Below are 109,783 nucleotides of genomic sequence, written 5' to 3'. Positions count from 1 at the left end.
ACGATGACCAATCGCCGGCCGGCGTGTTGGCGATCGTGGTGGAAACCACCGAGCTGGTGCTGAGCGAGCGAGCCCGGCAAGAGGCCGAGCGCAGCTATCGCGCGGTCAATGAGCGCATCCAGTTGGCGCTTTCGGCGGGGCCGTTGCTGGGGTCGTTTGTCTGGGACATCGAGGCCGACCGGCTGTCTGGCGACGAGCGTTTCGCCCGTACCTTTGGCTATCCGCCCGAATGCCCGCTGGATGCACTGCCCATCGACATCGCTCGGCAGCGCATCCATCCCGACGACATCGACGACGTCGAGCAACGGGTCGACCTGACCCTGCGCACGGGCGTCCCCTACACCGCTGAATACCGTTTGCGCCGTGGCGAGGGCGATTACCTTTGGGTGCTGGCCAGCGGTCGATGCGAGTTCGATGCGTTGGGCAAGCCCCTGCGTTTTCCCGGCGTGCTGATTGACATCAACGAGCGCAAGAGCGCCGAAGCGTCGCTGCTCAAGTTCACCCGCGACCTGGAGCAGCGCGTCGATAATGAAGTGCAGGCGCGACTGGCGGCCGAAGAGCAGTTGCGCCAATCGCAAAAGCTGGAGGCGATCGGCGGGCTTACCGGTGGCGTCGCCCATGACTTCAACAACCTGCTCCAGGTGATTGCCGGCAACCTGCATTTGCTGGCTCGCCACGAGCCTGACAATCCCAATGTGCAACGGCGGGTCGGCGCGTCCATCGAAGCCGTGGAGCGGGGCGCCAAGCTGTCATCGCAGTTGCTGGCTTTCGCCCGTCGCCAGCCGTTGTCGCCGGCGGTCTACAACCCTCGACGCATCTACGATGGGCTGGGCGAATTGCTGCAACGGGCGCTGGGGGAAACCATCCGGATCGAGGTGTCGTTGCCCCCGGAGCCGTGGTGCATCCATGTCGATCGCAACCAGTTGGAAAACGCCCTGCTGAATTTGGCGATCAACGCGCGCGATGCCATGGGTGGCGAAGGCGTCATCGGCATGGTCGGGGAAAATATTGCCCTGGACGAGTGGTCCTGCGCTGGCAAAGGTGTCGTGGTCGGTGATTACGTACGGTTGTCGGTGATCGATCGTGGCGCCGGCATGGCGCCTGAGGTGTTGAGCCAGGTGTTCGAGCCGTTCTTTACCACCAAGACCGATGGCCAAGGCACCGGGCTCGGATTGAGCATGGTGTTCGGGTTCGTCAAGCAGAGTGGCGGGCATATCGAGATTGCCAGCCACCCGGGGGACGGCACGCAAGTGCACATGTATTTCCCCCGCAGCCATAAGCCTGAATCCCCGGAACAGGCGTACCCTCGCACGCTCCAGCCCGGCCTGGAGGAAACGATCCTGGTGGTCGAGGACAATGATGACGTGCGCGCAGCGTCGGTGGAGTTGCTGGAACAGTTCGGTTATCGAACCCTGACCGCCGCCAACGGCGACGAGGCCATGAAGTTGTTGCTCGACGGCGTCTCGGTGGACCTGATCTTCACCGACGTGGTCATGCCCGGCCTGATCAAGAGCTCTGACCTGGCGGCCTGGGCCAAGGTGCAGGCCCCGCCCGTGCCGGTCCTGTTCACATCGGGGCACACCCGCGACATCATCTCGCGTAACCACCAGTTGAGCCCCGATACGCATCTGTTGAGCAAACCGTACAGCCCGGATGCACTGGCGCGGATGGTCAGCTCAGTGCTGGACGAATGAGCCCGACGCGGCAAAAGAATGGAACCCAAGCCCTCGTCCTGCCTTCGAATAACCAGGGCCGATCACTATTCGGCCTTGTCATGAACGAGGTGTCTAATGAGCGACTCTGCAAATACTCAGCAACAAGGCCAGACGCAAACCCCGTCCTCGCGTAACGATCCGGCTGTCGATCCTCAAGTGGCGAATAACCAGCCTGCCAATTCGGCTGAGACACACGAGGCTCACAGTGCTGCCCGTGAGGTCGATCAGAAGAAACATCATCAGGACAATGACAACACCTACAGCCCGGGTTTCAAGCCGGAACCGGATCGGCCTGGACCGGGTGACAAGACGGATGCCGATATCGACACTGCCGACAGCTGATCAACAAAAAGCCCGACTCGAGAGTCGGGCTTTCTTATTCGATAGGGCGTTATTTACTGGGGTGGGCCGCTTGAAGCTTCTTGGCCATCTCCAGGTGATGCTGCAAGTCCGGCAGCATTTTCTGGGCAAACGCCTTGAGCTCGGTATTGCCAGGTTTCTTATCGTCAGTAACGGTCTCGGCTTCTTTCTTGAACAGGGCGACGGTTTCTTCGTGAGCCATCACCTGGTTATTCGCATAGGCCGGATCGAAGGACTCATCGCGCACGTCGAGAATCTTGGCCTTGGCCTTCTTCATCAACGTGGTGTCGTCGGGTACCTCGATGTCATGTTTCTTCGCCAGCGCCTTCAGCTCTTCGTTGGCCTTGGTGTGGTCGGCAATCATCTTGTTGGCGAACTCCTTGATGTCCGCCGATTGGCTTTTCTGCAGGGCCAGTTTGCCTGTTTCGATTTCCGCAATACCGCCGGCCGCCGCGTTGTCGACGAAGTCGTTGGAGGTCGCGGCCCATGCCATGCCCATGCTGCTACTCAGGGCAACAGCCAGGCCGAGTTGACGCAGGGTAAATCTGTCCATAGGTAAGTCTCCACACAGGTTGTACAGGTGTTTCTCTGGGTACTGATCAATGGAGGGGAAAGCGCGAGGGAAGGTTTGATCGAAGCGCGTCGTGGCACGACGAACGGTCACCGCTGGTCGGATTGGCGGTCGACAGAACCCGACCGGCAAGGCCATGCTGATGACAGGCAGTGCCCCGAAAAGCACGTGCCACCGAACTCACGAAGGAGGTGCTCCATGCCGGTGTCCCATGATCTTTGCCAGGATCTGAAGTGCACAGAAGAAGACATCCTGAAAAAGCGCCGGGAGGACGAGAGTCTCGACGCGCTGATCAAACAATACGCCAGGCTTGATGCCGAGGTGGTGAAGGCCGAGAAACCACCTGTGGTTCTTGCTGATGTGGCCCTGGAGACGCTGAAGAAGGAGCGGCTGCAGATCAAGGACCAGATCGCCGCGCTGATGCAAAAGTAGCGATGACGATTATCCGCTAAGCGCTTTTTGTGGCGAGGGAGCTTGCTCCCGCTGGGCCGCGAAGCGGCCCCAACCCATCCATCAGCCCAGCGGATCCCAGCGCTGGGACCAATCGCTGCCGGTCTTGACGATCTCTCGCAACACCTCGAACGCCTGTTGCAATGCCGCCGAATCCCGGTCCCTGGAATACACCAGGTAGGTCGGGTAATTGAATTCCGGCGCCTTGGGCACTCGCTCCAGAATGCCGCTGTCCAGGTAGCTCTGCACGACGCGGGTGCGGAAATAGCCGCTGCCGCCGTTCTCCAGGATGTATTGCAGCGCCAGGGGCCCGAGATTGAAGGTTACGGCGGCCTTGGCCTTGTCCGGCAGCGCCGTGTCGTGCTGGCGGCGGAAGTCGGCGCTCCAGTCGATGTACACGTAGGGTTCGGGGCGACTGGCCAGGCGCACCAGGATCAGTTTTTCTTCCAGCAACTGCTCGACCTGCAGCCTCGGCCAATATTCGGGCTGATACACCACGGCCGCATCCAGCAGCCCCAATTCCAATTGCTGTAGCAGTTTTTCACCGTCGCGGATGTCCATGCGCAAGGCATGGCCGGGGATCTTCTGGCGCAGCTCGCCGGCCCAGGCGAGCATCAACGGGTTGCACAAGCTGACCTCGCCGCCGAGATGCAGGACGTTGCGATAGCCCTCGGGCAATGGCAAGTCACGGCGGGCGGCCTCCCAAGTCTGCACGAGCTGGTTGGCGTAGACGACAAAGGCTTCGCCATCGGCAGTCAATCGTGCGCCGGCGCGGTTGCGCACGAACAGTGCGCAGCCAAGCTGGCTTTCGAGCTTCTGTACCCGGGCGGTGATCGCCGTCTGGGTGACGTGCAGCTTTTCCGCCGCTGCGGCGAGACTGCCGTGGCGGACGATTTCAAGGAAGGTACGGGCGAGGTCGATGTCCATGTTCAGGCCGAGGCGGGTGATGCGGGCATTGTAAGAGTTTCAGGCGAGAAACAAAAAATCCCGCCACGAGGGCGGGATTTGATTACAGCCAGGGCGCGACCCGATCTCAGGACGGGAAGAGCTCGGACAGTTTCATCGCCAGCATCATGTCGCCTTCAGCGCGCAGCTTGCCGCCCATGAACGCTTGCATGCCGTCGGTGCTGCCGTCGACGATGCCTTGCAGGGTTTCGCCGTCCATCACCAGGGTCACCTGGGCGTCCGGGTTTTCACCTTCCTGCAGTTCACAGGTGCTGTCCTTGACGATCAGCGAGAAATTCTTGGTTTCATCGATACGGAAACCGAATACCAGGTCCAGGCCGGCAGCGGCGGCTGGGTTGAACTTGGCTTTCATGGCTTGTACGGCGTCGGCTACGGAGGTCATGGTTTCGATCCTTATTTGGGTGGTACAGCAAGGGTCTACAGTAATCCGGACTCAGCGAAAGGTGATGAGGTCCGGGGCCTTCAGCAGTTGCAGGTGGGCATGGCTGTTGAAGGAAGCCAGGGCCACCTCGCGGCCCCTGAATTTCAGGTGGTTGAGCGAGGTGTTGACGATTTGCCAGTTCAGTTCGAAGGCCTGTCGGGCCGGGATCTGGGTAATCAGGTGGAGCAGGGCGGTGATGGTGCCGCCGGAGGTGAACACGGCGATCTTGTGGGTGTTATCGGCTTGCTCCAGGATGCGCTGCAGGCCGGCCTGGACTCGTTCGACGAAGCCCAGCCAGCTTTCGAGGCCGGGCGGGTCATAGCGGCCGCTGAGCCAGCGCTCGACGATCAAGGCGAAGATGCGCTGGAATTCGGCGCGGTTCTGCGCGGCATTGCGCAGAATATGCAGCGCCTCGGGCTCCTGGGGAAGCATGTCCGGCAGCAGGGCGCGGATCACGGCGTCGGCATCGAATTCGTCGAACGCGGCGTCGATTTCCAGCTCGGGAACCGGCAGCCCGGCAGCGGCCATCTGGCCCAGCGCGCCGGTGGCAGTGTCCTGCTGGCGACGCAGCTCGCCCGAGAGGCAGCGATCGAACACGACACCCAGCTCCGCCAGATGGCTGCCGAGCACTTGCGCCTGGCGTATGCCGTTGGGCGAAAGGACATCGTAGTCGTCCGCGCCGAAGGAGGCCTGGCCATGTCGAATCAGATAAATGCTGCCCACGTCCGCGTCATCCCGGTACGTTGAAGGTTTGGCGAGGTTATGAGGATGGCGTTGGCGTGTCAATGAAAAAACATACGCTTGTTTGAAATGACCGTTACAGCCCGTCCTGTCTCAGCCGCGTTACGGTAACGGCGGGTTTCATGGCTGGCAGCGGGGCAGGCGCATGGGTATGCTGGCAGCGTTACGCGCCTGCGTTCAGTGGCGCATTGCATTTAAGGAGTCGCTGTGGAGTTTTTTGTCGAGTACGCCGGTTTCCTGGCCAAGACGGTGACGCTGGTGATCGCCATCCTGGTGGTCATGGCCAGTTTTGCTGCGTTGCGCAGCAAGGGGCGGCGCAAGTCGGCCGGGCAGTTGCAGGTCAGCAAGCTCAACGATTTCTACAAAGGGTTGCGCGAGCGCCTGGAGCAGACACTGCTGGACAAGGACCAGCTCAAGGCCCTGCGCAAGCGCGAAGGCAAGGCTGAAAAGGCCGGGAAGAAGCAGAAAGACAAGCCGGCGGCCAAGCCCCGGGTGTTCGTGCTGGATTTCGACGGTGACATCAAGGCTTCCGCCACCGAAAGCCTGCGCCATGAAATCACTGCGCTGCTGACCCTGGCGACCCCGAAGGACGAAGTGGTCCTGCGCCTGGAAAGCGGTGGCGGCATGGTCCACAGCTACGGCCTGGCCTCGTCGCAACTGGCGCGGATCCGCCAGGCCGGCGTGCCGTTGACGGTGTGCATCGACAAGGTGGCGGCCAGCGGCGGCTACATGATGGCGTGCATCGGCGAGAAGATCATCAGCGCTCCGTTCGCCGTCCTGGGTTCCATCGGCGTCGTGGCCCAGTTGCCCAACGTCAACCGCTTGCTGAAGAAGCACGACATCGATTTCGAAGTCCTGACGGCCGGTGAGTACAAGCGAACGTTGACGGTGTTCGGCGAGAACACCGAGAAGGGCCGGGAGAAATTCCAGGAAGACCTGGACATTACCCATGCGTTGTTCAAGAACTTCGTGTCCAACTATCGCCCGCAACTGGCGATCGACGAAGTGGCCACCGGTGAGGTCTGGCTCGGCGTCGCCGCGCTGGAAAAGCGCTTGGTGGACGAACTCAAGACCAGCGATGAATACCTGGCCGAACGGGCCAAGGGCGCCGAGCTCTATCATCTGCACTACGCCGAACGCAAAAGCCTGCAAGAGCGCATCGGCATGGCGGCGAGCGGTTCGGTGGATCGGGTGTTGCTCAGCTGGTGGAGCCGGTTGACGCAGCAGCGGTTCTGGTAATTCGAGGGCCCACCTTGTGGGCTGATGGCTCCAGCTTGCTCCCGCTGGGCTCTGTAGGAGCTGGCGAAGCCTGCGATCTTTTGATCTTTCGCTTGAGATTCAAGTGTCCTCGGAAAGATCGCAGCCTCGCTTCGCTCGGCAGCTCCTACACGCAGGCCATCGCGAGCAAGCTCCCACAGTGGATCTGAGGTTGAACGAGACAAAAAAAGCCCTGGACCGGTCACCCGGTCCAGGGCTTTTTCATGCATCAGGTTTCAGCGACGACGGAACAGCGGCAGCGGCTCGTCAGTGGCGGCCTGATAAGTCACCGAGAAATCCTTGAGGCTTTCAAGGGCTTCATATGGATCTTTGTCGGCACGCAGGGCAAAGGCGTCGAAGCCGCAGCGGCGCATGTAGAACAACTGGTCGCGCAGCACGTCGCCAATCGCTCGCAGTTCACCCTTGAAGCCATAGCGTTCACGCAGCAGGCGGGCGTTGGAATAGCTGCGCCCATCGGTGAAGGCCGGGAAGTTCAGGGCGATGACTTGCAACTGGTTGGCGTCGTCACCGATTTCTTCCGCTTCCTCGTCGGCGTCCAGCCACACCCCCAGGCCGCCGTCGCGGGCCTTGAGGGCGTGGGCATGATCGCGCCACAGGGCCAGGGGCACGATCAGGTCGTCGCAGTTGGAAATGCCATCGAGCGTCGCGTCCTTGGGCAACAGGTGCCAGGTTTCGTCGATGACTTCGTTGTTCTTAATGATTCGCTGCATAGACGCGTTCCTTGAAGAGGTCGATGCCGATACGTTGATAAGTGTCGATGAAACGCTCGTCTTCGGTACGTTGTTCGATGTACACGTCGATCAGCTTCTCGATCACATCCGGCATGTCATCCTGGGCAAACGACGGGCCGAGAATCTTGCCCAGGCTGGCGTCGCGGCTGCCGCTGCCACCGAGGGAGACCTGGTAGAACTCTTCGCCTTTCTTGTCCACGCCGAGGATGCCGATGTGGCCGACGTGGTGGTGACCACAGGCGTTCATGCAACCGGAAATGTTCAGGTCCAGCTCGCCGATGTCGAACAGGTAGTCCAGGTCGTCGAAGCGGCGCTGGATCGATTCGGCGATCGGGATCGACTTGGCGTTCGCCAAGGAGCAGAAATCACCGCCCGGGCAGCAGATGATGTCGGTCAGCAGGCCGATGTTCGGGGTGGCGAAACCTTGTTCGCGCAACTCGCCCCACAGGGTGAACAATTGGCTCTGTTCAACGTCCGCCAGGATGATGTTCTGCTCGTGGGACGTGCGCAGCTGGCCGAAGCTGTAGCGCTCGGCCAGGTCGGCGACGGCGTCCAGTTGCTTGTCGGTGATGTCGCCGGGCGCAACGCCGGTCGGTTTCAGCGACAGGGTCACGGCGACATAGCCGGGCTTCTTGTGGGCCAGGGTGTTACGGGTGCGCCAGCGGGCGAAACCCGGGTGCTCCTTGTCGAGGGCGGCCAGCTCGGCGTCCTGGTTGTCCAGGGCCTTATAGGCCGGGTCGACGAAGTGCTTGGCGACGCGATGCACTTCGGCTTCGGTCAGGGTGGTCTGGCCGCCGCGCAGGTGGACCATTTCGGCCTCGACCTTTTCGGCGAACACTTCAGGCGTGAGCGCCTTGACCAGGATCTTGATCCGCGCCTTGTACTTGTTGTCTCGACGGCCGTAGCGGTTGTACACCCGCAGGATGGCGTCGAGGTAGCTCAGCAGGTCCTGCCACGGCAAGAACTCGTTGATGAATGCGCCAACCACCGGGGTACGTCCCAGGCCGCCACCCACCAGCACACGGAAGCCCAGCTCGCCGGCGGCGTTGTAGACCGCTTCCAGGCCGATGTCATGGACTTCGATGGCCGCGCGGTCCGAGCTCGAGCCGTTGATGGCGATCTTGAACTTGCGTGGCAGGTAGGCGAATTCCGGGTGGAACGTGGTCCATTGGCGAACGATTTCGCACCAGGGACGTGGATCGATCAACTCATCGGCCGCGACGCCGGCGAACTGGTCGGTGGTGACGTTGCGCAGGCAGTTGCCGCTGGTCTGGATCGCGTGCATCTGCACGGTGGCCAGTTCGGCCAGGATCTCAGGCACATCTTCCAGGGCCGGCCAGTTGTACTGGACGTTCTGCCGGGTACTGATGTGGGCGTAGCCCTTGTCATAGTCGCGGGCAATCTGGGCCAGCTTGCGCACCTGGCGCGAGGTCAGCTGGCCATAGGGCACCGCCACGCGCAGCATCGGCGCGAAGCGTTGGATATACAGGCCATTCTGCAAGCGCAGAGGGCGGAATTCTTCTTCGCTCAGCTCGCCTGCCAGATAGCGTCGGGTCTGATCACGGAACTGCTTGACGCGGTCCTCGATGATCCGCTGATCGTACTCGTCATATACGTACATATAAGTCTCGTTCTCAGGCTTGGGCCGATCAGAAACAGCTGCAGGTTGGCTCGCTGAAATCGGGTTCTGCCTCGGCAATTCTGCGCGCACGGCCGCGCACTCCTACAGGAGCCGGTGCAAGATACCTGTTTTGAGTTATGCGCAAAAGTGATGTTTGAGTATATGTAAAGAACCAAATCGACTAATGAGATTGATTATTGCCTAACCCACATTTGTCGTGCGGGCAATCATCGTCTTAACTGTGGTCGAGTCCCTATGCAATCACCTACAAAACCGACAAGAGGCGATGCAATGAGCAATCCGACCAAAGCAAGGAAAAGCGACAGTACCGTTGATGCCTGGGCCATTTTGTTCTTGATTATCCTGGTGGTGGGCACGGCGGTGTTCTGGGTCAGTCACCAATAATTTCCCATCAGCCACATAAGCAACTGTGGGAGCGAGCTTGCTCGCGATAGCGGTGAGTCAGTCAACATCAGAATCGACTGAACCACCGCTATCGCGAGCAAGCTCGCTCCCACAGGGGCATCTGTTGTTCTGGGCGTTACAACCCCGCCAGATGCACCACCAGCTTGACGATGCCAAACAGCGTCAACGCGAAGATCACCGTGAACACGATCCCCAATATCACGAAGTGACTCGGCTTGCCATGGGTGAAGTCCCGGGCGCGGTTCTTCCCGCTCTGCACGCCGAAAGCGGCGGCGAGCACGCTGTGCATCATCTGTAAGAGCGTCGGCGGTTTGTTGTCGACTGGATCGTCCATAAATCCCTCGTCTGCCATGGGTTTGGAACAAGCATAGACAAAAGATCGCAGCCTGCGGCAGCTCCTTGTATCTCGACTATCGCTCCGTCAGGAGCGATAGTTCTCGACTGATCATCGAGGGAGGGACTTGGAAGCCGCGCAGCTCCTTAGGCTTTTTGCCTGTGATGTAGATCGTGCTCCAGCCCTCCACACTCACTCGTACAGTTCGCACGGTATCTTGGGCCCGCCTCCGGCTAGAGCCCGCATTCGCAAGGTTGGACCGAGTGACGTGATGATCGCAAAAGGGAACAAGTGGAGAAACGATCATGTCTGGTTTCGTTGGCGTCGACGTTGCAAAGAACACTTTTGATATCGCTACACACCTGCCCAACGGCAAGCACAAAACCAAGGCCAAGCTGGCCAACAATCCAAAAGGTTTTAAAGAGTTTGAGGCTTGGCTAGACACAAACGTCGAGCGTTCGGCCCTGATCGTGATGGAAGCCACCAGCGTCTACCACTTGGAGCTCGCCGAGTTCGTTTACAACAAAGGCTTCCGAATCTGCGTCGTGAACCCGGCTACGACCAAAGCGTACGCTGACAGCGAGCTGCGCCGCATCAAGACCGATAAAAGCGATGCCAAACTCATCGCCGACTTCGCCCGGGAAAAGGATCAGAAGCTTCAGCCATGGGCACCTGAGCCACTGAAGTATCGCCAGTTGAAAGCTATGGTGCGCCGCCTGGATGACCTTCAGGAAATGGAACAAATGGAGCTTAATCGTCTGGACGTGTCTGACGAAAAGGTCAAAGACTCGATCAACTCCGTTCTGCGCCATATCGAAAAAGAGATCGTTGAAACACATAAGGCGATCAAAAAGCACATCGATGACGACCCGGATATGCGTCAGATGCGGGATCTGATCGTAACCATCGACGGTATCGGACAAAAAACGCTTGAGCGATTGCTAGCCGAACTGGGCGACTTGCGCAAATACAGCGATCCTCGCCAATTGGTCGCCGCTGCGGGGCTGAATCCCAAGCTGCAAGAATCAGGAAAGCTTAAAGGTCATACCCTAATTTCGAGAATCGGGTCAGCACGGCTTCGTGCAGGCCTTTACATGCCTGGCATGGTGGCGCTGAAACACAATAAGGCGATCATGGCGATGAAAGAACGCCTGGAGGCCAACGGCAAGGCCCCCAAACAAATCATCTGCGCGGCAATGCGCAAACTGCTGCACTTCGTTTACGGAGTGCTCAAGTCAGGACTGCCATATGACCCGAAACTTGCGCTTGCCCGGTGAGACTTAAGACGGTATCTACAGGGTTGGTGGGTTCCTGTAGGAGCTGGCGAAGCCTGCGATCTTTTTTACAGCAAATGACGCTTAGTTGTCGTAACCCAGATTCGGCGCCAACCAACGCTCGGTCACGCTCAAATCCTGGCCCTTGCGCGCGGTGTAGCTCTGCACCTGATCCTTGTCGATCTTGCCCACGGCAAAATACTGCGCCTGGGGATGGGCGAAGTACCAGCCGCTGACCGCCGCTGCCGGGAACATCGCGTAGTGCTCGGTAAGGAACACGCCGCTGCGCCCGGCCTTCATTTCGCTGGCCTCGGGATCGAGCAGGCGGAACAAGGTGGCTTTCTCGGTGTGATCCGGGCAGGCCGGGTAGCCAGGGGCAGGGCGGATGCCGGTGTATTGCTCCTTGATCAGCGCCTCGTTGTCCAGGCGCTCGTCCTTGGCGTAACCCCAATGCTCCTTGCGCACCTGCTGGTGCAGCCACTCGGCGCAGGCTTCGGCCAAGCGGTCGGCCAGGGCCTTGACCATGATCGAGTTGTAGTCGTCGCCAGCTTCTTGATAAGCCTTGGCGACTTCTTCGGCGCCGATGCCGGCGGTGGTGATGAAGCCGCCGACGTAATCGGTGATGCCGCTGTCCTTCGGCGCGACGAAGTCGGCCAGGGAGAAGTTCGGCTTGCCGTCGGTCTTGATGATCTGCTGGCGCAGGTGATGAAGGCGCGCCAGTGGCTTGCCATCGTCGCCATAGACTTCCAGGTCGTCGTCATGCACCTGGTTGGCCGGCCAGAAGCCGAACACGGCGCGAGCGCTGATGAGCTTTTCGTCGATCAGCTTGCGCAGCATCGCCCGGGCATCGGCGTACAGCGCGGTGGCCGCTTCGCCGACGACTTCGTCGGTGAGGATGCGCGGGTATTTGCCGGCCAGGTCCCAGGAAATAAAGAACGGCGTCCAGTCGATGTACTCGGCGAGGACGTTCAAGTCGATGTCGTCCAGCACCCGCGCGCCGGTGAAGGTCGGCTTGACCGGCTGGTAGCTGCTCCAGTCGAACTGCGGCTTCTTCGCCACGGCCGCCGGGTAGCTCAGGCGTTCGGTGCGGGCGCTGCGGTTGGAGGTGCGTTCGCGCACATCGATGTAGTCCTGGCGGGTTTTCTCGACGAACGCCGGCTTCAGCTCTTTGGACAACAGTTGGGTTGCCACGCCCACGGCGCGCGAAGCGTCGGTGACGTAGATCACCGCGTCGTTGCTGTACTTGGGCTCGATCTTCACCGCCGTGTGGGCCTTGGAGGTGGTGGCGCCACCAATCATCAGCGGCAGGTGGAAGTCCTGGCGCTGCATCTCCCGCGCCACGTGCACCATTTCGTCCAGGGACGGGGTGATCAGGCCGGACAGGCCGATGATGTCGCACTTCTGTTCCTTGGCCACCTGGAGGATTTTCTCCGCTGGCACCATCACGCCCAAGTCGACGATGTCATAGCCGTTGCACCCCAACACGACGCCGACGATGTTCTTGCCGATGTCATGCACGTCGCCCTTGACCGTGGCCATGAGGATCTTGCCCTTGGCTTCCGGCTTGTCGCCTTTTTCCGCCTCGATGAACGGGATCAGGTGGGCCACGGCCTGCTTCATCACGCGGGCGGACTTGACCACTTGGGGCAGGAACATCTTGCCGGCGCCAAACAGGTCGCCAACGATGTTCATGCCGGCCATCAGCGGGCCTTCGATGACCTCGATCGGCCGGGCGAACGACAGCCGCGACTCCTCGGTGTCTTCGACGATGTGGGTGGTGATGCCCTTGACCAGCGCATGCTCCAGGCGCTTGTTCACTTCCCAGCCGCGCCATTCCTCGGTTTCCGCTTCCTTGACGCTGCCGTCGCCCTTGTACTTGTCGGCGATGGCGAGCAGGGCGTCGGTGCCTTCGGGGGTGCGGTTGAGGATCACGTCTTCCACCGCGTCGCGCAGTTCCACCGGGATCTGGTCGTAGATCTCCAGTTGGCCGGCGTTGACGATGCCCATGGTCAGGCCCGCGCGGATTGCATACAGCAGGAACACCGAGTGGATCGCCTCGCGCACCGGGTTGTTGCCACGGAACGAGAAGGACACGTTGGACACGCCGCCGGAGGTCAGCGCGTAGGGCAGTTCGTCGCGGATGTAGGCGCAGGCGTTGATGAAGTCCACGGCATAGTTGTTGTGCTCTTCGATGCCGGTGGCGACGGCGAAGATGTTCGGGTCGAAGATGATGTCTTCCGGCGGGAAGCCGACTTCGTTGACCAGGATGTCGTAGGAGCGCTTGCAGATTTCCTTCTTGCGCGCCTCGGTGTCGGCCTGGCCGGCTTCGTCGAAGGCCATCACCACCACCGCAGCGCCGTAGCGCTTGCACAGCTTGGCGTGATGGATGAACTGCTCGACGCCTTCCTTCATGCTGATGGAGTTGACGATGCCCTTGCCCTGGATGCACTTGAGGCCCGCTTCGATCACTTCCCACTTGGAGGAGTCGATCATGATCGGCACGCGAGAGATGTCCGGCTCGCCGGCAATCAGATTGAGGAAGGTCACCATGGCCTTCTTCGAATCGAGCATGCCCTCGTCCATGTTGATGTCGATCACCTGGGCGCCGGCCTCGACTTGTTGCAGGGCAACTTCCAAGGCTTCAGTGTAGTTGTCCTCGCGGATCAGCCGGGCGAACTTGGCGGAGCCGGTGATGTTGGTCCGCTCGCCGACGTTGACGAACAGCGAGCTGCGGTCGATGGTGAATGGTTCCAGGCCCGACAGGCGGCACGCCCGGGGAATTTCCGGAATCTGCCGCGGCGCATAGCCGGCCACGGCCTTGGCGATGGCTTCGATGTGCGCCGGGGTGGTCCCGCAGCAGCCGCCGACGATGTTCAGGAAACCGCTCTGGGCGAATTCTTCGATGACCTTGGCGGTGTCCGCCGGCAATTCATCGTATTCACCGAATTCGTTGGGCAGGCCGGCGTTCGGGTGGGCCGATACGTGGGTGCTGGCCTTGTTCGAGAGTTCTTCCAGGTACGGACGCAATTCGCTGGCGCCGAGGGCGCAGTTCAGGCCGACCGAGATCGGCTTGGCGTGGGCCACCGAGTTCCAGAAGGCTTCGGTGGTCTGGCCGGAGAGGGTACGGCCGGAGGCGTCGGTGATGGTGCCGGAAATCATGATCGGCAGCTCGACGCCCAGTTCTTCGTAGACGCTTTGCACGGCGAAAATCGCCGCCTTGGCGTTCAGCGTGTCGAAGATGGTCTCGATCAGGATCAGGTCCGCGCCGCCTTCGATCAGGCCCTTGGTGGCCTCGGTGTAGTTTTCCACCAGCTCATCGAAGGTCACGTTGCGGTAGCCGGGGTTGTTCACGTCCGGTGACAGCGAGCAGGTGCGGCTGGTCGGGCCGAGCACGCCGGCGACGAAGCGCGGCTTGTCCGGGGTTTCCAGGGTCTTGGCGTCGGCCACTTTGCGGGCCAGGCGTGCGCCTTCCAGGTTCAGCTCGTAGGCCAGGCCCTGCATGCCGTAGTCAGCCTGGGACACCTGGGTGGCGTTGAAAGTGTTGGTTTCGAGGATGTCGGCGCCGGCATCCAGGTAGGCCTTCTCAATGGCACCGATGACGTCGGGGCGAGTCAGCACGAGCAAATCGTTGTTGCCCTTGACGTCGCTTGGCCAGTCGGCGAAGCGTTTGCCACGGTAGTCCTGTTCTTCAAGCTTGTAGCTCTGGATCATCGTGCCCATGCCGCCGTCGAGGATCAGGATGCGTTCCTTGAGGGCTTGCTGGAGAAGATAAAGGCGAGCGCTGCGATCGGACATAGGACTACCTGGAAATAAAGACCATTACGAAGGCTGGAATGATAGCAAACCTGTGCAGGATTTGAGCATGGTGGGCTTTTGCATGAATATCGCTCATGTTTGCAAGGGGATGCTGGCCCGGTAGAATCGCCGGATTATCTCTTAGGGACCCGAGACATGCCGTACCGCGTCTTATTCGGCAGTCTGTTGCTGCTGTTTTCTTTTACCGCAGCCGCCGGGAATCCCACTCCGGCAATTTCCTATACCCGCGACATCCAGCCGATCTTCACGGAGAAGTGCGTGGCCTGCCATGCCTGCTACGACTCCGCCTGCCAGTTGAACCTTGGCAGTGGCGAGGGCGCGCTTCGGGGGGCGAGCAAAGTGCCGGTCTACGACGGCGAGCGCCGCCAGGCCGCCGACCCGACCCGCTTGTTCTATGACGCCTCCGGCCAGCGAGCCTGGCAGCGCAAGGGCTTTTATTCGGTGATCGATGCCCAGGGCAGCCAGGCCGCATTGATGGCTCGCATGCTGGAGCTCGGACACCGCACGCCCTTGCAGCCCAACGCCAAATTGCCGGAAGACATCGTGCTGGGCTTGAGTCGCGACAACAGTTGCCCGATGCCGGAGCAATTCAACGAATATGCGGCCACTCACCCCAAGGAAGGCATGCCCCTGGCAGTCACTGGCCTGACTGACCCGCAGTACCAGACGCTCCAGCGCTGGCTGGCCGCGGGCGCGCCTATTGACCAGCAGGCCTTGGCGCCAAGCGCTGCCGAAGCCTTGCAAGTGGTGCAATGGGAAAACCTGCTCAATGCGCCCGGCGCACGGGAAAGCCTGGTGGGGCGTTGGCTGTTCGAGCACTGGTTCCTGGCGCATGTCTATTTCAAGGGCGGCGAACCAGGGCATTTTTTCCAATGGGTGCGTTCGCGCACGCCCACTGGCCAGCCGATCGACCTGATCAACACCCGCCGTCCCAACGACGACCCCGGCACCCGCATTTATTACCGGCTCTGGCCGGTGCAAGGGGTGATCGTTCATAAGACCCACATTACCTACGGCTTGAGCGCGGCGAAAATGGCGCGAATCAAGAGCCTGTTCTACAGCGGCAACTGGCAGGTCAGCGCATTGCCGGGTTATGGACCGGAGCGCCGGGCGAATCCGTTTTTCACGTTCGAAGCGATCCCGGCCCAGGCCCGCTACCAGTTCATGCTCGATAACGCCGAGTACTTTGTGCGTACCTTTATCCGCGGTCCCGTGTGCCGTGGCCAGATCGCCACGGACGTGATTCGCGACAACTTCTGGGCGCTGTTCCAGGCCCCCGAGCATGACCTCTACATCACCGATCCGAACTATCGCGGCCAGGCCACGCCGCTGCTGGCGATGCCGGGGCAGAACGATGACGTAGGCAGCGTCGTCAGCCTGTGGCTCGACTATCGGGACAAGCGCAACGAATACGAAGCCCTGCGTCGCGACAGTTACGCGCAGCTGCCGGCGCCGAGCTGGTCGACGCTGTGGGCCGGTAATGACAACGCGCTGTTAAGTATCTTCCGGCATTTCGACAGTGCCTCGGTCACCAAAGGGTTGATCGGGGAGGTGCCGCAGACGATGTGGCTGTTTGACTTCCCGCTGCTGGAGCGTACCTATTATCAGTTGGCGGTGAATTTCGATGTATTCGGCAACGTCTCCCACCAGGCCCAGACCCGGCTGTACTTCGACCTGATCCGCAACGGCGCGGAGCAGAACTTCCTGCGCCTGATGCCGGCCGATTCCCGTGAGGCCTACCTCGACGACTGGTACCAGGCCGGCGGCAAATTCAAGATGTGGCTCGACTACGAGGCCATCGACGATGACAAGTCGACGGCGCTCAAGCTCGACGAGGACGATCCGAAAGCTGACTTCGCCCAGCAGTTGCTGGCCCGCTATGGCGAGCTGAATGCCCGTCCCGATCCCATCAACCGCTGCGAAGGCGCCTACTGTTCGCGGCCGAATATCGACCCGGCGCTGCAAAACGCCGAGCAGGCCCTCAGCCGCCTGGTGTCGCGCCCGGCGGCGGGGCTGAAGGTGATCGATCAGTTGCCGGAAGCGACGATGCTGCGTATCGAAACGGCTGGCGGTCGCCGTGAGGTCTATAGCCTGCTGCGCAACCGCGCCCACAGCAACGTGGCGTTCCTGCTGGGCGAAGAAAGCCGTTACCAGCCGGGCCTGGACACGCTGACGGTCTACCCGGGCGTGCTCAGCAGCTACCCCAATTTCATCTTCAACATACCCGCCGGGCAGGTGCCGGCGTTCGTCGATGCCATGGAAAGCGCGCCGGATGCGGCGGCGTTCGAGCGGATTGTCGAGCGCTGGGGGATTCGGCGCAGTCACCCGCAGTTCTGGCAGTATTTCCACGACCTGAGCCGATACATTCAAGAGACCGACCCCATGGAAGCGGGCGTGCTGGACATGAATCGCTACCAGAATCTGTGAGCGAAGCGCTCGGCGATGCACCCTTGCATCGCCGGGTCCTTTCCTGACAAAAATACTGGGACTTTGTCCGGCGCGATGATTGGCGTAAACTGCCGGCAAGCCTGCGAGGAGTTTCCATGACCGCCATTACCATTACCGATGCCGCCCACGATTACCTGGCTGACCTGCTGTCCAAGCAGAACACCCCAGGTATCGGGATCCGCATCTTCATCACCCAGCCCGGCACCCAGTATGCTGAAACCTGCATTGCCTACTGCAAGCCGGGAGAAGAAAAACCCGAAGACACCGCGCTGGGGCTCAAGAGCTTCACCGCGTACATCGACTCGTTCAGCGAAGCTTTCCTGGACGATGCGGTGGTCGACTACGCCACCGACCGCATGGGCGGCCAGCTGACCATCAAGGCGCCGAACGCGAAAGTGCCGATGGTCAACGCCGACAGTCCGGTCAACGAGCGCATCAACTATTACCTGCAAACCGAAATCAACCCGGGGCTGGCCAGCCACGGCGGCCAGGTGTCGCTGATCGACGTGGTGGAAGATGGCATCGCCGTGCTCCAGTTCGGCGGCGGCTGCCAGGGCTGCGGCCAGGCCGACGTGACCTTGAAGGAAGGCATCGAGCGCACGTTGCTCGAGCGCATCCCGGAACTCAAGGGCGTGCGCGACGTGACCGACCACACGCAGAAAGAAAACGCCTACTACTGATAGGTGTTCGCTGCGCGCAAAACACTGTGGCGAGGGAGCTTGCTCCCGCTCGATTGCGTAGCAATCGCAAGGCAACCCCGCGTTCTCCGTGATGGACGCGTGAGTCGCCGGGGGACCGCTTCGCGGTCCAGCGGGAGCAAGCTCCCTCGCCACAAAAGCTTCTGCGATCAGTTCGTGTCCTGTGGGCTCCGGGCAGTGATCGCGATTCCCGTCGGCACCGCTAATCAATGTGGGCAGTGATCGCGATTCCCGTTGGCACCGCTAATCAATGTGGGAGCGGGTTTACCCGCGAAGGGGCCGGCCCATCCAGCATCATCGCTGGCTGACCCACCGCTTTCGCGAGCAAGCTCGCTCCCACAAGGGATCCGGGCAGTGATCGCGATTCCCGTTGGCACCGCTAATCAATGTGGGAGCGAGCCTGCTCGCGAAGGGGCCAACTCATCCAGCACCATCACCGGCTGACCCACCGCTTTCGCGAGCAAGCTCGCTCCCACAAGGGATCCGGGCAGTGATCGCGATTCCCGTTGGCACCGCTAATCAATGTGGGAGCGGGTTTACCCGCGAAGGGGCCGGCCCATCCAGCATCATCGCTGGCTGACCCACCGCTTTCGCGAGCAGGCTCGCTCCCACAAGGGCTCCGGGCAGTGATCGCGATTCCCGTTGGCACCGCTAATCAATGTGGGAGCGGGTTTACCCGCGAAGGGGCCGGCCCATCCAGCATCATCGCTGGCTGACCCACCGCTTTCGCGAGCAAGCTCGCTCCCACAAGGGATCCGGGGCTGCCGCCAGGTCAAGGTCTGTAGAGATGCGCATGCCCGGCGCGGTACAGCGATGATTCGCTGAACACATCATTGCCCAGCACGCGTCCCACCAGGATCAATGCCGTACGCCTGAAGCCCTTGGCCTGTACCTTCCCGGCGATGTCCTCCAGCGTCCCCACCACCCAATCCTGATCCGGCCACGTCGCCCGGTGAATCACCGCAATCGGACAATCCGCGCCGTAGTGGGGCAGGAGCTCGTCTACTATCTTTTCCAGATGGTTGACCCCCAAGTGAATCGACAGGGTCGCCCCGTGTTGTGCCAGGCTGACCAGCTCTTCCCCTGTGGGCATTGCGGTTTTGTCCGCGTAACGGGTCAGGATCACGCTCTGCGACACGTCCGGCAAGGTCAACTCGGCACCCAGCAGGGCGGCGCAGGCTGAGGTGGCGGTTACGCCGGGGATGATTTCGAAAGGAATGTCCAGCTCCCGCAGGCAGCGGATCTGCTCGCCGATGGCGCCATAAAGGCTCGGATCGCCGGAGTGCACCCGCGCCACGTCCTGGCCTTTGAGGTGGGCAGTCTTGATCAGATCAACAATCTGCTCCAGATGCAGCTCGGCACTGTTGATCACTTGTTCGGCGCAGTGGCCGTCCAGCACGGCTGCCGGCACCAGGGAGCCCGCGTAGATGATCACGGCGCAACTGCGAATCAGCCGCTGGCCCTTGACGGTGATCAGTTCCGGGTCGCCGGGACCGGCGCCGATGAAGAAGACGGTCATGACCGGTTTCCTGTTGAGTGGGGGGTGCATGAGCAGCGCTCATGATTCCAGCGGCGATTATCAAGCGTTACGAGGTAACCGCCAATGCTAGCGTGGCTTGTGCAGCCTTCTGGCGGGTAACCAGCAAGCTCGCGGGGGAGGTGCCCAATCGGTCGGCCAGGGCCAGGGCGGCGCTTTCGGCGATGCCGTGGCAGCCCGTACGCTCAAAGGCGATTTCGGACAGATGGCTGAGCCGTGTTTGATAGCCAGCCAGTTCCCCGGCACTGAAGCACGTCAGCGGTAACGACAATTGCCCGGCCAGTTCCAACAGCCCGGGTTCGTCACGCTTGAGATCGATGCTGGCCAATGCCCGCACGTGATCGAGCGCAATGCCATGGGCCTGCAAGGTCTGGTCAAGCAATGCCCGCAACGCACTGGCCGGGCAACCGCGCTGGCAGCCGAGGCCGACCACCAGGATCGGCCCGTTGCTCATGCGTCGTGGTGGGCCTGGGCGCCACGGCGAAACAGCCAGGCGCTGATCAGGCCCAAGGCGAGCCAGAATGCAACGTTGGTCAATTGCGAGGCGAGTTTGAATTCAGTTTCCAGCGCCTCGGGGGCCAGCATGGAATGCACGTCCGGCTGCGGTGCGCCGATGACATGGGGAATCAGCAAGGTCGCAAGGCCCAACACTTTCAACAGCCAATGCCGACCGAAGACCATCAGCGCGATGCCCACCGCCGTGGACGCTGCCGTGCCGATCCACCACATCTGCCGCTGGGCCAGATCCGCCGCTGCCGTGCCGGGCAATTCCGGTGGCAGGCCGAGGGTCGGTGCCAGGACGAAGGTGGCGTAGCCGGCCAGGCCCCAAAGCAATCCCTGGGATGTACGGGTCGGCGTGCGCAAGGTGTACAGGCCCGCCAGCATCAGCGCGAAACCCACCGCGACGACAAGGTTGCCGCCCGTCGTGGACAGCACGCGCTGCCAGCCGTCTTCCGGCTCCCAGGCTTCGGCGTCATGGGTATGTGCAGCCCCTGCGGCATGTTCATGGACCTCGGTCGCCGGCGCCTTCTCGAAGGTTTCCGCCTGGAGGATCAGCGGCGATACCCAGAGACTTTGCAGCAGGGTCAACAGCAGGGCGGCCAGGAGCCCGCTGAAACCAGCGGTTTGCGCGATACGCTTGATCATGTCGGCAGCACTCAGTGGCACGGGAACGCGGCGCTATGACGTGTGTCATGGGCTGCGTTGTGCACCGCTTCGATGTGGGAGAAACCGGCGAAATAGACCAGGCCCGCGCCGAGGATCGAGGCGAGGACCGCCGCGCCCAGTCGCTGGCTCAGGGTGACGGTGGTGCTGGTGGTGCGGGCGGTGCTGCTGATGGTCGACATGGCGCTTCCCTCTGGTCTGTCAGCGGGCGGATCGAGCGCAATGAAAACCCAGGCGAAGGCTCGCCGGGATTCGAACAGCGCCCGCCCACCGCGGGTTTGTTGAAAATGAGTCATGGGCCGGTCTCCGGGCTCACGAGGGACAGGGCCTGAGCCGTGCCTGAAAGCGTCACCTTCCCATGCGCATGCACAGTGGATTCGACGCTTCGCTCGCTTACCGTTGCGGGGGCAGCACCGGACTGACGTGGCCTTGAAGTAAAGCACACGATTCACCGGTTTCCCGTTTCACCCTGTGAAGGGCACCCAAACTGGCGCACAGGAGACCATGGGCGAGGGCGGGGCGTCAATTGAACACGCCGGGAATATATTTCATCGTCGTCCTGCAAAAAGCCTCAAGCCCAGCCGATAACGGGGTAGGCGTACACACAATTATCCCAATCGATACGCTGGCGGCATGGACGCTCGACCCACCACCGAGGTCTTCCCATGTCCCTACGTAGCTTGAACATCGCCCCCCGAGCCTTTCTCGGCTTTGCCGTCATTGCGCTATTGGTCGTTGTGCTCGGCGTGTTCGCCGCCAATCGCATGTCCGTCATTCGCCAGGCTTCGTTGGACATGGAGCAGACCCAGGTCCCCAGCGTTGGCTATCTCGCCAATGTGATGGAAAACGTACTGCGCATGCGTATCCTCTCGTTTCGCATATTGGTGAACCGTGACCCGGCCAGCCTGAAAGAGGCCGAGGTTCGCATTGGCGTGCTGGTGGAAAAGCTGCACAAGGCCAACAACAGCTATGCGGCGTTGCCGGCTACTGCGGAAGAAACCGAACTGTACAAAACCTTTTCCGCAACGCTTGAAAAATACCTACAGGCCCAGCAGGAAATGCTGGAGCTGTCGCGTCAGGACAAAATCGATCAACTGCGTACCCACATCAATACACGGATCAAGGAAGGCACCGACCTGATGGGTGAGCAACTCAACAAGCTCATCGCGATCAACGTAACCGGCGCCGGCGAAGCATCGGCCAAGGCCGGCGAGCACTACGACAGCGCAATCACAGGCATCATCATCGTCTCGGTCATCGCCGCGCTCGCCACCGTGGTACTGGCCCTTTTGCTGACTCGCAGCATCGTCACCCCCCTGAACCGGGCCCTCGAAGCGGCCCGGACCATCGCCGGAGGCAATCTGGTCACAGTTATCGACGACGATGGCAAGGACGAACCCGCCCGGTTGCTCCAGGCGCTCGCAGCGATGCAGGGCAGCCTGCGCCAGACCATCGAGCAGATCGCCGGCTCCGCCACCCAGCTGGGCGCCGCCGCCGAAGAGCTGAGCGCCGTCACCCAGGAATCTTCCCGGGGATTGCAACAACAGCACAATGAAATCGAGCAGGCGGCCACCGCCGTCAATGAGATGACCGCCGCCGTCGAAGAAGTCGCCCGCAACGCCGTGTCGACTTCCGAGGCGTCGAACCAGTCGACCCAGGCCGCCCATGAGGGCCGTACACGGGTGGTGGAAACCGTCGACGCGATCCAGACCATGACCCACGATGTGCAAGCCACCGCCTCGATGATCGAGGGCTTGGCAGTCCAGGGCCGCGACATTGGCAAGGTGCTGGACGTGATCCGCGCCATCGCCGAACAGACCAACCTGCTGGCCCTCAACGCGGCCATCGAAGCCGCCCGCGCCGGGGAGGCCGGACGCGGTTTCGCGGTGGTGGCCGACGAAGTCCGGGCCTTGGCCCATCGCACCGCACAATCGACCCAGGAAATCGAAAAAATGGTCGCGGGCATCCAGAACGGCACCGGCCAAGCCGTGCAGTCTATGCAGCAAAGCAACCAGCGCACCCAGAGCACCCTGGAACTGGCCCGGGCCGCTGGCGTGGCGCTGGAGCAAATCACTCAGTCAATCCACCAGATCAACGAGCGCAACCTGGTCATTGCCAGCGCCTCCGAAGAACAGGCCCAAGTCTCTCGCGAAGTGGATCGCAACCTGATGAACATCCGCGACCTGGCGACCCAGTCCGCCAGCGGCGCGCAACAGACCAGCGACGCCACCCATGAACTGTCGCGCCTGGCGGTGGGGTTGAATGCGGCGGTGGCGCGTTTTGTGATTTGAGATAGGGTTGAGGCTGGACACCGCGCTCACAGGAGATTCCATGCGCTTTTCAGCCTTGACCCAACGCATCGCCGGTGACGGCGCCGCCGCCTGGGAAATCCATGACCGGGCGCTGGCCATGCGCGAGGAGGGCAGGGAAATCCTCTTGCTCTCGGTGGGCGATCCGGATTTCGACACGCCGCCCGCCATCGTCGAGGCCGCTGTCGCCAGCTTGCGGGCCGGCGATACCCACTACTCGGATACGCGAGGCTTGCACTCGTTGCGCGCCAGCATCGCCCGGCGGCATCAACAGCGCTGCGGCCAGCCGGTGGGCGCCGGGCACGTCACGGTGCTGCCCGGTGCGCAATGTGCCGTCTATGCGGTCGCGCAATGCCTGCTCGATCCCGGCGACGAAGTGATCGTCGCCGAGCCGATGTACGTCACCTACGAAGCGGTCTTCGGCGCCTGCGGAGCGAAAGTCGTGCCGGTGCCGGTGAGTCCCGAAAACGGCTTCCGCGTCCAGTCGAACGACGTCGCCCGGCTGATCACCCCACGCACCCGCGCCATGCTCCTCAACAGCCCGAACAACCCCTCCGGCGCCAGCCTGCCGTTGTCCACTTGGCAGGCCTTGGCGCATCTGTGCATCGAGCATGACCTGTGGTTGATCAGCGACGAGGTCTACAGCGACCTGCTCTACGAAGGCGAGCACATCAGCCCGGCCGGCCTGCCGGGAATGGCCGAGCGCACCGTGACCCTCAACAGTTTGTCCAAGTCCCACGCCATGACCGGCTGGCGAATCGGCTGGGCGATCGGCCCCGAACCCTTGGCCCAGCACTTGGCGAACCTGTCGCTGTGCATGCTGTTCGGCTTGCCGGACTTCGTCCAGCGCGCCGCCCAGGTTGCCCTTGAACGAGATCTGCCGGAAGTGGCGCAGATGCGCGAGGAGTATCGCCAACGCCGGGACTTGGTCTGTGCGCTGCTGGAGGGTTGCCCATGCCTCAAGCCTGTGCGGCCCGATGGTGGCATGTTTGTGATGGTTGACGTACGCGAGACGGGTCTGGGTGCCCAGGCGTTTGCCGAACGGCTGCTCGACGGGTATGGCGTGTCGGTACTGGCGGGGGAGGCGTTTGGACAGAGTGCGGCGGGGCATATTCGGATCGGGCTGGTGGTGGGACGGGGGGAGCTGGCGCAGGCGTGTCAACGGATTGTCCTATGTGCAACACGATCATTGCGAGATGCCTGAGGCTTCCGTGGTTTGTAGGTGTGGTGAAAAATCTGAAAAACATGTCGCTCGCGATAGGTAGGCGGTGTGTGAAATTGTGTAAGGGTTTTGCTCATGGCCGGGTGAGGGCGTATATCCTTGGCGGCTTGAGATTTCCGGACCCACCCATGCCCAACATCCTCCTCGTCGAAGACGACGCCGCCCTTTGCGAACTGATCGCCAGCTACCTGGAGCGCAACGGCTATCAAGTCAGCGTGCTCAACCGCGGCGATCACGTGCGTGAACGGGCGCGGGCCAATCCGCCGGACCTGGTGATTCTCGACCTGATGCTGCCCGGGCTGGACGGCTTGCAGGTCTGCCGCCTGCTGCGGGCCGATTCGGCGACCCTGCCGATCCTGATGCTTACGGCGCGCGATGACAGCCATGATCAGGTCCTGGGCCTGGAGATGGGCGCCGATGACTACGTCACCAAGCCCTGCGAGCCTCGGGTATTGTTGGCCCGGGTCCGTACCTTGCTGCGGCGCAGCAGCTTGACCGAGCCGCAGACCGTCAATGACCGCATTGTCATGGGCAACCTGTGCATCGATCTGTCCGAGCGCACGGTGACCTGGCGCGGCGAAGGGGTGGAATTGTCCAGCGGCGAGTACAACCTGTTGGTGGTGCTGGCCCGTCATTCTGGCGAGGTTTTGAGCCGCGACCAGATCCTGCAGCGCCTACGGGGTATCGAGTTCAACGGCACCGATCGCTCGGTGGACGTGGCCATTTCCAAGTTGCGGCGCAAGTTCGACGACAACGCCGGCGAAGCGCGCAAGATCAAGACCGTGTGGGGCAAGGGCTATCTGTTCAGCCGTTCCGAGTGGGAATGCTGACCGATGTGGAAGCTGCTGATTCGCCTCTATCTCGTCACCATCGTCTCCTACAGCGCGGCGATCTACCTGATGCCGGAACTGGTGATCCGTCTGTTCCATGAGCGTTTCCAGGCGTACAACCTCGACTATTCCCGTGGCCTGCAGACCTTGATCGTCAAGCAGTTCCGCGCCGTCCCCCGCGAGCAATGGCCGGCGCTGGCGGCGCAGATGGACAAGGAATTCGAGCCGTTGCGCATCGAGCTGGCGGCCACCGAGGACGCTGGTTTCACCATGACCGAGCAAGCGCGCCTCAAGCGCGGTGACAATGTGGTGCGCATCGGCGATTGGGGCTGGCGAACCCTGGCGGCGGCGCCTTTGGACGAGCGCACGGCGGTGAAGATGGTGGTTCCGCCGGATCCGGCGGACGTCAGCTGGCTGTACTGGAGCATCAATGTGCTGATCGGCGCGACGATGCTGGCCTGCCTGCTGCTCTGGCTGCGGCCGCACTGGCGGGATCTGGAGCGGCTCAAGCGCACGGCCGAGCGTTTCGGCAAGGGGCATTTAAGTGAGCGTACCAAGATCGCGCCGCGTTCCAACATCGGCAGCCTGGCCCATGTGTTCGACACCATGGCCGGCGACATCGAAAACCTGCTGAACCAGCAGCGGGACTTGCTCAACGCCGTGTCACATGAACTGCGCACGCCGTTGACCCGGCTCGATTTTGGCCTTGCCCTGGCGTTGTCGGAGGAAATGCCGGCGGCCAGTCGCGAGCGCTTGCAGGGGTTGGTGGCCCACATACGCGAGTTGGATGAGCTGGTGCTGGAGTTGCTGTCCTACAGTCGTCTGCAAAATCCCGAGCGTTTGCCGGAGCGGGTCGAAGTGCCGCTGGATGAGTTCATCGACAGCATCCTTGGCAGCCTCGACGAAGACCTGGCCGCGCCGGAGGTGGTGATCGACGTGCTGCTGCACGGGGCGCTGGAGCGTTTTGTGCTGGACCCGCGCCTGACCGCCCGCGCGTTGCAGAACCTGCTGCGCAATGCCATGCGTTATTGCGATAAGCGCATCCAGGTTGGGGTGCTGGTCAGCGAGCAAGGCTGCGAAATCTGGGTCGACGACGACGGCATCGGTATTCCCGACAGCGAGCGCGAGCGTGTCTTCGAACCGTTCTACCGCCTGGACCGCAGCCGCGACCGCGCCACCGGCGGCTTCGGCCTCGGCCTGGCAATCAGCCGCCGCGCGCTGCAAGCCCAGGGCGGCACGCTGACCGTCGAGGCCTCGCCGCTGGGCGGGGCACGCTTCAGGTTGTGGCTGCCAACACCCTCCTGATGTAGGTCATATCGGGGCCGAGCCACCTGTAGGAGCTGACGAGTGCAACGAGGCTGCGATCTTGCCCCGGGCAATTGAGTCGCAAGCGAAAGATCAAGGGCAAAAGATCGTCCGAACGCGGCCCGAGCCTTCGGCAGCTCCTACGGGGGAGTGACCATTACCCAAACAACCCCGCCGCAATATTGATCGAAAACCCCAATATCGCCGTGTTGAACACGAACCCGATCAACGACTGCGCCAAGACAATCTTGCGCAACTGCCGCGTGGCAACGCCCACGTCCGAGGTCTGCACGGCCACGCCGATGGTGAAAGAGAAGTACAGGAAATCCCAATAATTGGGTGTGGTCAGCCCTTCGGCAAAACGCAGGGCCGGTTCCTTGCCGCTCCAGGTGTAATACAACCGGGCGTAGTGGACGCTGAAAATGACCCCGATCAGCAGCCATGAGCCGATCACGGTCAATGCAGTGACGCCGTAGTGCAGCAGTTTGCCAGCGGTTGCAAGGTCGCGGCTGCCGGCCAGTTCAAAAGTGATGGTCGCCAGGCTCGCCAGCGCCGCGATGCAGACCATCAGCAAAACCAATCCGGCGTTCTCGTCCTCCATCTCGGCGATACGCTTCACGTCCGGCGCCTTGGCCCGCACCGTCAGCCAGAACATCAGCAGCAGATACGTCCAGACACCGGTGTTCCAGCCGATCAGTATCTTGCCGACGATCGAGTCCGCCGGAACCGACAGGCCCGCTGCCAGGCCGATGACCGTGGCGAGGGAGAGTCGCGGATGAGTGCGGGTGAGGCGGGGCATGGGGGCTCACTGTGGCGTGGAAAGGCTCGGAGTATGAATCATCCGCTGGTTATGTCACTGGATTGAATCAGCCGTACGCCGGCCTCCTGCATGCGCCGTATTGCCGTCTCCATCGAACCGTCGATATCGATGCCCCGGCAGGCGTCGAGCACGACGATTGCGTTGAAGCCGGCCATTCGTGCATCCAGCGCCGAATACATCACGCAGAAGTCCAGGGCCAGCCCGACCATGTACACCGTATCGATGCCGCGCTCCTTGAGGTAGCCAGTCAGGCCGGTCGGGGTCTGGCGGTCGGCTTCCATGAAGGCCGAGTAGCTGTCGATGGCCGGGTTGCAGCCCTTGCGGATGATCAATTGGGCATGAGGCAAGTCAAGGTCAGGGTGGAGGGCTGCGCCCTGGGTATCCTGGACGCAGTGTTCGGGCCAGAGCTTTTGTTCGCCGTAAGGCAACTGGATAAGGTCGAAAGGTTGTTTGCCTTCGTGGCTGGAGGCGAACGAGGCATGCCCGGCGGGGTGCCAGTCCTGGGCGCAAACAACGTTCAGGAACGAGCGGCCGAGTCGGTTGACCAGTGGCACGATTTCGTCGCCGCCCGGCACCGCCAGTTGGCCGCCGGGGATGAAGTCGTTCTGGATGTCGATCACGACTAAAACGGTGGTTGTGGCCTTGGTATCCATAGGGGTCATGCCGGCTGCTCCTGATAATGATCTGTGGAGATTAGCCGAACCTGCGCGGGCTCAGGTTCTTCTTTGTCGTGGGCACCGCATCGCGAGCAAGCTCGCTCCCACATGGGCTCGGCCGAACCTCAGGTTTTCATACGTCCGTAGCCTCCTGTGGGAGCGAGCTTGCTCGCGATAGCGCCCTGTCAGTCGCCTGCCCCAGTGTCTTTCGTCGCAAACTTTCCAAGGATGATGGCTTTTTGATGTGCGGTTCGTGCACTCTCGTACCGATTGTGTACAATCGCCGCCTTTCAACCGGGCATGGATGCAGTACGGCCTTCAGGTCACGAGAAAAATCCATGCTCATCGGCAGTTATTCCCCCGCCCTTGTTTCGATTTCTTTATTTGTTGCGATCCTCGCTTCGTTTACCGCCCTGGACCTGACCGGGCGTATTGCCACGGCCCAGGGCCGCGCCAAGCATTTCTGGATGGCCGGTGGTGCGCTGGCGATGGGCGTGGGCATCTGGTCGATGCATTTCATCGGCATGCTCGCGTTCACCTTGCCGGTGGAGCTTGGCTACGATGTGGCGATCACCGCGCTGTCGCTGTTGATTGCGATTCTGTCCAGCGGCTTTGCCTTGTGGCTGGTCAGCCAACCTCAACTACGGGCCTGGCAACTGGCGTTCGGCGCGTTGGTGATGGGCACTGGCATCAGTGCCATGCATTACACCGGCATGGCTGCGTTGCGGATGCAGCCGGGTATCGATTATGACCCGACGTTGTTCGGGGCTTCGTTGCTGATTGCTGTCGTGGCCTGTGCGGCGGCGCTGTGGATTGCTTTTCGCCTGCGTCGGAACACCCCCCATGTTCGGCTGGCTCGCGCTGGCGCCGCGGTGGTGATGGGCGCTGCCATCGTCGGCATGCACTACACCGGCATGGCTGCGGCGCAGTTCAGCGAGGGCAGTTTCTGCGGTTCCCTCGATGGCTTGAGCGGCAAGGGGCTCGACAATCTGGTGCTGATCACCACCCTGGCGGTGCTGGCGATTGCCTTGTTGACTTCCATCCTCGACGCCCGCCTGGAAGCCCGCACGGCGGAGCTGGCCAAGTCGCTGACCCAGGCCAATCGTGAGCTGACCCAACTGGCTTTGCATGATCCCCTGACTGGCTTGCCCAACCGCGTATTGCTGGCGGATCGCATCGGCCAGGCCATGCACCGGGTACAGGAGCAGGGCGGTTGTTTCGCCTTGATGTTCATCGACCTCGATGGCTTCAAACCGGTGAACGACGCCTTTGGCCACCATATGGGCGACCTGCTGCTGCGGGACGTGGCCCTGCGCTTGCGTGAAGATTTGCGCAACCAAGACACCCTCGCGCGTATTGGCGGCGATGAATTCGTCCTGCTGGTGCAGTTGGCTGATCCGGACGATGCCTTGCGCCTGGCGGCACGTCAGGTCGGGCTGATCGGCCGTACGTTCCGGGTCGCTGATCATGACTTGCAGATTTCCGCCAGCGTGGGCATCGCGCTATACCCCGGCAACGGCCAGAGCGCCGATGAATTGTTGATGAACGCCGACGCGGCGATGTACCACGCCAAGGGCGCCGGCAAGAACGGCTACAGTTTTTTCGACGCCTCGATGAACAGCAACGCCCGCAAGCAATTGCAACTGCTGCAAGACTTGCGCATCGCCGTTGAACAGCGGCAATTCAGCCTGCATTACCAGCCCAAGTTCGACGCCGCCAACGGCCGTCCGGTGGGCGCCGAAGCACTGCTGCGCTGGACTCATCCGACCCAGGGCCTGCTGATGCCAGACACCTTTATCGACCTGGCGGAGAAAACCGGGTTGATCATCCCCATCGGCGAATGGGTGCTCAACGAAGCCTGCCGGCAGATGCGCGAATGGTACGTACTGGGCTACACCGACTGGCGCATCGCAGTGAATCTCTCGGCATTGCAGTTCTGCCATGCAGGCCTGGTGCAGAGCGTCGCCAAGGCGCTGGAGACGCACCACCTGCCGGCAAACAGCCTGACCCTGGAAATCACCGAGACCACCGCCATGAGCGACGCGGACGCGAGCATGACGGTGTTGCAGCAGTTGTCGGACATGGGCGTGGACTTGTCCATCGACGACTTCGGCACCGGCTATTCGAGCCTGATGTACCTCAAGCGCCTGCCGGCCAACGAACTGAAGATCGATCGCGGTTTCGTGCGTGACCTGGAGCACGACAGCGACGACGCGGCCATCGTCTCGGCCATCGTCGCGCTTGGCCAGGCCCTGGGCCTGCGGATCGTCGCCGAAGGGGTGGAGACCGATGTGCAGCAGGACTTCCTGACCCAGTTGGGCTGCGACTCACTGCAAGGTTATCTGCTGGGGCATCCGCAGCCGGCCGAGCACTTCCTTCAGAACATCCGCCAATTCCCGCGCGTGGCAATCGCCTGAGGCGACTGCTCAGGAAACGATGTCAAATGCGGTGCTGCCCAGCCGCTCGCCATTGATCAACACATGCACCGCGTGCCGGCCCTCATAGTGCCGGCGCGTGGTCAGCTCGCGAATGTGCTGGGAGCGGCTGAGGTTGGCGGACGCCAGGGCGGGCAGGTCGAAGGTCTTGAGCTTGAACACCTTGGCCGACGTGCTCCCGGATGCCTTCACGTAGTCGATGGCGTAATCGATCACCAGGCGCTGGTTCTCGGGACACGTCGATTGCACTTTGAACGACAGCGTGACCTGCTCCCCCAGGCGAATCACAGCCGGCAGCACTTGCAGATCCGAGACCTCGACCTGCGCCTTGCCACCCGCTCCGATCACCGCCAGCGCCCGAGGATTGCCTTGCTTGATCAGGCTGCGCAGGGCATGCCGGGCGATCCAGGCGGTGTGGCGCTGCTGGAGCGGCCAGCCTTCGATCCGGTCGAGGACCCATTCGGGATGCTGCTTGGTCACGTCGTTCAGGTGGTTGGCGACGGATTTGCGCACGTACAGGCTGTCGTCGGCCTTGAGCGCATCGAGGATCGCGCCGGCGAGTTCCGGGTTGGCCTGGATCGGCTCCAGGTGGAACGACCAGGGCAGGCGTGGGCGGCTGCCTTCGCTGGCGAGGCGGCGGACATGCTCGTTGGTGTCCAGTGCCCAGTCGTGCATGACCTCGAGGGTACGCGCCAGGTCATCGCGGAGGAAATGCCGTACGGCGAATTCTGCTGAGCCGAATCGGGTGAAGTATCTGAGGGCGTCCATGGAGGACTCGAACGCATGTCGACCGTACGACGCCACGTAGTGCGGCAGGAACATGCTGACGAACATGCTGTTCAGCCGGGGCGCCAGGGCACGCAGGACTTCCAGCGATGCCTCGTAATCCAGCGGCAGGACCGCATGCAGGCACTCGCTGACCCGCGCCATGCGCTGCATCACCGACAACTGCGCCAGTCCGTCATTGGCCATGTCCAGGAACGCCTTGGCATCGAAGGCCGGGTACACCGCGCGCATCTCGGCGGCAATGTGTTCGAGGCGGGCGCTGTTGAAGATTTCCTTGAGGGCAGGGGCAGAGGTGGTGGTGCTCATGTTGGGTCCGTCCGGCGGGTGTTGGGCCAAGGCTCGCCACTATGCCATGCCAGACCCGTGGCGAGGGAGCTTGCTCCCGCTCGGCTCTGTAGGAGCTGGCGAAGCCTCGGGCCGAGTTCGGACGATCTTTTGACCTTTCGCTCGAAACTCAAGTGTCTTGAGAAAGATCGCAGCCTCGCTTCGCTCGGCAGCTCCTACGGGGCCAGTGGGAGTGATGACACGGACCTATGGAAAGGGAATGATTCGCCGCCGCTGAAGTCCCAGACTCAGTACGTTGAATTAATTGGAGCTCTTCTATGCGCAAACCCACCCTCATCGCCAGCCTGGTCCTGATCGCCGGTCTCGGAGCCTTTGGGCCTGTCGCCCAAGCCGTCGAGAAGACCGGCGACGCCCTGGAGCATTCGCCGAGCAATGGCCGCCGGTTGGTGGAAAATGACCGGGTACCGGCGGACTACCAGCGGGCGGACAGGGCCATGAAGGACTGGAAGCAGAAAAAACTCGAACAGCCGACAAACGAGCAGCAATGGGTGCAGATCGACGATAAATACCTGCTGATCGAAACCGTGTCCGGCGCCATCGTCAAGATTGTCCCTGCGACACGCTAAAGCACTTCGCCTTTATCCCACAGATGAACCAAGTCGCCAGGTGCCCGGTCCTCGGGCACCTGTAGCACCATCTCGTCGTCCTGGTCGTTGGACCGGTAACGCACCTCGATCTGGAAATAACGCTGGTCGCCCCGGCCGGGCGTGGAGGAGGTGAGTGGCAGGCATCCCTCCAGCACCGAGCAGATGCGTGTGCGCTGGTCGAGGTCGCACTGGGCGAATTCGATTTCCCGGGGCCGGGTCAAGGCGTGGATGGCTGCCACGCCGCCCTGGCGTGACAGTTTAACGACTGCTTTGTCATCAAGGTCTGGAAGGGTTTTCATCCGTTCTCCTCGTTCAGGTCGACGCCCACCTGCGTCCAGCCGTCCTGCACCGCCTTGACTTCCCGGGCGCCGAAGCGTTGGCGGGCGTGCTCGACGGTCAGGCGGGCGAACGCACTGAAGGACGCGTCGTTGGCCAGTTGCCTGTCGCACAAGGTGTCATACCAGATTCGTCCGGCCTTTTCCCAGGCGAATCCGCCGAGTGCGGTTGCCACCAGATAAAAGGCCCGGTTGGGAATGCCGGAGTTGATGTGCACACCGCCGTTATCTTCCCGGGTGATGACGAACTGGCGCATGTGCGCCGGCTGGGGATCCTTGCCCAGCAACGGGTCATCGTAGGCCGTGCCCGGGTTGGACATGCTGCGCAAACCGTCACCGTTGATCTTGTCGGTGAGCAAATCGGCGCCGATCAGCCAGTCGGCCTGCTCGACGGTCTGTCCCAATACGAATTGCTTGACCAGCACGCCGAACACATCGGAAATCGACTCGTTCAACGCGCCGGACTGGTTGGCGTAGATCAAGCCGGCTTCGCTCTCGGTGACGCCGTGGGCCAACTCGTGGGCCACCACGTCCAGGGAGCGGGTGAAGCGCTGGAAGATTTCGCCATCGCCGTCGCCAAAAACCATCTGGGCCCCATTCCAGAAGGCGTTCTCGTAGCCTTGGCCGTAATGCACGCTGCCGACCAGGGCAAAGCCTTTGTTGTCGATGGAGTCACGCTCCAGCACTCGCCAGAAAAAATCATAGGTGGCGCCGAGGGCGTCGTACGCTTCGTCCACCGCCGGGTCACCGCTGGCCGTCTGGCCTTCCAGGCGTACTGGTTGGCCCGGCAGCTCCATGGTGTTTTGTGCGTCATGCACGCTGCGTTGGGGATGGCCAGCCTTGCCGGGCTTGGGCAATTGGGCGGCTACGGGTGGATGGGTGGGTGGGCCAGGGTTGTGGCGCAGGTTGTTTACGTGGGTCAGGGTGCCGAGGGCGCTGGAGCGCTGCTGCTCGGAGCCATGGGCGATGATGCGGTTGAGGATATAAGGCGGAATGAAGCCGTGGAGCGGGCGAGAGTCGATCATCAGAAAATCCTTATCTGAAATGCAGGGTCGATACCCATGTGAACCGAAGTGACCGTTGCGGTTCCCCTTTACCGCAAAAGGTTGCCTGTCGGGCAGATTTCTGCGAAAACCCCGCGCCTGGATCACACGGGAAAGAAGCCATGATTGAAGCGCTGCAAATCATCGACCTGGAAGAGGGCGACGGCAAAAGCGTAGTCAAAGGCGCGCTGATTACCACCCAATACCGCGGCACCCTCGAAGACGGCACGGAGTTCGATTCATCCTACAGCCGCGGCAAGCCGTTCCAATGCGTGATCGGCACGGGCCGCGTCATCAAGGGCTGGGACCTCGGGCTCATGGGCATGAAGGTCGGCGGCAAGCGCAAGCTGTGGGTGCCGGCGCACCTGGCCTATGGCGAACGATCCATGGGCGCCCACATCAAGCCCAACGCCGACCTCATCTTTGAAATCGAATTGCTGGAAGTCCTGACGCGGGACGATTGATGGCGTTTTTATTGATTACCGATCGCTGAACAGCGGGATGCGTCCATTGGCGGAGGGGCGGTAGCGCCAGGTCAACCGATCCAGGCCCGGGTGGCGTTCCAGAATTGCATCTAACGTCGCCTGGGCGATGGTCATCGCCAAGGCCTGGCCTGGGCATTCGTGGCGGCCACTGCCAAAGCTGAAGCTGCGCCGATTCGGCCGAACCAGCAGCAGGGCGTCCGGTTGCGGATTGAGCTGCGGGTCACGGTTGGCCGAGGCCAGCAGCACCAGGACCACGTCGCCCTGCTTCAGTGCAGTGCCGAGGATTTCGCAAGGGGCGGCGATGAAGCGCCGGGTGTTCTGCACCGCCGGGTCGAAACGTTGGACTTCAGCCAATAACAGGCTGGTTTGCGTGGGATCATCCCGGAGCTCGCGTTGTAGCGCGGGATCACGGATCAACGCCAACAACGCGTTGCCGATCAGGCCGGCCGTGGCTTCATAGGTTTGCGAAAGCAAGCCGATCAGGTTAGCGATCCGACTGTCCGCATCGCCCTCTTCGAAGCCTCGGCAGATGCCGTTCAACAACTGGCTGTCTTGCGCAACGATCCGCTCCTGGAAAAGCTTCGCCAGTTGCTCGCTGGCCCGATGCGCAGCCTCCAGTTGCGGGGCTTGGCTCAGGGGCGACAGGCAGGCGACGAAATCCCCCGTGAGTTCGCTGATCAGGTGGCTGTCCGTCGGATTGAAACCCAGCAGTTGCGCCACCACGCTGACCGGGCCGATGAACTGCGCCTGATGCACGCCTTCGGCACCCTGCCTGAGCAAGCGCGCCTTGACCAACGCCTCGACCTGGTGGGGATCGATGTCTTGCAACCCCGGCGCAATCGCCGCCCTCGGGCAGCGTTGTCGTTCACCTTCGTTCATCCGCATCAGGTGCCCGAAAACATGGCCCGCTGGCCCCCCGGCAATCGCCTGCGGCACCGGTTCGTGGGCGGGGCGCACATGGCAGTCGGGGTGATGCAAGACGGCGCACACCGCTTCGGCGCTGCTGGCAACCCAGAGGTTCAAGCGCGGGTCGAAGTGCAACCCGCCGCTGTCGCGAAGGGTCGCGTAGCAGGGGTAGGGATCGGCGTGTGTCGCGGCGGTGATCGGGTCCATGATGGGCTGCCTCGTTCGTGCGGGAGAAGTGCTGCTACTATCTCCAGTCGACGCATGGCTTGATTCGTCCGGGAGCGAAGTATGAACGCAGAGCAACATGATGTTGGCGTGTCCCAGGTGGCCGCGGCGATTGCCGAACCGGCCCGGACCCGGATGCTCTGCGCGCTGATGGACGGCCACGCCCGCACCAGCACGGAGTTGGCGAGCATCGCTGACGTCAGTGCCTCCACCGCCAGTGCCCACCTCGCGAAGCTCAAGGAACTGGCCCTGGTGCGCTTGCATGTGCAGGGCCGTCATCGTTACTACAGCCTCGCCGATAAACGCGTGGCCGAAGCCCTCGAAGCATTGATGGTGATCGGCCAGAACGCCGCGCCGACGTTCACCTCGCGCACGCCGGATCGCCTGCAGTTTGCGCGCACTTGCTACGACCACATGGCCGGTACCCTGGCAGTGCGGCTCCATGACCGCTTGCTCGAAGCCGGGTGGCTGCTCGATGTAGAAGGGCAGGGTTATCGGCTGAGTGAACCGGGTGAGACGCTGTTTGCAGACTTGGGCATTGATGTGCAGGCATTGGCGGCCCAACGTCGACGGTTCGCCTGCCCCTGCCTGGACTGGAGCATGCGCCGGCCGCACCTGGGGGGTGCCTTGGGGGCGGCGTTGCTGCAAGTGGCGATCAAGCGCAAATGGGTGGTCCAGGATTTGGACAGCCGGGCGCTGGGGGTGACGGCCAGTGGTCGCAGGGAGATGGCATCGCGGTTTGGGATCAATGCCGAAATCGACGTCAAACCCACTGGCGCTATCGCGAGCAAGCTCGCTCACACAGTGGGCCTGCGCTGAACACAAGACCCATGACCACCCAAGATCCCTGTGGGAGCGAGCCTGCTCGCGAAGGGGCCTTCACATCCAACCCCCATGCAAGCTGACCCACCGCTTTCGCGAGCAGGCTCGCTCCCCCAATGGGGCCTGCGTTGATCACGAGATTCATGAATATCACGACCTCCTGTGGGAGCGAGCTTGCTCGCGATGACGATTCCAGCATCGCCACATCATCCAGCCATGTGCCTGCGCCGATATTCATCCGGCGTGGTGCCCATCATTTTGCGGAACATGCTGATGAACGCCGAGGCGCTGCTGTAGCCCAGGTCCAGGCCGATGGTTTCCACGCTCTGGCCACGTTCGAGCAGGGCCAGGGCCTCGATGACTTTCAGACGCTGGCGCCATTCCACCAGGGACATGCCCAGGTCCCGCTGGGCCCGGCGCATCAGTGTGCGCTCGGTGGTATTGGCGGCGCGGGCCAGTTGCGGCAACGAGCGCGGGTCGCTGGGATTGGCCTCCAGGGCTCGCAACACCGGGCCCAGCAGCGGGTCATCCGAAGAGGGCAGGTAGCTGCCGACGTGGGGCGCCCGGGCCAGCTTGTCCACCAGCACCTGCAACAAACGCTGCTGTTCGGCTGTCTGTGGCTGGCTTGGCGGGTCGCTGCGCAGTTCTTCCAGCAGCGCGCGGATCAGCGGGCTCAAGGTCAGCGCGCAAGGTTCGGCCGGCAACGCGCCGCACAGTTCGGCCGCGAGGTACAACGAACAATGACAGGCTTCATGCCGATTGAACCCAACATGCTCCATGTCGGGCGGCAGCCAGATGCCGTACTGCGGTGGCGCCAGGTAATGATGCTGGGCGATCTCGATTTCCATCACGCCGCTGTAGGAATAGACGAACTCTCCCCAGGCATGCCGGTGCCGGGGATAAGTGGCGTGGGCCGGCATGCAGGCGCTGCGGAAGAAAATCGGCGAGGGCAGGGCCGCGTCGAATGGAGGAATCTTCAGGTGTTGGGCTGGAGGCTGCATATCGACCGCAATGGCGGATTACCGGGATGGCTTGTCGGGTAATCACTATATCCAGCAAAGGTGTCAGGCAGACAATCCTTTCATCTCTTTTCTGCCCCGAGGACTTTTTTCATGACCACCCGCCGCGCCCTGGATGGCCAGGTCATTGCCCTGATGACGGGACTCTGTGCCATCTGGGGGTTCCAGCAAGTCGCGATCAAGGCCGGTGCCGTCGACATGGCGCCGATGCTGCAACTGGGTGTGCGCTCGGCCATCGCCGCGGTACTGGTCTGGCTGTTGGTGCTGGTGCGCGGTGAACGCGTGTCCCTGGCTGATGGCAGTTGGCGCCCCGGCCTGTTGGTGGGGTTGTTGTTTGCCATGGAGTTCGTGATGGTAGGCGAAGGCCTGCGCCATACGACGGCATCGCACATGGTGATTTTCCTCTACACCGCACCCATGTTCGCCGCCCTCGGCTTGCACTGGAAACTGCCGAGCGAGCGTCTCAAGCCGGCGCAATGGCTGGGCATCGCGGTTGCCTTCGGTGGGATCGTGGTGGCCTTCAGTGGCGGTTCGGGCGCGGCGAATGGCAGCTCGTTGCTCGGCGATGGCATGGCCTTGCTGGCCGGCGCGCTGTGGGGCGCAACCACGGTGACGGTACGCTGCTCGCGGCTATCGAATCTGCCGGCCAGCCAGACGCTGCTTTATCAATTGGTGGGTGCCGGGGTGCTGTTGATCGCAATGTCGGCAGCGCTGGGGCAGACGACGATCAACCCCACGCCGCAACTCATTGCCAGCATGGCGTTCCAGGTATTGCTGGTGTCTTTCGCCAGCTTCCTGATCTGGTTCTCCCTGCTGCGCCGCTACCTGGCGTCGCAATTGGGCGTGCTGTCGTTCATGACGCCGCTGTTCGGCATCGGATTTGGCGTCTGGTTGCTGGATGAACCGTTGGAGCCGAACTTTATCGTTGGCGCGGCTTTGGTATTGAGTGGGATCTTGCTGGTCAGCGGTTATGGATGGTTTCGCCAGCGTTGGGGGCGATGGCCGGTCTTGCGGCGAGAATAGAAATGGGGACAGATCCATTGTGGCGAGGGAGCTTGCTCCCGCTGGGGTCTGTAGGAGCTGGCGAAGCCTCGGGCCGCCGGACGATCTTTTGATCTTTTGATCTTTCGCTTGAGACTCAAGTGTCTCGGGAAAGATCGCAGCCTCGCTTCGCTCGACAGCTCCTACACAGCTCCTACACAGCTCCTCCAGAGCGCCTACAGGATCAGCGGGAGCAAGCTCCCTCGCCACAAAAGCGTTGGATCAAACCTTGACGATCCAACCGGCCGGCGCTTCCACGTCGCCGGTCTGCACGCCGGTCAGCTCTTTGTAGAGCTTCTGGGTGATCGGGCCGACTTCGGTTTCGCTGTGGAACACATGCAGCTTGTCCTTGTAGCTGATGCCGCCAATCGGGGTGATCACCGCAGCGGTACCGCAGGCGCCGGCTTCCTTGAAATCCGACAGCTTGTCGATGAACACGTCGCCTTCGATCACTTCCAGGCCCAGGCGCGATTTCGCCAGTTCGATCAGCGACAGGCGGGTGATGCCCGGCAGGACCGAAGGGGAGTTGGGGGTGATGAATTTGTCGTCGTGGGTGATGCCGAAGAAGTTGGCCGAGCCGACTTCCTCGATTTTCGAATGGGTCAGCGGATCCAGGTAGATACAGTCGGCGAAGCTGGCCTTCTTGGCCTGGGAACCGGGCATCAGGCTGGCGGCGTAGTTGCCACCGACCTTGGCCGCGCCGGTGCCTTGCGGGGCGGCACGGTCGAAGCTGGAGATCAGGAAATTGTGCGGGGTCAGGCCACCCTTGAAGTACGCGCCGACCGGAATGCAGAAGATCGAGAAGATGAACTCGGGTGCGGTGCGCACGCCGATGTTGTCACCCACGCCGATCACGAACGGACGCAGGTACAGCGCGCCGCCGGTGCCATACGGCGGGATGAAGCGTTCGTTGGCGCGGACCACTTGCTTGCAGGCTTCGACGAACTGCTCGGTATCGACGTGCGGCATCAGCAGGCGGGCGCAGCTGCGCTGCATGCGGGCGGCATTCTGGTCCGGGCGGAACAGGTTGATCGAACCGTCCTTGCAGCGATAGGCCTTCAGCCCTTCGAAGCATTGCTGACCGTAGTGCAGGGCGGTGGAGCCCTCGCTGATGTGCAGCACGTTGTCTTCGGTCAGGGTGCCCGCGTCCCAGGCGCCATCGCGCCAGTGCGACAGGTAGCGCTTGTCGGTCTTGATGTAGTCAAAGCCCAGTTTGTCCCAATTGATGCTCTCGTTACCCATGACACCCTCTATTTCCTGACAACCGTCGAAACGGTTCAAGGCTTCTGACGTTTTGAATGGGGACAACAATACTTCATTCCGGGGGTGTTTCGCAGCCTGCGCGATAAGGGGCAGACAGATAAATGATGGTTTCTTGAGAATCGCGAGCAAGCTCGCTCCCACAGGTGACCTCGGTCGGTCATGCGAACGCAATCCACAGGTGACCTCGGTCGGTCATGCGAACGCAATCCACAGGTGACCTCGGTCGGTCATGCGAACGCAATCCACAGGTGATCTCGGTCGGTCATGCGAACGCAATTCCATGTGGGAGCGAGCTTGCTCGCGAAGGGGCCTCACTCACACCATCAATTCCCCCGGATCACAGATGCAACGCATGCCCCAACGCCCGCAACGCCGCTTCCTGCACGGCCTCGCCCAGCGTTGGATGGGCATGGATGGTGCCGGCGATGTCTTCCAGGCGCGCACCCATTTCCAGGGATTGGCCAAATGCGGTGGACAGCTCCGACACCCCCACGCCGACTGCCTGCCAGCCGAGGATCAAATGATTGTCCCGGCGCGCCACGACGCGGACGAAACCGCTTTTCGATTCCAGGGTCATGGCCCGGCCGTTGGCGGCGAACGGGAAACTCGACACGATGCAGTCCAGGCCGGCTGCCTTGGCCTCGTCCGGCGTCTTGCCCACCACGACCACTTCCGGATCGGTGAAGCACACCGCTGCGATGGCGGTCGGATTGAACTCCCGGTGCTCGCCGGCGATCAGCTCGGCGACCATTTCACCCTGGGCCATCGCTCGGTGGGCGAGCATCGGCTCGCCGCTCAGGTCACCGATGGCCCACACGTTGCGCATGCTGGTCTGGCAGCGGTTGTCGATTTTCACCGCCGAACCGTTCATCGCCAAATCCAGTGCTTCGAGATTCCAGCCCTGGGTATTGGGTTTGCGCCCGACCGCCACGAGCACCCGGTCGGTGTCGAGGTTCAGCGTGTCGCCATTGGGATCACGCACTTGCAAGGTGCTGGCCTGGGCATCGAAACCTTCGACGCTGTGCTTGAGGTACAGCTTCACGCCCAATTGCTTGAGTGCCTCGTGCACCGGTTGCGTCAGCTCACCGTCGTAGGCCGGCAGGATCCGCTCCCGGGCTTCGACCACGCTGACCTCGGCGCCAAGCTTGCGATAGGCAATGCCCAGCTCCAGGCCGATGTAGCCACCGCCGACCACCACCAGATGCTTGGGCACCGAGGTCGGGGCGAGGGCTTCGGTGGACGAGATGATCGGCCCACCTATCGGCAGCATCGGCAGGTCGACACTTTTCGAACCGGTGGCCAGCAGCAGGTGCTCGCACTGGATACGGTTATCACCGACCTCGACCGTCTTGCCATCGATGACCTTGGCCCAGCCCTGGATGACCTGGACCTTGTGCTTCTTCAGCAACGCGGCGACGCCGGTGGTCAGGCGATCGACGATGCCGTCTTTCCATTCCACGCTCTTGCCGATGTCCAGGGTTGGCGCCGCGACCGTGATGCCCAAGGCTGAGCCCTGGCTGTGGTGGCGGGTCTGGTGGAATTGCTCGGCCACATGGATCAACGCCTTGGACGGGATGCAGCCAATGTTCAAGCAAGTACCGCCCAGCGCCTGGCCTTCCACCAGGATTGTCTCGATGCCCAGTTGGCCGGCGCGGATCGCCGCCACATAACCGCCCGGGCCGCCGCCGATGATCAGCAGCTTGGTGTTCAGAGTTTGCATGGCCTGCTCCATTGATGATTAGTCCACGAACAAAGTGGCAGGTTGTTCGAGCAAGCCACGCAGGGCCTGGATGAATTGCGCTGCGTCCATGCCGTCGACCACCCGGTGATCGAAGGAGCTGGAGAGGTTCATCATCTTGCGGATCACGATCTGGCCCTTGATCACAACAGGCCGCTCGACGATCTTGTTCACGCCGACAATCGCCACTTCCGGCAGGTTCAGCACCGGTGTGCTGACGATCCCGCCCAACGCGCCGAGGCTGGTCAGGGTGATGGTCGAGCTGGAGAGCTCATCGCGACTGGCCTTGCCATTGCGGGCAGCCGTGGCCAGGCGCGAGATTTCCGCTGCGCTGTCCCATAAGCTGCGGGCTTCGGCGTGACGCACCACCGGCACCATCAGGCCGACGTCGCTCTGGGTCGCGACGCCGACATGCACCGCGCCGGAGCGATGGATGACCTGGGCTTCGTCGTCGTAGCGGGCGTTCATCTGCGGGAAGTCGCGCAGGGCCACTACCAGGGCGCGGACCAGGAATGGCAGCAAGGTCAGCTTGCCGCGACTGGCGCCGTGTTTTTCATTCAGGTGAACCCGCAGCTCTTCCAGGGCCGTGACGTCGATTTCCTCGACGTAGCTGAAATGGGCGGCGCGCTGGGTGGCTTCCTGCATGCGCTGGGCGATCTTGCGACGCATGCCGATCACCGGGATCTGCTGCTCATCGTGGCGTTCGGCATAACCCGAGCCGCCCTTGGCCTGTGGCGACGAACCCTGGGCCAGAAAGGCTTCGAGGTCTTCATGCAGAATCCGCCCGGCAGGGCCGCTGCCCTGGACCAGGCGAAGCTGGATACCGAGGTCCAACGCGTGCTTGCGCACGGCCGGCGAGGCCAGTGGACGCTCGTCGGGATCTCGGGCCACCGGAGCCTGCGCCGCTTGGACGGGACGAGGCGCCACCGCAGGTTTCTCCGCCACGGGCTCAGGCTTGCTTACGGGCTCAGGCTTGGCAACAGGTGCCGCCAGTTGTGCCGACTCCTTCAGGTTGCCCGCACCTTCTACCTCGATGCGGATCAACTCGCTGCCCACCGCCATGACTTCACCCGGCTCGCCACCCAGGGCGATGACCCGGCCGTGAACGGGCGAGGGGATGTCCACCATGGCCTTGTCGGTCATGACATCGGCCAATACCTGATCCTCGACCACCATGTCGCCGACCTTGACGTGCCACACCGACAGCTCAACTTCCGCGATGCCTTCGCCGATGTCCGGCATCTTGATAACGTGCGTGCCCATTCAGACCTCCATGACCCGTTTCAACGCCGCGCCCACACGGGACGGCCCTGGGAAATACGCCCACTCCTGCGCATGCGGGTAGGGAGTGTCCCAACCGGTGACACGCTCGATGGGCGCTTCCAGGTGATGGAAGCAGTGTTCTTGCACCAACGACACCAACTCGGCGCCGAAACCGCAGGTGCGGGTGGCTTCGTGGACGACCACGCAGCGACCGGTCTTCTTCACGGATTTGACGATGGTCTCAAGGTCCAGCGGCCAGAGGCTGCGCAGGTCGATGACTTCGGCGTCGATGCCGGTCTCCTCGGCAGCGACCTGGGAGACGTAGACCGTGGTGCCGTAGGTGAGGATGGTCACGTCCTTGCCCGGACGGGTGATGGCGGCGACGTCCAGCGGCACGGTGTAGTAGCCGTCCGGCACTTGTGCCTGCGGATGCTTGGACCACGGCGTTACAGGGCGGTCGTGGTGGCCGTCGAACGGGCCGTTATACAGGCGCTTGGGTTCGAGGAAGATCACCGGGTCATCGTTTTCGATGGAGGCTATCAGCAGGCCCTTGGCGTCGTAGGGGTTGGACGGCATGACGGTGCGCAGGCCGCAGACCTGGGTGAACATCGCCTCGATGCTCTGGCTGTGGGTCTGGCCGCCATAGATGCCGCCGCCGCACGGCATGCGCAGGGTCATCGGCGCGGTGAACTCGCCGGCCGAGCGATAGCGCAGGCGCGCCGCCTCGGAGATGATCTGGTCCGACGCGGGGTAGACGTAGTCGGCGAACTGGATCTCGGCCACCGGCCGCAACCCGTAGGCGCCCATGCCCACCGCCACGCCAACGATGCCGCTTTCGGAAATCGGTGCGTCGAATACTCGCGAGGTGCCGTACTTGTTCTGCAGGCCTTCGGTGCAGCGGAACACGCCGCCGAAGTAACCGACGTCCTGGCCGAACACCACGACGTTGTCGTCGCGCTCGAGCATCACGTCCATGGCCGAGCGCAGGGCCTGGATCATGGTCATGGTGGTAGTGGTCATGGCGGTGTCCAACGCAATATTGTTGTTGTGATCGTTCATGTCAGATCCCCAACTGCTGACGCTGGCGCTTCAAGTGCTCCGGCATCTCTTTGTAGACGTCTTCGAACATGGTCGCGGCGCTTGGAATCTGTCCGCCGGCGAGGGTGCCGTACTGCTCGGCTTCCTTCTGCGCGGCGATCACCTCGGCTTCGAGTTCGGCGGTGACGGCGGCGTGTTCCTCTTCGGACCACTGGCCGATCTTCACCATGTGCTGCTTGAGCCGTGCGATCGGATCGCCCAGGGGGAAGTGGCTCCAGTCGTCGGCGGGGCGATATTTGGACGGATCGTCCGAGGTGGAGTGCGGGCCGGCGCGGTAGGTGACCCATTCGATCAGCGCCGGGCCGAGGTTGCGGCGGGCGCGTTCGGCGGCCCAGCGCGAGGCGGCGTAGACCGCCATGAAATCGTTGCCGTCCACGCGCAGGGAGGCGATGCCGCAACCGACGCCGCGTCCGGCGAAGGTCGTGGCTTCACCGCCGGCGATCGCCTGGAAGGTGGAAATCGCCCATTGGTTGTTGACCACGTTGAGGATCACCGGCGCGCGATAAACGTGGGCGAAGGTGAGGGCGGTATGGAAGTCGGATTCGGCGGTGGCGCCGTCACCGATCCAGGCCGAAGCAATCTTGGTGTCGCCCTTGATCGCCGAGGCCATGCCCCAGCCCACGCCCTGGATGAATTGGGTGGCGAGGTTGCCGGAAATGGTGAAGAAACCGGCGTCCTTGACCGAGTACATGATCGGTAACTGCCGGCCCTTGAGCGGATCGCGCTCGTTGGACAGCAGTTGGCAGATCAGGTCCACCAGCGGCACTTCGCGGGCCATCAGGATGCTTTGCTGGCGGTAGGTGGGGAAGCACATGTCGTCGATGTTCAGGGCCAGGGCCTGGGCGCTGCCGATGGCTTCTTCGCCAAGGCTTTGCATGTAGAACGACATTTTTTTCTGGCGTTGGGCGACGACCATGCGGTTGTCGTAGATGCGCGTCTTGAGCATGGCGCGCATGCCTTTGCGCAGGATCTCGACGGGGATGTCCGCGGCCCAGTCGCCCAAGGCGTTGCCCTGGTCGTCGAGCACGCGGATCAAGCTGCGGGCCAGGTCGGCGGTGTCGGCGGGTTCGACGTCGATGGGGGGTTTGCGCACCGTGCCGGCATCGGACAGATGCAGGTAGGAAAAGTCGGTCTTGCAGCCGGGACGGCCCGAGGGTTCGGGAACGTGCAGGCGTAGCGGTTCGTACGCTGGGTTCATGGCTTTCTACGCTCGATCTTGTGAATTTCTTGTAGTGGGCGCGCTAGCTGACGAATTTCCCTGGGTAGGTGGGAAATTGTCCTACAACAATCATAGACTCGACGAAGAAGAATATTTTTCTCTGTTGGCTTGCTGTTCAGATCATTTGCAGATAAAAAATCTGCACAATGATAAAAAACAGGAAATTTTGTCTCATGCGTAAATTGGATCGCACCGACATCGGCATTCTGAACAGCCTTCAGGAAAACGCCCGGATCACCAACGCCGATCTCGCCCGTTCGGTCAATCTATCGCCGACGCCGTGCTTCAACCGCGTCCGGGCCATGGAAGAGTTGGGGGTGATCCGCGAGCAGGTCACGCTGCTGGATGCCGATCTGCTGGGGTTGCACGTCAACGTGTTTATCCATGTCAGCCTGGAGAAGCAGGTGGAAGAGGCGTTGCAGCATTTCGAGGAGGCGATCTCAGACCGGCCTGAGGTGATGGAGTGCTACCTGATGGCGGGCGATCCGGATTATTTGATTCGCGTGTTGGTGCCGACTATCCAGTCGCTGGAGCGGTTCATGATGGACTTCCTGACCAAGGTCCCGGGCGTGGCGAACATCCGCTCCAGCTTCGCCCTCAAGCAGGTGCGCTACAAGACCGCGTTGCCGTTGCCTCGCGACGGACTTATGTTAAGTAACTAGGTTGTATCTAGGTTTGTTCTGTGTTGGGCAATTAAAGTTACAATTGCATTGCTGAATTATACCGTCGTTACTATATGTTGTTCGCTCTTTGGTCTAAGAGTTAACCACTAAGCGAGCAATAATAATATGATGAGTCACGATGAGAAAATTATGTTGGCCAAGGCGAAGGGTGTATGGGCCGGTGATCTTGATGAACACGGTACCATCAGGCCTTATATGGCGCCGGTTTTCGATACTTACAAAGAGGCTGACGTCGCCTCGGTGAATGAGTCCATGGACGGGGGGCCAGGTCCCGCAGTGGAGTTTGACGAAAATGAGGTCTACACCGGCTGGTGCCCCAATGGCAGTCTGCAAAACGGTGTTTGTAAACCGTTCAATAACAACCGTACCCATTGGATGAGCACTTACTCGGGTGTTCGCAGATTACCCATCCATCTGGCAATCTTGCCGGGAACGCATAACTCTGGTTTCGATAAACAGGCGGCTTCCGCGCCCAGTATGGAAACCTGCCAGGACGTCCCCCCTCACGACCAGCTAAATGCGGGTATTCGCGTGCTGGACATCAGGGTGCATCACTACCACGGGTATCCGCCCGGCGATGCACGGCGATTCATGATTTTCCACAGTACCACCAATGGCCGCACAATTGCTGGCGATATCATCGGTGGCGTTAAAAACTTTCACTCAGGACCTGGTTGGGATCGCCGACGGGAAGTGGTGGTTTTGGACTTCCATGAGTTTCGCAATTTTACCGCGGGAATTCATGCTGAATTCTGTGAGTTGTTGATAACCATGCTGGGTACGTCGATTATTTCTCCTACCTATAAAAACATGACCATTAATCAGTTGTGGGCATTGTCGGGATATAAGAACGTCGTCATCGCCTATAATAATGGTGCGAGGCATCCGTTGTTTTGGCCGGGGGTGACTCAACGTTGGATCGGTTCCAATACACCGAGCGAGTCGGAATTGAAAGCGTTTATCGATCGCGTCGGCAACGAAACAAAACCGGCCGGCGAGTTGAGATCGATCCAGGCAGCACGATATGTTTTACCCTTTTACGTGCCTAAGGACATGTCGGGCCAGCTGATGTCATGGTTTGCGAGTGGCAGTGTCAATCATCCGATCATGAAGTATTACATTATCAATTGTGATTGGTCGTTACGTCACCGTCTGGTGGATAACATTATCTATTCCAATAGCCTCCGCGCCACGTCTCTTGGGATACCCGATCTCGTGAAATGTTTCCCTGGGGAGGCGAACCGTGCGGTTATGCCTGGCGCTAAGCACATGATTATCGAGGTCAGGGATAATCAGTGGAGCCCGATGATTGCGTTGCCCGAAATTCTCGATGACGAGCCGCACCGACTGTTGATCATTTCGAAGTCGAGCCGCGAATGTGTGCTCGACATGCGCTCCAGCGATTGTCCTTTGGACGAGGTCGAACTGTGCGAAGGCGATGTTGTAGCACTAGTGAGTGTGCCAGGTACGCGTAGCTGGGGTTTGCAGGCGCGCCACTTCGCTGGCGAGTTGGCGGACGGTGTTGTCCCGGCGCCAGGGGAGGGAGAAAAATTCATACGGATCACGCTGGCGAACGAGCAATGTCCAAAGGTCCTGTCGCTGCCGGCGACTGCGGCGCATGGAAGCGTAATTCTGGTAACCAACGAGGCGCTTGAAAAAGTCCGTCTTTCTGATGCATATGCGCGTACGAATTCGAGCATCCTTCAGGGCGAAACCCACGCCTTTATCTACAATTCGGATATTGGCGACTGGCAAAGTGAGGCATTGCCGCTGGTACATTAATGCGCTCAGCGTTGATAGTCCTGCTTCGCCATTCTTCCGGACGGCGCATTGATTCTTTTTATGTCAAAGCTTGTCGATAGGAATTTTCAGATAGGTCACGCCATTTCCCTCGGGCGGGGGCAAATTCCCCGCCCGCACATTCACTTGGATCGCCGGCAGCAATAGCGTCGGCATTCCCAGAAGCGCATCACGCTGGGTGCGCAGTTCGACAAAGGCTGCCTCATCAACCCCGTCATGCACGTGAATATTGTCTTTGCGCTGTTTGCCCACGGTGGCCTGGCACTGCGAGGTACGACCTTCGGGCGGGTAGTCATGACAGACGTAGAGTTCTACGCTCGCCGGGAACGCCAGCAGCTTGCGGACTGACGCAAACAACTGACGCGCATCACCGCCGGGAAAATCACACCGCGCGGTGCCTACATCCGGCATGAACAGCGTATCGCCCACCAGAATCTGTTCGCCTTCGATCACATAGGCCATGTCTGCCGGCGTATGCCCCGGTACATGCAGCGCCGTGGCCTTGAGGTTGCCGATGGTGAATGACTCGTCCGGTGCAAAAAGGTGATCGAACTGTGAACCGTCCACCGCAAATTGCGGTTCGAGGTTGAAAAGCGCCTTGAAGACACGCTGTACCTGATGGATGGATTCGCCGATGGCGATCTTGCCGCCCAGTTCCCGGCGCAGGTAAGGCGCGGCGGACAGGTGATCGGCATGGGCGTGGGTTTCCAGCAGCCATTGCACCGTCAGTTGATGTTCGCGCACAAAAGCGATCACCCGATCTGCTTGTGCGGTACCGCTGCGGCCCGAGGCCGGGTCGTAGTCGAGCACCGGATCGACCACTGCGCATTGTCCGCCATCGTGCTCGTAAACCACATAGGTGTAGGTCTTTGAAGCGGGATCGAGAAAGCTTTGAATCTGCGCGGGCATGACAGCGGACCTGTGCGGGAAGAAGCGGTTGCTACGCTTGAGGTTTACGGCATATGGTCCGCAGCTTAGTGAGGACCAAGGCGTCCTGCAAATGCGATCGCACCTGCCAACAGGTGTGCGCGGCTTGAGAGAACCGGAATGTTACTGGCAAGTTTTTTTGGTGTGGTCATGGGCCTGGTCCTTGGCCTGACGGGCGCGGGCGGCGGGATTCTGGCCGTGCCGGCGTTGGTGTTGGGCCTGGGCTGGAGCATGACCCAGGCTGCTCCGGTGGCTTTGTTTGCGGTGGGCAGCGCGGCGGCGGTGGGCGCCATCGATGGGCTTCGCCATGGCCTGGTGCGTTATCGCGCGGCGCTGTTGATTGCGCTGCTGGGCGCAATGTTCTCGCCGGTGGGTATCTATTTCGCCCACCAGCTTCCGGAAAAAATCCTGATGATTCTGTTCAGCCTGCTGATGGTGCTGGTGGCGGCGCGCATGCTGCGTCGGGAAACCGCGCAGCCCGGTCCCAGCGATCACGGCGCGGCGAGTTGGGGCCAGAAGAATTGCATGCTCGATCGCCAGACCGGCCGCCTGGCCTGGACCGCGCGCTGCACCGCCACGCTGTCGGCATTGGGCGCGGTGACGGGCATGGTTTCGGGCCTGCTGGGCGTGGGCGGCGGCTTCTTGATCGTGCCGGCGTTCAAGCAACTCACCGACGTGCAGATGCGCGGGATCGTCGCCACCTCCTTGATGGTCATCAGCCTCATTTCGTTGATTGGTGTGGTGGGGGCGTTGCATGCTGGGGTGAGCATCGACCGGGTCGGGGTGGCGTTCATTGCGGCGAGCATCGTCGGGATGGTGCTCGGGCGGCGGTTCTCCGCGAAGGTGCCGGCGCGGGCGTTGCAGGTGGGGTTTGCCGGGGTGTGCCTGGGGGTGGCGGTGTTCATGCTGGTACGGGCGTAGCGATCTGGTCGGAGCTTTTGTGGCGAGGGGATTTATCCCCGCTCGGCTGCGAAGCAGACGCCAGGCTTGATAATGGATGGGCCTGCTTCGCAGGCCAGCGGGGATAAATCCCCTCGCCACAAGGGATCGTGTGCCACCTAAAGCGCTCGACACTGCATCGAAAACCCCAACGCCATCGACTGCCCTTGCTCCAGCAAGCGCAACCCCGGCCGTCCAGGCAGGTGATGGGCATTGACCGGATGACTCACCGGTTCGATGCAGAAAAAATCCAGGCCCACAGGGCAGTACAACAGGAAATAGTCGCTGCCGCTGGCGCGGCATTCCAGTTCATAACCCAGGTCCGGTTGTTGGATCAGGCACTGACCGTTCCAGCCACCGAAGCCGTTGTCGACGAGGGTGTCCGGCAATAGCCGCGGTTGCTGAAAATCCCACTCCGAGGGAACGTCCCTCAGTTCCGTTGGCAGTTTCGCGGCGTCGCACATCCACACGTCGCTGGCGCGGGTTTGCAGGCGGGTACCGGCGGTGCGCGGAAAGTACGGATGCAAACCCAGTCCGTGCCACGCGGCTTGTTCGGCCATGTGCGTGACATGCAGGGCGATTTGCAATTGGCCGCCGCTCAAGCGGATCCGCAGGCTGGCGCAATAGGCGAACGGGGTTTGGCTGTCGAGTTGCAGCAAGACTTCCTGGCCACTCTGTTCGGCCACTTGCCACGGTTGCTGCCAGGCACTGCCATGGATTGGAAACGGATCATTGGGGCTGTTGGCTTCCAGGGCGAGCCAGCCGCCCGGGCAATCGAAACCGCCTTGGGCGATGCGGTTCGACCAGGGGATCAGCGGGAAGCAACCGAGTTTGCCTGGCAAGCCGTTTTCCAGCGCTTGCGGCGCGGGTGGGCGCAACAGGGGCGCTCCGGTGCTGCGCAAGGTCCATTCGACGAGGCTGGCGCCCAGGTGTGGGGCCAGGGTGAGGCGGGTGAGTTCGTCTTCGAGGTACAGGAGAGGCTGCGTCATGGTAGTCGCTTCTGTTCGGAGGGGAGGCAGGTAGCTTTTGTGGCGAGGGAGCTTGCTCCCGCTCGGCTGCACTGTAGGAGCTGCCGAGTGCAACGAGGCTGCGATCCTGTCCCAGACAGTTGAGTCTCAAGCGAAGATCAAAAGATCGCAGCCTTCGGCAGCTCCTACCGCAGTCCAGCGGGAGCAAGCTCCCTCGCCACAAGGGGGCTTGCTCACTGTTGGGGTTACAACACCAAATGCGGCAGCCACAGGGAAATGGCAGGGATGTAGGTCACCAACATCAGCACCACGAACAGCATGGCGTAGAACGGCAGCAGGGCCTTGACGGTGCTTTCGATGCTGACCTTGCCGATGGCGGAGCCGACGAACAACACCGCACCCACCGGTGGCGTGATCAGGCCGATACCCAGGTTCACCAGCATGATCATGCCGAACTGCACCGGGTCCACGCCGATGCCCACGATCACTGGCATCAGGATCGGCGTCAGGATCAGGATCAGCGGCGCCATGTCCATCACGGTGCCCAGCAGCAGCAACATCACGTTGATGCACATCAGGATCACGTAGCGGTTGTCCGACAGCGTCAGGAATGCGGTGGTGATCTTCGCCGGGATTTCCATCAGCGTCATGATGTAGCCGAAGCTGGCGGCGAAGCCGATCAGGATCATCACGATGGAGATGGTGCGTACCGTGCGGTGCATCAGTTTCGGCAACTCGCTCCACTTGTAGTCGCGATAGATGCACATGGTCACGAAGAACGCCCACACCACGGCGATCGCGGCCGATTCGGTGGCGGTGAACACACCCGAGAGGATGCCGCCCAGGATGATGAACAAGGTCATCATGCCCCACATGGCTTCCTTGCAGATCTTCAATGCTTCTTTGAGCGGAATTACTTCGCCTTTAGGGTAATTGCGCTTTTTCGCGAAGACCAGGCACAGCGCCATCAGGCAGAGGTTCATCATGACGCCGGGGACGATGCCGGCCATGAACAGTGAGCCGATCGACACGGTGCCGCCTGCTGCCAGCGAGTACAGCACGGCGTTATGGCTTGGCGGTGTCAGCAGCGCTTGCACCGAACCACTGACGGTGACAGCGGTGGCGTAATCACGCGGGTAGCCCCGGCGTGTCATTTCCGGGATCAGCACCGAGCCCACCGAAGCGGTGTCGGCCACCGAGGAACCAGAGATCGCGCCAAAGAAACTCGACGCCACGAGGTTGACCAGGGACAGGCCACCGCGCACGAAACCTACCAGCACGCTGGCGAAGGCCACCAAGCGACGGGACATGCCGCCCTCGGCCATGATCGCGCCGGCCAGGACGAAGAACGGAATGGCCAACAGCGAGAACTTGTTCACCCCGCCCGCGACCTGAATCATCATGGCCTGGAACGGAATGTCGATCCACCACGCTCCGATCAGGGCGGCAGCGCCCAGGGCGTAGGCGACCGGCATGCCGATCAGGATCAACAACAAAAAACTGCCCAGCAGAATCAGAGCGTCCATTAAGCGGCACCTTCGTTTTCTTCAACCAAGTCGAACTGCACGACCCGACGCTGGCTTTGATCACCCAGCAAGAGTTTTTCCAAGACGAAAATCAAGGTCAGGAAGCCACCGACCGGGATCGGCATGTACGTGATGCCGACGCGCAGGGTAGGGATGGCGCTTATGAATTGGTTCCAAGTGGTCATGCACAGCTTGGCGCCCCAGACGGTCATGAATATGCACACCGCCGCCATCAATAACTGGGTGAAAATCGACGCCGCGGTTCGCCATTCAGATGGCAAACGGCTGGTGACCATGTCCACGGCCATGTGCGATCCGGAACGGTAGCTGGAGGCAGCACCGATGAAGGTAAATACCATCATCAGCAGGATGGCGGTGGGCTCCGGCCAGCTGGCGCCCGAGCCCAATACGTAGCGGGCAAACACACCCCAGGGAATCATCAGGGAAACTGCCAGGACAGACAGGCCGGCGACCCAGATGCAAGTCATGTAAATCGTGTCGTTGATACGCAGCAGCAAATTCTTCATCGGGTTCCACCGTAACTGGGCGCGCCTTCAACCGCAGGCGCGCCCAGCCTTTTCAAGAGTGCAGATTGAGAGGCCTTACTGGACAGCTTCGATGCGCTTGATCAGGTCGGCATACGGCGCACCGTATTTGGCCCGGACTGGCGCGGTGGCGTCGTAGAAGGGCTTCTTGTCGACCGTGATGAACTCGACGCCGGCAGCCTTGAGTTTTTCTTCACTGGCGGCGGACTTCTTGTCCCACAGATCCCGTTCTTCAGCCTGGGCCGCCTTGGCGGCTTTTTTCACCATGTCCTGCTGTTCCGGCGTGAGCTTGTTCCAAGTGATTTTCGACATCACGATCGGCTCGGGCAGGATCAGGTGACCGGTCAGGCTGTAGTACTTGGCGTTCTGGTAGTGGTTGTGTTCGAGCAGGGTCGGCGGGTTGTTTTCCGCGCCGTCGATCACGCCGGTCTGCAGGGCGCTGAAGATTTCGCCGGTGTCCATGGCGATGCCGTTGGCGCCCATGGCGTTCATCATCTCGATGAACATCGGGTTGCCTTGGACACGGATTTTCATGCCCTTCAGATCTTCGAGCTTGCGCACGGGATTCTTCGTGTAGATGTTGCGCGTACCACCGTCCATCCACGCCAGGGCCACCAGGCCGAACTCCGAGTTGGTGATCCGGTCGAGGATCGCATCGCCGACTTCACCGTCGATGACAGCGCGCATGTGCGCCTGGTCGCGGAAGATGAATGGCATGTTGAACACGTTCACGTCAGGCACCACAGGGCCGACGATGCCCAGGCTGACGCGGGACATCTGGATCGCGCCGGCTTGCATCTGCTCGATGACTTCTTTTTCAGAACCCAGTACGCCACCCGGGAAGTACTTGAACTTCAGCTCGCCCTTGCTCTGCGCTTCCAGGGCCTTACCCATGGACTCCTCGGCAACGACGGTTGGGTAGCCTTTGGGGTGGATGTCAGCCATCTTCATGGTGAGTTCGGCATGCGCCGCCTGGGCCAGGAAGGCCAGGGGCAGGGCTGCGATCAGAAGTGTGCGTTTGAAATTCATGCTCAATCTCCAGTCTTGTTGTTTTTTTTTATGGCTCATTCAGTGAAGCGGTGAAGCAGATCAGTTCGCGGAGTGTTTCCGTCCTCCGAAAGCAGGTTCAGCCAGGCCCTTGACGCCGGGGTTGAGCGCGAACACGCCACCGGCCAGGGATTGTGGATCGTTGTCGTCACCCGGACGAATCGAGGTCACAAAAAGGGTGTCCATCTGGCTGCCGCCAAAGGCGCACATGGTCGGTTTTTTCACCGGTACTTCCAGGGAGCGGTCGAGACGTCCGTCCGGGGTGAAACGGTGAATCAGCCCGGCGTCGTTGGCGCAGATCCAATAGCAACCGTCGGCGTCCACCGCCGCGCCGTCCGGACGACCGGCCAGGGGCATCATGTCGACGAACAGCCGCCGGTTGGACGGGGTGCCGCTGTCGATGTCGTAGTCGAAGGCCCAGATCTGCTGGATCAGCGGGTGCGAATCAGAGAGGTACATCGTCCTTCCGTCCGGGCTGAAGCCCAGGCCATTGGGCACGATGAAGCCGCTCAGTTGCGCCGCTACCGGGCTGCGTTGCCCGGCCTCATGACGGTACATCCGGCCTTCGTCGGCGTTGGCGCCCATGTTCAGCACCATGCTGCCGGCCCAGAACCGGCCCTGGCGATCGCAACGGCCATCGTTGAGGCGCATGTCGGTGCGACTGTGCTCGACGCTGGCGCACAGCTCGCTGTCCAGGCTGCCGTCGTCATGGGGATGCAGGCGAAAGAAACCACTTTCCATGCCCGCGACCCAGCCGCCGTCCTGGTGGCGGGCGATGCAGGCGAGCATTTCAGGGGCTTCCCAGCCCTGGATTTTCCCGCTACTGGCATTCCAGCGTTGCAGGCCGCCGCTGGGGATGTTCACCCAGTACAAGGCGTTCTCTTCGGGGACCCATACCGGGCTTTCCCCGACGGCGTTGCGTGCATCGACAATCAATTCGGCTTGCATGGCGATTCCTTGGTTGGTTCGTATCCCATGAACAACAGGCGAATCAGTCGTCGAACGGGCCGGCGGCCACAAAGGCGCCACCCTGGTAGATCATGGCCGGGTCATCGGCGGCCGGCATTGGCTGCGCCTCGACTTTGGCACGGAAGATTTCCGACGTGTCCTTGGGCGTGTAGCCCAGGTGCGCGGCATGGCTGTTGTCCCACCAGACATCACGGTTGGCGGAGACGCCGTAGACGATGGTGTGGCCGACTTTCGGGGTGTAGAGCGAGCATTCGATCAGTTGGGTGAGATCGTCGAAGCTCAGCCAGGTGCTCATCATCCGGCGGTTCTGCGGTTCCGGGAACGACGAGCCGATGCGGATGCTCACGGTTTCGATGCCGTAGCGATCGAAATAGAAATTGGCGACGTCTTCGCCGTAGGACTTGGACAGGCCGTAGTTGCCATCCGGACGACGAAGGCAATGGGCGTCGAGGGTTTCGTCCTGTTTGTAGAAACCGATGACGTGGTTGGAACTGGCAAAAATCACGCGTTTGACGCCGTGCTTGCGCGCAGCTTCATAGATATGGAATACGCCGCTGATGTTGGGGCCGAGGATTTCTTCGAACGGACGTTCAACCGATACCCCGCCAAAATGCAGGATGGCATCGACACCTTCCACCAGTTGATGCACGGCCTGCTTATCAGCCAGGTCGCACGGCACCACTTCCTCGCTTTCATCGATGGCCGGCGCCATGTTGGCGATGTCCGACAGGCGAATGTGACGGGCATAAGGCTTGAGGCGTTCGCGCAAGACTTTGCCAAGGCCGCCGGCGGCGCCGGTCAAGAGCAGGCGATTGAAGGGATGGCGAATCTGTGTCGTGGTCATGGCATTACCTGAGCAAACAGTGAGAGGTACAGTTGTTATAAGTTGTCGTACGACCGAGAGGGAATATCCTTATCCTTCCGCTACCTTGTCAACGTTTGATCGACGAACCGCTCTAGGTCGGCGTCCTTGCCGGGGCTTGCCATGGCGCTGGCAGACGCACATGGCAAGGTTCCTGGGCGTTACAGGAGCGAAATCGGATAGCTGATGAAGATGCGGTTCTCGTCGAATTCGTTGGTGCTGAAGTCGCGACGAATCGAAGCGTTACGCCATTTCACGTTCAGGCTTTTCAACGCGCCGCTCTGCACGGTGTAGGCCAGTTCGGTTTCACGGCCCCATTCCTTGCCGTCATCGACGGTGGCGGTGTGCACGTTGTCGCCGCTGATGTAGCGGTTCATCAGGGTCAGGCCCGGCACGCCGACAGCGGCGAAGTTGAAGTCATGGCGCACTTGCCAGGATTTTTCCTTGGCGTTGTCGTAGCTGGAGTTGTAGCTGTCGTTCGCCAGGGTGCCGCCGCTGGTGCCGTTGACGCGCATCCAGGCATCATCGCCGCCGACTTTCTGCAGGCCGACGTAGAAGGTGTTGCCGCCGTATTTGGCGGAAAGCATGGCGAACGCGGTTTTGTTGTCGAGGTCGCCGGCCAGTGCGCTGCCGTCTTCCTTGCCGGTGAAGTAACCGAGGTTGGCGCCCAGGGTCCAGTCGCCGATCGGCTGGCTGTGGGTCAGGTTGAAATACTGTTGCTGGTAGATGTCGGACAGTTCCGCGTACCAGACGCCGACCTGGGTGCGTTTTTCGTTGAAGGCGTATTCGCCACCGCCGAAGTTGAAGCGGTCGGAAGTGAACGCGCCACGGCCGTTCATCGACATGTCTTCCATGCTTGCGTCGTTGCGCGGGCTGTTGGCGCGGAACTGGCCGCCATAGAGGCTCAGGCCGTTGATTTCGGTCGAGGTCACCTGGCCGCCACGGAAAGTCTGGGGCAGGGAACGACCGTCGTCGGAGCGCAGGATCGGCAGCACCGGCATCCACTCGCCGACCTTCAGCTCAGTCTTCGAGACCTTGGCCTTCAGGGCCACGCCCAGGCGACCGAAGTCATCGGCGGGGCGACCGTCGTCATGCACCGGCAGCAACTGGGTGCCGGCGGTGCCTCTGCCGCCGTCGAGCTTGATCGAGTAGGTCCCCAGCACGTCCACGCCGAAACCGACCACGCCCTGGGTGAAGCCGGACTTGGCGTCGAGGATGAAGTTCTGGGTCCACTCTTCGGCTTTGCCCTGGGTGGCGTTGTCGTTGACGAAGTTGCGGTTGAAGTAGGCATTGCGCAGGTTCAGCGTGGCCTTGGCATCATCGACGAAACCTGCAGCACTGGCCGTCAACGGCAGGAACGCCGCCAGGCTGGTGCAGCCGAGCAAGGTCAGTGTAGAGGTGGAACTGAGAAGGGTACGGCGGCTGGAACGGGTATTGGACGGAAAACGGGCACGTGTGCTCACTCTGGCGCTCCTACGGTTTTTGTTGTTTTTATTTGTCATACGTCGTCGTACAACATGGCGTGGATTATTTGGTGGTCGTTGTCCGTTGTCAACTGGCCATTATCGGAATTATCCAACCGGAGGGTGCTTCAAAATGAGGCGTACCAACGACTGTCGGTCTGCGGAGTCCAGATTGAGGGCCGCTGCGCCGGGCCGTTTGCGTGTTGGCAAATGGCGGGGGGCAGGGCCAGGTTGTGCGATGACCGGTCTAAGACATTAGTCGAATGGGTGGGATGACCGGTGTCCTTCGTGGCGAGGGCGCTTGCAGGAGCTGCGTAGGAGCTGCGTAGGAGCTGCCGAGTGCAACGAGGCTGCGATCTTTCCCCAGGCACTTGAATCTCAAGCGAAAGATCAACATCAAAAGATCGCAGGCTTCGCCAGCTCCTACAGGCCAAGCTCCCGCGCCCCCCCTGTAGATACCGTCTTAAGTCTCACCGGGCAAGCGCAAGTTTCGGGTCATATGGCAGTCCTGACTTGAGCACTCCGTAAACGAAGTGCAGCAGTTTGCGCATTGCCGCGCAGATGATTTGTTTGGGGGCCTTGCCGTTGGCCTCCAGGCGTTCTTTCATCGCCATGATCGCCTTATTGTGTTTCAGCGCCACCATGCCAGGCATGTAAAGGCCTGCACGAAGCCGTGCTGACCCGATTCTCGAAATTAGGGTATGACCTTTAAGCTTTCCTGATTCTTGCAGCTTGGGATTCAGCCCCGCAGCGGCGACCAATTGGCGAGGATCGCTGTATTTGCGCAAGTCGCCCAGTTCGGCTAGCAATCGCTCAAGCGTTTTTTGTCCGATACCGTCGATGGTTACGATCAGATCCCGCATCTGACGCATATCCGGGTCGTCATCGATGTGCTTTTTGATCGCCTTATGTGTTTCAACGATCTCTTTTTCGATATGGCGCAGAACGGAGTTGATCGAGTCTTTGACCTTTTCGTCAGACACGTCCAGACGATTAAGCTCCATTTGTTCCATTTCCTGAAGGTCATCCAGGCGGCGCACCATAGCTTTCAACTGGCGATACTTCAGTGGCTCAGGTGCCCATGGCTGAAGCTTCTGATCCTTTTCCCGGGCGAAGTCGGCGATGAGTTTGGCATCGCTTTTATCGGTCTTGATGCGGCGCAGCTCGCTGTCAGCGTACGCTTTGGTCGTAGCCGGGTTCACGACGCAGATTCGGAAGCCTTTGTTGTAAACGAACTCGGCGAGCTCCAAGTGGTAGACGCTGGTGGCTTCCATCACGATCAGGGCCGAACGCTCGACGTTTGTGTCTAGCCAAGCCTCAAACTCTTTAAAACCTTTTGGATTGTTGGCCAGCTTGGCCTTGGTTTTGTGCTTGCCGTTGGGCAGGTGTGTAGCGATATCAAAAGTGTTCTTTGCAACGTCGACGCCAACGAAACCAGACATGATCGTTTCTCCACTTGTTCCCTTTTGCGATCATCACGTCACTCGGTCCAACCTTGCGAATGCGGGCTCTAGCCGGAGGCGGGCCCAAGATACCGTGCGAACTGTACGAGTGAGTGTGGAGGGCTGGAGCACGATCTACATCACAGGCAAAAAGCCTAAGGAGCTGCGCGGCTTCCAAGTCCCTCCCTCGATGATCAGTCGAGAACTATCGCTCCTGACGGAGCGATAGTCGAGATACAAGGAGCTGCCGAGTGCAACGAGGCTGCGATCTTTTCCCAGGCACTTGAATCTCAAGCGAAAGATCAACATCAAAAGATCGCAGGCTTCGCCAGCTCCTACAGGCCAAGCTCCCGCGCCCCCCCTGTAGGAGCTGCCGAGTGCAACGAGGCTGCGATCTTTCCCCAGGCACTTGAATCTCAAGCGAAAGATCAACATCAAAAGATCGCAGGCTTCGCCAGCTCCTACAGGCCAAGCTCCCGCGCCCCCCTGTAGGAGCTGCCGAGTGCAACGAGGCTGCGATCTTCTCCCAGGCACCTGAATTTCAAGCGAAAGATCAACATCAAAAGATCGCAGGCTTCGCCAGCTCCTACAGGCCAAGCTCCCGCGCCCCCCTGTAGGAGCTGCCGAGTGCAACGAGGCTGCGATCTTTCCCCCAGGCACTTGAATCTCAAGCGAAAGATCAACATCAAAAGATCGCAGGCTTCGCCAGCTCCTACAGGCCAAGCTCCCGCGCCCCCCCTGTAGGAGCTGCCGAGTGCAACGAGGCTGCGATCTTTTCCCAGGCACCTGAATTTCAAGCGAAAGATCAACATCAAAAGATCGCAGGCTTCGCCAGCTCCTACAGGCCAAGCTCCCGCGCCCCCCCTGTGGAGCTGCCGAGTGCAACGAGGCTGCGATCTTTCCCCAGGCACTTGAATCTCAAGCGAAAGATCAACATCAAAAGATCGCAGGCTTCGCCAGCTCCTACAGGCCAAGCTCCCGCGCGCCCCCTGTAGGAGCTGCCGAGTGCAACGAGGCTGCGATCTTTCCCCCAGGCACTTGAATCTCAAGCGAAAGATCAACATCAAAAGATCGCAGGCTTCGCCAGCTCCTACAGGCCAAGCTCCCGCGCCCCCCTGTAGGAGCTGCCGAGTGCAACGAGGCTTCGATCTTTCCCGGGGCACCTGAATTTCAAGCGAAAGATCAACATCAAAAGATCGCAGGCTTCGCCAGCTCCTACGGGGCCGAGCGGGAGCAAGCTCCTCGCCACGGGATCCTCGGTGTTCTTTCAATGTAGGTGAATGCTAGTCTTGGTCAACGCTGTCGCCAGGGAGCCCTCATGGGCAATCACAAGATCGAGATTCGTCGCAGTAACGTCGAAAAAATTCTGTTGGCTGCCGAGAAAGTCTTCGCCGAAAAGGGCTTCGGCAGTACCGCCATGGCGGACATCGCCGCTGAAGCGCAATTGCCGCGTTCCAATCTGCACTACTACTTCAGCACCAAGAGCGAGTTGTACAGTGCCGTGCTGTTCGATCTGCTGGACGTCTGGAAGCAGGACGCCTTGTGCTTCGAGATGTTCGACGACCCACGGGTCGTGCTCAGCAGCTATATCCGCGCCAAGATGAACCACTCCCGCAGCCGGCCCCATGGCTCGAAGATCTGGGCCAACGAAGTGATCCACGGTGCGCCGACCCTGGGGCAAGCGCTGGATGCCAGCCTCTACGACTGGGCCAAGATGAAGGAAGCGAAGATCCGCCAGTGGGTGGAAGACAAACGCATCCTGCCGGTGGAACCGTCCAGCCTGCTCTACATGATCTGGGCGTCGACGCAGCACTACGCCGACTTCGACCATCAGATCAACATCCTCAACGACCACCAGCCGCTGTCCGACATGCAATTCGAACGGGCGGTGCAGACGGTCACCAGCGTGATCTTGCGGGGGATAGGGTTGCAGCCTTGAGGTCTTTGTCATTGACTGTCGAGCAGGGTCAACCTCAACCACGGAGGCTCTCGATATGGACCTGGCCGAGCAATACCGCAACTACATCGCCTGCCTGAATGCCCGTCGCTGGCAGGACCTGGGCCGTTTCGTCGACGACAATGTGCAATACAACGGTCAACCGGTGGGGCTGGCAGGCTACCGGGCGATGCTGGAAAACGATGTGAGCACCATCGTCGACTTGCGCTTCGATATCGACCTGCTGGTCGTCGAACCGCCGAATGTCGCGAGTCGCTTGCTGTTCGATTGCTCGCCCCGAGGACGATTCCTGGGACTGGAGACCCACGGCCGGCGGATTCGATTTTCCGAGAACGTGTTCTATACCTTCGAAGGCGGAAAAATCGTTCGGGTGTGGTCGGTGATCGACAAGGCTGCGGTGGAGGCTGCGCTGCAACGCGAAGGCCCTTCAGAAGAAGGGCCTTGAGCGAAAAACATGTGAAAGCGAGCCTGCTCGCGAAGGCGGTGTGGTCGTTAGCGCAGGTGCTAACGGATCGATTGCTTTCGCGAGCAGGCTCGCTCCCACCGTTGAAGTCAGCTACCGAGCTTCATTCCTTGAGGAACGTCAGCAGGTCCTGATTGAGGCGATCCTTGTGCGTCTCGGTCAGGCCGTGCGGCGCGCCAGGGTAGACGATCAGTCGAGCGCCCTTGATCAAGGCTGCCGAGGCCCGGCCTGCGGCGTCAATGGGCACGATCTGGTCGTCGTCGCCGTGAATCACCAGGGTCGGCACGTCGAACTTCTTCAAATCGCCGCGGAAGTCAGTCGCCGAGAACGCCGCGATCGAGTCATAGGTGTTCTTGGCGCCGCCCTGCATGCCTTGCGCCCAGAACGACTGGATCAAACCCTGGGACGGCTTGGCGCCCTTGCGGTTGTAGCCGTAGAACGGGCCGGAGGCGATGTCCAGGTACAGTTGCGAACGGTTCTCCTGGGAGGCTTTGCGCAATCCGTCGAACACTGCAATCGGCAAGCCGCCAGGGTTGGTGTCGGTCTTGAGCATCAGCGGCGGGACCGAGGACACCAGCACGGCTTTCTTGACGCGGCTGGTACCGTGGCGACCGATATACCGAGCCACTTCGCCGCCCCCTGTCGAGAACCCGACCAAGGTCACGTCCTTCAGGTCCAGCGCCTCGATCACCGCCGCCAAGTCGTCGGCGTAGTGATCCATGTCGTTGCCTTCCCACGGCTGGCTGGAACGGCCATGACCGCGACGGTCGTGGGCAATGACGCGATAGCCCTTGGAGGCGAGGAACATCATCTGTCCTTCCCAGCTGTCGGAGTCCAGCGGCCAGCCGTGGCTGAAGGTGACGACCTGACCGTTGCGCGGGCCCCAATCCTTGTAATAGAGCTGCACGCCATCCTTGGTGGTGATGTAGCTGGAGGACTGCACGACGCTGCCGACCGCGGTGGCGCTGGCGCCGGCCTGGACGGGGGTAGCAGCTTCTGCGCCGAGGGTGGCCAAGGCCAGGATGGCGACAGCGAAGGTGCGGTTGAATGTGTTCATCGTTTCTCTCTCCATAAGGGACGGTTTGATCTGCCGGGATCGTTGTCGATCGCGTTGGTGGGCAGATTAGAGAGAGCGAAGCGCAACGAGAACGGCGCTGGCATCGATAACAACTATAGGGATATCGGATACCTGCGTTTTGATCGTGGCGAGGTCGCGCACGAGCTTGGCCTGTAGGAGCTGGCGAAGCCTGCGATCTTTTGATGTTGAAATTCAGGCGCCTGGGAAAGATCGCAGCCTCGTTGCACTCGGCAGCTCCTACAGGCGCGCACGGGAGCTTGGCCTGTAGGAGCTGGCGAAGCCTGCGATCTTTTGATGTTGATCTGTCGCTTGAAATTCAGGCGCCTGGGAAAGATCGCAGCCTCGTTGCACTCGGCAGCTCCTACAGGCGCGCGCGGGAGCTTGGCCTGTAGGAGCTGGCGCAGCCTGCGATCTTTTGATGTTGATCTGTCGCTTGAAATTCAGGCGCCTGGGAAAGATCGCAGCCTCGTTGCACTCGGCAGCTCCTACAGGCGCGCACGGGAGCTTGGCCTGTAGGCGCTGGCGCAGCCTGCGATCTTTTGATATTGATCTGTCGCTTGAAATTCAGGCGCCTGGGAAAGATCGCAGCCTCGTTGCACTCGGCAGCGCCTACAGGCGCGCACGGGAGCTTGGCCTGTAGGCGCTGGCGCAGCCTGCGATCTTTTGATGTTGATCTTTCGCTTGAGCAATCAACCAAACGACGGCATAGGCCCCAGCGAGTTGAGAATCCAGGTGACCGCAGCGACGGCAACGAGGGCCGCCGCCAGCAAACCGATGAACAGCCACTTGACGACTTTCAGCCACTTCGGCGGACCGGCGCTCGGGGCGAAGGTTTCCACCGCGTGACTCATGGCTTCGGCGCAAAAGGGGCACTCGCCGTTGTCCTCGAGAATGAGGGTGCCGCAGTGATCACAATTCTTCATGTCGTACCAAGGCTCGGAAACGTTTGTCCAGCGGCGAACCGTCGCCGCACCTGATGCTCAGTATTTATAGACGATGCCCAGCCTGCCCATGATTTCCATGGCATTGACCAGGCCCAAGCCGTTCATGGGCAGGCAGGCAAACGCCTGGTACTCGTCGAAGTGGGTGCCGATGGCCAACAACTTCAAGTCGTGGGCTTCCAGGCGGGCATTGAAATACTGCAGCAGCGCCCGTTCCCAATCGTTGGCGCGATTGACCGCGTCGACGGTTTTGCTGTCAGGCGTGGGGATTTCGATGCCCAGTTCCCGGAGTGGGGCAAGGGCGTTGATGGTGTGGACGCCTGACAGCGACCACTCCTTCCATTCGAACTCAGCCAACCGATGGGCCCGGGCCAGTGCCGATCGCAGTTGCGTCCAGGCCCAGTCCCACTGACCGTTGGGGGCGGGCATGTTTTCGATCAGCGCTTGGGCAAGCGCCTCGTCGAACAGGCAATCGAACAGGTCTGCCAGCGTGTCGGCGGGATCCGGTCCAGGCCCCTGATCCTGGGTGTCCAGGTCACGGCTCAAACGCTGCCAAAGACTGGCCAGTTCCGTCCAGTCGTCTTCATCCATGTCGTCATCGATCACCTGCGCCTTATGGCCGCGGTGATAATTGTCCAGCCGCGTCTTGTGAACCTGGACAGCGCCCTCGGCGACGCTCACTTCGTAGCTGCTGTGGTCCAGGTAGCTGGTCTGGAAGACGATGCGGTCAGGAAAGAGGTCATGCACGAGGCTTTCCTCGGCATCGAAATAAGCCGCGCCTTCGAGCGTGCCGTGGGCGGTGATGATGCGTTGCAGCGACAGGGGATCGATGGCGTTCAGGGGCATTTATTTCACGCTCTGTACATGCATGTCGATGGAAGTCCCGTCGTGCTTGTCGGTACTGGCGTGGTAGAAGAACCCGTAGTCGACCAAATAGTAATAATGATTGGCGGGAAGGAGTCTTTTACTCGGAAGCTGTTCCTGGCAACTCATGGCCTTGGCCTGGCCGCTCAGGGCCGGGTTCAGTTGCTTGGCCGGCAATTCGCGGTCGATGCGACAGTCGAAGACTCTCGGCTCCGTGCCCAAAGTACCGATGAGGCTGCTGGTGTTACTGCCTTGCCGGGTGTAACCCAGTTGGCTGCCGACCGGCATGCGTCGCCAATCGCCACGAAAGCTCAACCTGTCGATGACCACGGTATTTCTCGACATCGTGGCCTGTTCCACGCCGGAAAGCATCAACAGGCCACGCCAGGTGATCTTGCGACCGTTGAGGTGTTCGCTTTTGTGAATGAAGCGCAACTGGCGGGTGTCCGGGTCAGTGGACAGAAAGTATTCGGTACGTTCCGGCCTGCTTTCCTTGGGGAAGTTGACGGTGCCGGCCAGTTCCACGTAGGTCAGCGTCTTGATCGGCGCGGGCATGTCGAGTTGCTCGATGGTTTTCAAGACGTCCGGGTTGATGACTGGGTTACCATCGGCCCTCATCGGTACGGTGCGGAACTTGAACGTCGGCGCATTGACAGGCTTTGTCTGCGTCTGTTGGCTGGCGCAAGCGGCCAATGCCAGGAAGGTGATACCAAGGATAAGACGTTGCACGGGTGACTCCGATAAGTCCATTTTGAGGGAGGCTGGCAGGTCGTTGACGATTTATCGCAGGCGAGTTACTGCTCAGTGGAAACGGTCAAGTCCGGATCGGTTTCAGCCGCCATCTTCAATCGGTCCGCTTTGCTGATGTACTTGTCCTTGCTCTTGGGGGCCAGTTTGGCGCTGGCCTTCTTTGCGTTGGCCTTGAGCAGCTGGTTGATTTTTTTGCGGCGGTTCATGTCGTTCCACTTGGGTTTGAGAGGCAGACGCGATTTAACGCTCGGTTGCCGGCATTTTCAAGAAACGCTGTTCATGATCCGCATTCGGCAGCAGGCAAACGTCGTATTTGCCAAACAGTCGATAACGATTCAGCGCAATGTGATCGTAGACCCAGTCTCGAAGTGCGCGCGGCAAGAGGCGCAATACATTCACCGCGTGCCAGCGACCGGGCAATTGCGAAACCACTTCGAAAAACGCGTCCGAGCGCTCCCACAGTTGCTGGTCGCGGATCACCGCCATGGTGTCGAACTGGTCCACTGGCAAACCCGCCCATGCGAGCAAGGCCTGGCCCTCTGGTGATTGCACCGCCGCCAGCCGCACCCGCCGTTGCCGATCATGCCGTATCAGGAACTTCGCCCAGCCGTTGCAGAGCTTGCAGACACCGTCGAACAGGACCACCGTTTCGCCTGGCTTGAGCAGCGGCGCGGAGGAAGGTCGGGTTTTTGAGGCTGGCATGGCTGAGGTCCACGGATAGGGGTGGTTCGGATCATACCGCGTGCAGCTATCCTGTGATCGTTCGATCAGCGTACCCGATCGCGACTCTGCACCGACAAATCCAGCGCCTTTTGCATGTCCAGCCGCGCCGAGCGGCCCACATCCTTGTCGTTGAGCTGGTAATTGCGCTCCGACGGCAGGATGGGCGCGGTGAGGTCTTCGCCGTCCATGCGTTCGAAATCATGGTTGTCGCCGATGGTCATGGCGCTGCGCCGCAGGAGCATGCGCAGCTGTTCGGGTTGAAGTTGCGGATTGATCGACAGCATCGCCGCCAGCAGGCCCGTGACCATCGGCGTGGCGTAGGACGTGCCGCAATGCACCGCACCGTCCTCGCCGGCGTTGACCGTCGAGGCGTGGGTGCACGCGGCGGCGGTGATGTCGACGCGCATGTCGATGTTCGAGGAGCTGCGCTTGACCGCGTAGCCGGGGTCGTCGACGGCGACTCCGGCCCGTTCGTTGCGCTGGTGCCCGCCGACCACCAGCAGTTGCTCGGTGATGAACGAGGAGGGCAGGCGGTATTCGTCGGTGCCCGAAAAGGACGAGCCGTTGCCAGCGGAGTTCACCACCACCACGTCGGGATGTTCCTTGCGCAGCCACAGGAAAAATTCCTCCAGCAATTCTTCGTAGCCGCCCATGGCGATGCCCGAACGCAGCAGCGAATCCACGTCATCGCCTTTCACGTCCTTCGCCCCCACGCGGTGGATGCCCCAGCTCCAATTGAGCACGCGCACGCCGTCCTCGACGAGGTTCACCGAAGCGGCGATGTTGGCGGTGATCCCCGCGTCGGAATTGCGTTCGACGATGACCTCGAAGCCACCGCTGGCCTTGTCCAACCCCCGGAGAAAACCGCTGTTGCCGCCATCGTTCCAGCGCGCCGCGAGGATCCCGGCCACGGTCGTGCCGTGGTTGTCCGGCTTGTCCGCATCGCGGGCGTAGACGCAGGTGCGTGGCACCGAGCAGGGGCCCAGGTCATCGGCAAAATCCGCCGTGTCGAAATCCACGTCACGCTCGATCAGGCCGATGCGCACCGGTTGCGGTCGGATCGGCGACTGCTGTCCGGGGATGCGCCGCTGGTAGTAATGCACCGCGTCGAGAAAGCGATTCGCCGCCCACTCATCCGAGTCCTGGGCCGGTTTTTTCGGCTCGTCAGGCTGGGCGGGCGCTTGCTCGGCCTCTTCCGCCCCTGACTCCTCGACCACCACCGCATCGACGCTGGTCTCGCTGCCCAGGCGCAGCACCAACGCGTCGCGCTGCACCAGGTCCTTGGCCGGCAGGCGCAGCTGATACACGTTCAGCGGCGCTATGCTGCCGACCACTTTCGCGCCATATTTGCCGGCAAGCCGCTCAGCCTCCTGGCGGCCATCGTGACTTTCCTCGATCAGCACGCTGACCAGGTCCACATAGGTGGTCAGGCCGTCCATGTTCTTCGCCACCTCATTCGGCCCAGCGGCGAGCACGTGGCTGTTGCCCATGGTCAGCCAAACGGCATTGCTCAAGCGCGGGCCGTCGGCCAGCCAGAGCGGACCGCTGTGGTAATCGGCGCTGTCCAGGCGCAAACGCAGGCTTTGTCCTTCACGCTGGATGCTGCGCGCAGGAATCGTTTTCTCGCCCAGTTTCAGTTGTGGCGTTGCGTCACCCAGCCCACGTGCGGTCAGGCACCATTCCTGGCGCTGGCGTTCGAGCAAGTCGCCGCAGCGCTTCAGGCTTTCCAGGCGCAACGGTTCTTGCGCAGAGGCGGTCGTGCTGGCTATCCAGATCAGGAAAGAGGCGAGGGCGACGGATCGTAGGCGCATGGGTGGGTTCTTTGCTGGGGTTTGCTGTTCCGACCGCAGCGTCGATGGCTTCGTTCAGGCGTCCCGTCCACCGTCATCAAAATGGAACAACCGAACCCGCGCCGCCATCCGATTCATAGGCATCTCAGAAACGGGGAGTCCCATGTCTCGTCCACCCATGATCGGAATCATCGCGTGCTCGGGCAAGATCGGCCCGCACACCGTCCAGCTCAGCAACGACAAGTATGCGCAGGCGGTCGCCACCGCCGCCGAAGCGCTGCCGGTGATCCTGCCGGTGTTCCCGGCGCTGATCGATCCTGCCCACGTCATTGCCGGCCTGGACGGGCTGCTGTTTACCGGATCGCCGTCCAATATCGAACCCCATCACTACGGTGGTCCACCCAGCCCGCCGGGCACCGAGCACGACCCGGCCCGGGACAACCTGGCGCTGCCGCTCTGGCGCGCCGCGGTCGAAGCGGGCCTGCCGGTGCTCGGTATCTGCCGTGGCTTCCAGGAAATGAACGTCGCCTTCGGTGGCTCGCTCCATCAACAGCTCGACGGCCCTGGCGCCGAACATGAACCGCCGAGCAACGAACCCGTCCAGGAACAATACGCCCGCAACCATGCCCTGACGGTGCGCCCGGGCGGCGTGTTGGCGCGGCTGGGGCTCAAGGATGTCATCGAAGTCAACTCCGTCCACGGCCAGGGCATTGCGCGGGTGGGGCTGGGCTTGCGCGTCGAGGCCGTGGCGGAGGATGGATTGGTGGAGGGCCTTTCGGTGGAGGGCAGCCGGGCCTTTGCGCTGGGGGTGCAATGGCATCCGGAGTGGGAGGTGATGGAGAACGCGGATTATCGGGCGATTTTTCGGGCGTTTGGGGAGGCGTGCAGAGAGCGGGCGGGTTACGCAGGATCGTGACAACAGACGCAGAGCTTGTTGCCTTCAGGGTCCCGAAAGTAGGCCCCGTAATAATCCGGGTGATATTCAGGGCGCAGGCCTGGAGGACCTTCGCAACGGCCACCCAGGGTCAGCGCCAGGGCATGAGTGTGACGCACGACCTGTCGATCGGAGGCCAGCAGCGCGATCATTTGCCCGTTTCCTGACATCGCCGGTTCGCCATCATAGGGTTTGCCAATTACAAAAAGAGGGCGTGGGTTGTCAGGGTGCCTCCAGCCCGCCCAGGGGCGTTCAAGGTCTTTGAACTTGAGTTCAAGGCCGAGCGCTTGCATGACTTCTTGATAAAACACAAACGCTCGCTGGAAATCGTTCGCGCCGATGCACACATGTGAAATCATCTTTTCATCCTGGAAAGGGGAAAGCCTGTTTCCACCATAGCAGCGATTCCTCAAGGATTGGATTTCAACCGTCCTTCGATCGCCACGAGCAAACAACCCCAGGCGATCACGCCGATGACCAGCAGCTCGGCGATACCGATAAGCACGTGGAATGAAAAGGTCATCGGCTGCTCCGCCCAATAGAAGGTTGTCGGGCGAGAAATGCCAATGCGCAGTCGTCCGGTAAACAGCGAGGGCACCAACGTGATGATGCGGGTCAGCTCAAACACCGCCAGGAACGCGCCAATCAGGGCGAGCAGGACGCGTGCGGGTGTGCCCAGTTGCTCGGATGTCTCAGCCGAAGGCGTCGGCGCCTTTGCTTTGCGTTGCCTGGCGATCTTCGCGGGGGTTGGAGCAGGCCGGTAGGCGGCCTTCGCAACGGGTGCCGAACCGACCGTTACCTCGGTGGGCATTGGTATTTGCAAGTAGTCGCTTATCTCACGCAGCCACAGGTCGGTGCGTTTGCTTCCCGGTACGACCGGAACGTTGCTGCTCGTCAGGCGATGGGTGGTGCCATCGCGCATCACCAGCCACAGCTGGGTGCTGGCTGGCTTCGCCTCCGGGTGGCGACGAAGTTCGACGTGTTTGACGGCGTCGATCCTGAACACCGAATGCACCCGCTCACGGCGGCCAAAAAAGTTCTGGGTGCGGCGCTTGCCTTCACCGTCGAGGCGCGACAACAGCAAGGTCTCGCGGGTGCCGGTGTAAATCAGCAGTGCCAGACCCAGGGCAGGAATCAGCAGCAGCCCGAGCACCAACAGGAGCAAGGTCAGTGGGTCCATGCCCGCTGGCGACGAGTCTGAATCGGCAATCGCTAGCACGGCCCCCAAGGGAAAAATCAACGCCAGCGCACTGGTCAGCAGCACGACTATGCTCTGCACCCGGTTGACCGAGTGGATGTGCAAGTCATCCCGCGTGGTGCGCTCGAATCGATATCCAATCAAATGCAGACTCCTGATAAATCCCCCGGCCCAAAGCGGCGGAGGATGTGTAACGGGATGGATCAACCGCTGGTTGAGAGCCGATCGGTTGGATGATTTTTCCGGCCCTACATCGCTCGATGAAAACGGAGCGATCATTTCAAGAAACATCCTACATCGCCACTCAAGTCCCCTGCGTTAGCGTCCGTCCTGGATTTTCAGGATGAGATTCGCGACTTGTGACCACACGCCCAAAAGACCTGCCCAAGGTTCGTAATCCACGTTCCGGCGAAGGGCACAACATTTCCTATCGGGACATGACGTCCAGCGAGCTGGCGGCGTACGAAGCCCTCCAGCGCGGCCATGAAGCCATGCTCGCCCGACAGGCTGCCTATGAAAACGAACGTTGGGCCACGGTGGAGAAAAAGCCTCTCGTCATCACCGGCTCCGTGTTTGCCAAAAGCTGCACATTACCCAACGGAATCATTGACTACAGCAACCCTAACGGCTTCGTACCGCCGGACTTGGTCAAGCAGTACGGCGATCTGACGTGGCTGGGAGGCCGAAGCGCCGACGCGTCGGGAACCGTTCCCCTCAAGCAAATCGGCTCAAGTGCAACACCCCTCGCCTTGGGCCGGCTCGCACTGGGAGGTTCCGCTGTGTCGGCGGCTGGCGCCGCCACTGGCACGGTCGGCGCGGCACTGTTGACCGGCATCGTCGCCTTGCTCTGGCCCTCCAGCCTGGGCGACAGCGCCCTTTACAGCGAAGAGCAGCTCCGCCAGCTCAAACAGGCCCGCACCCGCATGCGCCTGAGTATCGAGCAGCAGGCCGACGGCAGTATCAAGGGCTACGGCTTCTACACCGGGCAGAACCGCGGCTGGGAAATGGTTGACGTCGTCCACCTCGCTCCTCGCGGCGACCAATACATCGCCGACCTGGGTGACGGCATCGAACTGATCTGGACCCCAGCCTCCAACCCCTCCGACACCCTCGGCATCCCCGCGTTGGAAGCCGCGCCCCAAACGCCACACATCTGGATCTACCCACCGACGCCGGTGGCGGACAGCATCATCGTCAACCCGATCTATCCGCCGGAGTACAAGGATTTCATCCTGGTGTTTCCGGCGGATTCGGGGGTTCGGCCGGTTTATGTGGTTTTGAGTGTTCCGGGGGATCATAAGTACCATAAGCCCCCGTCTCTTCTCCCAGCCTTTCCAGAGGCAAAAATTGCACCTTCTAAAACGTTCGTACGTGGCGGCGGTATTAAGCGTCGAAGGTGGAAAGATCGCGCCGGGAAGATCTATGAGTGGGACTCACAACATGGCGCTGTAGAACTCTATACAAAACAAGGTAAACATCTTGGCGAATACGACCCCATCACCGGCGAGCAAACCAAACCCGCCAGTCCAACAAGGAAGGTAGAAAAATGAAGCCCACCGTAGAAGTTTTTGACAGGACGACAGAAGAGTTGTTACAGACTGTGGAAGTCCCAAGCGCTTACATAGCCCAGTTGGCCACGCTGATGGGTTGGACGGAGCCTGAAGACTTTTGCTTTGTCTACGACTTGTCGTCAGAACAGTTGAAAACGATAGAAGAGTGGACGCACACGAAATTGAATGGCGACAACCGCATTATCCAAATCGTTTGTCTTGAGTAAGGCAAACGGTGTCTTCCCCTGGAACAGACGCAACCTGCTCCAGGGGAAGACAGGTTTTCTTTAAAAACTGTACTTGGCCGTCAACATCATATTCCGCGGATTACCATACGCATCCCCCCCATAACTCGCAGAGTTGGCGATAGACGAATAGTAGCGGCGGTCAAAGATGTTGTTGGCGTTGACCTGCAGATCCAGGTTCTGGTTGACCCTGTACCCGGCCATCAGGTCCGTGACGGCATAGCTGCCCTGTTCGAGGCGGTACTTGCTGCCGTTGGCCAGCGGAATGTCGTTGTACATCCGGCTCTGCCAGGAGACGTTGCCGCCAACGCGCAGTTTTTCCAGCGGGCCTTGGAAGCGATAGTGGGTGGTCAGCTTGAAAAGATGCTCCGGGGTGTCGGGGTCGAATTGTTTGTTGACCTTTTGTGGTTCGGCGGCGTTTTTGATGGTGTGGGTTCGTGCGTAGGTGTAGCCACCGCCTACTTGCCAGTTTTCGGTCAACGCGCCTTGCACTTCGAAGTCGATCCCCTGGCTGCGAATCTCGCCTGAGGCCTCGTTGCAGGTTGCCTGCGGACAGTTGGGCACGACCACCGCTACTGCGCGATTTTCCTGGTCGACGCGGAACAGGGCCAGGCTCGCATTCAGCGCGCCATCAAAGTACTCGCCCTTGATCCCGACTTCATAATTTTTACCTACGATCGGCTTGACCGGGGACCCGGACCTATCCTTTGCGCTCTGCGGCGTGAAGATGTCGCTGTAGCTGACGTAGACCGAATACTGGTCGTCCAGGTCGTAGATCAAGCCGGCGTAACGGGTGACGTTTCGAGTGACCTTGTAGTCGCCCTCGCCATCATGGTTATCGTAGTCGTACCAGTCCAGGCGTCCGCCGAGGATCAACTTCAGCGGGTCGGCCAGGCTCAGGCGTGTGGTGAGGTAGACGCCGTCCTGGGTGGTCACCTCGCGCTGGTTGTTCGTATGGACGAAGTTCGGTTTCCCGGCGCTGATCGGCCAGTTGATGTCGTAAGGGGTGTAGCTGTGGGTGGTGTCGTCGTAGATGCGCTTGCTTGCGCCCACAACCAGTTCATGGGTGCGTCCGAATACCTCGAAAGGGCCACTGGCAAAGGCGTCAACGCCGGCCTGGTTTTCGTCATGAGCGGCCTGGTAAACCGTGCGGGCCAGCGTATTGTTGACCCAGCGCGATTGGTAAGAGCCGGAAAACAACGCATCCTGCTCGGAATAGTTGGCGTTGACCTGAAGGTTCCAATCATTGGCCAGGCGATGACGGACTTCGGCGAATACCGTGTTGATCTCCTGGTCCTTGTTCTCCCACTCCGTACCCGGATTGTAAGAGCGCGGCAGGTCCAGGTGATGACCGTCCTGGCCGATCATCGACGAACCCCAGAAATAATTGGTCTTGTCCTTCTGATGGGAAAAACCCAGGGTCAAGGTGGTGTCTTCGCCCAGGTCTGCTTCGGTGACCGCATAGAACAAGCCGTGATTTTCCTCGACATCATCGATGAAACTGTTGGCGTCGCGGTAAGAGGTCACGACCCGGCCACGCAGGGTGCCACTGTCGTTGAGCGGGCTGGACGCATCGACCTCGCCACCGTAATCGTCCCAGCTGCCGGCGGTACCGGTCAGGGTGAGTTTCTGTTCGGCCAGTGGGCGCTTGCGGACCATGTTGATCGCGGCTGACGGGTTGCCTGCCCCGGTCACCAGGCCTGTGGCACCGCGCACGATCTCGACCCGATCAAACATCGCCAGGTTGGGCTGCGCGCCGACGGAGACGCCGTTGTAGCCGGTCGGGATGCCGTCATACATCAGGTTATCGATTTCGAACCCGCGCGCCTTGTAGATCTGCCGGCCAGGCCCGCTGGAAAAATCCAGGAACAACCCGGGCGTCGCCTTGACCACGTCGTTGATGCTGGTCATCGCCTGGTCATCCATACGCTGGCGCGTGATGACCGTGACGGCTTGCGGGGTTTCACGCATGGTCAGCGGGAGCTTGGTTGCCGTCGACATCGAACCGGTGGTGTAGGATTCGGTGCCTTCCGTTGTACTCCAGAGTTGGTTGCTCGTGACTTCGGTCGCGCCCAGCTCCAGCGTGGCCGGTGGAGTGTTCTGGGCGGCGGCGCTGTTGTCATCGGCGTAGGCGGGAGCCAGGGAGGCCATGCAGATCGCCATGGCCAGGAGATCACGGGTAGGGGTGAAATAACGCGGGGTGGTGGTGCAAGTCGACATGAGTCGGTCCTGAGATGCTAATGATTGTGAGAATGATTAGCGTTCAAGTGTCTCAGGATTTTTCTGAACGATAAAGCCTACGTTGGCTGAGCTCGCCGATGTAGAGCGGTGCGCGCTGCGAATCCTCTATCATGAGCAGACGTTCATGCTCCGTGTTTTTTTCACACAATTCCCCGGAACCGTATACATGAGAGATCTGCCGCCAACCGCCACATTGCGAGCCTTTGAAGTCGCCACCCGGCACCCGACGTTCACTGCGGCTGCGGATGAATTGCACGTCACCCAAAGCGCGGTCAGCCACCAGCTCAAGCATCTCGAGGCGCTTTGGGGATTGCAGTTGTTCGAGCGTGGCAAGTCGTTGAGCCTGACGGCGGCGGGGGCTGCGCTGGCACCCATCGTGCGGGAATTCATCATGAGCCTGGAGGCGACTTTGAGCGATTTGCGCGAGCAGAAAGGCCGGGTCCGCCTCAGCGTCAGTACTACGTATTCCTTCGCGCTGAAGTGGCTGCTGCCACGCCTGCCAATGCTCTCTCGCCAGCATCCCGAGCTGTTGGTCTCGCTGGACACCACGGACAAGGTCATCCATTTTTCCAACGGCCAGGCCGATGTCGCGATCCGGCTCGGCAAGGGCATCTATCCCGGGTTGTATTCGGAATTCCTGTTTGGCGAGCAGGTGTTTCCGGTGGCCAGTCCCGATCTTCTGCAACGCTTCGGCACGCCGCACAGCCCTGCCGATTTGTTGCATTTCCCGCTGCTGACCCGGGATGGCGCCGAGCTGGTGCCGAAGTGGGAGGCCTGGTTCCAACAGGTCGGGCTGGCGTTCTTGCCGCTCAAGGAAAGCGTGCGGTTTGGCGACACCAACATGACGGTCGAAGCCGCGCTGCTCGGCCAAGGCGTCGCGTTGGTGCGCAGCGGGCACGTTGAAAACGAAATCAGCGATGGCCGCCTGGTGCGGTTGTTCGATGTGCCGTTCCCATCGCCGCTTGCTTACTATTTCGTCTGCCCCAAGGGCATCGAATCGCAGCCGCACATCGTCAGCTTTCGCCAATGGCTGATCAGCGAGGCGCTGAAAGTCCAACGAATCTATGAGTGAAGCATGAAGGTTTGCTCATGGTCCGATGAGGAGACTTCGCTGTAGTCCGGGCGCTGGGCTGCCTAGAATGGCGACCATGCCTATCCATATCGTTTTCCTGGTTCTTTTCGCCGCGCTCCTGCATGCCAGTTGGAATGCACTGCTGCGTGGCGGTGCCGATCGGCTGTGGTCGATGACGGTGATGTGCATTGCCATCGCCGTCACCTGTGTCGTTGCCGCAGCGTTCATGGTGCCGCCTGCGGTTGAGAGTTGGGGCTATGCGGTGCTTTCGGCGCTGCTGCATGTCGGCTACAACCTGTTCCTGGTGCGCAGCTACCGGGTCGGCGACCTCGGGCAGATCTATCCGATTTCCCGAGGATCGTCGCCGGCGCTGATCACCCTGGGGGCCGCCATTTTTGCCGGCGAGACCATCACCCCCGGCGAGATGCTGGGGATTGCGCTGGTATCGGGCGGTATTATCTCGCTGGCCTTCAAGGGCCGCAGCCTGTCGGTTCCCAGCTTGCCCTACGCGCTGGGAACCGGTTGCTTCATCGCGGCCTACAGCGTCGTCGACGGCATGGGTGCCCGGCTCTCCGGCGCTCCGCTTTCCTACACGGTGTGGATGTGCGCCTTATGGGGCGTGCTGATGCCGGCCGTTTACATCGGCCTGCGCGACGCCCGCAGCTTGTTTTCGCTGCGCCCCGGAATATTCTCCGCGTTGGCCGGCGGACTGGTCTCGTTGCTCGCCTATGGCATCGTCATCTACGCCATGAACGAAGCGCCGTTGGGCGCGGTATCGGCACTGCGCGAAACCAGCGTGCTGTTCGCGTTGCTGATTGGCTACGCATTCCTTGGCGAGGCACTCACCGCGCGCCGGATCCTGGCGTGCGCAGTGATTGCCAGCGGCACCTTCATCATTGGCTAGGAGGTATTTCAATGGATAACGTCTCGGCGGCACCGCTGATCCTGATAACCGGTGGAAGTCGCGGGGTAGGCGCCGCCACCGCCCGGCTCGCCGCCGCAAAAGGTTATGACGTCGCGATCAGCTACGTCGCCAACGAACCCGCGGCACTGGCCGTGGTGGCGGATGTGCAGGCGCTGGGCCGTCGGGCGCTGGCCGTGCGGGCCGACAGCGCGGACCCCCAGCAGGTCGAGGCATTGTTCAAGGCCATCGACCGCTCGTTCGGGCGGATCGACGTGCTGGTCAACAACGCCGGGGTGTTGTCCACCCAGTCACGCCTGGAGGACCTCGGTTTCGAACGCATGCAGCGCATCTTCGCGGTCAATTCCATCGGTCCGATCCTCTGCGCCCAGCAAGCGGTGAAGCGCATGGACTACCGGCACAACGGTCCGGGCGGCGTGGTGATCAACATCTCTTCGGCCTCGGCGCGCCTCGGCAGCCCCCATGAATACGTCGATTACGCCGCGTCAAAAGGAGCCCTGGAGACGTTCACCATCGGGTTCGCCAAAGAGGTGGCCCGGGAAGGCATCCGCGTCAACTGCATTCGCCCCGGGCACATCTACACCGACATGCACGCCAGCGGCGGCGAGCCGGGGCGGGTCGATCGGGTCAAGGACTCGATCCCCATGGGCCGGGGCGGCCAGCCAGAGGAAGTGGCGCGGGCGATTCTGTGGCTGGCGAGCGCGGAGGCGTCGTTCGTGACCGGAACCTTTCTTGATGTGACCGGGGGGAAATGAGCCGCCGCCTCGCGATCACGGGCGAACCCTCAATCCGGGGAGCGGCATGACCCTGGGGTCAGGGCTTGAGCACCACCTTCACGCAGCCGTCTTTCTTGTCCCGGAAGGTGTTGTACATGTCCGGTCCGTCTTCAAGGCTCACGGTGTGGGTGATGACGAAGCTGGGGTCGATCTGCCCTTCCTGGATGCGCTTGAGCAGGTCGTCGGTCCAGCGATTCACGTGGGTCTGCCCCATCTTGAAGGTCAGGCCCTTGTTCATGGCGGCGCCGAACGGAATCTTGTCGATCAGACCGCCATAGACCCCGGGGATGGACAATGTTCCGGCGGGGCGACAGATGTACATCATTTCCCGCAGCACGTGGGGGCGGTCGGATTCCAGCATCACCGCTTGCTTGACCCGGTCGTAGATGGAGTCGAACGAACGGGTCGCGTGGGACTCCATGCCCACCGCGTCGATGCACTTCTCGGGCCCCTTGCCCGCCGTCAACTCGGCCAGGCGGTCCAGCACGCTTTCTTCATCGAAGTTGATGGTGATGGCGCCACCGGCCTTCGCCATGGCCAGGCGCTCGGGCACGTTGTCGATGCACACCACCTGCCGGGCCCCGAGGATCACCGCGCTGCGCACCGTGAACTGGCCGACCGGGCCGGCGCCCCAGATGGCCACGGTGTCGGTTGGCTGGATATCGCATTGCACCGCGGCCTGCCAGCCAGTAGGGAAGATGTCCCCAAGAAACAACACCTGCTCATCGGTAAGCCCCTCGGGAATCACCACCGGGGTGAAGTCCGCATACGGCACGCGCACGTATTCGGCTTGTCCCCCGGGGTAGCCGCCGGTGAGGTGGGTATAGCCAAACAGACCCGCCGTGCTGTGGCCGAAGGCCTTGTCGGCCAAATCCTTGTTGCGGTTACTGCGCTCGCATACAGAGAAGTTACCCCGGCGGCACTGATCGCATTCACCACAACAAATCGTAAAGGGCACCACGACGCGATCGCCGATCTTCAACTTCTTGTTGGCCGAGCCCACTTCCACCACTTCACCCATGAACTCATGGCCCATGATGTCGCCATGCTTCATGCCGGGCATGAAACCGTCATACAGGTGCAGGTCCGAGCCGCAAATGGCGCACGACGTCACCTTGATAATCGCGTCTCGCGGGTCTTCTATCGTGGGGTCGGGGAGATGGTCATCACAGCGGATGTCTTTCTTTCCATGCCAGCGTAGCGCTTTCACTTGGGTATACCTCCTAGGTGGGGACGGTACGGTCGCCACGATCAGGTTCGTTGCGGACCTACTGACATTTTCGGTTGGAGGAGGGGGCGAGTAGTTCAAAGTGTTGGTTGGAGGAGCGGGGGGAGGCGATGGACGGTTGGGGGAGACATGTACGTAGTAACCAGCGCCGCCACGCCCACTGGCATGATCTCCTGTCACGTCACCCCAGCCACCTCAGCACACGCAACCAGATGCTCCCGCCCGCTGCGGCGATGAAGTCTTTCAGCTTCTCCAGAACGTAGATCGAGACCGCATCAGCAGAGATATCGAGGGGTCATGGGGGTTCAAGCAACCAGACCTTGGTATGTTTTTTAACTACCCAGGTGCAATTCGCATTCGGTCCGGCTTTACCGATCATGGTGCATGGTCTTTCCCATGTTCATGTCTGGAGTCTCTATGCGCCTTTCGCTACTGGGTGCTGCATTGGTTGCGGCGATGGCCACCAGCCCTTTGATGGCTGGCACGGCGGACCCTTCGCAGCCTGCCGTTTCAGTCGAACAACTGGCCGAGACCAGCCGCCGTATCATCGACGGAAAGACCGATATCAACGGTGTGCGTTATCACTATCTACTGGCCAAAGGCGGGCCCCAGACAGTGGTGCTGCTGCACGGTTGGGGATCGACGTCCTACATGTGGCGGTTCGTGATGCCGCAGCTGGTCGCGCGCGGCTACACGGTTCTGGCGCCAGACCTGCGGGGTCTTGGCGACACCGCCAAGCCCGCCGGCGGTTACGACAAAGCCACTATTGCCCAGGACATTCACGGGCTGGTTGCGCATCTGGGCCTGGGGCCGAGAATCAATCTGGTCGGGCATGACATGGGGGGCATGGTGGCGTACGCCTATGCCGCACAACACCCCGAACAACTCAGCACCTTGACGATCATGGACGTACCGTTGCCGGGTATCGAACCCTGGAACGAGATCACCCAGTCACCCCGTGCCTGGCATTTCCACTTCCATAGCGTCCAGGACTTGCCTGAAGCGTTGATCAGCGGCCGTGAGCTGGAATATTTCAAGTGGTTCCACAATGCCGAGGCCATCAACTCCCGGGCGTTCGATAACCAGACCGACGAGATCTACGGTCGTGCCTATGCCATGCCCGGTGCCCTGCGGGCCGGCTTCGAGTACTACCGTGCATTCCCCCAGGATATTCAGGCCAACCAGGCATTTGCCCGGCACAAGCTGCCCATGCCGGTACTGGGCATTGGGGGAGAGGGCGGCATGGGGGCGATCATCGGCGATCACTTGCGGCACGTCGCTGTGAATGTGCGTGCGGTCAACATAGAAGGTGCGGGGCACTGGGTGGCGGAAGAGCAACCCGCTGCAGTCACCGATGCGTTGCTGGCGTTTTTGCCGGCCGCGCATTGACGCCTGCCAGGGCAGGATTATCTGCCGCCGAGCCTGTCGGGCAAGACGGCTGTTTCAGCAGCTCGCCAGGAGCCCGCCCGCATACCGGTCACCCCCAACGAACCCCCAACACAATCCCCTGCGCCTTGAACCCCTCAAGCGCCGCCACCCCCATTGGCATGATTTCCCGCACCGTCACCCCAGCCATCTCAGCCAACGCAACCAGATGCTCCCGCCCACTACGGCGATGCTCCATCAGTGACAGCAACAACCCATAAGCCAGCGGCGCAAGGCGCGAAAATGTCACTTGCCCTCCACGGCGCTGAAGCAGGACCAAGGTCGGCGCCATCGGTTTTTCACCCGGCTGATAATCCGGTCCGATGTCGCACACCGGCCATTCATAGGCATGCGCTTGCACGAGTTCCGACACCACGGGCGTTCCCTCGATCAGGTCGCCGGAGGGGTTGTGCGACGGTTCCACCGCGTCGCTCAGCAGCAGGGCGCTTTCGCTCCATTCGTGTTGGGCGAGTTCGGGCAGCCAGGACGGGAGGTCGTCCAGGTCCGGGTGTTGTTCCAGGTAGGTGACGAACTCGCCTGCCAGTTTTGTGAACAGTGGCGTCTGGCAGCGGTAGTTGGCGTAGAAGTCGTGGACCAGCCATCGCCAGTCGGCGGGCGGCAGGGTTTGCTGGATGACCGGGAAGCTGGCGGCCAGCAGTGATTCGATGCTGCCGATGAACAGTTGGCGGTAGATGGCCAGGCGGCGGGCTTCGAGCCCGGGCGGTGGCGATTGGAGGGGGTTGCGCACGTAGCTGGCCATGCAGTTGAGTTGTTCAAGCAGTTGATCAGGCATGGCGGGCCTCCGGGATTACCGGGCAAGCGCGTTGCTGGAGCTGTTTGATCTGCCCGACTTCGGCGAGCAGTTCCGACAAGGGCGGGAAGTTGAAGTCGCGCTCCAGTAGCGTCGGTACGGGTCCGAATCGTTGGTAGGTCTGGTGCAGCAGCGTCCACACGTCTGGCTTGACGGCGGCGCCGTGGGTGTCGATTTTCAGGTCGTCGGCTTCGTCGTAATGGCCGGCAACGTGCAGGTAGGTGACGCGTTGCGCGGGGAGGGCTGCCAGGAACTTCTCGGCGTCGTAACGGTGATTGATGGCATTGACGTAGAGGTTGTTGACGTCCAGCAGCAGGTCGCAGTCGGCTTCCTCAAGCACCGCGTTGATAAAGTCGATTTCGCTCATGGCCTGGAAGGGGGCGGCGTAATAGGAAATGTTCTCCACCGCGATGCGTTGGCCCAGCTCGTTCTGGGCCTGGCGTATGCGGGTGGCGACGTGGTGGACGGCTTCTTCGGTGAAGGGGATCGGCAAGAGGTCGTAGAGGTGACCGCTGTCGGAGCAGTAGCTCAGGTGTTCGCTGTAGATCGCCACGGCGTAGCGATCGAGAAATTGTCGTGTGCCCCGCAGCAGGTCGAGGTCGAGGGGTTGGGGGCCGCCGAGGGACAACGACAGCCCATGGCAGGTGATGGGATGCCGTGCGGCCAGTTGGTCCAGTTGTTCGGCGTAGATGCCGCCGACGCCGATCCAGTTGTCCGGGGCGCATTCGAGGAAATCCACGGCGCCCGGGGCCATCTTGAGCAGGTCGCCAAGCATGGCGCGGCGCAGGCCGAGCCCGGCGCCGCTGGGGGAAGTGAAAGTATTCATCGCGGTTCTCCAGGGATGACCAAACCCTCCCGGCGTAAATGTCCGGGAGGGTCGGAGCGAAGGGGGTTATTCCTTGGCCTGGCTCATGCGGGTGAACAGCTCGGTTGGCACTTTCTTGCCGTTGGCCGTGTATTGGCCGGTGCGGTATTTGTAGGTTTCGGCCTCGGACAGGTAGCCGTCGTGGTTGCTGTCCATCTTTTCGAATTCGGCTTGCTGGGTCGGCGCGACGCCGAGGAATTCCTTCAGCGAGACGCGATCGTCATCGTCGGTGTCGGTACGGGCAAAAGACGCGTCGCCACATTTACCTTCACCGCATTTGCCTTCGGCCTGGGTGACTTTTTTGCCCGATTCGGCGGCGCCGCATTTGCCTTCGCCGCACTTGCCTTCTGAGGTCTTTTCAGCCGAAGCCAACTGGTAACCCTGGGGCAGGGCTTCGACGGCGAAAGCGGACTGGGCCAGGCTCAAGCCACCGGACAGGGCGAGGGCGGCGAGGGCGAGGCGAGCGGTGCTGGAATTTTTTGTACGGGTCATGAAATTTCTCCAGATAAGAGCTGTATGGCCCCGGCAACGGTGCGCGGGGTGTGCCGTGGCGGTGTCGCGCTGCTCCCCGGTGCTGGGCATGTCGGGTCAAAGCAAGGCGGGACTGCCTGTTCGGACGGGGCCATTTGGCGCTTGCCGTGTATCTGGGATATGTCATTCGGCGGTGTGTTTGTATGGCTGTGTGTCTTGGATACAGAACGTTGCAAAACGGCGACGCTCAGGACAGATCGTGCAAGTCCTTGCCCAGCGCGGGGCCGAGCGTCCAGTCGGAAAACGCCACTTTCAATCCACCTCGCTTGGGGCTACGGGCCATCGGGCCCACTTGGTAATGAGGTGCGACGATGAAGCGAGAGGTGGTTCAGAAGAGCGAGGGCTGCTGCGCAACCTAGCGGGAGCAAGCTCTCGTCGGGTCTTGCTGGTCCTGTAGGAGCTGTCGAGCGAAGCGAGGCTGCGATCTTTGGGGATGACGTATTCCACGCGACAGATCAAAAGATCGCAGGCTTCGCCAGCTCCTACAGGGCCCAGCGGGAGCAAGCTCCCTCGCCACGGGATGGGTGTGCTTCTGACAGCAAAAGGTCGCGTTTTGGGTAAGTGGATGAATTCTCTTACGACATTTTAGGGTTGGCCTTCGGAAGCGCCGTCCTTAGCATCTTGGCCTAGCCCAATGCTGCGCGAGGCATGTCCAGTCTCGTTTTATATTGTGAGGAAAAGTCGATGCCAGGAAGCCAGGAGGTCAAGGCTGATAAATTCACTTGTCATGCGTATGACATTTGGCGCTATGATTGCGACAAATGTCGCAAGGAGGTCAGCCTAATGACCGTAGTAGCCAAGCAAGCAGAGAGGCCCACAGCCAAGTCCACAGCTAAAGCGGCGAAGACGAGCCCAAAGAAGACTGTCGAAAAGCCGACCCAAATACTATTGCGGGGGCGCAAAGGGGACGAACGCTTATTGATCCTCCGATACACGCAAGAAGGTTTCAGTTTGGACGATGTCAGGAAGATGCTTTCCGCGTCCGCCTTGTATATGGAGCACGGTTTGCTTGAGCGCATTACCGGCAAGTCTGTGAGGACTGTGCAGCGATTAGCGAAAGATGCTCAACCGATACGGTTAAACCGACAGCAGAGTACTGTCGCGTTCCAATATGCCCAAGCGCTGGAGCACGCAACAGAGGTGTTCGGCAGCCAGTCGTTGGCGGAAGACTGGCTCAAGAAGCCCTGCAAGTATCTGGATGGTCATGTGCCCTTGGAGTTGATCGATAATTCGCTGGGCTTCCAAGTGGTGGAAGATTATCTGAGCCGTATCGAGCATGGGATTTATCAATGAGCCCCTTGCCTTGGGAGGGGCAGTGGCACGCTTGGCGTCTTGATCGCGAGGTTTACAAGGAGACCTGGGATAGCGGAATCGGCGCACAACGCTCAGGCGGACGTTGGAATCCCCCTGGCCGTCGCGTGATTTATGCTTCGGCCGATCCCTCCACCGCCATCTTGGAAGTCGCGGCTCATCTTGGTTTCGACGCGCTGGATAAGGTGCCCTACCTGCTGACCTGCTTTGAGGTACTGGATCCGGCACTGATCAAGGTGGTGCATGCCGAAGAGGTGCCGAATCCAAACTGGCTCACCCCGGCTCAACCTTCGCCCAATCAGCAATGGTTTGCCGATGAGTTATTGGCGCAGTTTCCCTTTGTGCTGATTCCTTCAGCGGTGACCCGGCATTCCTGGAATTTGCTGGTGAGCTGCGATTTGGCGAAGGGCCAATTCAAGCTTATTTCTCAAGAGCGCTTTGGCTTGGACACTCGACTGGTCAGGTAATCCTGAGTGTCCTGAGCAGGCAGTCACTGATGAAAGCTACTTCTTGACCGAATAATCCGCACCCCACATCCGCACAGCACTGATCGCCTCGTTCATGCCTTCGAAAACGAATTTCTGTCGCACGGCGATCTTTGGCGGGACGGTGACTTCGTCGGGGTTGTCCAGGCCGGTGAGGCGGTTGGCGTAGCCTGCCTGGTCGATGGCGAGCAGGGCGCCTGTCTGCCCGAGGTTGATCAGGCGCAATTGGGTGTCGGTTCTGTTCTTGAAGCCGAGGGTGATGGTGACGCTTTCTTCGCTGGGCTCAAGCTTCAACACCTCGACGGTGATGCGGTCTTTCATCTGCTCGCCGGAGGAGATGATCGCAGCGCCGTCGGTGCCCTGGACCGACTCTCGGCCATCGAGCACGCCTTCGCTCACACCGCCCAACAGGTTCTTGCCGGCGGTAATGAAGGTCGAGACGGCGGATTTGGTCGAGTCCTTGATGACGCTTTCCGCCGGCTCGCCTTCGGCCAGGCACAGTGAGCTGAACAGGAGGCTGGAGACGAAGAGAGTGGCGCGTGACGGCAGAAGAGTCATACCTGGGTCCTTGAGGGTGGCTTGCAGCATGCCCGTCAAATGGGCGTGGGGCATCATAGCCGGGATCACGGCTGACTTGTTCGTTTCCGGCGTTGTGGGTTGCTGGGTTTATGCGCTGATCCGCATTTTTTTAGGGCAGGTGCGTCTGTATTGGTCTCAGTTCTCGCGCCAGAATTTGCGCCTGCCGCAATGACTCTATAGGGAGAATGCTCATGGCAAAGATGGCGATTTTTCTGGGAGGTTTCCTGGCGTTGACGTTGCTGATTGGTGTGCTGGCAACGATCTCGCCTGTTTAAACAGCTTTTCTTGTGGCGAGGGAGCAAGCTCCCTCGCCACAACAGCGTTCACTCAAGAACAGATGGGTGGATCACCGATGCAAGATCACCTGCGCAATCTCCAGCAACGGCATCACCCGTTGCGCGGCGTTGAGCTTGATCGCTTCCTTGGGCATGCCGAACACCACGCAACTGGCTTCGTCCTGGGCGACGGTGGCGCTGCCGGCGTCGAGCATTTCCTTCAGGCCGCGGGCGCCGTCGTCGCCCATGCCGGTCATGATGATGCCCGTGGCGTTGCGCCCGGCGAACTTGGCCACCGAGCGGAACAGCACATCCACTGAAGGGCGATGGCGATTGACCAGCGGGCCGTCCACCACCTGCACGTGATAGAACGCGCCGCTGCGGGTCACCATCATGTGTTTTCCGCCGGGGGCAATGAGCGCCAGGCCCGGGTGGATGCGGTCGTTGTTCTTCGCTTCGCGCACTTCGATCTGGCACAGGCTGTTGAGCCGGGCGGCAAAGGACGCGGTGAATTTTTCCGGCATGTGCTGGACGATGACGATGCCTGGACACACGCGCGGCAGGGCGGTCAGGACGGCTTCCAGCGCCTGGGTGCCGCCGGTGGAGGTGCCGATGGCGACGATGCGTTCGGTGGTCTGGGCCATGGCGTGGCCGTTGGCGGCAGGCAGCATGGCGTCAGCGGTGAGTTTGGTCGCGGGCGTCAGTGGGGCTGCCGGGGCCGCGCGTTTGCCCAGGTTGCGGACGTTGACCTGGGCGGCGGCGCGGATGGCCGAGACCAGTTCCGGTGCCGAGTCCAACAGGAAGTTCTTCAAGCCGCTGGTGGGCTTGGTAATGATCTCCACCGCGCCGGCGGCCATGGCTTGCAACGTGGTTTCCGCGCCCTTGGGCGTCAATGACGAGCAGATCACCACGGGCGTGGGCCGTTCGCTCATGATTTTTTTCAGGAACGTGATGCCGTCCATGCGCGGCATTTCCACGTCCAGCACGATCACGTCGGGCCATTCCTTCGCCAGTTTGTCCATGGCGAAAATCGGGTCGGAGGCCGCGCCGATCACGTTGATGTCCGGCGTGTCACTCAGGATCGCCAGCAATACCTGGCGGACCACGGCGGAGTCGTCCACCAGCAATACATTGATTTTTCTGCCTGGCATGGTTAATTCAGCGTCCTTATCGGTTGGTGCCTGACCCAGACATCGCCATTGCACAGGTCGAAAACAATACTGCGGTAGCCAGTGCTGCCCATGTCCTGGGCGATCAGGTCCAGGCGATAGAGGGCGGCCATTTCCAGCGCGGCGTTGACATTCAATCGCGCCACGTCGCTGAACGCCACGTGGCGTTGCAGCTCGGGAAACATTTCTCCGCCGCCGAACAACTTGAGTTGGTATTCCTCGGGCTCAGTGCGATGGGCCCGCGCCTGCCGGATGAACAGCTCGATGGCCTCGTCGGCGTACAGCCCGTTCAGCGCGGTGGAACAGCGCACCCGGCTGGGCAACATGAAGTGGCACATGCCACCGATCTTGCGTTGTGGATGCCACAGGGTAATCGCCACGCAGGAGCCGAGGATCGTGCGCAGCCGGGTCGGGCAGGTCGCAAAGCGAAACTCCCCCGGCCCCAGATAGACCTCGGCCACGTCCCTGATCGCGGCGCTCATGGCTTGCGGTAGATCGAAGGGGCGACCAGTTTCAACGCATCGGAGACGCCGTTGAGGCTTTCCGAATGGCTCACGATGAAGTACCCGCCGCGCTTGAGCCGCGGGATCAGCCGGGCAACCACTTTGCTTTTGGTGGGCTGGTCGAAATAGATCATCACGTTGCGCAGGAAGATCACATCGAATTCCCCCAGCTCCGGGAGGGTGTCGTTGAGGTTGACCTGGATGAAGTTGACCCGGTTGCGCAACGCCCGGTCGATCAGCAAGGTGCCTTGCTGGCTGCCGGTGCCCTTGAGGCAATATTTCACCAGCAGTGAATGGGGCAAGTTGCGCGCACGCTCCATCGGATAATGCCCGGAACGCGCCTTTGCCAACACTTGCATGCTGATGTCGGAACCGATGACCTCCCAAGGCGTGGTGCCCAGGCATTCGGCCAGGGTCATGGCAAGGCTGTAGGGCTCCTCGCCGGAGGAACTGGCCGCACTCCACAGGCGAAAGGTCTTGCCCGGCGTCGCATGGGGCAGCACGTGATCGCGAAGGAAGTCGAAGTGCTTGGGTTCACGGAAGAAATAGGTTTCGTTGGTCGTGAGCAGGTCCAGCGCTACTTGCAATTCGTCGCTGCGCTGGCCGCTCATGATCAGCTTGAAATACTCGCCGTAGCTGTCCAGCTCATAGTGTTTGAGGCGCTTGAACAGGCGTCCGGCCACCAGGGCTTTCTTGGCCGGCGACAGGTTGATGCCGGCGGCCTGGTACAGCCAGGATTGGAACTGGCCGAACTCCCGGTCGGTGAGCGCCATTGAGTTCACTGTGCGTTCCGTGCAAGTGCCTGTGCTCATGAGTCTGGCGCTTCCAACGCGGCGGGGCTGGCCTGGGCGAGTTCGGACATTTCGTCGATGGACAGCACCCGGTCCACCTCCAGCACGATGACGAACTTGCCATCGACCTTGGCCATGCCGCTGATGAAATCGGCGCGGATCTTCGCGCCGAAACTCGGTGGCGGCTCGATCTGCGAAGCCGGGATTTCCAGCACGGCCGACACCGTGTCCACCAGCAGGCCAATGTCCTGGGCCAGCCCGTCGGCACTGGCAGCCTCGATGATGACCACGCAACTGCGGCGGCTGATGGTGGAGTTCGGCCGGCCGAACCGGGCCGACAGGTCCACCACCGGTACGACCGCGCCGCGCAGGTTGATCACCCCGCGCACGAAGGCCGGCATCATCGGCACGACGGTGAGGTTGCCGTACTCGATGATTTCCTTGATGCACAGGATGCCGATGGCGAACATCTCCGTGCCGAGCATGAACGTCAGGTACTGCGCTTCTTCCTCGACCGCGCTGGCAGTCTGACGTGTGGTCGCGATGGCGCCCATTGCCTTTTCTCCTTTAAGCAAGCCTATGTATCCGGGCCATCAGAACCGGGTGAATTCCGATTCGTCCGGCGCGCTGGCCATGTTGTAGGCAAACGCCTTGGGCATCACCGGTGCCGGTGCCCGGGCCGGTTTGCGGCTGGACGGACCGGGCGTGTTATCGACCCGAGCGGCCTGGGCAAGGGATTTCGGCGGCGTGTCCAAGGTGAAGAAGCTCATGGCCTGCTGCAGTTGTTCGGCCTGGCTGCTCATCTCCTCGGCGGTGGCGGCCAGTTCTTCGCTGCTGGAGGCGTTCTGCTGGGTCACTTGGTTGAGCTGGGTCATGGCGGTGTTGATCTGCGCCACGCCAGCAGCCTGTTCTTCGGACGCGGCGCTGATTTCCTGCACCAGGTCCGAGGTCTTGTTGATGGACGGAACCATCTCGTTGAGCAGGTTGCCGGCCTTCTCGGCCATGTCGACGCTGCTGGACGACAGCTCGCCGATTTCTTGGGCCGCGACCTGGCTACGCTCGGCCAGTTTGCGGACTTCGGCGGCGACCACCGCGAAGCCTTTGCCATGCTCGCCAGCGCGGGCAGCCTCAATGGCGGCGTTGAGGGCCAGCAGGTTGGTCTGGTAGGCGATGTCGTCGATGATGCTGATGCGCTGGGCGATTTTCTTCATCGCCACCACGGTCTGCTGCACCGATTCGCCACCGTCGGTGGCTTCCTTGGCGGCCTTGCTGGCCATGCCGTCAGTCACCTTGGCGTTCTCGGTGTTCTGGTTGATGCTGGCGCTCATCTGCTCGATGGACGCACTGGTTTCCTCGACGCTGGCCGCCTGTTCGCTGGTGGCCTGGCTCATCGACTGCGCGGTGGCGCTGACTTCTTCGGAAGCGCTGGCGAGGTTGTCCGCTGCGTTGCGCACTTCACCGATGATGTGCGACAGCTTGCCGACCATGTTCTGCATGGCGTTGAGTACCATGCCGGTTTCGTCCTTCGAACCACCGTCGATTTTTGCGTTCAGGTTGCCCTCGGCCAGTTGTTCGGCGACGGCGGCGGCCTGTTTCAGCGGACGGGAAATGATGCGCGAAATGAACAGCGCCAGGCCCAGGCCCACGAGCAAGGCAGCAGCCAGCACGACGATGATCGACAGGCGCGCGTTCTCATACAGCTTGGTGCCGTGCGCACTGGCCACGTCAGCGCCGGCCGCGTTGAGCTCGACAAGCTTTTGCAAGTCGCCGGTCACCAGGTCGAACTGACGCTTGGACTCGCCCTTGAGCAGTGCCATGGCTTGCTCTGTCTGGTTTTGCCGCGACAGTGCGAACAGGTCTTTGCTGGTGACCAGATAAGCAGCCCAATCATTGCGAGTGGTTTCGAACAGCTGGCGGTCCTCGGCGCTGGAGAGCAATTTCTCATAAGTGCCCAGACGGGTCTCGAAAGCCTTCTTGGCTTCGTCGGCTTCTTGTTCCAGGGTTACGCGCTCCTGCTCGGAGTCGGCGGCGATGTGGCGGTTTTCCTTGAGGCGATAGCTCGCGGCAAAGAAACGCATGCCCGAGGCCGCGCGCATGGACGGCATCCAGTTTTCACGAATGTCCAGAGCGGTGCCGTTCACCTGGCCCAGCTGGATGATCGAGAACACGCCCATGACGGCGGTCAGCGCCAACACCACAAGGAAGGAAGCGATCAGTTTGGTGGCGATTCTAAGGTCGTAGAACCATTTCATTGGGGAATACCTCTCCATGGAGTGTTGAAGCGTCAGCGAGCGTTGGCTTGTTGTAAGGGGGTCGAGTTGTAGCGGTTTTCTATTTGTGCGATCTGGGTGAGCAGGGCCGGGACGTCGAGGATCAACGCGACGGCGCCGCTGCCCAGGATGGTCGAGCCGCTGATGCCGCGCAGTGCGCCGAACAGCTTGCCCAGGGGTTTGATCACGGTCTGGAATTCACCCAGCAGGTCATCCACCACCAGCCCCGCCTTGAGTTCGGCGTAGCGCACCACCACCACGTTCTGCCGGCGCGACGCCGGGCCTTCGTGATGGAAGTGGTCACGCAGGTACACCAGCGGCAGCACCTCGCCCCGCAGGTCGAGGTAGCCTTGTTCGCGGCTGGCGATGCCATCGTCTTCGCTCAACTCGATGCATTCCTGGACCATGTCCAGGGGGATGACATAGGTGGACTGGCCGATGCCGACCAGGAAGCCATTGATGATTGCCAGGGTCAGCGGCAAGCGGATGCGCACCACGGTGCCCTTGCCTGGCTGGCTGTCCAGGTCGACCGTGCCGCGCAAGAGCGTGATGTTGCGCTTGACCACGTCCATGCCGACGCCACGCCCGGACAGGTTGGTGACGGCCTGCGCGGTGGAGAAGCCCGGTTCGAAAATCAGGTTGTAGATTTCCTGGTCGGTCAGGTTCGCACCTTGGGCGATCAGGCCACGTTCGTGGGCTTTTTCCAGGATGCGGTCGCGGTTCAAGCCGGCGCCGTCGTCGGCGATTTCCAGCACGATGCTGCCCGAGTCGTGGTAGGCATTGAGGTGCAGATGCCCCTTGGCCGGCTTGCCGGCCGCGCGCCGGGCCTCGGCGGTTTCGATGCCGTGGTCCATGGCGTTGCGCAGCAGGTGCATCAGCGGGTCGCCGATCTTTTCAACCACGGTCTTGTCCAGTTCGGTTTCCGCGCCGCTGATGATCAGGTCGATGTCCTTGCCCAGCTCCTGGCTGACATCGCGCACCACGCGGCGAAAGCGGTTGAAGGTCTCGCCGATGGGGATCATGCGCAGGCGCAAGGCGCCGTCGAGAATCTCTTCCACCAGGCCGGACACCGACGAAGTGGCTTCCTGCAACGGGTCGTTCTGGCAGGTGCGGGCCAGCAGGCTGGCACCGGCGCTGGCGATGACCAGCTCGCCCACGAGGTTGATCAGTTCATCGAGTTTGTCGGCATTGACCCGGACGTAGGCACCGTCCTTGGCTTTGTTTTCACTGCTGACGGCTTGTCTGTCAGGCGCGAGCTGGGCGGGCATGCGCGGGGTCTTGCGTTGGTCCGGCATCAGTTCGCCCGTGGTGACCATGGCCGTGCCTTCGTCGCTTGGCGCCTGGGACGTTGCGACCAGCTCGGTGTTCGCCGGGGCTTCGACATCCTGGGCGGCGACGATTTCGATCAGGCAGTCTTCCCGCACGAAGTCGAACACTTCGTTGATCGCGGCGTATCCGGCGGCGGAGCGAAACGTGATGTCGAAGCCCAGGTAGCAGGACTCGGCATCCCAGGCCTCGACAGCCGGCAGCGCCTCGGTGAGCGTGGAGATCTCGACGATTTCACCGAGGGTTTGCAAGTAGCGCAGGAACGACAAAGGGTCCATGCCGTTGCGGAATACGTCCTGGCCGAAGCGCAGGGAAATGTGCCAGAGGCTCGCTTCGCAGGAGTCGGTGGTTTCGGTTTCGGCTGCCCGGGCCGGTTCGGCTGCGGTCGGCGGTGCCTGGTATTCCTGCAGGATCTGGCACAGTTCCATTTCCCGGGCCAGGGCAGGGGGCTGCAAGGTCGAACCCTGGTTGGCGACCACGTCGATCAGCTCGAGCATGTGATCGCCGGACTTGAGCAGCACCGCGATCAAGCCTGGGTCCACCTCGACGCTGCCCTCGCGCAGGCGATCGAGCACGTCTTCGACGATGTGGGTAAAACTGACGATCGGCTCCAGGCCGAACAGTCCGGCCGAGCCCTTGATCGTATGGGCCGCCCGGAAAATCGCGCCGATGGCGTCATCGTCGCCGGGGTCGTTTTCCAACTGCAGCAGCGACTCTTCCATCGCCTGCAGTTGTTCCCGAGCCTCGACGATGAAGGTTTGTTGTGCCTGATCGAGATTGATGCTCACGCTCATGTCCTTTGTCGTGTTCGACGTGTTGCGGTGCCGCTGGGTCTTAACCTTGGGCAACCAGGTTGCACAGGACCAGTGTCTCCGTGACGGCTTTGCTTTGGCCGGTCACCGTCAGTTGGGTGCCGGCCTTGGGCGCCTCGCGCTGAACCATCAGCAGCAGTTGCAAGCCGGCACCATCCATCTCGGTGATTTGCGACAGGTCCAGCGCCATCGCGGGCGTGGCCCCCAGCCGCGGCAGCAATTGCGCGGCCAGGTCGGCGGCGGTGTAGATCGTCAGCTCGCCGTCGATCTGCACCTGCGCCGTGTCATCTTCTATTTCGTACAGCAGCGGCATTGAAGCCTCCGGCCATCAGGGAAGAATCAGCTTGGACACCGCCGCCAACATCTGCGCCGGCTGGAATGGCTTGACCACCCACGCCTTGGCGCCCGCGGCCTGGCCTTCTTGCTTCTTCGATTCCTGGGATTCGGTGGTGAGCATGATGATCGGCGTGAACTTGTAGCTCGCGAGCTTCTTGACCTCCTTGACGAAGGTGATGCCGTCCATGTTCGGCATGTTCACGTCGCTGATGATCAGGTGCACTTTCTGGCCGTTGAGCTTGCCCAATGCATCCTTGCCATCGCTGGCCTCGATCACGTCGTAGCCGGCACTTTTCAACGCGATGCCGACCACCTGCCGAACGCTCGCGGAGTCGTCGACAACCAATACACTTTTCGCCATGGGGGGCTCCTAGAAGAAGGTTATTTCCTGTGAAGTCTGTTGCGCCGCCGAGTCGCCGTGGTGATTGCGGCGCTGCTCGTCGGTGGCATAGGTGGTTTCCATGCGCGCCAACCATTGGCGGGCGTCGATGGAAGCGGCCTGTTCGGGCGACTGGCTGGCCTGCTGCAGGTGCACATGCAGGTCCTCGATGTTGTCGCGCACGTGGCTGAGGATCTGGCTGACCCGATCCTGGAATTGCAGGTTGACCAGCACGTCGGTGAGTTCGTCGCGAATGCCGAAACTCTCCCGTTGCAACATGTCGGCCGAATCGGCGAGGCGCCCGGTGACGCTCTGGAAGCGCTCGAGTACACGTTGGATGCGGCCTTCGGACACGGCCACGGATTGGCTGTCCTGGTCGGCACCGCTGGAGGCGGCGTGGACCAATTGGGTGATGGCGGTGTTGATGACGTCGACCTTGGCCGACATCTGTTGGCCGGTCTCGCTGGATTTGCTCGACAGGGCGCGCACGGCGTCGGCCACCACCGCAAAGCCACGTCCGGCTTCACCCGCCCGGGCTGCTTCGATAGCGGCGTTGAGGGCCAACAGGTTGGTCTGGGCGGCAATCGCCGCGACATCGGCGGCCATGGTCCGCAGCTCGCCGGTATAGGCCGTCAGGTTGCGCACCTGGGCGAGGGTTTCATCACGGCTGGCCTGGGTGGCCTTGAGCGAATCGATGACCTTGACCAGTTCGCCTTCGCTCTGCGCCAGCACCTGGACGGCACCGCCGCTGCTGCTGCCGGCCAACTCGCCGGCCGCCAGTTGCGAGGCTTGCACGGTCTCTTCGAGGCGCGAGGAGATGCCGGTGAAACGGCTGGTCAACGAAACGATCGCGGTTTCAGTCTGCTGGCGCGAGCTTTCGACTTGCTTGGCCCAGATCGGCATGGCGCCGAGCATCACTTCGCTGAGCTGCGCGGTCCCGTTATGGCTGGCCTGGCTGGCTTGCAATTCCTGGTTGGCGATGGCGGCAGCGATGGCCTTGTTGAATTGAAGGCGTTGCGACCGCGCGCCCAAGAGGCCGGCACCCACGCCAAGGATCAGCAGCACGGCGCTCAAACCGATGTTCTGCGCGCTCGGGCCATTCAATGCCAGCACGCCGACGCAGCCGGCAACGGCCACGATCACGGCGGGCCAGAGCACGCGTGGCTGGGATTTGACGAAGGATTGGTCGTGGGAATACGACGTCATGGTTCGGTCCTTGAACAGTGTTGCGGACAGGTGTTTGCGAATAACTGGTTATCTGCAAAACCGACTTGTCCTTGAGGACCAGTCGTCCGATTCCATTAAAAAAGATGGCACATTGATATCTAAGAATAGACGAGAATGAAGAAATGTCGAGGTGGCCCGACCTGTGGAAATACCCCCGTAGGAGCTGCCGAGCGAAGCGAGGCTGCGATCTTTTGATCTTTCGATCTTGGCTTGAGATTGAAGCGCCCATTGAAGATCGCAGCCTCGCTTCGCTCGGCAGCTCCTACAGAGTCCAGCGGGAGCTAGCTCCCTCGCCACGAAAGCGGTCATCTTCTGAAACAGAATGAAAGGATTGAGCTAAATTACCCCGCATCAGATTTCGAACCTGTCATCGAGCCCTCATGCCCACCCAGCCTCTCTGGAAAACCTACCTGCTGTTCCTGGCCCCCATGGTCGTGTCCAATTTCCTGCAATCGATGTCCGGTACGCTCAACAGCATCTATATCGGCCAGATGCTCGGCACCCAGGCCTTGGCTGCGGTGTCGGGGATGTTTCCCATCGTGTTTTTCTTCATCGCCTTGGTGATTGGCCTGGGGGCCGGGGCAGGGGTGTTGATCGGGCAGGCCTACGGCGCCGGCGAGACCGGGACGGTGAAGGCGATTGCCGGTTCGACGCTGTTGCTGGGGGCGATCATCGGGTTGGTCGCGGCGGTGCTGGGCAGTGTCTTTGCCCGCGAGGGCCTGCAAGGGCTCGGGACGCCGGCCGATGTACTGGATGACGCGGTGTCCTACGCGCGGGTGATGATGTGGATTCTGCCGATGCTGCTGGTGTTCGTGCTTTTCACCCAGTTATTGCGCGGTGTCAGCGATACCGTTTCGCCGCTGCTGGCGTTGCTCGTCTCCACGAGCGTCGGAATGATGCTGACGCCGGTGCTGATCCGTGGCTGGCTGGGGTTCCCGCAGATGGGCATCCAGAGCGCGGCACTGGCGGGCCTGGTGGGCACCGCGTCGGCGATGGCGATGCTGGCGTGGCGCCTGAACCGCCGGGCGCATGCCCTGGCACCGGACCGGGCGTTGTTCGCGGCGATGCGCCTGGACCGGGATATCCTCGGCAAAGTGCTGCGCATCGGCCTGCCCACCGGTCTGCAGATGGTGGTGATCTCGTTGTCGGAGCTGGTCATCCTCGCCCTGGTCAATCGCCACGGCTCCCAGGCTACGGCGGCCTACGGCGCGGTGACGCAGATCGTCAACTACGTGCAGTTCCCGGCGCTGTCGATCGCCATCACCGCTTCGATCCTCGGCGCCCAGGCCATCGGCGCGGGACGGCTGGAACGCCTGGGGCCGATCCTGCGCACCGGGCTGTTGATCAATGTCTGGCTGACCGGTGGGCTGGTGTTGCTGGGGTACCTGTTGTCCCATTGGTTGTTGGGGCTGTTCATCACTGACCCGGCCGCGCGAGTCCAGGCCGAGCACCTGCTGCACATCATGCTCTGGAGTCTCTTGGTGTTCGGCTTCCAGGCGATCGTCGGCGGCATCATGCGCGCCAGCGGCACGGTGCTGGTGCCGGTGGCGATCTCGATCTTCTGCATCATTGGCGTACAAGTGCCGGTCGCCTACCTGTTCGACGCCCACTTCGGCTTGCAAGGGGTGTGGATGGCGTTTCCGGTGGCGTACCTGAGCATGCTGTTGTTGCAGACGCTGTATTACAAACGGGTCTGGCAGCATCAGCGGATCGAGCGGTTGGTGTAGACCGGCCCGATACTGAGCTCTGTGGGAGCGAGCTTGCTCGCGATAGCATTGGTACATTCAACATGATATAGGCTGACACTCCGCCATCGCGAGCAAGCTCGCTCCCACACGGGCGGTCAGCTTCTTCCCGTCTCCACGAGGATCCCGATGTCCGTAGAACGCCCCTCCATCGCCTACCGCGCCTTCCTCTTCGACATGGACGGCACGCTGCTCAATTCCGTCGCCGCCACCGAACGGATCTGGACCCGCTGGGCCATCCGCCATGGCCTGGACGTGGCGAAGTTCCTGCCGACCATCCACGGCGTGCGCGCCGTCGACACGGTCACCCGCCAGAACCTGCCCGGGGTGGATGTCCAGGCCGAGGCCGCGCAGTTGACCGTCGAGGAAATCGAAGACGTGGAGGGCGTGGTGGAAGTGCCCGGTGCACTGGCATTTCTCAAGAGCCTGCCGCCAACGCAATGGGCCATCGTCACGTCTGCGCCGATGGCCTTGGCTCTGCGGCGGATGGAAGCCGCCGGGATCCCGCGTCCCGAGGTGATGGTGACCGCCGAAGACGTGAGCGTCGGCAAGCCGAATCCAGCGTGCTATCTGTTGGCCGCGCAACGCTTGCAGGTCGCCCCGCAGGAATGCCTGGTGTTCGAGGATGCCGACGCCGGGATCAAGGCCGGCGAGGCGGCGGGCATGGACGTGATGGTGGTAACCGCCACGCATACCCACCCGGTGGTGACGTTGCATGGGCAGATCGAGGATTACCGTGGGCTGAGCATTGCGGTGGACGACAACGGATTGATGCACCTTCCAGACCACCGCTAACCCCCTGTGGGAGCGAGCTTGCTCGCGATGGCGGTCCATCCAGCACCAATGCTGGCTGAACCACCGCTATCGCGAGCAAGCTCGCTCCCACGTTGGATCTTCGGTGATTCGATGAGGTCAGGTCACTACGCGATAGCACGGCACATACGCCGCGCCGCCCGGCAGTTTCATCCGGTGTTGGGCGACGAAGGCCTGGAGCAGGCGATCCAGCGGCTCCATGATCGCGGCGTCGCCGTGGATTTCGTACGGGCCGTGTTCTTCGATCAGGCGGATGCCCTTGTCCTTGACGTTCCCCGCCACGATGCCCGAGAACGCCCGGCGCAGGTTCGCGGCCAATTCGTGCGGCGGCAACGCGCGGCTCAGGCCCAGGCTGGCCATGTTGGCGTGGGTCGGGTCGAACGGACGCTGGAAGCCTTCGTCGATTTTCAGCAGCCAGTTGAAGTGGAAGGCGTCGTTGCGCTCGCGGCGGAACTGCTTCACTTCTTTCAATCCCTGGGTCATCTGCCGCGCCACTTCGGCCGGGTCGTCGATGATGATCTGGTAGTGCTTCTGGGCGGCTTCGCCCAAGGTCGCGCCGACGAATGCGTGCAGTTGCTCGAAATACGGCGTGGCGCTTTTAGGTCCGGTGAGGATCACCGGGAAGGGCAGGTCCTGGTTGGCCGGGTGCATCAGGATGCCCAGCAGGTAGAGGAACTCTTCCGCGGTACCGGCGCCGCCCGGGAAGATGATGATGCCGTGGCCGACGCGCACGAAGGCTTCCAGGCGCTTCTCGATGTCCGGCAGGATCACCAGCTCATTGACGATCGGGTTCGGCGCTTCGGCGGCGATGATGCCCGGCTCGGTCAGGCCCAGGTAGCGGCCACCGTGGATGCGCTGCTTGGCGTGGGCGATGGTGGCGCCTTTCATCGGGCCCTTCATCACGCCAGGGCCGCAGCCGGTGCAGATGTCCAGGCTGCGCAGGCCCAGTTCGTGGCCGACTTTCTTGGTGTACTTGTATTCTTCGGTGTTGATCGAGTGACCGCCCCAGCACACGACGATTTTCGGTTCCACGCCCGGGCGCAGGGTGCGAGCGTTGCGCAGCAGGTGGAAGACGTAGTCGCTGATGCCCTGGGATGAGCTCAGGTCGATGCGCTGGCTGTCCAGTTCGTTCTCGGTGTAGACGATGTCGCGCAGGGCGCTGAACAGCATCTCGCGGGTGCTGGCGATCATCTCGCCGTCGACGAACGCGTCGGCCGGCGCGTTCAGCAGTTCCAGGCGCACGCCACGGTCCTGCTGGTGAATGCGGATCTCGAAGTCCTTGTAGGCTTCCAGGATGGTCTTGGCGTTATCGACATGGGCGCCGGTATTGAGAATGGCCAGGGCGCACTGGCGGAAAAGATCGTAGATGCTGCCGGAGCCGGCTTCGCTCAGTTGCTGCACTTCGCGCTGGGACAGGGTTTCCAGGCTGCCCTTCGGGCTTACCGAAGCGTTGATTACATGTCTTTGAGTCATTCAGCTTTCCTTGAAAACGATGCCGCTCGCACGACGGCGGCATCTTGAAAAAAACATCCACGCAGGAAGATCGCACGATCCTTGCGGTATCGCCATGGACTTTGATCCGGGTCCTTCGGGTCGCTTGCCACTTAAAATGAGCCCCAGCATAGCTAAATCGACCGGGCAGGCGATAATGCGCGACTCTTTTCACGCCACACAAGGAAATTGCGACGCGATGTTCGAGATCAAACCGTGGGACGCCGCCGATTACCGGCAACAGACCCGTCGCAGCACGCTCATCCTGGCCGTGGTGTTTCTCACGCTGGCGATGCTGTTATCGAGCTTGGCGGTGATGGCGTTCGGTACGCCTGGAGGGGACAATTTTCGCTTCAATGTCGGTGGCGTGTTTGCGGCCGTGCTGGTGATGGCCGGGTTGTTGCGCGGGTATTTCTGGTCGCAGCCGTGGATGAGTGCGGCGGTGTACGGCTGGCAGCTCAAGCGCAGCCTGATGAGCATCACCAACGTGATGCATCAGGTGAAGGCCGGCGTGCAGGCCCAGGACCCGGCGGCGATGAAACTGTTGCGTTTCTATCACTTGGGCTTGGCCCAGATGCACCTGCTGGATGCCAATTCCAGCGACCACGCCTCGCTGATTCGCGAGGCCGATGAGCATCTGGAGAAGCTGCAGGCGCAAGGCCTGGACCCTGATCAATCACGCTTGGACCCAGCCTGGATCGACATTGTGAAGCAGGCCTACAACCCTCGGCCATAGCGGCCGCTCGTCGGTTGCCACAGGGGAAAAATCAAACCCCGGTCAGCGCACGCCTTTCTCATGAACAGTCATGGAAAGGAGAGTCGAGATGCCTGGAAAGATTGTTCACGGAACCTGGGCCATGCTCTACGTGGCAACGGTGGGCCTGGCGGGCTGCGCGGGCGGCAACAGCCATTCACCGGTGGATGCGCCAGGGGCTGCGAAAAGCCCGACCACCGCGACCTTGGAAGCGGGGGCGGGGATCATGCAGGACAAACCCCCGTTGCAAGCGTTGGATACCTACCTCGATGGCTTTCATTTCTATAACGGACGAATGTCCGGGCAAATGGAAGCGCACCACTACTGCACGGCACTGAACGAAGAAGTCTTCCAGTGCGCCATTTTCGACGCCAACACCGCCAAGGCCAAATTGATGGGGGTGGAGTACATCATCAGCAAGCGCTTGTTCGAAGGCTTGCCCGCCGCCGAGAAGCAGCTGTGGCACAGCCATGTGCATGAGGTGAAGTCGGGTCAACTGGTCGCGCCGGGCATACCTGAAGTCGCGGAGACACGCTTGATGAAAGACCTGGTCAGCACCTACGGCAAGACCTGGCACACCTGGCACACCGAGCAGGGCAATGCGCTGCCCTACGGCGTCCCGCAATTGATGATGGGCTTCACGGCCGATGGCCAGATCGATTCGCAGCTGGTGCGCGAGCGCGACGAGCGGATGGGCATCGACAGCGAAGCGAAGAAACGTGTCCGCGAATCCATCGAGGCGCCGGCAATCGATCCTGGTGCGGATGCGTGGCAGAAAGGGAAGGTATGGCAGATCAAGGATCCGACCGGGCATGCTCATTGAAGTCGTTTCAAAAGTACTTTTGTGGCGCGGGAGCTTGCTCCCGCTGGGTTGCGCCTATAGGCGCTGTGTAGGAGCTGTGTAGGAGCTATGTAGGAGCTGTGTAGGAGCTGCCGAGTGCAACGAGGCTGCGATCTTGTCCCAGACAATTGAGTCGAGAGCGAAAGATCAAGAGCAAGATCAAGATCAAGATCAAAAGATCGCAGGCTTCGCCAGCTCCTACAGAGGGCAGGGAATAGGAATACTGGGGTTAAACGAATTACGGCTGTTTGAAATGCCCCGGAACATCATGTTCCGTTTCGTTTGGCTTGGTTCTTTTCTGAACTTGAACATCGCTGATCCGGACACTTTTTAATTCCGCGAACGTCACCCTCAAGAGCGCTTCGGCTTCTTCGGTGGTCAGCGTCTCGGTGTCCGTTGCGAGTACCCGGCTATCGGGTTGACCGTCGGCGATAAAACTGACGATAAATCGATCCTGGCTCATTCATGACCTCGACAGGTTAAGCGCCAGGACGCAGCAAAGCTGCGCCCCAACGATTCTCCGGGTTACGACTTCCGGCCACCGCCGTGGCTGCGTTCGCCACCTTTGCGGCCAGCTTCAGAAGCTTTTTCCCGGTCGTTTGCGAAATTGCCGCCGGAAGCATGTCCGCCTTTCTTGCCGGCTTCGGATGCTTTCTCACGGTCGTTTGCGAAGTTGCCTGGGTTTTTGTTTCCGCTATTAGCCATTTCGAGAATCCTCATTTTGGTTAAGCGAGTAAAACGTGCCTCGCAGTACTGTGAAAGAAAACTGCGAAGGGAAGTTTAAAAAAAACGTTTCGCTGGCGACGAACGGTATTGGTTTGAAAAAGTGTGTGGGAAAAGTTATACAGCCGTTTCGCTTGAACTTATACAACATGGATTTTGTTAATTAACAAAACGGCGTCAAATCGAAATTATTCATGGCCGAGAGAACGGTTTCAGTCCTCGCCGCCGCTCACTTTCCAATGCTTGGCCTCGGGTGGGAACACCACCTGTTCAACCCGATGCGCGATGCCGAAGGCCAGGGAATTCTCCGCCGGGATCACTCGTTCTTCGGCGCACAGGCATTTGAAGATATCCAGTTGCGTGGCTGCGCCGGCCGTTTCCTTGACGTAGATTTCCACGTACCGCGCCACGTCGTTGTCGAGGCTGGACAGGTATTCGCGCAAGCGCGAGTGGTCCACGGATTTCTGGCCGAAATACCAATTCATCGGGTGAATCAGGAAGCGCGAATGCGGGGTCGTGGTGCGGTCGCTGGCGGCCAGGTACATGACGATGCCCATCGACTCGATGTTGCCGGCGTTCACGGCGCGCACCGGCACGGGGAGGGACTTGATGAAGGTGTAGAGGGTGAACCCGAAGTTGGTGCTACCGCCGACCGTAGAGAGGTTGAGCATCAGCGAGTCAGCGCCTTTTTCAATGGCTTCCAGACAATTGTCGCGGAAGCGTTCGGTGGTTCCCTGATCGATCTGGCAATGGAAATGGACGATGTGTTCGGACATCTGAAACTCCTCTCGACGTCACGCGTTGACGAGTCTGCGGATCAGCGGCTCTGTACAGTTGGGAGTCCGCCGGCTGTCGGATGTTCCACTTCCGTAACACGCTTATCGAGTCCGGCAACGACTCGACCGCTTCGGTCAACAGGCTTCGACGGCGTGGGCCATGCGTTCCAGGAACATTGTCAGCGCCGCTTCTTGCGCACTGAGGCCCTTGCGCACCCGAGGTTTGGGCAGCTCATGCAGGACGCCGCCCATGAAACCTTCCAGTACGGCGGGGTGGATGTAGCATTTGCGACAAACGGCGGGCGTGTTGCCCAACTGCCGGGCGACCTGCCGGACCATCTCGGCCACGTGCCGCTTGGCCTCGGTTTCGGTTTCCCATTGCAGCGTGCGCAATCCGTCCAGGGCGGCCGCGCTGCCTGCCCAGGTGCGGTAGTCCTTGGCGGTGAAATCGGCGCCGGTGAGCGTCTTGAGGTAGGCGTTGACGTCCGATGAGGTGACGGCGTGGCGCTCGCCGTTCTCGTCCATGTACTGGAACAGATTCTGTCCGGGCATTTCCTGGCAGCGCCGGATGATGCGCGCCAGGCGTCGGTCTTTCACGGTGATCTGGTGTTCGATGCCGCTCTTGCCACGGAATTGGAACGCGATGGCGCTGCCGTTGACCGCGACATGCTTGTTGCGCAGGGTGGTCAGGCCGTAGGAGCGATTATCCCGAGCGTATTGAGTGTTGCCGACGCGGATCAGGGTCACGTCGAGCAAAGTGATGACCGTTGCCATGACTTTGTCGCGGCTGAAGCCTGGGGTGGCGAGGATGTCTTCCAGGCGTTTGCGCAACCGGGGCAGGGTGCGGCCGAATTCGAGCATGCGTGAATATTTGTCGGCATCGCGCACTTCGCGCCAGCGCGGATGATAACGGTACTGCTTGCGCCCACGGGCATCGCGGCCGGTGGCCTGGAGATGGCCACGCGGGTCGGTGCAGATCCAGACATCGGTGTAGGCCGGCGGAACGGCCAGTGAATTGATGCGCTGGATTTCGGCCGCGTCGGTGATGCGCTCGCCTGATGGATCGAAATAACAGAACGTGCCCCGCAGTTTCCTGCGGGTGATGCCCGGCGCGGTGTCGTCGACGTAATGCAAGTCGGCCGGGAGCGCATCGGGCATTGGGGTATCGGGCATGGTGGATCCTTGGCGATGAATTCGGATGGCCTGTGAATTCATTGACCGCTGGCCGTTGCGGTCGTGCCGAGATTCTCATATCACCCGCTCCCACAAGGATTCCTGTTGCTCGCAGACCGAGTTTACGCCAACACCGCCACCGCCTTGATCTGCGCCCACAGCACCTGCCCCGGGTGCAGCTTCAACTGATCCCGGGAATACCGGGTAATTCGCGCCAGCAGCGGGGTGCCGGCGGCGTCCAGGCGGATCAGCACATGGGCGGCGTTGTCGCCGGCCAGTTCGCTGACGACCGTCACCGGCAACCGATTGAGGATGCTGGTCTGGGCATCGTTTGCCAGGCTCAGGCTGACGTCCCGGGCCTGGACCTTGATGCGCAGCGACAGTCCGTCGGCCAGGGGCGTGTGGGTCACTCGCATGCGGAGCTGGCTGTCGGGCAGCGTCAGGGTGAGCAGCTGATAATCCAAGTCATAGCCGGCGACCTTGCCCTGGATCACCACGCCCGCGTCATCGCCCAGGGCCAGTGGCAAGTCGAGGCGGGCCAGGGTCTTGCCGATCGGCCCGCTGGCCAAGGCACGCCCGGCATCCAGCAACACGATGTGATCGGCCAGGCGCGCCACTTCATCCTGGGAATGGCTGACGTACAGCACCGGGATGTCCAGTTCATCGTGGAGCCGTTGCAGGTACGGCAGGATCTCGTTCTTGCGTCGCGTATCGAGGGCCGCCAGTGGTTCATCCATCAGCAGCAAGCGCGGGCTGGTCAGCAAGGCGCGGGCGATGCCGACGCGCTGGCGTTCGCCGCCGGAAAGGTTGTGGGGCTGCCTGTCGAGCAGGTGGCCGATGCCCAGCAATTGCGTCGCTTGGGTCATGTCCACGCGCCGTTGCGCCGTGGCAACGCGCTTGAGGCCGAACAGCAAGTTACCGCGTACCGACAGGTGATCGAACAGGCTCGCCTCCTGGAAAACGTACCCCAGCGCTCGCTGGTGGGGCGGCACGAAAATCCCGCGCTCGCTGTCCTGCCACACCTCGCCATTGACCTCGACGAAGCCGTGCGTGGGCCGGTCCAGCCCGGCGATGCAGCGCAGGCAGGTGGTTTTGCCGGAGCCGGATTCGCCGTACAGCGCGGTCACGCCGCGGCCAGGCAATTGCACGTCCAAGTCCAGGGAAAACGGGCCATGGTCGAGTCGAAATCGTGCCTGGATCATCGATCAGCTCCAGCCGGCGCGGGTTCGGCGGCTGGAATACAGCGCCAGCAACACCAGGAAGGAAAACAGCAACATCGCTGCTGCCAGCCAATGGGCCTGGCTGTATTCAAGGGCTTCGACATGGTCGTAGATCTGCACCGACACCACCCGGGTTTTCTCCGGGATGTTCCCGCCGATCATCAGCACCACGCCAAATTCGCCGACCGTGTGGGCGAAGCCGAGGATTGCCGCCGTGATGAAGCCGGGGCGCGCCAGGGGCAGGATGACGCTGAAGAAGGTGTCCCACGGCCCGGCTCGCAGGGTCGCGGCGACTTCCAGGGGGCGGTTGCCGATGGCGGAAAAGGCGTTTTGCAGCGGCTGCACGACGAAGGGCATCGAGTAGATCACCGAGCCAATCACCAGCCCGGTAAAGCTGAAGGTGAGGGTGCCCAGGCCGAGGGCCTGGGTGAACTGGCCGATCCAGCCGTGGGGGCCCAATGCAAGCAGCAGGTAGAAGCCGATCACCGTGGGCGGCAGCACCAACGGCAGGGCCACCACCGCGCCCACGGGCCCGCGCAGCCAGGAGCGCGTGCGCGACAGCCACAGGGCGATGGGCGTGCCGATCAACAGCAGGATCACCGTGGTCAGTGACGCCAGCTTCAGGGTCAATCCGATGGCGGAGTAGTCGGCACCGGTCAGCATTTAGCGTTGGTAACCGTAGGCTTGGATGATCGCGGCGGCTTTCGGGCCCTTGAGGTAGTCCATTAATGCCTTCGCGGCAGGGTTGTCCCGGCCCTTGCCGAGAATCACGGCGTCCTGCCTGATCGGGTCGTGCAGTTCGGCCGGGACAATCCACGCGGAACCGCTTGCCAGCTTGCCGTCCTTGAACACCTGGGACAGGGCCACGAAACCGAGCTCGGCATTGCCGGTGGACACGAACTGGTAGGCCTGGGTGATGTTCTGACCCTCGACGATCTTGCCCTTGACCTGATTGGCGAGCCCCAGCTTATCCAACACCTGGGTGGCGGCGAGGCCATAGGGCGCCGCTTTCGGGTTGGCGATGGACAGGTGTTGGAACGCGTTGTCCCGCAGGATCTGGCCCTTGGCGTCGACGTAATCGTTCTTGGCCGACCATAACGCCAACGTGCCGATGGCGTAGGTGAAGCGCGAGCCTTTCACGGTATCGCCTTCGCTTTCCAGTTTGGCCGGGGTGGTGTCGTCGGCGGCGAGGAACACTTCGAACGGCGCGCCGTTCTTGATCTGGGTGTAGAACTGCCCGGTCGCGCCGTATGCGGCAATCAGTTTGTGTCCGGTGTCTTTCTCGAAACCGGCGGCGATGGCCTGGATCGGGGCGGTGAAATTGGACGCGACGGCGACTTGCACCTCATCGGCCTGGGCAGCGTTGACACAAAGACAGGCTGCCAGCAGCAGCGGGGCGAAATGGACTGGGCGCATGGACAGGGTTCCGTGGGGGCGGGTTCGCTATATAGCGGAATATATAGCGAATGGCCGACAAACGGAACGTGGCATTTTGTCAGAAGTCAGCGGTGGCAGGGCTGCCGTCATCGCGAGCAAGCTCGCTCCCACAGGATTTCGGGATGAATGCATGATTGATATTCACACTGAACCCTGTGGGAGCGAGCTTGCTCGCGATAGCGTCCGGTCAAGCGCCGGGGACTGTCAGGCTTGCGCTCAGCCCTTGAACCGAGCCAGCGCTTCCTCGGCCAAACGCTTGGTCAATTCGCCGCTCGGCAACTCGCGTCCCATGGGAAACGCCTGGCCGGCCCAGAGATTGGAGAAGTCAGCTTCATCTTTGGCGCGCAAGGGCATCAATGCGCCGCCCGCCAGGGGAAAGGCTGGTGCGAGTGGACTCATCGGGCCGACTTCGCGCATCACTCGGTTGACGATCCCTCGGGCCGGGCGACCCGTGAACAGATTGGTGACTGCGGTCTGGCTTTCCTTGGCCGTGCGCAACGCCCGGTGATGGGACGCGCTGATCTTGGCTTCCGGCGTGAACAGATAAGCGCTGCCCAGCTGCACCGCCGACGCGCCCAGGGCGAACGCGGCGACGATCCCGCGCGCATCGCCGATACCGCCGGTTGCAATCACCGGCACCTTCACCGCGTCCACGACCTGCGGCAGCAAGGCGAACAGGCCCACCTGGGTGTTGAGGTCGTCACTGAGGAACATCCCGCGATGGCCGCCGGCTTCAAAGCCCATGGCGATGATCGCGTCGCAGCCGTGCTGTTCGAGCCAGATGGCTTCCTCGACAGTGGTGGCCGACGAGAGGATCTTCGCGCCGGTGGCCTTGACCCGATCCAGCAATGACTTTTCCGGCAGGCCGAAGTGGAAGCTGACCACCTTGGGTCGCAATTCTTCCAGCACGCGGCAGGCCGCGTCGTCGAACGGCGTGCGATTGGACACCGGCGTTGGCGCGTCAAAATCGGCGCCCAGCTCTTCGTAATAAGGCTTGAGTCGTTGCTTCCAGGCCTCGGCCCTTTGTTCATCAAAAACCGGCGGTTGGTGGCTGAAAAAGTTGACGCTGAACGGCTTGTCGGTCTGTTCGGCAATGTCGGTCAGGGCCTGGCGCAATTGCTCTACATCGAGCATCGCGGCAGGCATCGAGCCCATCCCGCCGGCATTGGAAGTGGCGACCACCATGGCCGGACCGGTCACCCCGGCCAGCGGGCCCTGGATGATAGGATGCTCGATGCCGAGCAGGTCAAGAATGCGGGTGTCTGGCCACTGGCTCATGTCCGGGTGTCTCCGACGGCAGAAGGAAACGCTGTTTTTAGCAGGAGTGACCCAGCCAGGGCCAGTCGAGTTTTTCAATCGATGCCCGGGTTGATCCCGACGCAAGGATCGGTACCATGCGGACTTCAACCATCAAGGAGCCCGACCCATGGACGTGAAACTCAGGACCGTCGAACCCTTCACGGTCGCCGGATTGCAGGTGCGCACCCGCAACGCCGACGAGCAACGGGACGACACGGCGAAGATCGGCCCGATGTGGCAGCGGTTCTTCACTGAAGGGGTGTTCGACCAGATCCCGGCACGCCAGTCGGAGTCGTTCGTCTATGGGGTGTATTCCGGCTACGAGTCCGATGCCACCGGGCATTTCAACGTGACGGCGGGTGTGCAGGTCGATGCCACGAGCGCAGGCTACCCCGCCGTGGATATTGAGGGCGGGGATTACCTGGTGTTCTCGGCCAAGGGCGAAATGCCCGGCTGCGTGATCCAGGCCTGGGGGCTGATCTGGGCCTACTTCGCCGATAATCCGCAGGCCGTGCGCCGGTTCACCACCGATTTCGAGGTGTACAACGCGCCTGATTCGGTGGCGATCTATATCGGCATTCAATCCTCCGGCGAGCGCTCCAGCGCCAACAGCTGACGCTTGCGCTCAACGCCCCAGCGGTAGCCGGACAGGTTGCCGTCGCTGCGCACCACCCGGTGGCAGGGGATCGCCACGGCGAGGCTGTTGGCGCCGCAGGCCTGGGCCACCGCGCGCACCGCTTTGGGCAAGCCGATGCGCTGGGCGATCTCGGCGTAGCTGGCGGTGCTGCCTGGCGGAATCTCCCGCAGGGCTTGCCAGACCCGTTCCTGGAACGCCGTGCCGCGCAGGTCCAACGGCAAGTCCAGGCCCAGGGCCGGCGCTTCGATAAACCCCACCACTTGGGCGATCAGTTGCTCGAATTCCCGGTCGGCACCAATGAGGTTGGCGCGACGGAATTTGTCTTGCAGGTCGCGCACCAACGCGTCCGGATCGTCCCCTAGCAGGATCGCGCACACACCGCGCTCGCTTTGTGCCACCAGGATCGCCCCGAGGGAGCACTGGCCGACGGCGAAGCGAATGTCAGTGTTTTGTCCGGCGGCGCGGTAATCGGCGGGTTTCATGCCCAGGACTTTGTCGGCGGCTTCATAGAAGCGGCTGTTGGAATTGAAGCCGGCGTCGTACAGCGCTTCGGTCACCGACCCGGCGTCGGCCAAGCGTTCGCGCACCTTGCGTGAGCGATGGGCAGCGGCGTAGGCCTTGGGTGTCAGGCCGGTGATGGATTTGAAAACACGGTGGAAGTGAAAGGGGCTCAGGCCCGCAGTCCTGGCGAGGTCATTCAGCCCAGGCAGTTCTTCGGCCGCCTCGATCTGCCGGCAGGCGGCGGCGACCCGGGCCGCTTGTTGCGCGGCAATCTGGGTCTGGTCCCTTGCCAGGCGTTTGCTGGGGCGGTAGCCGGCGGCCTGGGCCTGTTCCGGTGTGTCGAAGAATTCGACGTTGCGCGGGTTCGGCAGGCGCGACAGGCTGCTGGGGTGGCAATAGATGCCGGTGGTCTTCACGCCATAGACAAATGTGCCGTCGGCGCGTGGATCCCGGGCGAGCACGGCGGCCCAGCGTGGGTCCTGGTCAGGGGAGCGGTTGTTGGAAGTGTTGTTCATGGTCGTGATTCCATTGGCCCGTTTTGCCTAGAGTAAGGAGCCATGCCGGTGACGACACTCCGGGTCTTGCGGTTGAATTCTGCGCTTTTATCCGGCCATGCGGAACGTCAGGTTGATCCGTTGGGCGCCCAGGCGCAGATGCTCTCCCGACTTGAGCGGCAGCACGCCGTGGTAGCGCAACCGGTCCACGCCACCCCAGACCACAATGTCGCCATGGAACAACGGGATGCGCTGGCTTTTGTCGCTGCGCTCGAGCCCGCCGAACTGGAAGACTGCCGGCAGTCCCAGGGAGAGCGAGACGACGGGGGCCGTCAGGGCGCGTTCGTTCTTGTCCTGGTGCAGCGACATGCGTGCGCCGGGCACATAGCGGTTGATCAGGCAGGCGTCCGGCTCGAAATGCTCGAACCCCGCCTGCCTGGCGCCGGCCCGGGCCAGTTCGCGAAATACTTGCGGCATGTCGGGCCAGGGGTGGCCGGTCTGCGGGTCGTGGGCCGTATAGCGGTAGCCGCTGCGGTCAGTGGTCCAGCCGAGTGCGCCACAACTGGTCAACGCCACCGACATGGTGAAACCGCCGGGCGTGACCATCTGCCGGAACGGTGCTGCCTGCAAGACGTTTTCCAGCGCTGGCAGCAGGCGGTCGAGCCAGGGCAGGGCAAACCCGCGCAGCACAAAGGACTGTTGGCCGATCTGTTCGACCTGGCCGGGGGGAGTGGGCGCCTGGTCGGCGAACAGGTCCAAGGTGATGGGCGTGTCGTCATTGCGCATCATGAAAAATGATCCCGAGTGTGTGCCGGCGACCGCTGTGTACGCGGCTGACGCCATGGCGCAAGTTGACTCGATAATAACCCCGAACGCCTTTGACCGGCCGCTGATGTACGGCGAACACTACGGCGTCGCCTTGTTTCAGGTCGATGACCTGGGGGCGCGATTGCATGCGCGGACGCTGTTCAGTGAGGACAAACTCGCCACCGGTAAAGTTCTCGCCCGGTTCTGACAGCAGGATCGCCACCTGCAACGGGAACACGTGTTCGCCATACAGGTCCTGGTGCAGGCAGTTGTAGTCCTGCGGGCCGTACTGCAGCAGCAAGGGGGTGGGGCGTTGTTGCCCGGCGGCGTGGCAGCGTTGGATGAAGTCGGCGTGTTTGTCCGGGTAGCGTGCGTCCAGGCCCATGCACTCGTTCCAGCGATTGGCCAGCGGTACCAGCTTCGGATACAGCGACTGACGCAGTTGCGCGACGACCTCAGGCAACGGATAGGCAAAATACTGATACTCGCCGCGCCCGAATCCATGGCGCGCCATTATGACCCGCGAACGGAAAAGCCCGGGGTCGGCGTATAAGCCGCTCAACCGTTGGCATTGCACCGCCGGCAACAGGTTGCGAATGACCGTACAGCCGTCCTGGTCGAGGTTTCGTTCCAAGGTGGGCCAGTCGAGATTGCATAGATTTTCTGTCAGGGAGAGCGCAGGGGACATGGTTGCAATCCTGGTTGGAAGGACTGGTCAGTCTGCGGAGTGGAGCGTTGCCGGGCACTCCGATTCTTGCGCTGTGTAGGAGCTGGCGAAGCCTGCGATCCTTTGAACTTTCGCTTTCGCTTTCGCTTTCGCTTGCGACTCAATAGTTCGGGACAAGATCGCAGCCTCGCTTCGCTCGGCAGCTCCTACGCAGCTCCTACGCAGCTCCTACAAGGCCGAGCGGGAGCAAGCTCCCTCGCCACACAAGACAGGCAAGCTTCAGAGTGCCCTGCTGACCTTGAGCTCGGTGATCTCATCGTCCGTCTCGCCATGCAGCTTTTTCAGCGCAGCCATGGCTTCTTCCTCGGTGCCGGTCTGCAACTGCGCGAACTCGAAGCGGCGTTCGCCGTTGAGCTTGTACTTGATAACGTATTTGGTCGTCGGGGCCACGGTCTTTCCTGTTTTTTACGAAAGGGCGGCTCAGCTGAGTTTCGAGCTGGAGCGCCGGATGATCTTGATCTTGTAGGTCAGGGTCGGCTTGCGGGTGACGCTGATGGCGCGACGGCTGACGGTGTCGATGGTAATGTTCCAGAAACCGGTGCTGGGCGCGGTGATCCGGGCCGGGAACGTGTCGAACGCGCCGCCATGGTAAGTGTGCCGGCCGCCGTTCTTGAAGCTGCGGAAATTGGCGTCGTTCATCAAGCGGATGTTGCACATTTGGGAGCATTCGATAACGACGATATCGTCCTCGTTGAGGTGCTCGCGCTGATGGATGAATTTCATGGGTGCCTCCAGAAGGGCATTTCTTGCAATCGACACGGCAAGGTGGGCAAATAATGGCGCGCAGTTTACCAGCACCACGCTGCAATAACCGATCCCTGTCCTGGGTGAAACTTATTTATGGCCGGTAGGCGAATAAAAAAGCCAGGGCGCCGGAGAAAAACGGCGTTTGCATTGTCGGAGGGTCTTTACTGGAGGAATGATATGAAGCGCAGCGTGTGGGTAATGGCCTTGGCCTTGGGTGGATGTGCATCGGTATCGGACATCAACCAGACGCCACCCACCATGAGCGTCATCTCCGGTAAGAAACCTCATGAATACGCCAATTGCGTTGCCGACAAGCTGCTCAAGACCCGTGGCCCGCTGCAGATGGAACCGCACAAGAACGGCGTCCGGGTGATCGTGCCGGGCCGATTGTCGACGCTGCCCGCGGCGGTGTTCGACATTGACGAGCGCTCCAGTGGCAGCAGCATCAAGTTGCACGAAAGCATGTCCAACGTGCCGGTGCGTCCGGGGGACGTGCAGGAAGCGGCCAACGCGTGCATCTCCGGTTGAGCGCGTTCCGGGCCTGACGAACGGGCCGGGCATCGGTTAAGCTGCGCCCTTCGAAAAAATGCCGCCACGGTCACGTTGGCGGCATTGTCATTTATGGAGTTCAGTCGATGAAACGCGAGCAGGTCCGCGAGCGCCATGCAGAAGGACTTATCTGCGCCACCCATGTGATACAGAATCCCGCGAGCCCCGGGGAGTGGATCGTCTTTTTCAAGAAAAGCGCCGGACGCAGTTTCTTTCTGGTGGATGACCAGGACGAAGTCGAATCCTTCGGCCGGCTCGATGATCTGATCGAGACCCTGCGGGGCCTGGGGATCAAGTTCGCCGAGATTCACATCTAGCTTATTTGCAGACGACCACGACACTGCGGCTGGTGAAGTTCCCGACGTCGACGCCCAAGGTCTTTTCGCTGTCCTTGGCCTGTGGCGTGCCATCGGTGCCGACGATGCGGTAGCCGGTGCCGGCGCATGAGGCATCCGCTTTCTCATAACAGGTTGCCCAGGAGTTGGCTTCGCCCGAACAGTCGATGGACAGGCCTTGCTCGCCGTTATCCAGGTAGGTTTTTTCCGCCGAGGCACAACCTGCCAGGGCCAGGACTGCGGACAGTGCCAGGAATGTCTTCATGGGGAGCGTCATCGAGAAGGGAAGGATGGCGCGAGATTATAGCGAATGGCCATTCCGGTACAGCTAAACCAATGACCCCTTAGAGCACCCAGGCATCGAAGGGGCTGGTCGATTACTTCTTGCGGCGATTATTGCGTGCTGGCGCCTGTTCGCGTTCCCGGGGCGCCGGGGCAGAGCGCTCGTCCTGGAAGACCGCGGCGACTTCCACCGCCATCGTCTTGCTGGGCAAGGGGCCGGCGACCTGCTCGCCATGGTAGTTGATAATCCACCATTGGCCGTCCTTGTCCTGGCTGACCGAATAACCGTTTGCGTTCTGTGTTGCCGACATCTATCTGCCTCGTTGGCGGGATCAAGGCGGCCATGATACGCCAAATACCCGCAAACAGCGCTGATGGGCGTACAGTGGGGACCGCTGGAACCATCGAAGCGAAAGGCGATTGAACTATCCGCCAGTTTATTTCTCTATGATGGCATCGGTTGGCCAGTGCAGGCATTGTAAGCCGCCTGCCGGCTGATTAGACTGCGCCGAAACCTGTACACACCGCCTTTTCAAGGACTTATATGATCAAGAAATGCTTGTTCCCAGCAGCCGGTTACGGTACTCGCTTCCTGCCAGCGACTAAAGCCATGCCCAAAGAAATGCTGCCGGTGGTGAACAAGCCACTGATCCAGTACGGCGTCGAAGAAGCCCTCGATGCAGGCCTGACGGAAATTTCCATCGTCACCGGCCGTGGCAAGCGCGCCCTGGAAGACCATTTCGACATCAGCTACGAGCTGGAAAACCAGATCAAGGGCACCGACAAGGAAAAATACCTGGTCGGCATCCGCAAGTTGCTGGACGAGTGCTCGTTCTCCTACACCCGCCAGACCGAAATGAAAGGCCTGGGCCACGCAATCCTCACCGGCCGCCCGCTGATTGGTGACGAACCGTTCGCCGTGGTCCTCGCGGACGACCTTTGCGTCAACCTGGAAGGCGACGGCGTACTGACCCAGATGGTCAAGCTGTACAAGCAGTTCCGCTGCTCCATCGTGGCGATCCAGGAAGTGGATCCGCAGGAAACCAACAAGTACGGTGTGATCGCTGGCGAAATGATCCGCGACGACATCTATCGCGTCCACAGCATGGTTGAAAAACCAAAGCCTGAAGA

At 61.3% G+C, this 109,783-nt stretch carries 112 protein-coding genes, 1 pseudogene and 1 riboswitch (2 of these 114 running past the window's edge); of the genes and pseudogenes, 40 read left to right on the top strand and 73 right to left on the bottom strand.

Going from position 1 to position 109,783, the window contains the following annotated elements:
* Both M8Q45_RS14390 and M8Q45_RS14385 read left to right on the top strand, forming a co-directional pair.
* Positions 1-1,694 carry the 3' portion of an ATP-binding protein gene (locus M8Q45_RS14390; protein ID WP_249875300.1) on the top strand. 418 nt of this gene lie to the left of the window's left edge, so the window shows 1,694 of its 2,112 coding nt (coding positions 419-2,112); the start codon falls outside the window, past its left edge; its stop codon occupies positions 1,692-1,694.
* Positions 1,695-1,790: 96 nt separating this feature from the next.
* Positions 1,791-2,057, top strand: coding sequence for a hypothetical protein (locus tag M8Q45_RS14385; RefSeq protein ID WP_030137959.1), 267 nt, complete (start codon positions 1,791-1,793; stop codon positions 2,055-2,057).
* A 49-nt stretch (positions 2,058-2,106) separates the two neighbouring features.
* Here the strand turns inward: M8Q45_RS14385 and M8Q45_RS14380 are convergent, their stop codons facing one another.
* Positions 2,107-2,628 (bottom strand): DUF4142 domain-containing protein, encoded by a 522-nt coding sequence (locus M8Q45_RS14380; protein ID WP_030137960.1) that lies wholly within the window; start codon positions 2,626-2,628, stop codon positions 2,107-2,109.
* A 216-nt stretch (positions 2,629-2,844) separates the two neighbouring features.
* Between M8Q45_RS14380 and M8Q45_RS14375 the strand changes: the two genes are divergently transcribed.
* A complete protein-coding gene (locus M8Q45_RS14375) occupies positions 2,845-3,078 on the top strand; it encodes an HP1242/YdcH family protein (protein WP_030137961.1) in 234 nt (77 codons plus the stop codon).
* 81 nt (positions 3,079-3,159) lie between these two features.
* Here M8Q45_RS14375 and M8Q45_RS14370 read toward each other — a convergent pair whose 3' ends face one another.
* The 3 genes from M8Q45_RS14370 to M8Q45_RS14360 form a co-directional block, all read right to left on the bottom strand.
* Positions 3,160-4,023: a LysR family transcriptional regulator gene (locus M8Q45_RS14370; RefSeq protein WP_249875299.1), complete on the bottom strand. Its 864-nt coding sequence runs from the start codon at positions 4,021-4,023 to the stop codon at positions 3,160-3,162.
* Positions 4,024-4,129: 106 nt separating this feature from the next.
* On the bottom strand, positions 4,130-4,444 hold the full coding sequence (locus M8Q45_RS14365; protein ID WP_030137963.1) for an SCP2 sterol-binding domain-containing protein: 315 nt from the start codon (positions 4,442-4,444) through the stop codon (positions 4,130-4,132).
* Positions 4,445-4,495: 51 nt separating this feature from the next.
* A complete protein-coding gene (locus tag M8Q45_RS14360; protein ID WP_249875298.1) occupies positions 4,496-5,206 on the bottom strand; it encodes a histidine phosphatase family protein in 711 nt (236 codons plus the stop codon).
* 225 nt (positions 5,207-5,431) lie between these two features.
* Between M8Q45_RS14360 and sohB the strand changes: the two genes are divergently transcribed.
* Complete coding sequence (gene sohB, locus M8Q45_RS14355) at positions 5,432-6,463, top strand: protease SohB (RefSeq protein WP_249875297.1); 1,032 nt, start codon at positions 5,432-5,434, stop codon at positions 6,461-6,463.
* A 254-nt stretch (positions 6,464-6,717) separates the two neighbouring features.
* Here sohB and M8Q45_RS14350 read toward each other — a convergent pair whose 3' ends face one another.
* From M8Q45_RS14350 to M8Q45_RS14340, 3 genes are all read right to left on the bottom strand, one after another.
* On the bottom strand, positions 6,718-7,212 hold the full coding sequence (locus M8Q45_RS14350; RefSeq protein WP_030137966.1) for a DUF934 domain-containing protein: 495 nt from the start codon (positions 7,210-7,212) through the stop codon (positions 6,718-6,720).
* Positions 7,196-8,854, bottom strand: coding sequence for a nitrite/sulfite reductase (locus tag M8Q45_RS14345; RefSeq protein ID WP_181290677.1), 1,659 nt, complete (start codon positions 8,852-8,854; stop codon positions 7,196-7,198). Before M8Q45_RS14345 ends, M8Q45_RS14350 begins: the two co-directional genes overlap by 17 nt.
* 541 nt (positions 8,855-9,395) lie before the next feature.
* Positions 9,396-9,614 carry a DUF2970 domain-containing protein gene (locus M8Q45_RS14340; protein WP_207961873.1) on the bottom strand — a complete coding sequence of 73 codons (219 nt, stop codon included), beginning with the start codon at positions 9,612-9,614 and terminating at the stop codon, positions 9,396-9,398.
* Positions 9,615-9,919: 305 nt separating this feature from the next.
* Between M8Q45_RS14340 and M8Q45_RS14335 the strand changes: the two genes are divergently transcribed.
* Positions 9,920-10,891, top strand: a complete 972-nt coding sequence (locus tag M8Q45_RS14335; protein WP_249873132.1) for an IS110 family RNA-guided transposase — start codon at positions 9,920-9,922, stop codon at positions 10,889-10,891.
* Between the two features lie 81 nt (positions 10,892-10,972).
* Here M8Q45_RS14335 and metH read toward each other — a convergent pair whose 3' ends face one another.
* Positions 10,973-14,683: a methionine synthase gene (gene metH, locus M8Q45_RS14330; RefSeq protein WP_249875296.1), complete on the bottom strand. Its 3,711-nt coding sequence runs from the start codon at positions 14,681-14,683 to the stop codon at positions 10,973-10,975.
* Positions 14,684-14,839: 156 nt separating this feature from the next.
* Here metH and M8Q45_RS14325 point away from each other — a divergent pair, with 156 nt between their 5' ends.
* Complete coding sequence (locus tag M8Q45_RS14325) at positions 14,840-17,131, top strand: fatty acid cis/trans isomerase (RefSeq protein WP_249875295.1); 2,292 nt, start codon at positions 14,840-14,842, stop codon at positions 17,129-17,131.
* Positions 17,132-17,247: 116 nt separating this feature from the next.
* Complete coding sequence (gene nfuA / locus M8Q45_RS14320) at positions 17,248-17,832, top strand: Fe-S biogenesis protein NfuA (protein WP_003182850.1); 585 nt, start codon at positions 17,248-17,250, stop codon at positions 17,830-17,832.
* Positions 17,833-18,622: 790 nt separating this feature from the next.
* On the opposite strand, the gene cobM is transcribed toward nfuA, so the two are convergent.
* The 4 genes from cobM to M8Q45_RS14300 all read right to left on the bottom strand — a co-directional run bounded on the left by cobM (position 18,623) and on the right by M8Q45_RS14300 (position 20,733).
* Positions 18,623-19,369 (bottom strand): precorrin-4 C(11)-methyltransferase, encoded by a 747-nt coding sequence (cobM, locus tag M8Q45_RS14315; RefSeq protein ID WP_249875294.1) that lies wholly within the window; start codon positions 19,367-19,369, stop codon positions 18,623-18,625.
* A gap of 67 nt (positions 19,370-19,436) precedes the next feature.
* A complete protein-coding gene (locus M8Q45_RS14310) occupies positions 19,437-19,841 on the bottom strand; it encodes a cobalamin biosynthesis protein (RefSeq protein WP_249875293.1) in 405 nt (134 codons plus the stop codon).
* Complete coding sequence (locus tag M8Q45_RS14305) at positions 19,838-20,533, bottom strand: CbtA family protein (RefSeq protein ID WP_249875292.1); 696 nt, start codon at positions 20,531-20,533, stop codon at positions 19,838-19,840. Before M8Q45_RS14305 ends, M8Q45_RS14310 begins: the two co-directional genes overlap by 4 nt.
* An 11-nt stretch (positions 20,534-20,544) precedes the next feature.
* Positions 20,545-20,733: a CbtB domain-containing protein gene (locus M8Q45_RS14300; RefSeq protein WP_181290684.1), complete on the bottom strand. Its 189-nt coding sequence runs from the start codon at positions 20,731-20,733 to the stop codon at positions 20,545-20,547.
* 98 nt (positions 20,734-20,831) lie between these two features.
* Positions 20,832-21,052, bottom strand: a riboswitch (cobalamin riboswitch).
* Between the two features lie 164 nt (positions 21,053-21,216).
* Between M8Q45_RS14300 and M8Q45_RS28630 the strand changes: the two are divergent.
* From M8Q45_RS28630 to M8Q45_RS14280, 5 genes and pseudogenes are all read left to right on the top strand, one after another.
* Positions 21,217-21,987 (top strand): annotated as a pseudogene (locus M8Q45_RS28630) (MCP four helix bundle domain-containing protein); the annotation flags it as partial.
* On the top strand, positions 21,979-22,842 hold the full coding sequence (locus M8Q45_RS28625; protein WP_502940565.1) for a methyl-accepting chemotaxis protein: 864 nt from the start codon (positions 21,979-21,981) through the stop codon (positions 22,840-22,842). The pseudogene M8Q45_RS28630 and the gene M8Q45_RS28625, both read left to right, overlap by 9 nt.
* Before the next feature lie 40 nt (positions 22,843-22,882).
* A complete protein-coding gene (locus tag M8Q45_RS14290; protein WP_249875290.1) occupies positions 22,883-24,064 on the top strand; it encodes a pyridoxal phosphate-dependent aminotransferase in 1,182 nt (393 codons plus the stop codon).
* Positions 24,065-24,210: 146 nt separating this feature from the next.
* Complete coding sequence (locus M8Q45_RS14285; protein ID WP_249875289.1) at positions 24,211-24,912, top strand: response regulator; 702 nt, start codon at positions 24,211-24,213, stop codon at positions 24,910-24,912.
* A 3-nt stretch (positions 24,913-24,915) separates the two neighbouring features.
* Complete coding sequence (locus M8Q45_RS14280; RefSeq protein WP_249875288.1) at positions 24,916-26,217, top strand: ATP-binding protein; 1,302 nt, start codon at positions 24,916-24,918, stop codon at positions 26,215-26,217.
* Positions 26,218-26,374: 157 nt separating this feature from the next.
* Here the strand turns inward: M8Q45_RS14280 and M8Q45_RS14275 are convergent, their stop codons facing one another.
* Both M8Q45_RS14275 and pncA read right to left on the bottom strand, forming a co-directional pair.
* On the bottom strand, positions 26,375-27,016 hold the full coding sequence (locus M8Q45_RS14275; protein WP_249875287.1) for a DUF1345 domain-containing protein: 642 nt from the start codon (positions 27,014-27,016) through the stop codon (positions 26,375-26,377).
* Between the two features lie 38 nt (positions 27,017-27,054).
* Complete coding sequence (gene pncA / locus M8Q45_RS14270) at positions 27,055-27,699, bottom strand: bifunctional nicotinamidase/pyrazinamidase (protein ID WP_249875286.1); 645 nt, start codon at positions 27,697-27,699, stop codon at positions 27,055-27,057.
* Positions 27,700-28,031: 332 nt separating this feature from the next.
* Between pncA and M8Q45_RS14265 the strand changes: the two genes are divergently transcribed.
* Entirely contained in the window at positions 28,032-30,110 is a 2,079-nt protein-coding gene (locus tag M8Q45_RS14265; protein WP_249875285.1) for a putative bifunctional diguanylate cyclase/phosphodiesterase, read from the top strand.
* A 9-nt stretch (positions 30,111-30,119) separates the two neighbouring features.
* Here the strand turns inward: M8Q45_RS14265 and M8Q45_RS14260 are convergent, their stop codons facing one another.
* Positions 30,120-31,220, bottom strand: coding sequence for a DNA alkylation repair protein (locus M8Q45_RS14260; protein WP_249875284.1), 1,101 nt, complete (start codon positions 31,218-31,220; stop codon positions 30,120-30,122).
* A 296-nt stretch (positions 31,221-31,516) separates the two neighbouring features.
* Here M8Q45_RS14260 and M8Q45_RS14255 point away from each other — a divergent pair, with 296 nt between their 5' ends.
* Positions 31,517-31,825, top strand: a complete 309-nt coding sequence (locus M8Q45_RS14255) for an RcnB family protein (protein WP_249875283.1) — start codon at positions 31,517-31,519, stop codon at positions 31,823-31,825.
* On the opposite strand, the gene M8Q45_RS14250 is transcribed toward M8Q45_RS14255, so the two are convergent.
* A complete protein-coding gene (locus M8Q45_RS14250) occupies positions 31,822-32,145 on the bottom strand; it encodes a protealysin inhibitor emfourin (protein WP_030141227.1) in 324 nt (107 codons plus the stop codon). The genes M8Q45_RS14255 and M8Q45_RS14250 overlap by 4 nt on opposite strands.
* Complete coding sequence (locus M8Q45_RS14245; protein ID WP_249875282.1) at positions 32,142-33,206, bottom strand: M4 family metallopeptidase; 1,065 nt, start codon at positions 33,204-33,206, stop codon at positions 32,142-32,144. The genes M8Q45_RS14250 and M8Q45_RS14245 overlap by 4 nt, the downstream gene beginning before the upstream one ends.
* A 140-nt stretch (positions 33,207-33,346) precedes the next feature.
* On the opposite strand from M8Q45_RS14245, the gene M8Q45_RS14240 reads away from it, so the two are divergent.
* Entirely contained in the window at positions 33,347-33,688 is a 342-nt protein-coding gene (locus M8Q45_RS14240) for an FKBP-type peptidyl-prolyl cis-trans isomerase (RefSeq protein ID WP_249875281.1), read from the top strand.
* 15 nt (positions 33,689-33,703) lie between these two features.
* Here M8Q45_RS14240 and M8Q45_RS14235 read toward each other — a convergent pair whose 3' ends face one another.
* Positions 33,704-34,822 (bottom strand): cytochrome P450, encoded by a 1,119-nt coding sequence (locus M8Q45_RS14235; RefSeq protein ID WP_249875280.1) that lies wholly within the window; start codon positions 34,820-34,822, stop codon positions 33,704-33,706.
* Between the two features lie 81 nt (positions 34,823-34,903).
* Between M8Q45_RS14235 and M8Q45_RS14230 the strand changes: the two genes are divergently transcribed.
* The gene (locus M8Q45_RS14230) at positions 34,904-35,659 is read left to right on the top strand and encodes an ArsR/SmtB family transcription factor (protein ID WP_249875279.1); all 756 of its coding nucleotides are present in this window, start codon (positions 34,904-34,906) and stop codon (positions 35,657-35,659) included.
* 209 nt (positions 35,660-35,868) lie between these two features.
* Here M8Q45_RS14230 and M8Q45_RS14225 read toward each other — a convergent pair whose 3' ends face one another.
* Positions 35,869-36,663, bottom strand: a complete 795-nt coding sequence (locus M8Q45_RS14225; RefSeq protein WP_249875278.1) for an AraC family transcriptional regulator — start codon at positions 36,661-36,663, stop codon at positions 35,869-35,871.
* A 111-nt stretch (positions 36,664-36,774) separates the two neighbouring features.
* Between M8Q45_RS14225 and M8Q45_RS14220 the strand changes: the two genes are divergently transcribed.
* Positions 36,775-37,704 (top strand): DMT family transporter, encoded by a 930-nt coding sequence (locus M8Q45_RS14220; RefSeq protein WP_249875277.1) that lies wholly within the window; start codon positions 36,775-36,777, stop codon positions 37,702-37,704.
* A gap of 240 nt (positions 37,705-37,944) precedes the next feature.
* Here the strand turns inward: M8Q45_RS14220 and M8Q45_RS14215 are convergent, their stop codons facing one another.
* The 5 genes from M8Q45_RS14215 to M8Q45_RS14195 form a co-directional block, all read right to left on the bottom strand.
* Positions 37,945-38,964 (bottom strand): branched-chain amino acid aminotransferase, encoded by a 1,020-nt coding sequence (locus M8Q45_RS14215; RefSeq protein WP_030141234.1) that lies wholly within the window; start codon positions 38,962-38,964, stop codon positions 37,945-37,947.
* A gap of 358 nt (positions 38,965-39,322) precedes the next feature.
* On the bottom strand, positions 39,323-40,705 hold the full coding sequence (lpdA, locus tag M8Q45_RS14210; protein ID WP_249875276.1) for a dihydrolipoyl dehydrogenase: 1,383 nt from the start codon (positions 40,703-40,705) through the stop codon (positions 39,323-39,325).
* Between the two features lie 18 nt (positions 40,706-40,723).
* Positions 40,724-41,986 (bottom strand): dihydrolipoamide acetyltransferase family protein, encoded by a 1,263-nt coding sequence (locus tag M8Q45_RS14205; protein WP_249875275.1) that lies wholly within the window; start codon positions 41,984-41,986, stop codon positions 40,724-40,726.
* On the bottom strand, positions 41,987-43,045 hold the full coding sequence (locus M8Q45_RS14200; protein ID WP_030141237.1) for an alpha-ketoacid dehydrogenase subunit beta: 1,059 nt from the start codon (positions 43,043-43,045) through the stop codon (positions 41,987-41,989).
* A 1-nt stretch (position 43,046) separates the two neighbouring features.
* A complete protein-coding gene (locus M8Q45_RS14195) occupies positions 43,047-44,282 on the bottom strand; it encodes a 3-methyl-2-oxobutanoate dehydrogenase (2-methylpropanoyl-transferring) subunit alpha (RefSeq protein WP_030141238.1) in 1,236 nt (411 codons plus the stop codon).
* Between the two features lie 194 nt (positions 44,283-44,476).
* Between M8Q45_RS14195 and bkdR the strand changes: the two genes are divergently transcribed.
* Together bkdR and M8Q45_RS14185 are read left to right on the top strand one after the other, a co-directional pair.
* Positions 44,477-44,965 (top strand): Bkd operon transcriptional regulator BkdR, encoded by a 489-nt coding sequence (gene bkdR, locus M8Q45_RS14190; RefSeq protein ID WP_249875274.1) that lies wholly within the window; start codon positions 44,477-44,479, stop codon positions 44,963-44,965.
* Between the two features lie 126 nt (positions 44,966-45,091).
* Entirely contained in the window at positions 45,092-46,768 is a 1,677-nt protein-coding gene (locus M8Q45_RS14185; RefSeq protein WP_249875273.1) for a phosphatidylinositol-specific phospholipase C domain-containing protein, read from the top strand.
* A gap of 63 nt (positions 46,769-46,831) precedes the next feature.
* Here M8Q45_RS14185 and M8Q45_RS14180 read toward each other — a convergent pair whose 3' ends face one another.
* On the bottom strand, positions 46,832-47,695 hold the full coding sequence (locus M8Q45_RS14180; RefSeq protein WP_249875272.1) for an MBL fold metallo-hydrolase: 864 nt from the start codon (positions 47,693-47,695) through the stop codon (positions 46,832-46,834).
* Between the two features lie 138 nt (positions 47,696-47,833).
* Between M8Q45_RS14180 and M8Q45_RS14175 the strand changes: the two genes are divergently transcribed.
* On the top strand, positions 47,834-48,634 hold the full coding sequence (locus M8Q45_RS14175; RefSeq protein WP_249875271.1) for a sulfite exporter TauE/SafE family protein: 801 nt from the start codon (positions 47,834-47,836) through the stop codon (positions 48,632-48,634).
* A gap of 137 nt (positions 48,635-48,771) precedes the next feature.
* Here the strand turns inward: M8Q45_RS14175 and M8Q45_RS14170 are convergent, their stop codons facing one another.
* The 8 genes from M8Q45_RS14170 to M8Q45_RS14135 form a co-directional block, all read right to left on the bottom strand.
* The gene (locus M8Q45_RS14170) at positions 48,772-49,641 is read right to left on the bottom strand and encodes an aldose 1-epimerase (RefSeq protein WP_249875270.1); all 870 of its coding nucleotides are present in this window, start codon (positions 49,639-49,641) and stop codon (positions 48,772-48,774) included.
* Positions 49,642-49,865: 224 nt separating this feature from the next.
* Positions 49,866-51,146 (bottom strand): TRAP transporter large permease, encoded by a 1,281-nt coding sequence (locus M8Q45_RS14165; protein ID WP_249875269.1) that lies wholly within the window; start codon positions 51,144-51,146, stop codon positions 49,866-49,868.
* Positions 51,146-51,673: a TRAP transporter small permease gene (locus M8Q45_RS14160; protein WP_198797978.1), complete on the bottom strand. Its 528-nt coding sequence runs from the start codon at positions 51,671-51,673 to the stop codon at positions 51,146-51,148. The genes M8Q45_RS14165 and M8Q45_RS14160 overlap by 1 nt, the downstream gene beginning before the upstream one ends.
* Positions 51,674-51,748: 75 nt before the next feature.
* Positions 51,749-52,720 (bottom strand): TRAP transporter substrate-binding protein, encoded by a 972-nt coding sequence (locus tag M8Q45_RS14155; RefSeq protein ID WP_249875268.1) that lies wholly within the window; start codon positions 52,718-52,720, stop codon positions 51,749-51,751.
* A 60-nt stretch (positions 52,721-52,780) separates the two neighbouring features.
* Positions 52,781-53,686 (bottom strand): SMP-30/gluconolactonase/LRE family protein, encoded by a 906-nt coding sequence (locus tag M8Q45_RS14150; protein ID WP_249875267.1) that lies wholly within the window; start codon positions 53,684-53,686, stop codon positions 52,781-52,783.
* Between the two features lie 43 nt (positions 53,687-53,729).
* Positions 53,730-54,551, bottom strand: coding sequence for an NAD-dependent epimerase/dehydratase family protein (locus tag M8Q45_RS14145; protein WP_249875266.1), 822 nt, complete (start codon positions 54,549-54,551; stop codon positions 53,730-53,732).
* A 179-nt stretch (positions 54,552-54,730) separates the two neighbouring features.
* Positions 54,731-56,032 (bottom strand): OprD family porin, encoded by a 1,302-nt coding sequence (locus M8Q45_RS14140; protein WP_249875265.1) that lies wholly within the window; start codon positions 56,030-56,032, stop codon positions 54,731-54,733.
* Between the two features lie 470 nt (positions 56,033-56,502).
* Positions 56,503-57,474: an IS110 family RNA-guided transposase gene (locus M8Q45_RS14135; RefSeq protein WP_249873132.1), complete on the bottom strand. Its 972-nt coding sequence runs from the start codon at positions 57,472-57,474 to the stop codon at positions 56,503-56,505.
* 1,318 nt (positions 57,475-58,792) lie between these two features.
* Between M8Q45_RS14135 and M8Q45_RS14130 the strand changes: the two genes are divergently transcribed.
* Both M8Q45_RS14130 and M8Q45_RS14125 read left to right on the top strand, forming a co-directional pair.
* A complete protein-coding gene (locus tag M8Q45_RS14130; protein WP_249875264.1) occupies positions 58,793-59,413 on the top strand; it encodes a TetR/AcrR family transcriptional regulator in 621 nt (206 codons plus the stop codon).
* Between the two features lie 55 nt (positions 59,414-59,468).
* Positions 59,469-59,876 carry an ester cyclase gene (locus M8Q45_RS14125; RefSeq protein ID WP_249875263.1) on the top strand — a complete coding sequence of 136 codons (408 nt, stop codon included), beginning with the start codon at positions 59,469-59,471 and terminating at the stop codon, positions 59,874-59,876.
* A gap of 121 nt (positions 59,877-59,997) precedes the next feature.
* Here M8Q45_RS14125 and M8Q45_RS14120 read toward each other — a convergent pair whose 3' ends face one another.
* The 7 genes from M8Q45_RS14120 to M8Q45_RS14090 form a co-directional block, all read right to left on the bottom strand.
* Positions 59,998-60,951: an alpha/beta fold hydrolase gene (locus M8Q45_RS14120; RefSeq protein WP_249875262.1), complete on the bottom strand. Its 954-nt coding sequence runs from the start codon at positions 60,949-60,951 to the stop codon at positions 59,998-60,000.
* A gap of 710 nt (positions 60,952-61,661) precedes the next feature.
* Positions 61,662-61,895, bottom strand: coding sequence for a hypothetical protein (locus M8Q45_RS14115; protein ID WP_249875261.1), 234 nt, complete (start codon positions 61,893-61,895; stop codon positions 61,662-61,664).
* A 57-nt stretch (positions 61,896-61,952) separates the two neighbouring features.
* Positions 61,953-62,759 (bottom strand): DUF6630 family protein, encoded by an 807-nt coding sequence (locus M8Q45_RS14110; protein ID WP_249875260.1) that lies wholly within the window; start codon positions 62,757-62,759, stop codon positions 61,953-61,955.
* On the bottom strand, positions 62,760-63,506 hold the full coding sequence (locus M8Q45_RS14105) for a hypothetical protein (RefSeq protein WP_249875259.1): 747 nt from the start codon (positions 63,504-63,506) through the stop codon (positions 62,760-62,762). It abuts the gene before it with no gap.
* Positions 63,507-63,571: 65 nt separating this feature from the next.
* Entirely contained in the window at positions 63,572-63,733 is a 162-nt protein-coding gene (locus M8Q45_RS14100) for a DUF2986 domain-containing protein (RefSeq protein WP_249875258.1), read from the bottom strand.
* Positions 63,734-63,767: 34 nt separating this feature from the next.
* Positions 63,768-64,229, bottom strand: coding sequence for a thiol-disulfide oxidoreductase DCC family protein (locus tag M8Q45_RS14095; protein WP_249875257.1), 462 nt, complete (start codon positions 64,227-64,229; stop codon positions 63,768-63,770).
* A gap of 65 nt (positions 64,230-64,294) precedes the next feature.
* On the bottom strand, positions 64,295-66,061 hold the full coding sequence (locus M8Q45_RS14090) for a S8/S53 family peptidase (RefSeq protein ID WP_249875256.1): 1,767 nt from the start codon (positions 66,059-66,061) through the stop codon (positions 64,295-64,297).
* A 142-nt stretch (positions 66,062-66,203) separates the two neighbouring features.
* Between M8Q45_RS14090 and M8Q45_RS14085 the strand changes: the two genes are divergently transcribed.
* Entirely contained in the window at positions 66,204-66,956 is a 753-nt protein-coding gene (locus tag M8Q45_RS14085) for a gamma-glutamyl-gamma-aminobutyrate hydrolase family protein (RefSeq protein ID WP_249875255.1), read from the top strand.
* On the opposite strand, the gene M8Q45_RS14080 is transcribed toward M8Q45_RS14085, so the two are convergent.
* Together M8Q45_RS14080 and M8Q45_RS14075 are read right to left on the bottom strand one after the other, a co-directional pair.
* Positions 66,941-67,333: a VOC family protein gene (locus M8Q45_RS14080; RefSeq protein ID WP_249875254.1), complete on the bottom strand. Its 393-nt coding sequence runs from the start codon at positions 67,331-67,333 to the stop codon at positions 66,941-66,943. The genes M8Q45_RS14085 and M8Q45_RS14080 overlap by 16 nt on opposite strands.
* 50 nt (positions 67,334-67,383) lie before the next feature.
* Positions 67,384-68,463: a hypothetical protein gene (locus M8Q45_RS14075; protein ID WP_349654626.1), complete on the bottom strand. Its 1,080-nt coding sequence runs from the start codon at positions 68,461-68,463 to the stop codon at positions 67,384-67,386.
* A gap of 68 nt (positions 68,464-68,531) precedes the next feature.
* Between M8Q45_RS14075 and M8Q45_RS14070 the strand changes: the two genes are divergently transcribed.
* Together M8Q45_RS14070 and M8Q45_RS14065 are read left to right on the top strand one after the other, a co-directional pair.
* Positions 68,532-69,722 (top strand): S-type pyocin domain-containing protein, encoded by a 1,191-nt coding sequence (locus M8Q45_RS14070; RefSeq protein ID WP_249875253.1) that lies wholly within the window; start codon positions 68,532-68,534, stop codon positions 69,720-69,722.
* Positions 69,719-69,949, top strand: a complete 231-nt coding sequence (locus tag M8Q45_RS14065; RefSeq protein WP_249875252.1) for a DUF7683 domain-containing protein — start codon at positions 69,719-69,721, stop codon at positions 69,947-69,949. Before M8Q45_RS14070 ends, M8Q45_RS14065 begins: the two co-directional genes overlap by 4 nt.
* 60 nt (positions 69,950-70,009) lie before the next feature.
* On the opposite strand, the gene M8Q45_RS14060 is transcribed toward M8Q45_RS14065, so the two are convergent.
* Positions 70,010-72,187: a TonB-dependent siderophore receptor gene (locus M8Q45_RS14060; RefSeq protein ID WP_249875251.1), complete on the bottom strand. Its 2,178-nt coding sequence runs from the start codon at positions 72,185-72,187 to the stop codon at positions 70,010-70,012.
* A gap of 187 nt (positions 72,188-72,374) precedes the next feature.
* Between M8Q45_RS14060 and gcvA the strand changes: the two genes are divergently transcribed.
* The 3 genes from gcvA to M8Q45_RS14045 all read left to right on the top strand — a co-directional run bounded on the left by gcvA (position 72,375) and on the right by M8Q45_RS14045 (position 74,957).
* Positions 72,375-73,280, top strand: a complete 906-nt coding sequence (gcvA, locus tag M8Q45_RS14055) for a transcriptional regulator GcvA (RefSeq protein WP_249875250.1) — start codon at positions 72,375-72,377, stop codon at positions 73,278-73,280.
* Between the two features lie 76 nt (positions 73,281-73,356).
* Positions 73,357-74,184: an EamA family transporter gene (locus M8Q45_RS14050; RefSeq protein ID WP_249875249.1), complete on the top strand. Its 828-nt coding sequence runs from the start codon at positions 73,357-73,359 to the stop codon at positions 74,182-74,184.
* An 11-nt stretch (positions 74,185-74,195) separates the two neighbouring features.
* Positions 74,196-74,957 carry an SDR family oxidoreductase gene (locus M8Q45_RS14045; protein WP_249875248.1) on the top strand — a complete coding sequence of 254 codons (762 nt, stop codon included), beginning with the start codon at positions 74,196-74,198 and terminating at the stop codon, positions 74,955-74,957.
* A 58-nt stretch (positions 74,958-75,015) separates the two neighbouring features.
* Here M8Q45_RS14045 and M8Q45_RS14040 read toward each other — a convergent pair whose 3' ends face one another.
* Positions 75,016-76,188 (bottom strand): zinc-dependent alcohol dehydrogenase, encoded by a 1,173-nt coding sequence (locus M8Q45_RS14040; protein ID WP_249875247.1) that lies wholly within the window; start codon positions 76,186-76,188, stop codon positions 75,016-75,018.
* Between the two features lie 435 nt (positions 76,189-76,623).
* Between M8Q45_RS14040 and M8Q45_RS14035 the strand changes: the two genes are divergently transcribed.
* Positions 76,624-77,595, top strand: a complete 972-nt coding sequence (locus M8Q45_RS14035) for an alpha/beta fold hydrolase (protein WP_249875246.1) — start codon at positions 76,624-76,626, stop codon at positions 77,593-77,595.
* Between the two features lie 88 nt (positions 77,596-77,683).
* Here the strand turns inward: M8Q45_RS14035 and M8Q45_RS14030 are convergent, their stop codons facing one another.
* The 3 genes from M8Q45_RS14030 to M8Q45_RS14020 form a co-directional block, all read right to left on the bottom strand.
* Entirely contained in the window at positions 77,684-78,424 is a 741-nt protein-coding gene (locus M8Q45_RS14030) for an HvfC family RiPP maturation protein (RefSeq protein WP_249875245.1), read from the bottom strand.
* Positions 78,417-79,268: an HvfB family MNIO-type RiPP peptide maturase gene (locus M8Q45_RS14025; protein ID WP_249875244.1), complete on the bottom strand. Its 852-nt coding sequence runs from the start codon at positions 79,266-79,268 to the stop codon at positions 78,417-78,419. The genes M8Q45_RS14030 and M8Q45_RS14025 overlap by 8 nt, the downstream gene beginning before the upstream one ends.
* A 66-nt stretch (positions 79,269-79,334) precedes the next feature.
* Positions 79,335-79,799 carry an HvfA family oxazolone/thioamide-modified RiPP metallophore gene (locus M8Q45_RS14020; protein WP_249875243.1) on the bottom strand — a complete coding sequence of 155 codons (465 nt, stop codon included), beginning with the start codon at positions 79,797-79,799 and terminating at the stop codon, positions 79,335-79,337.
* 822 nt (positions 79,800-80,621) lie between these two features.
* Here M8Q45_RS14020 and M8Q45_RS14015 point away from each other — a divergent pair.
* Positions 80,622-81,131: an Xre family toxin-antitoxin system antitoxin gene (locus tag M8Q45_RS14015; protein ID WP_249875242.1), complete on the top strand. Its 510-nt coding sequence runs from the start codon at positions 80,622-80,624 to the stop codon at positions 81,129-81,131.
* Entirely contained in the window at positions 81,128-81,616 is a 489-nt protein-coding gene (locus tag M8Q45_RS14010) for an RES family NAD+ phosphorylase (RefSeq protein WP_181290363.1), read from the top strand. Before M8Q45_RS14015 ends, M8Q45_RS14010 begins: the two co-directional genes overlap by 4 nt.
* Before the next feature lie 36 nt (positions 81,617-81,652).
* Here M8Q45_RS14010 and M8Q45_RS14005 read toward each other — a convergent pair whose 3' ends face one another.
* Positions 81,653-82,192: a hypothetical protein gene (locus M8Q45_RS14005; protein ID WP_249875241.1), complete on the bottom strand. Its 540-nt coding sequence runs from the start codon at positions 82,190-82,192 to the stop codon at positions 81,653-81,655.
* Positions 82,193-82,220: 28 nt separating this feature from the next.
* Between M8Q45_RS14005 and M8Q45_RS14000 the strand changes: the two genes are divergently transcribed.
* The gene (locus M8Q45_RS14000) at positions 82,221-82,385 is read left to right on the top strand and encodes a hypothetical protein (protein WP_249875240.1); all 165 of its coding nucleotides are present in this window, start codon (positions 82,221-82,223) and stop codon (positions 82,383-82,385) included.
* Between the two features lie 174 nt (positions 82,386-82,559).
* On the opposite strand, the gene M8Q45_RS13995 is transcribed toward M8Q45_RS14000, so the two are convergent.
* From M8Q45_RS13995 to M8Q45_RS13955, 9 genes are read right to left on the bottom strand one after another with little or no spacing between them, the layout of a single operon-like run.
* Positions 82,560-83,639, bottom strand: coding sequence for a protein-glutamate methylesterase/protein-glutamine glutaminase (locus tag M8Q45_RS13995; RefSeq protein WP_249875239.1), 1,080 nt, complete (start codon positions 83,637-83,639; stop codon positions 82,560-82,562).
* A gap of 2 nt (positions 83,640-83,641) precedes the next feature.
* Positions 83,642-84,139, bottom strand: a complete 498-nt coding sequence (cheD, locus tag M8Q45_RS13990) for a chemoreceptor glutamine deamidase CheD (RefSeq protein ID WP_249875238.1) — start codon at positions 84,137-84,139, stop codon at positions 83,642-83,644.
* On the bottom strand, positions 84,136-84,972 hold the full coding sequence (locus tag M8Q45_RS13985; protein WP_249875237.1) for a CheR family methyltransferase: 837 nt from the start codon (positions 84,970-84,972) through the stop codon (positions 84,136-84,138). Before M8Q45_RS13985 ends, cheD begins: the two co-directional genes overlap by 4 nt.
* Entirely contained in the window at positions 84,969-85,505 is a 537-nt protein-coding gene (locus M8Q45_RS13980) for a chemotaxis protein CheW (protein ID WP_030142246.1), read from the bottom strand. The genes M8Q45_RS13985 and M8Q45_RS13980 overlap by 4 nt, the downstream gene beginning before the upstream one ends.
* A 39-nt stretch (positions 85,506-85,544) precedes the next feature.
* On the bottom strand, positions 85,545-87,203 hold the full coding sequence (locus M8Q45_RS13975) for a methyl-accepting chemotaxis protein (protein ID WP_249875236.1): 1,659 nt from the start codon (positions 87,201-87,203) through the stop codon (positions 85,545-85,547).
* Between the two features lie 32 nt (positions 87,204-87,235).
* Entirely contained in the window at positions 87,236-89,335 is a 2,100-nt protein-coding gene (locus M8Q45_RS13970) for a chemotaxis protein CheA (RefSeq protein ID WP_249875235.1), read from the bottom strand.
* A 46-nt stretch (positions 89,336-89,381) separates the two neighbouring features.
* Positions 89,382-89,672, bottom strand: a complete 291-nt coding sequence (locus tag M8Q45_RS13965; RefSeq protein ID WP_249875234.1) for an STAS domain-containing protein — start codon at positions 89,670-89,672, stop codon at positions 89,382-89,384.
* Between the two features lie 15 nt (positions 89,673-89,687).
* Positions 89,688-90,056, bottom strand: a complete 369-nt coding sequence (locus M8Q45_RS13960; protein WP_003203044.1) for a response regulator — start codon at positions 90,054-90,056, stop codon at positions 89,688-89,690.
* A 9-nt stretch (positions 90,057-90,065) separates the two neighbouring features.
* Complete coding sequence (locus M8Q45_RS13955; RefSeq protein WP_502940564.1) at positions 90,066-90,977, bottom strand: methyl-accepting chemotaxis protein; 912 nt, start codon at positions 90,975-90,977, stop codon at positions 90,066-90,068.
* 704 nt (positions 90,978-91,681) lie between these two features.
* Here M8Q45_RS13955 and M8Q45_RS13950 point away from each other — a divergent pair.
* Both M8Q45_RS13950 and M8Q45_RS13945 read left to right on the top strand, forming a co-directional pair.
* Positions 91,682-93,028, top strand: a complete 1,347-nt coding sequence (locus M8Q45_RS13950; RefSeq protein ID WP_249875232.1) for an MATE family efflux transporter — start codon at positions 91,682-91,684, stop codon at positions 93,026-93,028.
* A gap of 147 nt (positions 93,029-93,175) precedes the next feature.
* Entirely contained in the window at positions 93,176-93,841 is a 666-nt protein-coding gene (locus M8Q45_RS13945; protein ID WP_249875231.1) for an HAD family hydrolase, read from the top strand.
* Positions 93,842-93,958: 117 nt separating this feature from the next.
* Here the strand turns inward: M8Q45_RS13945 and ppnN are convergent, their stop codons facing one another.
* Positions 93,959-95,332, bottom strand: a complete 1,374-nt coding sequence (gene ppnN, locus M8Q45_RS13940) for a nucleotide 5'-monophosphate nucleosidase PpnN (protein ID WP_249875230.1) — start codon at positions 95,330-95,332, stop codon at positions 93,959-93,961.
* Between the two features lie 217 nt (positions 95,333-95,549).
* On the opposite strand from ppnN, the gene M8Q45_RS13935 reads away from it, so the two are divergent.
* Together M8Q45_RS13935 and M8Q45_RS13930 are read left to right on the top strand one after the other, a co-directional pair.
* Positions 95,550-96,086, top strand: a complete 537-nt coding sequence (locus M8Q45_RS13935; RefSeq protein ID WP_249875229.1) for a DUF3087 family protein — start codon at positions 95,550-95,552, stop codon at positions 96,084-96,086.
* 88 nt (positions 96,087-96,174) lie between these two features.
* A complete protein-coding gene (locus tag M8Q45_RS13930; protein ID WP_249875228.1) occupies positions 96,175-96,927 on the top strand; it encodes an OBAP family protein in 753 nt (250 codons plus the stop codon).
* Between the two features lie 256 nt (positions 96,928-97,183).
* Here M8Q45_RS13930 and M8Q45_RS13925 read toward each other — a convergent pair whose 3' ends face one another.
* The 8 genes from M8Q45_RS13925 to M8Q45_RS13890 all read right to left on the bottom strand — a co-directional run bounded on the left by M8Q45_RS13925 (position 97,184) and on the right by M8Q45_RS13890 (position 103,552).
* Complete coding sequence (locus M8Q45_RS13925; protein WP_249875227.1) at positions 97,184-97,408, bottom strand: hypothetical protein; 225 nt, start codon at positions 97,406-97,408, stop codon at positions 97,184-97,186.
* A gap of 62 nt (positions 97,409-97,470) precedes the next feature.
* On the bottom strand, positions 97,471-97,650 hold the full coding sequence (locus M8Q45_RS13920) for a con-10 family general stress protein (protein WP_003182983.1): 180 nt from the start codon (positions 97,648-97,650) through the stop codon (positions 97,471-97,473).
* 230 nt (positions 97,651-97,880) lie between these two features.
* Complete coding sequence (locus M8Q45_RS13915; protein WP_030142235.1) at positions 97,881-98,444, bottom strand: ATP-dependent Clp protease proteolytic subunit; 564 nt, start codon at positions 98,442-98,444, stop codon at positions 97,881-97,883.
* Positions 98,445-98,579: 135 nt separating this feature from the next.
* Positions 98,580-99,617, bottom strand: a complete 1,038-nt coding sequence (locus M8Q45_RS13910) for a DNA topoisomerase IB (protein WP_249875226.1) — start codon at positions 99,615-99,617, stop codon at positions 98,580-98,582.
* A gap of 122 nt (positions 99,618-99,739) precedes the next feature.
* Positions 99,740-100,819, bottom strand: a complete 1,080-nt coding sequence (gene modC / locus M8Q45_RS13905; RefSeq protein WP_249875225.1) for a molybdenum ABC transporter ATP-binding protein — start codon at positions 100,817-100,819, stop codon at positions 99,740-99,742.
* 3 nt (positions 100,820-100,822) lie between these two features.
* Positions 100,823-101,500: a molybdate ABC transporter permease subunit gene (gene modB / locus M8Q45_RS13900; RefSeq protein WP_249875224.1), complete on the bottom strand. Its 678-nt coding sequence runs from the start codon at positions 101,498-101,500 to the stop codon at positions 100,823-100,825.
* The gene (gene modA, locus M8Q45_RS13895; protein WP_249875223.1) at positions 101,501-102,253 is read right to left on the bottom strand and encodes a molybdate ABC transporter substrate-binding protein; all 753 of its coding nucleotides are present in this window, start codon (positions 102,251-102,253) and stop codon (positions 101,501-101,503) included.
* 237 nt (positions 102,254-102,490) lie between these two features.
* Entirely contained in the window at positions 102,491-103,552 is a 1,062-nt protein-coding gene (locus M8Q45_RS13890) for an NAD(P)H-dependent flavin oxidoreductase (protein WP_249875222.1), read from the bottom strand.
* A gap of 148 nt (positions 103,553-103,700) precedes the next feature.
* Between M8Q45_RS13890 and M8Q45_RS13885 the strand changes: the two genes are divergently transcribed.
* Positions 103,701-104,189: a GyrI-like domain-containing protein gene (locus M8Q45_RS13885; RefSeq protein ID WP_249875221.1), complete on the top strand. Its 489-nt coding sequence runs from the start codon at positions 103,701-103,703 to the stop codon at positions 104,187-104,189.
* Here the strand turns inward: M8Q45_RS13885 and ada are convergent.
* The 5 genes from ada to M8Q45_RS13860 form a co-directional block, all read right to left on the bottom strand.
* Complete coding sequence (ada, locus tag M8Q45_RS13880; RefSeq protein ID WP_198798340.1) at positions 104,153-105,226, bottom strand: bifunctional DNA-binding transcriptional regulator/O6-methylguanine-DNA methyltransferase Ada; 1,074 nt, start codon at positions 105,224-105,226, stop codon at positions 104,153-104,155. The genes M8Q45_RS13885 and ada overlap by 37 nt on opposite strands.
* An 87-nt stretch (positions 105,227-105,313) precedes the next feature.
* Positions 105,314-105,991, bottom strand: coding sequence for a DNA oxidative demethylase AlkB (alkB, locus tag M8Q45_RS13875; RefSeq protein WP_249877329.1), 678 nt, complete (start codon positions 105,989-105,991; stop codon positions 105,314-105,316).
* Positions 105,981-106,700, bottom strand: a complete 720-nt coding sequence (locus tag M8Q45_RS13870; protein WP_249875220.1) for a 2OG-Fe(II) oxygenase — start codon at positions 106,698-106,700, stop codon at positions 105,981-105,983. Before M8Q45_RS13870 ends, alkB begins: the two co-directional genes overlap by 11 nt.
* Before the next feature lie 258 nt (positions 106,701-106,958).
* Positions 106,959-107,129 carry a hypothetical protein gene (locus M8Q45_RS13865; RefSeq protein WP_249875219.1) on the bottom strand — a complete coding sequence of 57 codons (171 nt, stop codon included), beginning with the start codon at positions 107,127-107,129 and terminating at the stop codon, positions 106,959-106,961.
* Positions 107,130-107,159: 30 nt separating this feature from the next.
* Positions 107,160-107,462 carry a DUF1883 domain-containing protein gene (locus tag M8Q45_RS13860; RefSeq protein WP_249875218.1) on the bottom strand — a complete coding sequence of 101 codons (303 nt, stop codon included), beginning with the start codon at positions 107,460-107,462 and terminating at the stop codon, positions 107,160-107,162.
* A 201-nt stretch (positions 107,463-107,663) separates the two neighbouring features.
* Between M8Q45_RS13860 and M8Q45_RS13855 the strand changes: the two genes are divergently transcribed.
* Both M8Q45_RS13855 and M8Q45_RS13850 read left to right on the top strand, forming a co-directional pair.
* A complete protein-coding gene (locus M8Q45_RS13855) occupies positions 107,664-108,014 on the top strand; it encodes a hypothetical protein (RefSeq protein WP_249875217.1) in 351 nt (116 codons plus the stop codon).
* Positions 108,015-108,121: 107 nt separating this feature from the next.
* Entirely contained in the window at positions 108,122-108,352 is a 231-nt protein-coding gene (locus tag M8Q45_RS13850; RefSeq protein ID WP_030142223.1) for a hypothetical protein, read from the top strand.
* 1 nt (position 108,353) lies between these two features.
* Here M8Q45_RS13850 and M8Q45_RS13845 read toward each other — a convergent pair whose 3' ends face one another.
* Both M8Q45_RS13845 and M8Q45_RS13840 read right to left on the bottom strand, forming a co-directional pair.
* Complete coding sequence (locus M8Q45_RS13845) at positions 108,354-108,635, bottom strand: hypothetical protein (protein ID WP_249875216.1); 282 nt, start codon at positions 108,633-108,635, stop codon at positions 108,354-108,356.
* Positions 108,636-108,747: 112 nt separating this feature from the next.
* A complete protein-coding gene (locus M8Q45_RS13840) occupies positions 108,748-108,963 on the bottom strand; it encodes a hypothetical protein (RefSeq protein ID WP_030142221.1) in 216 nt (71 codons plus the stop codon).
* A gap of 233 nt (positions 108,964-109,196) precedes the next feature.
* Between M8Q45_RS13840 and galU the strand changes: the two genes are divergently transcribed.
* Positions 109,197-109,783, top strand: partial view of a UTP--glucose-1-phosphate uridylyltransferase GalU gene (galU, locus tag M8Q45_RS13835; protein WP_003182953.1) — the 5' portion only. The gene runs 253 nt beyond the window's last position; 587 of the gene's 840 nt are visible here — the first part of the coding sequence; it begins with the start codon at positions 109,197-109,199; its stop codon lies off the right edge, out of view.

The organism is Pseudomonas sp. T1.Ur (assembly GCF_023516725.1).
GTDB classification, from domain to species: domain Bacteria; phylum Pseudomonadota; class Gammaproteobacteria; order Pseudomonadales; family Pseudomonadaceae; genus Aquipseudomonas; species Aquipseudomonas alvandae.
Note: the sequence above shows the minus strand (reverse complement) of the source record. Positions and strands in the feature narration are given on the sequence as shown.

What these genes read in the sequence shown, in the direction of transcription:
- M8Q45_RS14385 (WP_030137959.1), top strand. Translation starts at nt 1,791, where the DNA reads ATGAGCGACTCTGCAAATACTCAGCAACAAGGCCAGACGCAAACCCCG.
- M8Q45_RS14380 (WP_030137960.1), bottom strand. Translation starts at nt 2,628, where the DNA reads ATGGACAGATTTACCCTGCGTCAACTCGGCCTGGCTGTTGCCCTGAGT.
- M8Q45_RS14375 (WP_030137961.1), top strand. Translation starts at nt 2,845, where the DNA reads ATGCCGGTGTCCCATGATCTTTGCCAGGATCTGAAGTGCACAGAAGAA.
- M8Q45_RS14370 (WP_249875299.1), bottom strand. Translation starts at nt 4,023, where the DNA reads ATGGACATCGACCTCGCCCGTACCTTCCTTGAAATCGTCCGCCACGGC.
- M8Q45_RS14365 (WP_030137963.1), bottom strand. Translation starts at nt 4,444, where the DNA reads ATGACCTCCGTAGCCGACGCCGTACAAGCCATGAAAGCCAAGTTCAAC.
- M8Q45_RS14350 (WP_030137966.1), bottom strand. Translation starts at nt 7,212, where the DNA reads ATGCAGCGAATCATTAAGAACAACGAAGTCATCGACGAAACCTGGCAC.
- M8Q45_RS14345 (WP_181290677.1), bottom strand. Translation starts at nt 8,854, where the DNA reads ATGTACGTATATGACGAGTACGATCAGCGGATCATCGAGGACCGCGTC.
- M8Q45_RS14340 (WP_207961873.1), bottom strand. Translation starts at nt 9,614, where the DNA reads ATGGACGATCCAGTCGACAACAAACCGCCGACGCTCTTACAGATGATG.
- M8Q45_RS14335 (WP_249873132.1), top strand. Translation starts at nt 9,920, where the DNA reads ATGTCTGGTTTCGTTGGCGTCGACGTTGCAAAGAACACTTTTGATATC.
- metH (WP_249875296.1), bottom strand. Translation starts at nt 14,683, where the DNA reads ATGTCCGATCGCAGCGCTCGCCTTTATCTTCTCCAGCAAGCCCTCAAG.
- M8Q45_RS14325 (WP_249875295.1), top strand. Translation starts at nt 14,840, where the DNA reads ATGCCGTACCGCGTCTTATTCGGCAGTCTGTTGCTGCTGTTTTCTTTT.
- nfuA (WP_003182850.1), top strand. Translation starts at nt 17,248, where the DNA reads ATGACCGCCATTACCATTACCGATGCCGCCCACGATTACCTGGCTGAC.
- cobM (WP_249875294.1), bottom strand. Translation starts at nt 19,369, where the DNA reads ATGACCGTCTTCTTCATCGGCGCCGGTCCCGGCGACCCGGAACTGATC.
- M8Q45_RS14310 (WP_249875293.1), bottom strand. Translation starts at nt 19,841, where the DNA reads ATGAGCAACGGGCCGATCCTGGTGGTCGGCCTCGGCTGCCAGCGCGGT.
- M8Q45_RS14305 (WP_249875292.1), bottom strand. Translation starts at nt 20,533, where the DNA reads ATGATCAAGCGTATCGCGCAAACCGCTGGTTTCAGCGGGCTCCTGGCC.
- M8Q45_RS14300 (WP_181290684.1), bottom strand. Translation starts at nt 20,733, where the DNA reads ATGTCGACCATCAGCAGCACCGCCCGCACCACCAGCACCACCGTCACC.
- M8Q45_RS28625 (WP_502940565.1), top strand. Translation starts at nt 21,979, where the DNA reads ATGCAGGGCAGCCTGCGCCAGACCATCGAGCAGATCGCCGGCTCCGCC.
- M8Q45_RS14290 (WP_249875290.1), top strand. Translation starts at nt 22,883, where the DNA reads ATGCGCTTTTCAGCCTTGACCCAACGCATCGCCGGTGACGGCGCCGCC.
- M8Q45_RS14285 (WP_249875289.1), top strand. Translation starts at nt 24,211, where the DNA reads ATGCCCAACATCCTCCTCGTCGAAGACGACGCCGCCCTTTGCGAACTG.
- M8Q45_RS14280 (WP_249875288.1), top strand. Translation starts at nt 24,916, where the DNA reads ATGTGGAAGCTGCTGATTCGCCTCTATCTCGTCACCATCGTCTCCTAC.
- M8Q45_RS14275 (WP_249875287.1), bottom strand. Translation starts at nt 27,016, where the DNA reads ATGCCCCGCCTCACCCGCACTCATCCGCGACTCTCCCTCGCCACGGTC.
- pncA (WP_249875286.1), bottom strand. Translation starts at nt 27,699, where the DNA reads ATGACCCCTATGGATACCAAGGCCACAACCACCGTTTTAGTCGTGATC.
- M8Q45_RS14265 (WP_249875285.1), top strand. Translation starts at nt 28,032, where the DNA reads ATGCTCATCGGCAGTTATTCCCCCGCCCTTGTTTCGATTTCTTTATTT.
- M8Q45_RS14260 (WP_249875284.1), bottom strand. Translation starts at nt 31,220, where the DNA reads ATGAGCACCACCACCTCTGCCCCTGCCCTCAAGGAAATCTTCAACAGC.
- M8Q45_RS14255 (WP_249875283.1), top strand. Translation starts at nt 31,517, where the DNA reads ATGCGCAAACCCACCCTCATCGCCAGCCTGGTCCTGATCGCCGGTCTC.
- M8Q45_RS14250 (WP_030141227.1), bottom strand. Translation starts at nt 32,145, where the DNA reads ATGAAAACCCTTCCAGACCTTGATGACAAAGCAGTCGTTAAACTGTCA.
- M8Q45_RS14245 (WP_249875282.1), bottom strand. Translation starts at nt 33,206, where the DNA reads ATGATCGACTCTCGCCCGCTCCACGGCTTCATTCCGCCTTATATCCTC.
- M8Q45_RS14240 (WP_249875281.1), top strand. Translation starts at nt 33,347, where the DNA reads ATGATTGAAGCGCTGCAAATCATCGACCTGGAAGAGGGCGACGGCAAA.
- M8Q45_RS14235 (WP_249875280.1), bottom strand. Translation starts at nt 34,822, where the DNA reads ATGGACCCGATCACCGCCGCGACACACGCCGATCCCTACCCCTGCTAC.
- M8Q45_RS14230 (WP_249875279.1), top strand. Translation starts at nt 34,904, where the DNA reads ATGAACGCAGAGCAACATGATGTTGGCGTGTCCCAGGTGGCCGCGGCG.
- M8Q45_RS14225 (WP_249875278.1), bottom strand. Translation starts at nt 36,663, where the DNA reads ATGCAGCCTCCAGCCCAACACCTGAAGATTCCTCCATTCGACGCGGCC.
- M8Q45_RS14220 (WP_249875277.1), top strand. Translation starts at nt 36,775, where the DNA reads ATGACCACCCGCCGCGCCCTGGATGGCCAGGTCATTGCCCTGATGACG.
- M8Q45_RS14215 (WP_030141234.1), bottom strand. Translation starts at nt 38,964, where the DNA reads ATGGGTAACGAGAGCATCAATTGGGACAAACTGGGCTTTGACTACATC.
- lpdA (WP_249875276.1), bottom strand. Translation starts at nt 40,705, where the DNA reads ATGCAAACTCTGAACACCAAGCTGCTGATCATCGGCGGCGGCCCGGGC.
- M8Q45_RS14205 (WP_249875275.1), bottom strand. Translation starts at nt 41,986, where the DNA reads ATGGGCACGCACGTTATCAAGATGCCGGACATCGGCGAAGGCATCGCG.
- M8Q45_RS14200 (WP_030141237.1), bottom strand. Translation starts at nt 43,045, where the DNA reads ATGAACGATCACAACAACAATATTGCGTTGGACACCGCCATGACCACT.
- M8Q45_RS14195 (WP_030141238.1), bottom strand. Translation starts at nt 44,282, where the DNA reads ATGAACCCAGCGTACGAACCGCTACGCCTGCACGTTCCCGAACCCTCG.
- bkdR (WP_249875274.1), top strand. Translation starts at nt 44,477, where the DNA reads ATGCGTAAATTGGATCGCACCGACATCGGCATTCTGAACAGCCTTCAG.
- M8Q45_RS14185 (WP_249875273.1), top strand. Translation starts at nt 45,092, where the DNA reads ATGATGAGTCACGATGAGAAAATTATGTTGGCCAAGGCGAAGGGTGTA.
- M8Q45_RS14180 (WP_249875272.1), bottom strand. Translation starts at nt 47,695, where the DNA reads ATGCCCGCGCAGATTCAAAGCTTTCTCGATCCCGCTTCAAAGACCTAC.
- M8Q45_RS14175 (WP_249875271.1), top strand. Translation starts at nt 47,834, where the DNA reads ATGTTACTGGCAAGTTTTTTTGGTGTGGTCATGGGCCTGGTCCTTGGC.
- M8Q45_RS14170 (WP_249875270.1), bottom strand. Translation starts at nt 49,641, where the DNA reads ATGACGCAGCCTCTCCTGTACCTCGAAGACGAACTCACCCGCCTCACC.
- M8Q45_RS14165 (WP_249875269.1), bottom strand. Translation starts at nt 51,146, where the DNA reads ATGGACGCTCTGATTCTGCTGGGCAGTTTTTTGTTGTTGATCCTGATC.
- M8Q45_RS14160 (WP_198797978.1), bottom strand. Translation starts at nt 51,673, where the DNA reads ATGAAGAATTTGCTGCTGCGTATCAACGACACGATTTACATGACTTGC.
- M8Q45_RS14155 (WP_249875268.1), bottom strand. Translation starts at nt 52,720, where the DNA reads ATGAATTTCAAACGCACACTTCTGATCGCAGCCCTGCCCCTGGCCTTC.
- M8Q45_RS14150 (WP_249875267.1), bottom strand. Translation starts at nt 53,686, where the DNA reads ATGCAAGCCGAATTGATTGTCGATGCACGCAACGCCGTCGGGGAAAGC.
- M8Q45_RS14145 (WP_249875266.1), bottom strand. Translation starts at nt 54,551, where the DNA reads ATGACCACGACACAGATTCGCCATCCCTTCAATCGCCTGCTCTTGACC.
- M8Q45_RS14135 (WP_249873132.1), bottom strand. Translation starts at nt 57,474, where the DNA reads ATGTCTGGTTTCGTTGGCGTCGACGTTGCAAAGAACACTTTTGATATC.
- M8Q45_RS14130 (WP_249875264.1), top strand. Translation starts at nt 58,793, where the DNA reads ATGGGCAATCACAAGATCGAGATTCGTCGCAGTAACGTCGAAAAAATT.
- M8Q45_RS14125 (WP_249875263.1), top strand. Translation starts at nt 59,469, where the DNA reads ATGGACCTGGCCGAGCAATACCGCAACTACATCGCCTGCCTGAATGCC.
- M8Q45_RS14120 (WP_249875262.1), bottom strand. Translation starts at nt 60,951, where the DNA reads ATGAACACATTCAACCGCACCTTCGCTGTCGCCATCCTGGCCTTGGCC.
- M8Q45_RS14115 (WP_249875261.1), bottom strand. Translation starts at nt 61,895, where the DNA reads ATGAAGAATTGTGATCACTGCGGCACCCTCATTCTCGAGGACAACGGC.
- M8Q45_RS14110 (WP_249875260.1), bottom strand. Translation starts at nt 62,759, where the DNA reads ATGCCCCTGAACGCCATCGATCCCCTGTCGCTGCAACGCATCATCACC.
- M8Q45_RS14100 (WP_249875258.1), bottom strand. Translation starts at nt 63,733, where the DNA reads ATGAACCGCCGCAAAAAAATCAACCAGCTGCTCAAGGCCAACGCAAAG.
- M8Q45_RS14095 (WP_249875257.1), bottom strand. Translation starts at nt 64,229, where the DNA reads ATGCCAGCCTCAAAAACCCGACCTTCCTCCGCGCCGCTGCTCAAGCCA.
- M8Q45_RS14090 (WP_249875256.1), bottom strand. Translation starts at nt 66,061, where the DNA reads ATGCGCCTACGATCCGTCGCCCTCGCCTCTTTCCTGATCTGGATAGCC.
- M8Q45_RS14085 (WP_249875255.1), top strand. Translation starts at nt 66,204, where the DNA reads ATGTCTCGTCCACCCATGATCGGAATCATCGCGTGCTCGGGCAAGATC.
- M8Q45_RS14080 (WP_249875254.1), bottom strand. Translation starts at nt 67,333, where the DNA reads ATGATTTCACATGTGTGCATCGGCGCGAACGATTTCCAGCGAGCGTTT.
- M8Q45_RS14075 (WP_349654626.1), bottom strand. Translation starts at nt 68,463, where the DNA reads ATGTTTCTTGAAATGATCGCTCCGTTTTCATCGAGCGATGTAGGGCCG.
- M8Q45_RS14065 (WP_249875252.1), top strand. Translation starts at nt 69,719, where the DNA reads ATGAAGCCCACCGTAGAAGTTTTTGACAGGACGACAGAAGAGTTGTTA.
- M8Q45_RS14060 (WP_249875251.1), bottom strand. Translation starts at nt 72,187, where the DNA reads ATGTCGACTTGCACCACCACCCCGCGTTATTTCACCCCTACCCGTGAT.
- gcvA (WP_249875250.1), top strand. Translation starts at nt 72,375, where the DNA reads ATGAGAGATCTGCCGCCAACCGCCACATTGCGAGCCTTTGAAGTCGCC.
- M8Q45_RS14050 (WP_249875249.1), top strand. Translation starts at nt 73,357, where the DNA reads ATGCCTATCCATATCGTTTTCCTGGTTCTTTTCGCCGCGCTCCTGCAT.
- M8Q45_RS14045 (WP_249875248.1), top strand. Translation starts at nt 74,196, where the DNA reads ATGGATAACGTCTCGGCGGCACCGCTGATCCTGATAACCGGTGGAAGT.
- M8Q45_RS14035 (WP_249875246.1), top strand. Translation starts at nt 76,624, where the DNA reads ATGCGCCTTTCGCTACTGGGTGCTGCATTGGTTGCGGCGATGGCCACC.
- M8Q45_RS14030 (WP_249875245.1), bottom strand. Translation starts at nt 78,424, where the DNA reads ATGCCTGATCAACTGCTTGAACAACTCAACTGCATGGCCAGCTACGTG.
- M8Q45_RS14025 (WP_249875244.1), bottom strand. Translation starts at nt 79,268, where the DNA reads ATGAATACTTTCACTTCCCCCAGCGGCGCCGGGCTCGGCCTGCGCCGC.
- M8Q45_RS14020 (WP_249875243.1), bottom strand. Translation starts at nt 79,799, where the DNA reads ATGACCCGTACAAAAAATTCCAGCACCGCTCGCCTCGCCCTCGCCGCC.
- M8Q45_RS14015 (WP_249875242.1), top strand. Translation starts at nt 80,622, where the DNA reads ATGACCGTAGTAGCCAAGCAAGCAGAGAGGCCCACAGCCAAGTCCACA.
- M8Q45_RS14010 (WP_181290363.1), top strand. Translation starts at nt 81,128, where the DNA reads ATGAGCCCCTTGCCTTGGGAGGGGCAGTGGCACGCTTGGCGTCTTGAT.
- M8Q45_RS14005 (WP_249875241.1), bottom strand. Translation starts at nt 82,192, where the DNA reads ATGACTCTTCTGCCGTCACGCGCCACTCTCTTCGTCTCCAGCCTCCTG.
- M8Q45_RS14000 (WP_249875240.1), top strand. Translation starts at nt 82,221, where the DNA reads ATGCCCGTCAAATGGGCGTGGGGCATCATAGCCGGGATCACGGCTGAC.
- M8Q45_RS13995 (WP_249875239.1), bottom strand. Translation starts at nt 83,639, where the DNA reads ATGCCAGGCAGAAAAATCAATGTATTGCTGGTGGACGACTCCGCCGTG.
- cheD (WP_249875238.1), bottom strand. Translation starts at nt 84,139, where the DNA reads ATGAGCGCCGCGATCAGGGACGTGGCCGAGGTCTATCTGGGGCCGGGG.
- M8Q45_RS13985 (WP_249875237.1), bottom strand. Translation starts at nt 84,972, where the DNA reads ATGAGCACAGGCACTTGCACGGAACGCACAGTGAACTCAATGGCGCTC.
- M8Q45_RS13980 (WP_030142246.1), bottom strand. Translation starts at nt 85,505, where the DNA reads ATGGGCGCCATCGCGACCACACGTCAGACTGCCAGCGCGGTCGAGGAA.
- M8Q45_RS13975 (WP_249875236.1), bottom strand. Translation starts at nt 87,203, where the DNA reads ATGAAATGGTTCTACGACCTTAGAATCGCCACCAAACTGATCGCTTCC.
- M8Q45_RS13965 (WP_249875234.1), bottom strand. Translation starts at nt 89,672, where the DNA reads ATGCCGCTGCTGTACGAAATAGAAGATGACACGGCGCAGGTGCAGATC.
- M8Q45_RS13960 (WP_003203044.1), bottom strand. Translation starts at nt 90,056, where the DNA reads ATGGCGAAAAGTGTATTGGTTGTCGACGACTCCGCGAGCGTTCGGCAG.
- M8Q45_RS13955 (WP_502940564.1), bottom strand. Translation starts at nt 90,977, where the DNA reads ATGCCGATCTGGGCCAAGCAAGTCGAAAGCTCGCGCCAGCAGACTGAA.
- M8Q45_RS13950 (WP_249875232.1), top strand. Translation starts at nt 91,682, where the DNA reads ATGCCCACCCAGCCTCTCTGGAAAACCTACCTGCTGTTCCTGGCCCCC.
- M8Q45_RS13945 (WP_249875231.1), top strand. Translation starts at nt 93,176, where the DNA reads ATGTCCGTAGAACGCCCCTCCATCGCCTACCGCGCCTTCCTCTTCGAC.
- ppnN (WP_249875230.1), bottom strand. Translation starts at nt 95,332, where the DNA reads ATGACTCAAAGACATGTAATCAACGCTTCGGTAAGCCCGAAGGGCAGC.
- M8Q45_RS13935 (WP_249875229.1), top strand. Translation starts at nt 95,550, where the DNA reads ATGTTCGAGATCAAACCGTGGGACGCCGCCGATTACCGGCAACAGACC.
- M8Q45_RS13930 (WP_249875228.1), top strand. Translation starts at nt 96,175, where the DNA reads ATGCCTGGAAAGATTGTTCACGGAACCTGGGCCATGCTCTACGTGGCA.
- M8Q45_RS13925 (WP_249875227.1), bottom strand. Translation starts at nt 97,408, where the DNA reads ATGAGCCAGGATCGATTTATCGTCAGTTTTATCGCCGACGGTCAACCC.
- M8Q45_RS13920 (WP_003182983.1), bottom strand. Translation starts at nt 97,650, where the DNA reads ATGGCTAATAGCGGAAACAAAAACCCAGGCAACTTCGCAAACGACCGT.
- M8Q45_RS13915 (WP_030142235.1), bottom strand. Translation starts at nt 98,444, where the DNA reads ATGTCCGAACACATCGTCCATTTCCATTGCCAGATCGATCAGGGAACC.
- M8Q45_RS13910 (WP_249875226.1), bottom strand. Translation starts at nt 99,617, where the DNA reads ATGCCCGATACCCCAATGCCCGATGCGCTCCCGGCCGACTTGCATTAC.
- modC (WP_249875225.1), bottom strand. Translation starts at nt 100,819, where the DNA reads ATGATCCAGGCACGATTTCGACTCGACCATGGCCCGTTTTCCCTGGAC.
- modB (WP_249875224.1), bottom strand. Translation starts at nt 101,500, where the DNA reads ATGCTGACCGGTGCCGACTACTCCGCCATCGGATTGACCCTGAAGCTG.
- modA (WP_249875223.1), bottom strand. Translation starts at nt 102,253, where the DNA reads ATGCGCCCAGTCCATTTCGCCCCGCTGCTGCTGGCAGCCTGTCTTTGT.
- M8Q45_RS13890 (WP_249875222.1), bottom strand. Translation starts at nt 103,552, where the DNA reads ATGAGCCAGTGGCCAGACACCCGCATTCTTGACCTGCTCGGCATCGAG.
- M8Q45_RS13885 (WP_249875221.1), top strand. Translation starts at nt 103,701, where the DNA reads ATGGACGTGAAACTCAGGACCGTCGAACCCTTCACGGTCGCCGGATTG.
- ada (WP_198798340.1), bottom strand. Translation starts at nt 105,226, where the DNA reads ATGAACAACACTTCCAACAACCGCTCCCCTGACCAGGACCCACGCTGG.
- alkB (WP_249877329.1), bottom strand. Translation starts at nt 105,991, where the DNA reads ATGCGCAATGACGACACGCCCATCACCTTGGACCTGTTCGCCGACCAG.
- M8Q45_RS13870 (WP_249875220.1), bottom strand. Translation starts at nt 106,700, where the DNA reads ATGTCCCCTGCGCTCTCCCTGACAGAAAATCTATGCAATCTCGACTGG.
- M8Q45_RS13860 (WP_249875218.1), bottom strand. Translation starts at nt 107,462, where the DNA reads ATGAAATTCATCCATCAGCGCGAGCACCTCAACGAGGACGATATCGTC.
- M8Q45_RS13855 (WP_249875217.1), top strand. Translation starts at nt 107,664, where the DNA reads ATGAAGCGCAGCGTGTGGGTAATGGCCTTGGCCTTGGGTGGATGTGCA.
- M8Q45_RS13850 (WP_030142223.1), top strand. Translation starts at nt 108,122, where the DNA reads ATGAAACGCGAGCAGGTCCGCGAGCGCCATGCAGAAGGACTTATCTGC.
- M8Q45_RS13845 (WP_249875216.1), bottom strand. Translation starts at nt 108,635, where the DNA reads ATGAAGACATTCCTGGCACTGTCCGCAGTCCTGGCCCTGGCAGGTTGT.
- M8Q45_RS13840 (WP_030142221.1), bottom strand. Translation starts at nt 108,963, where the DNA reads ATGTCGGCAACACAGAACGCAAACGGTTATTCGGTCAGCCAGGACAAG.